A 115,343-nucleotide genomic window follows, 5' to 3' on the forward strand; every position below is an offset into this window, starting at 1 on the left:
CGGCTTTGCCAAACGTGTAATAGTGCGGTTTACCCTGATAAATAACGGCCACCGCCATGCCTGGAATCGACTGGGCTTTCATCAGCGGGGTAACCGTATTCGCGACCACCTCCGCCAGCTGTTTTTCTGACACTGGCGCGGCGAGAGCAGAGCAAGAGATGCCGAGCAGCAGGGCGCAGCAAAGAGATTTTTTCATCATCAGTAATCTTCCGTAATAGCGAGTCAAGGGGATGTCCGGGCCCGTCAGACAGGCGTAGTCTGTTGGATTTGACTGTGCCTGACAAACGGTTAAATTTAGCATTAGCTGTTAATTTTTCTAACGGAAGAGACCATGACGCGAAGCTATCTCCCCCTCAATTCGCTTCGAGCCTTTGAAGCCGCCGCGAGACATCTCAGCTTTACGCATGCGGCCATTGAGCTGAACGTGACCCATTCAGCCATTAGCCAGCATGTGAAAGCGCTGGAGCAGCACCTGAACTGTCAGCTGTTCGTTCGCGTGTCGCGCGGGCTGATGTTGACTACCGAGGGAGAAAACTTACTGCCGGTACTGAATGATTCGTTCGATCGTATAGCCGGAATGCTGGATCGCTTCGCTAACCATCGTGCGCAGGAGAAGCTGAAAATCGGCGTGGTGGGTACGTTTGCCATCGGGGTTTTATTCTCACAGCTGGACGATTTTCGCCGTGGCTATCCGCACATCGATCTTCAGCTTTCCACCCATAACAACCGCGTTGATCCGGCTGCCGAAGGGCTTGACTATACGATCCGCTACGGTGGCGGGGCGTGGCATGGCACCGAGGCTGAATTTCTTTGTCATGCGCCGCTCGCGCCGCTGTGTACGCCCGATATCGCCACCAGTCTGCACTGTCCGGCCGACATCCTCAGGTTTACGCTGCTGCGCTCCTACCGACGCGACGAGTGGACCGCGTGGATGCAGGCGGCCGGCGAGCACCCCCCTTCGCCAACGCACCGTGTGATGGTATTTGATTCGTCCGTGACCATGCTGGAGGCCGCTCAGGCAGGGGTAGGTATTGCCATTGCGCCTGTCGATATGTTTACCCATCTGTTAGCCAGCGAGCGCATTGTGCAGCCCTTTGCAACGCAGATTGAGCTCGGCAGTTACTGGCTTACCCGATTGCAATCCCGGGCAGAAACGCCTGCCATGCGCGAATTTTCCCGGTGGCTGGTGGAGAAGATGAAAAAGTAAAAAGCCCGCCGGATGGCGGGCCTGTTCAGTCAGATGGTAACCACGGCAATCAACGTGACGACCGTCAGAATGGTTGCCAGACCGTAGAAGACCCATTTACCGCTTGGCACATGGATTTTCAAATCGTGCATCGCATGGTGGATACGGTGCAGACCACACCACAGCGGCAGGACGATCATCAGGAAGATGAACACCCGGCCAATAAAGCTGCTCGCAAAGGCCAGTACGCGCTCATAGCTCAGCGCATCGCCCGGAAACAGCCCCAGCGGCAGCATAATACCGACCAGCAGGATAATGACCGGGGCAATAATGGCGCTCCACATGCCGCCTGCGCCAAACAGCCCCCAGAAGACCGGCTCATCTGAACGTTTTGGATTTGGATTGATCACAGTAGTCTCCTTACCAGAACAGTGCGACAAACAGAATGACCACAGAGACTACTGCCGTCACTGCCCAGAGCCCTTTAATAACCGGCTCTGGCCCCATTTTTTCGCCTTTTACAATGATGTTCGCTGCTTTTGGCGCCAGTTCAAACCAGGTTTTGGTATGCAGTAGCGCGGCTGCGAGCACAATCAGATTCAGAACTACGATGATTGGGTTTTGCAGGAAACCCACAAAACTGGCCCAGGCTTCCGGGCCGTGCTTGAGGGCATACACCCCGTACATCAATTCGAGGCTGAACCAGACCGCGGGAACAGCCGTGCCTTCACGCAGCATATAGAAGCGATAAAACGGCAGTTTTTTCCACCAGGTGGACGGCATTGGTCGCACGTAGGCTTTGCGTTTAGTCGTCATCATGCACTCCTTAGCGTGGTTTCAGGGTAGCGATAAGAAAGTCTTTCGAGCTTTCCACTTTTCCCTGCTGAATGGCGGCGGCCGGGTCGACATGCTTCGGACAGACTTCGGAGCAGTAACCGACAAACGTGCAGGTCCAGACCCCGTTCTGGCCGTTAAGCTGTGCCATACGTTCTTTTTTGCCGTGGTCGCGGCTGTCCTCGTTATAGCGGTGCGCCAGGGTAATGGCGGCCGGGCCGATAAACTCAGGGTTCAGGCCAAACTGTGGACAGGCGGCGTAGCACAGGCCGCAGTTGATGCAGCCGGAAAACTGATGGTATTTCGCCATCTGCGCGGGCGTCTGGGTGTTTGGCCCCTGATCCGGCGTGCGCGGGTTGCCGATGATGTACGGCTTAATCGCTTCGAGGCTTTCGATAAAGTGGGTCATGTCGACCACCAGATCGCGCTCAATCGGGAAGTTGCCCAGCGCTTCAACCTTGATGCCCTTGGTGTAATCACGCAGGAAAGTTTTACACGCCAGCTTCGGCACTTTGTTGACCATCATGCCGCAGGAGCCGCAAATTGCCATGCGGCAGGACCAGCGGTAGCTCAGGTCCGGGGCCAGGTTATCTTTGATATAGCCGAGCGCATCCAGCAGGGAGGTTTGCTCGTCGTAAGGGACTTCATAGAAAGCGCTGTGCGGCGCGGCGTCCACTTCCGGGTTGTAGCGCACCACTTCAACTTTCAGTTTTTGCATCTCAGCCATTCGCCTTCTCCTTCTTATCGGCGGCTTCTGCTTCTGCACCGTACACGCGTTTCGCCGGTGGCAGCGTAGTGATTTTCACGTCGCTGTAGTCCAGCCGGGTGGTACCATCCGCATCGCGCCAGGCGAGAGTATGTTTAAGGAAATTGACGTCGTCACGTTCGGTGCAGCCCTCATCCAGGCGCTGGTGTGCGCCGCGGGACTCTTTACGCGCCAGGGCGGAATGGGCCATACACTCTGCGACGTTCAGGCCGTGGCCCAGTTCAATGGTATAGAGCAGGTCGGTATTGAAGACGCTGGAGGTGTCGGTGATGCGCACGCGCTTGAAGCGTTCCTGGAGTTCTGCCAGCTTGTCGACGGTTTTCTGCATCAGCTCTGGCGTACGGTAGATCCCGCAGCCTTCTTCCATCGACAGCCCCATTTCGTCGCGGATCTTCGACCAGTTTTCGTTACCTTCCTGGTTCACCAGGCCTTTCAGGCGTTTTTCGATGTCTGCAACCTGCGCATCCAGCGCCGCGCTGTTAGCTTCACCTGCCGTTGCGGCACGCTCCATCGCGCGTTCGCCCGCCATGCGACCAAAGACCACCAGCTCAGCCAGCGAGTTCGAGCCCAGACGGTTTGCGCCGTGCAGACCGACGGAGGAACACTCACCCACCGCAAACAGCCCTTTGATGCGGGTTTCGCACTGCTGGTCGGTTTCGATACCGCCCATGGTGTAGTGCGCGGTTGGACGCACCGGGATCGGCTCTTTCACCGGGTCGACGCCCACATAGGCTTTCGCCAGCTCGCAGATAAACGGCAGACGCTCCAGCAGTTTCTTCTCGCCGAGATGACGCAGGTCGAGATGTACCACGTCGCCGCGCGGCGTTGAGATGGTATTGCCTTTGCGCCACTCGTGCCAGAAAGCCTGAGAGACTTTGTCGCGTGGGCCGAGTTCCATGTATTTGTTTTTCGGCTCGCCAAGCGGGGTTTCCGGACCCATGCCGTAATCCTGCAAATAGCGATAGCCGTTTTTGTTGACCAGAATACCGCCTTCGCCGCGGCAGCCTTCCGTCATCAGAATACCGGAGCCCGGCAGGCCGGTTGGGTGATACTGGACGAACTCCATATCACGCAGCGGGACGCCGTGGCTGAGCGCCATGCCCATACCGTCACCGGTGACGATGCCGCCGTTGGTGTTGTAGCGGTATACGCGGCCCGCACCGCCCGTTGCCATCACCACCGCCTTAGCGCGGATCTGGACGAGCGTGCCTTCCATCATGTTCATTGCTACCAGTCCGTGCGCATGACCGTCGTCGACCAGAATGTCGAGAACGAAATGTTCGTCAAAGCGCTGGATTTGTGGGAACTGGAGGGAGGTCTGGAACAGGGTGTGCAGCATGTGGAAGCCGGTCTTATCGGCAGCAAACCAGGTGCGTTCGATCTTCATGCCACCGAAGCGGCGGACGTTGACGCTCCCGTCCGGACGGCGGCTCCATGGACATCCCCACTGTTCCAGCTGGGTCATTTCCGTTGGGCAATGGTGCACGAAGTAATCAACGACATCCTGTTCGCAAAGCCAGTCGCCCCCTGCAACCGTGTCGTGGAAATGGTATTCGAAGCTGTCATGATCCTGCGCGACGGCGGCGGATCCTCCTTCTGCGGCTACCGTGTGGCTGCGCATCGGATAGACTTTTGAAATCAATGCGATTTTGGCGTTCGGATTGGCTTGTGCCGCAGCAATTGCAGCGCGTAATCCAGCCCCGCCAGCGCCTATTACGGCAAGATCGGCTTGAAAAGTTTGCACGACATTCCTCCAGATTTTGGTTTTCCCGCAACGTGATGAGCTAAAGGACGTTCACCTGCCCGAACGGACGATTGCGGAAGCGATTCCACTGCTCCTTTATGGGTAAAACAGTATAACCGCGTAGAAGTGAGGGAAATTTGACGTGTTCGATTTTTTTGCTGTTCTGTGCGGTGATTTATCATCGTGATTAATGAATGGCGTCACAGTATTTCTCTGTGCAATGAAAAGGAGCTTTTACTGTGCAAAATTTGTCTCTGCCCCGGCTTGCGAGTAGACTTCGTGCCCTTGTCTGAAAACGGAGAAATAACTCATGAGCGAAACGGCCACCTGGCAGCCGAGCGCATCCATTCCAAACCTGCTAAAGCGCGCAGCAATTATGGCGGAGATCCGCCGCTTCTTTGCGGATCGCGGCGTCCTGGAGGTGGAAACGCCGTGCATGAGTCAGGCGACGGTCACGGATATTCATCTGGTCCCGTTTGAAACCCGTTTTGTTGGCCCAGGCCACTCTCAGGGCATGAATCTGTATCTGATGACCAGCCCGGAATACCATATGAAGCGTCTGCTGGCGGCCGGGTGTGGTCCGGTCTATCAGCTGTGCCGTAGCTTCCGTAATGAAGAGATGGGCCGACACCATAATCCGGAATTCACTATGCTGGAGTGGTACCGCCCGCACTACGACATGTATCGTCTGATGAACGAAGTCGACGATCTGCTCCAACAGGTGCTGGATTGCGCGGAAGCTGAAACGCTCTCCTATCAGCAGGCCTTCCAGCGTCATCTGGAAATTGATCCGCTGTCGGCTGATAAAACACAGCTGCGTGAAGTGGCGGCAAAACTGGATTTGAGCAACGTGGCGGATAACGAAGAGGATCGCGACACGCTGCTGCAACTGCTGTTCACCTTTGGTGTTGAACCGCAGATTGGCAAAGATCGTCCGACGTTTGTCTATCACTTCCCGGCCAGCCAGGCTTCACTGGCGCAGATCAGCACCGAAGATCACCGCGTGGCGGAGCGCTTTGAGGTGTACTTTAAAGGCATCGAGCTGGCGAACGGTTTCCATGAGCTGACCGACGCGCGCGAACAGCAACAGCGTTTCGAGCAGGATAACCGCAAGCGCAACGCGCGCGGTCTGCCGCAGCAGCCGATTGACACCAACCTGCTGGAAGCGCTTAAAGCCGGTCTGCCGGACTGCTCCGGCGTGGCGCTGGGTGTGGATCGCCTGGTCATGCTGGCGCTGGGCGCAGAACAACTGGGCGATGTGATTGCCTTTACGGTCGATCGCGCATAAAGAATTGCCGGGTGGCGCTGTCGCTTACCCGGTCTACTCGGTCATTTAACTCTGCCACATTAAAAACTACTATCTTCTCTATGCACGGGTCTTTTTCTTAATTTGACTCGGATAGCCACAATATTTGTCTGGTCATCTGCTACCATCCGCGCAGTTTAATTCCGTTTCGGATGGTTATATGTCTCACTCACTCAAAAAAATGACCCTTACCGGGCTCATCCTGATGATTTTTACGTCAGTTTTTGGCTTTGCCAATAGCCCGTCCGCGTTTTATCTGATGGGCTACAGCGCGACGCCGTTTTATATCGTTTCCGCGCTGTTCTTCTTTATTCCGTTTGCGCTAATGATGGCGGAGATGGGGTCGGCGTACAGGAAAGAAGAAGGCGGCATCTATTCGTGGATGAACAACAGCGTCGGTCCGCGTTATGCGTTTATCGGTACGTTCATGTGGTTTTCATCCTATGTCGTCTGGATGGTCAGCACGGCGGCCAAGGTCTGGGTGCCGTTCTCAACGTTTCTCTTCGGTGCGGATAAAACGCAGGTCTGGTCTCTGGCGGGGCTGAGTTCCACACAGGTGGTCGGTATTCTGGCGGTGTGCTGGATGGTGGTTGTCACGCGGGTGGCCTCGAAAGGCATCAACAAAATTGCCCGTATCACTGCCGTTGGCGGATTTTCCGTGATGTGCCTGAACCTGGTGCTGCTGCTGGTCAGTATCGCTATTCTGTGCCTGAACGGCGGGCATTTCGCACAGGAAGTCAACTTCGTTTCATCGCCTAATCCGGGTTACCAGTCCGGGCTGGCCATGCTCTCCTTCGTGGTGTTTGCCATCTTTGCTTACGGTGGAATTGAAGCCGTGGGCGGGCTGGTCGATAAAACCGAAAACCCGGAAAAGAACTTCGCCAAAGGCATTATCTTTGCCGCCATCGTCATTTCCATTGGCTACTCGCTGGCGATTTTCCTCTGGGGCGTCAGCACCAACTGGCAGCAGGTACTGAGCAATAACACCACCAACCTCGGCAACATTACCTACGTGTTGATGAAAAGCCTGGGGGTGACGCTGGGCAACGCCATGGATCTCGCGCCGGAAACGTCGGCCACCCTGGGGATCTGGTTTGCGCGGATTACCGGTTTGTCGATGTTCCTCGCCTATACTGGCGCGTTCTTCACGCTGATCTACTCGCCGCTGAAAGCGATTATTCAGGGGACGCCAAAGGCGCTGTGGCCCGCACGTATGACGCAGCTGAATGCTACCGGTATGCCTGCCAACGCGATGTGGATGCAGTGCCTGCTGGTGTGCGTGTTCATTCTGCTGGTATCCTTTGGCGGCGATACCGCGTCGGCGTTCTATAACAAGCTGACCCTGATGGCAAACGTATCGATGACGCTTCCGTACCTATTCCTGGCGCTGGCGTTCCCGTTCTTTAAGGCGAAGCGGGATCTGGAGCGACCGTTTGTGATCTTCAAAACCCGCATGGCGACGCTGCTGGCGACCACTGTTGTGGTGCTGGTCGTCGCGTTCGCCAACATCTTTACCGTCATTCAGCCCGTGGTTGAGGCAAATGACTGGAGCAGCACGCTGTGGATGGTTGGCGGACCGATCTTCTTCTCGCTGCTGGCAATGGGGATTTATGAGAACTACCGCCGCCGCATGATGACCTGCGTGGCAGAAGTGGCATAGCGGATGAAAAAACCCCTCCCGGAAGGGAGGGGGAAATGGATTATAAACTTCCCGCCGGGCGCGAACGCGCCGCAGACGTCAACGTTCTTCCCGTCTTACGTCCGTCCAGCGTTTCCAGACGCATCTGGAAAGGTGGGAACGGCATATCAATTCCGTGCTCGCGGAAGCCAGCCAGGATCAGCTGGTGGATCTCATGGCGCAGCGGCATACGGTGTCCCATCTCGGCGGCGTAGATACGCAGCTCGAAAATCTGGATCCCCTGCTGCAAATCAACCAGGAAGACTTCCGGCGGCGGGTTGTCGATCACCAGCGAACAGCGTTCAGCAGCCGTATACAGGATCTGCGTCACCTCTTCGCTGTTGGCATCCGACGGAGCGGGTACGGTCAGCACCACACGCGTGACGGAGTCAGACAGCGACCAGTTGATAAACTGCTCGGTGATAAACGCTTTGTTCGGGACGATGATCTCTTTACGGTCCCAGTCGCTGATGGTGGTGGCGCGGGTGTTGATCCTGGTGACGCTGCCGGTCAGATCGCGGATGGTCACCGTATCGCCAATTCGAATCGGCTTTTCAAACAGAATGATCAGACCCGAGACGAAGTTGGCAAAGATCTCCTGTAAACCAAAGCCCAGGCCTACGGTCAGGGCGGCAACCAGCCATTGCAGTTTTGACCATTCGATACCAATCATCGAGAAGCCAACCAGCCCACCAAACAGCATGATTAAATACTTGGTAATGGTGGTGATCGCATAGCCTGTGCCGGGGGTTAAATCCAGATGCTGCAACAGCGCCAGCTCCAGCAGGGCAGGGAAGTTACGGATCAGCTGTGTGGTGATAATGAGTACCAGAATCGCAATCAGCACGGCCCCTAAGGTGATGGGCTCCAGGCTTTCGACCCCCTGCACCGTCGACGTCACATCCCACAAAGAGATGTTCTCCAGGAAGCCAAACGCAGAGTGGATTTCCGACCACAGGAAGATCACCGACAGCAGGGCAACCAGCATCAGAATTGAGCGTACCAGCCGCAGGGACTGGGTACTGATCGCATCGAGATCCAGTACGACGTCATCGGCGTCTGAAGTCCCTTCGGTGCTGTTGACGTGGTTCGGCTCTTCCTCACCCCGCGCGCGCTGGGCCAGTATTTCTGCGCGACGATGTTTGGCACGGTCAAACGCCAGACGACGACGCTGGATCAGCATGCCGCGGCGAATTACATGGTAGACCACCAGCAGCAGGAACCAGATAGCTACTGACGTTTCCAGCCGTGCGAGCAGCGCCTGCGATGTGGCGAGATAACCGACAGCCGCCGCCAGCATCGCCGCCAGCGGCGCGCTAAGCAGCAGGTTCCACAGCAGACGGTTAAACATGTTATCGCCACTGCCGGACTTGTCGAGATAGAGCGGGATCCCGGCGCGCTTCAGGCTGAGCGTCACTACCGCTAATGCCCCGCAGATCAGCATAAAGCACAGACGTCCCAGCGAGCCGGAGAACTCCCGGTCATTGAGATTATCGAACATGATCAGCGCCATAATCAGCGGCACAATCAGCCCGATGCTCATCAGGTAATAGCGCATCGCCCGCGCCACGCGATTACGCGGCCAGCCAAAGTGAGCGATGAACAGACCATTTGGCCGCGCAAACGTGGCGCAAATCATCACCACCCACAGCAGCGGAACGGTGGCGGTCACGCCATCGCCAATTGCGACGGCAAGCGGATAGGGCCAGGCTTCACGCAGGCCGTATCCGAGCGTCATCCACAGCACCGGCAGCGGGGACGCGACCAGAATTGACCAGAACACTGTACGCAGCGTCAGCCAGAAGTGATCCTGTGTCACTTTCCCCACCCGGGCGCTGGAGCGCTCAAGGAAACGGGTGAAGTGGCGACGGGAATAAATACTGAAACCCACCAGAATCAGTGCCCCCAGCAGCGGGAAGATGGTCTCCTTACTGGTGAGCATCATCACGCTGGCGAGACCCAGCTGGCTGAAGGTGTCCAGCGAAATGAGGCGGCGCAGATCCTGCACGATCTCGATCGGCCAGGCGAAGGTCATCGGCCGCACGTCGGAGGTCCAGAACAGGTAACGGTGCGTGGCTTCGTTGACCTCTTTCAGCGCGTCCTCCAGCTGGCTGTTTGAGACTTTCAGCTTGGTGAGTTCGAGGATCAGCGTATCGCCCCCCTGCAACAGGGAATTGAGCAGTTCGCGTTGGGTGCGCAGCTGCGCTTCCAGAATACGGCTTTGCTCGCCGGTGAGCGGCTGTCCGTCAGCCTGACGGATCTGGCGGATTTGCGGCTGCTTATTAAGAAGGTCTTCATAATGAAGACGCTGAACGCGCAGCTGCGCCATCTCCGTATCAAGCTGCTGCGGTTTTGGCATCTCTGGCAGACGAGCCACCTGCGCGCGTAACGCTTCGCCCAACAGGTTAGACGAGCCAAGCCACTGGGACTGTTCACGCAGCGTGTTGAGAGCCTGACGAACCTGGAGGGTTTGATTAGTGGCCTGACGCTGCTGCGAGGCCACCAAATCCATGCGCTGCGCCTGCTGATTCAGCGCGGCAGAAAGCTCGCGGTTAACCTTAAACTGGGCGACGATGCTGTCGGGCAGGTTAGCGCTGTTTTCGGCCAACAACTCGGTGCTTTCCAGCGCACGTTCAGCTTCACGCTGACGCTGGCTGTTGAGTTGATTTCTCAGCGCCTGGAGATACGCATCCAGCTGTTCGCTCTGCTTCTGCGCCAGTTCCGAACGCATCCGCGACAGCTCCTGGCGGTTGTTAGCAGAAAGCTGTGCCAGCTCCAGTTCATCAACCAGCGCTTTTAGTCTGGCGGATTCCGCCTGTAGCCCAAGATTTTGGGCCTGATTCTGCGGGGTGTTGCCGGTCTGCGTCCCAATGCGGCGTTCCACCTCATTTAACTGACGGCGGGCATCGGTTTGCTGCTGTGGAAGCTGACTGAGAGAGTCGGCAATTTCACGCGCCCGTTCCTGCTCCTGCTGTGCCAGACGGCTTTTTTCCAGCAGCTGGCTGCTGACTTGCAGGATCTCCTGATTCAGCGCCTCGGACGTCATCCCTGCGGGTACCTGGCGTGGTTCATCACGCAGGCTGTTTAACTGCGAGCGCAGGGTCTGAGAGAGTTTGGGGAAGTTGTCGATAACCTGCTGATATTGCTGGGCGCGCTCAAGAGAACCCTTTCGTTCCTCAAGTGCGTTCAGTGCAGACTGGAGCGACTCAACGGCCTCCGGCTGAGCGGGTTTCGCCGCTTTTGCCTGCTCCAGCTCCTGGGTTATCTGTTTGGCGTCGGGGGCCGTCGCTGCGTACGCCCCCATGCTGAGGCACCAGGCCATCAGTAATACGATAATCGGGCGCACGTCAGCGATCCTTCTGTTGTTAACCTTCGTCTTTTTTGTCGTCAACCAGCGGGCTGGCATCGTGCTCGGCTTTGATCTCTTCTTCCGGCAACGGGGCTGGCGCAACGTCTGGCGTTGCAAAGACCTCCGTCGATACTGCCAGAGGCTGGCCGAGTTTGGTCACGGACAGGCTTTCCAGCTCGTCGACAAGGTTAACTTTGCCCGGTGCGAACAGGTTGATTACCGTTGAGCCCAGCTTGAAGCGGCCCATCTCCTGACCTTTCAGCAGGGCCACAGAACCTTCTTCTTCTCCGGCAGGCCAGGTCCAGCGCTTGATCACGCCTTCGCGTGGCGGCGTAATGGTGCCTGCCCAGACGGTTTCGATGCTGCCCACAATGGTAGCACCTACCAGAATCTGCGCCATTGGGCCAAATTCAGTATCAAACAGGCAGATGACGCGCTCGTTACGGGCAAACAGGTTAGGGACGTTTTGCGCCGTCAGGTGGTTTACAGAGAACAGATCCCCCGGCACGTAGATCATCTCGCGCAGGATGCCGTTACACGGCATATGAACGCGGTGGTAGTCGCGCGGGGAGAGATAGGTGGTCGCGAAAGTCCCGTTGCGGAACAGATCCGCCATTATGTAGTTACCGGCCAGCAGCGCTTCCAGGCTGTAGTTATGGCCTTTCGCCTGCAAAATTTTGTCGTCTTCAATTTTACCCAGCTGGCTGATCACGCCGTCAGCAGGCATCACCAGCACGTTCGGGTCGGTATTCAGCGGGCGCACTTCGTCGCGCAGCGGACGCACAAAAAATTCGTTGAAGGTGCGGTAGCTTGCCGTATCCGGCTTCTGCGCTTCTTTCATGTCGACCTTGTAGTATTTCACGAACAGGTCGATGACCAGTTTGGTCAGCCAGCCCGCTCGTTTGCTCGCGCCCCAGCCCGCCAGGCGAGTGAGCCACAGTTTAGGCAGAATGTATTGAAGCGAAAGTTTAAATGAGTTTAACAAGGTAGCCTCCAGGCCATTGTTTTGTCGTTCCTGATCCGGCAGTACGCTGCCGGAACCTGAAAAAAGGGGACGATTTTAGCGACGCTTAGCTTAGTTGTCAGTTATCAGAATCAGAAAAGTTTTTACGCGTTTTTACCTGGTCCATGCTTTCGAGAATACGATGGTAATTTTCGAAACGGGTTTCCGCTATTTCACCGTTCTCCACCGCTTCGCGGATGGCGCAGCCCGGATCGTTGTCATGTTTACAGTCGCGGTATTTGCAAGCGCCTATATAGTCATGGAATTCGACAAATCCGTTAAAGATTTGTTCCGGCTCGAGATGCCAGAGACCAAATTCACGCACACCCGGGGAGTCAATCACATTGCCGCCGTGCGGGAAGTGATAGAGACGTGAGGCGGTGGTGGTGTGCTGGCCCAGCCCGGAGACGTCCGACACATCGTTGGTCAGGATTTCTTGCTGAAGGCCGAGCAGGTTGTTAAGCAGGCTCGATTTACCCACGCCAGACTGCCCTGCAAAGATACTGATGCGGTCGGTCAGCGCATCTTCTAACGGCTTCAGGCCATCTTTGGTGCGGCTGGAAACCATCAAAACGCGATAACCAATATTGCGATAGATATCCATCTGCTCATTCACAAAGGCCATGGCCTCGTCATCCAGCAGATCGATTTTATTCAGCACGATGAGCGGCTCAACCTGTAGCGTCTCGCAGGCCACCAGGTAACGGTCAATAATGTTGAGCGAAAGTTCGGGTAAAATCGCCGAAACGATCACGATCTGGTTGATATTGGCGGCAATGGGCTTTACGCCGTCGTAGAAATCAGGACGGGTCAGAACCGACGTGCGTTCATGCACGGCTTCAACGATACCTTTAACCGTTACCCCTTCCGCAGCCGCTTTGCCTGGACGCCAGACCACGCGGTCACCGGTCACCAGGGAACGGATGGTGCGACGGATATTGCAACGGTGGATGTCCCCGTCGGCAGACTCGACATCGGCATGCATACCGAAGCGGCTAATCACCACGCCTTCCGTCGCTTCGCCAAACAGGTTGTCGTCGTAATCGGGCTTCTCCGTAGTGGTTTTAAGACGGCGCTGGTGATTTGCATTCACGCGGCGCTGCTGCCCTTTGGAGAGTTTATTTTTACTCAATCGCGCTGGCTCCTGGTCGCCCATAGCGGGCAAAACCTCTATGATACACTCTAATTAATACTAGTTAACCTGCTACTGCCGGTTAAGCGAGAAGGGTGGAAAATAACATGAGCGCGGACGAAAACAACCTGATTTGGATCGATCTGGAGATGACCGGCCTGGATCCCGAGCGCGATCGCATTATTGAGATCGCCACACTGGTCACCGATGCCAACCTCAATATTCTGGCGGAAGGCCCAACGATTGCCGTGCACCAGTCCGATGACCAGCTTGCGCTGATGGATGAGTGGAACGTGCGTACCCATACTGGCAGCGGGCTGGTGGAACGCGTGAAGGCCAGCACTCTGGGCGACCGCGAAGCGGAGCTGGCGACGCTTGAGTTTCTGAAGCAGTGGGTGCCGGCAGGAAAATCGCCTATCTGTGGCAACAGCATTGGTCAGGATCGTCGTTTTCTGTTTAAGTACATGCCGGAGCTGGAGTCCTACTTCCACTACCGCTATCTGGATGTGAGCACCTTAAAAGAGCTGGCCCGCCGCTGGAAACCGGAAATTCTCGACGGCTTCACAAAGCAGGGGACGCACCAGGCAATGGACGACATCCGTGAGTCTGTTGCGGAGCTGGCGTACTATCGCGAAAACTTTATTAAGCTTTAATTTTGCGATCCGGCGCCTTGCGTGGCCGGGTTTTTGTCGCTAAATTGTTCAGCTTGCCGATTAAATAAGCACTTGAACTGAATTTCAAAAAAATCGCTTTGAGGGGGGTTGCAGCTAAACGGATTTCTCGTATAATGCGCCTCCCGTAACGACAGAGAATTACACGTTACGACAGCAACAAAAGCAGTACAGATTTGCGGGAATAGCTCAGTTGGTAGAGCACGACCTTGCCAAGGTCGGGGTCGCGAGTTCGAGTCTCGTTTCCCGCTCCAAAATTTGAAAAGTATCGCAAGATACGCCAGCACCAGAACACCCAAGCGGGAATAGCTCAGTTGGTAGAGCACGACCTTGCCAAGGTCGGGGTCGCGAGTTCGAGTCTCGTTTCCCGCTCCAAAATTTGAAAGTATCGCAAGATACGCACAGCACCAGAATACCCAAGCGGGAATAGCTCAGTTGGTAGAGCACGACCTTGCCAAGGTCGGGGTCGCGAGTTCGAGTCTCGTTTCCCGCTCCAAATTCTTCTTCTTTCCTAAATTATCCACAGCGAAATGCTTCGTTGGGGACGTTTTCTATTGTATCTGAAACACTCTTGTAAACAGAGTTATCCACAGAAACTGTGATAAATCCCAGTTGTACAAAATGTTAGCAGGGTGAATAATATCTTCGTAATTAACTGTAATCTATGAAGAAAATTTGATTTCAAAATGTTATTGAGATCACTTGACCTGTTTGCTAAACCTTATTGCGCCTGAATTCTTATTTTTATTCACAGCCTGTGAATATATCACACATCCCGTGGCAGCCCTTTTTCAATCACCCTGACCAGGCGCTGTTTCTTCGGTAACTGCACTTCAACCACGCCGGCATTTCGCTTCTCAATTTGCTGCGCAATCGCCCATTCTATGTGCTCATCAAGAAGTGGGTGCTCACCTCTGCGGCTTTCAAGCGCCTGAAGATTGGCTTCATCCCATGGGGCATTACCCAGCGCAACGGCCACATTACGCAGCCAGCGCAGGTGGCCGATACGACGTATGGCGGAACCTTCCGTCACCTTTAGGAACCAGGCTTCGCTCCAGGCGAACAGTTCGATCAACTGCGGGGCATGTAACGCCTTGCGGGGACTGAAGTCTTCTTCGTCCGTCAACTGTGAATAACGGTTCCACGGACAAATCAGCTGGCAGTCATCACAGCCGTAGATGCGGTTGCCAATAAGCGGACGAAATTCCTCTGGAATAGCACCTTCCAGCTCGATGGTGAGATAAGAGATACAGCGGCGCGCATCAACGGTATAGGGTTCAACGATAGCGCCCGTTGGGCAGATGGTCATACAGGCCACGCAGCGGCCACACCCTTCTTCCACCGGACCGTCTACCGGCAGGGGTAAATCAATCAACAGTTCACCCAGGAAAAAGAATGAGCCCGCGTCGCGGCTTAAGATAAGTGAGTGCTTACCTGTCCAGCCAAGCCCGGCTTTTTCGGCGATCGGGCGCTCAAGAATAGGCGCAGAATCGACAAAGGGTCTAAAATTCAGCGAAACACAGTGCTGCTGAATGGTTTCCCCGAGCTTTTTTAGACGGTTGCGCAGAAGTTTATGGTAATCACGTCCCAGCGCGTATCGGCTGACGTAACCCAGCGAAGGATTTTTTAGCGTGCGCGCAAAGGCCGCGTTAGCGGGCAGATAGTTCATGCGTACGCTAATGACGCGCAGCGTACCCGGCAACAGCTCGTGGGGGCGGGCACGCATCATACCGTGGCGCGCCATCCACTCCATCTCGCCGTGGTATTGTTTATCCAGCCATGCCTGTAGCTTAGGCTCGCTGGCAGAGAGGTCGGTATCGGTAATACCGACCTTCTGGAAGCCCAGTTCAGCACCCCACTGTTTTATTTTCTGCGCTAATTCATTGAGATCGAGGGGCTGTGACATGACGGACCATACTGTGAAGAAAAACCCCGCAAGTATACCACATTCCATCTGGCATGCGGATGACCTCCGTCGGGCCGAAAAAGAGGCCGCAGACAGCCTCGGCGTTACCCTTTATGAACTGATGCAGCGCGCGGGCGAGGCGGCGTTTAACGTGGCGCGCACGGCTTATCCGGATGCCTCGCACTACCTGATTCTGTGCGGGCACGGCAATAACGGTGGCGATGGCTATGTGGTGGCTCGTCTTGCGGTGGCGGCGGGGCTGCGCGTCACCCTGCTGGCGCTGGAGAGCGACAAGCCGCTACCGGAAGAGGCTGGCATGGCGAGAGAGGCCTGGCTGAATGCGGGGGGCATTATTCATGCGCCTGATATTATCTGGCCCGAGGATGTCGACGTGATTGTTGATGGTCTGCTGGGGACGGGGCTGATGCGCGCGCCTCGCGATGACGTCGCCGCGCTGATTACCCACGCTAATGCGCACCCCGCCCCGGTGGTGGCGCTGGATATTCCCTCCGGCCTGATGGCGCAAACCGGCGCGACGCCGGGCGTGTCGATTGAGGCTGCGCACACCGTGACCTTTATCGCCCTGAAGCCGGGTTTGCTTACCGGTAAAGCGCGGGATGTCGTGGGGACGTTACATCACAACGCACTGGGGCTGGAAAACTGGCTGGCTGGACAGGATACCCACATCACCCGCTTTGATGCCTCCCTGCTTGCTCAGTGGCTGCCTCCGCGCCGCCCCACATCCCATAAGGGTGATCATGGCCGGCTGCTGATTATCGGTGGCGATCATGGCACGGCAGGTGCGATTCGCATGACAGGAGAGGCCGCGTTGCGCAGCGGTGCCGGATTAGTACGCGTGCTGACCCGCAGCGAAAACATTCCGCCGATTATTACCGCGCGGCCGGAGCTGATGGTCCACGAGCTTGCCCCACAGGCGATTGAAGAGGGTCTTGAGTGGGCGGACGTGGTAGTCATTGGTCCGGGCCTGGGTCAGCAGGAGTGGGGTAAACGGGCCCTGCAAAAGGCCGAGAATTTTCGTAAGCCGATGCTCTGGGATGCCGACGCGCTTAACCTTCTGGCAATAAACCCGGATACGCGTCACAATCGCATTCTGACGCCACACCCCGGCGAAGCCGCACGGCTGCTTAACTGTAGCGTGGCAGAAATTGAAAGCGATCGCTTACTTTCAGCCCAACGTCTGGTAAAACGTTACGGAGGTGTTGTCGTTTTGAAAGGGGCGGGGACCGTTATTGCCAGCGATGATGCGATGGGCATCGTTGATGCCGGTAATGCAGGCATGGCGAGCGGCGGCATGGGTGATGTGCTCTCTGGCATCATTGGCGCATTGCTCGGACAGAAACTTCCCCTTTATGATGCAGCCTGTGCTGGCTGCGTGGCCCACGGTGCGGCGGCTGACAGGCTGGCTGCTCGTTACGGAACGCGCGGTATGCTGGCCACCGATCTTTTTTGCACGCTGCGGCGTGTTGTTAACCCGGATGTGATTGACGTAGAAAATGACTAATCGAGCGATTCCTTTACCTGATGAACAAGCCACTTTAGATCTCGGCAAGCGCGTGGCGCAGGCCTGTCAGGGGGCGACCGTCATTTATCTGTATGGTGATTTAGGCGCGGGTAAAACAACCTTCAGCCGTGGTTTTTTGCAGGCGTTAGGCCATAACGGGAACGTAAAAAGCCCGACTTATACGCTAGTAGAACCGTACACGCTTGAAAATATCATGGTGTACCACTTTGATTTATATCGTCTTGCGGATCCTGAGGAGCTGGAATTTATGGGGATTCGCGATTACTTTGCCAACGACGCCATTTGCCTGGTGGAGTGGCCGCAACAAGGTGCGGGTGTGCTGCCTGACCCGGATGTCGAAATTCACTTGGATTATCAGGCACAAGGGCGTGAGGCGCGCATCAGTGCGGTTTCCTCATCAGGCTGTTCCTTACTGGCGCGTTTAGCCGGTTGAGCGTAGGGATAACGGGATGATTAATCGCGTTAAAGGTTGGATTTTGGCAGCCACGGTTCTGCTGTGCGCGCAGGCCGGTGCGGCCAGCCTCTCGGATATTCAGGTGTCGAATGGCGATAGCCAGGCCCGCATTACCTTCAGCTTTATGGGCGATCCTGAATATGCTTTCTCACAAATCGACAGCCGCAGCGTGGCGCTCGATATTAAACAGTCCGGGGTGATCCAGGGGCTGCCGCTCCAGTTCAGCGGCAACAATCTGGTGAAAAGCATCCGTTCGGGGACGCCGAAGGATGCGCAGTCTCTGCGTCTGGTGGTCGATCTCACCGAAAAGGGCAAAACGAAGGCGGTTAAGCAGCAAAACGGCGCCAGTTATACGGTGGTTTTTACCATTAATGCTGATGTTCCGCCGCCGCCACCGCCTGCACCTGTGGTAGCAAAACGCGTAGAAGCGCCGGTTTATACCCCAAGGCCGTCTGAGCCAGCCCGTAATCCGTTTAAATCACAAAATGACCGACTTACCGCCGTGACCAGCAGCAACACGGTGACGCGTCCGGCGGTCAGCGCGCGGCGAACGCCGGTCAGTGGCGACAAAGTGATTATCGCCATCGACGCCGGACACGGCGGGCAAGATCCTGGCGCGATTGGCCCGGGCGGCACGCGGGAGAAAAACGTCACTATCGCCATTGCCCGTAAGCTGCGTGCGCTTCTGAATGACGATCCGATGTTTAAAGGGGTCATGACCCGCGACGGAGATTATTTTATTTCAGTGATGGGACGCTCGGATGTGGCGCGTAAGCAAAACGCCAACTTCCTGGTGTCGATTCACGCGGATGCTGCGCCGAACCGTAACGCCACCGGCGCGTCGGTATGGGTACTGTCGAACCGTCGTGCCAACAGTGAAATGGCGAACTGGCTTGAAGAGCACGAGAAGCAGTCTGAACTGTTAGGCGGGGCAGGCGATGTGCTGGCAAACAGCCAGGCCGATCCGTATCTCAGCCAGGCGGTACTGGATTTACAGTTCGGTCATTCTCAGCGCGTCGGGTATGATGTCGCCACTAACGTACTCAACCAGCTGCAAAGCGTCGGATCGCTGCATAAGCGTCGTCCGGAACATGCGAGCCTCGGTGTCCTGCGTTCGCCGGATATTCCGTCGATTCTGGTAGAGACGGGTTTTATCAGTAATCACGGTGAAGAGCGTTTACTGGGAAGCGACAGCTATCAGCAGCAAATTGCTGAAGCGATTTATAACGGTCTGCGTAAATACTTTGACGCGCATCCGCTTCAGTCTGCGCCGCAGGGCGGGGCAGCCCAGACGGCAAGCGCCGCGCTGCCGGGTGAGATGACCGCGACTAATTAAGGAGAGTTCATGCCGATTCAGGTTCTACCGCCGCAGCTCGCGAACCAAATCGCCGCCGGTGAGGTGGTGGAACGCCCTGCATCGGTGGTAAAAGAGCTGGTGGAAAACAGCCTCGATGCAGGGGCGACCCGCATTGATATCGATATTGAACGCGGGGGCGCAAAGCTTATCCGCATTCGTGATAACGGCTGTGGCATCAAAAAGGACGAGCTGGCGCTGGCGCTGGCGCGTCATGCCACCAGTAAAATTGCGTCACTTGACGATCTGGAAGCGATTATCAGCTTGGGTTTTCGCGGCGAAGCGTTGGCCAGTATCAGCTCCGTTTCCCGCTTAACGTTGACCTCCCGCACGGCCGACCAGCAGGAAGCCTGGCAGGCCTACGCCGAAGGGCGCGATATGGACGTCACGGTTAAACCAGCGGCGCACCCGGTAGGCACCACGCTTGAAGTGCTGGATCTTTTCTATAACACGCCCGCCCGGCGCAAGTTTATGCGAACCGAGAAGACCGAATTCGGACATATCGACGAGATCATCCGCCGCATCGCGCTGGCACGCTTTGATGTCACTCTTAACCTCAGTCATAACGGTAAGGTGATGCGTCAGTACCGGGCAGTGGCGGAAGGCGGGCAAAAGGAGCGTCGGCTGGGCGCCATCTGCGGCACGCCGTTCCTGGAAAAAGCGCTGGCCATTGAGTGGCAGCATGGCGATTTGGCCCTGCGCGGCTGGGTTGCCGATCCGAACGCCAGTAGCGCCGCGTTTGCTGAGATTCAGTACTGCTACGTCAACGGTCGCATGATGCGCGACCGCCTGATTAACCACGCCATTCGCCAGGCCTGTGAAGATAAGCTCGGCGCCGATCAACAGCCCGCCTTTGTGCTTTATCTGGAGATCGACCCGCATCAGGTTGACGTTAACGTGCACCCCGCCAAGCACGAGGTGCGTTTCCACCAGTCGCGTCTGGTGCATGATTTTATCTATCAGGGCGTCGTTAGCGTTTTGCAGAAGCAGGCTGAGCCAACGCTGCCGCTGGAAAACGACATTCCTGCACCGCGATCGCTGCCAGAAAATCGCGTGGCGGCCGGACGTAACCATTTCGCTGAACCCGCAGCCGCGCGCGAACCAGTGGCTCCGCGTTTTTCGTCAGCGGGAAGCGCACCGCGCCCGACGGGCGCCAACTACCCAAATGCCCAGCCGGGGTATCAAAAGCAGCAAGGGGCGTTATACCGTAAATTGCTGGACACCCCAGCCGTGGAACGGAAAGAACATATTGAGGTATCGCCGTCTTCCCTTGACGGACATAGCCAGAGTTTTGGCCGGGTATTGACGATTGTCGCCCCGGACATGGCACTGCTTGAACGCGAGGGGAAATTGATGCTGCTGGCGTTGCCGGTAGCGGAACGCTGGCTTAAACAGGCGCAACTGACGCCAGGGGAAAACGCCGCCTGTGCTCAGCCGTTACTGATCCCGGTTCGGTTGAAAATAAACCATGAAGAAACAGGGGTTTTGCAGCGTGCCCAGGCGCTTCTTGCCGAAATGGGGATTGAAATCGTACTGGACGCGCAGCATGTGACAATTCGCGCAGTGCCTTTACCCTTACGCCAACAAAATTTACAAAACTTGATTCCTGAACTGATAGGCTACCTGGCGCAACAAACGACGTTTGATGCCGCCGATACCGCGCAGTGGATCGCCCGCCATCTGGCCAGCGAACATTCGCCGTGGAGTATGGCGCAGGCGATTACCGTTCTGGCAGAGGTGGAACGCCTCTGTCCACAACTGGTGAAAGCGCCGCCAGGTGGTTTGTTACAACCTGTTGATTTAAAAACGGCGATGACCGCCCTGAAACATGACTGATGTAAGTAAGGCGAGCCTGCCAAAGGCGATTTTTTTAATGGGGCCAACGGCCTCCGGTAAAACGGCGTTAGCCATTGAGTTACGTAAAGTTTTGCCAGTAGAGTTGATTAGCGTTGATTCAGCCCTCATTTACCGAGGAATGGACATCGGCACGGCGAAGCCCAACGCAGACGAACTGCGTGCGGCACCGCACCGTTTACTGGATATTCTCGACCCGGCACAGGCTTACTCCGCAGCAGATTTTCGCCGCGACGCCTTAGCTGAGATGGCCGAGATTACCGCCGCGGGACGCATACCGCTGTTAGTTGGCGGCACGATGCTCTACTTTAAGGCGCTGCTGGAGGGGTTATCGCCTCTGCCATCGGCCGATCCGGAAGTGAGAGCGAAGATTGAGCTGCAGGCGGCAGAGCAGGGGTGGGACGTTTTGCACAGGCAACTGGAAGAGATTGACCCGGTTGCCGCAGCGCGGATCCACCCAAACGATCCGCAAAGGCTTTCCCGGGCACTGGAAGTTTTTTTCATTTCGGGTAAAACTTTAACGGAACTGACGCAAACGTCAGGAGACGCTCTGCCGTATCAGGTGCATCAGTTCGCCATCGCCCCGGCGAGCCGTGAACTGCTCCATCAACGAATTGAGCAGCGTTTTCATCAGATGTTGGCTTCAGATTTTGAAGCAGAAGTGCGGGCGCTTTTTGCCCGTGGAGATTTGCATACGGACATGCCTTCCATTCGTTGTGTGGGATACCGCCAGATGTGGTCGTATCTTGAAGGCGAGATTTCATACGATGAAATGGTTTATCGAGGTGTTTGCGCCACGAGACAGTTAGCGAAGCGCCAGATCACCTGGTTGCGTGGTTGGGAGGGTGTTCACTGGTTAGACAGTGAAAAACCACAACAGGCGTTAAACGAAGTGATTGAGGTTATTGGTGATATCGCTGACTGAATGTGTACAATTAAGCCGTATCGTGCGCAATTTTTCAGAATCGCAAGGTTCTAAGTACAAAACAAGCATATAAGGAAAAGATAGAATGGCTAAGGGGCAATCTTTACAAGATCCGTTCCTGAACGCATTGCGTCGGGAGCGTGTTCCAGTTTCTATTTATTTGGTGAATGGTATTAAGCTGCAAGGTCAGATTGAGTCTTTCGATCAGTTCGTGATCCTGTTGAAAAACACGGTCAGCCAGATGGTCTATAAGCACGCGATTTCTACTGTTGTTCCGTCCCGTCCGGTATCTCATCACAGCAATAACGCTGGCGGCGGCACTGGCAGTAACTACCATCATGGCAGCAACGCGCAGGGTTCATCTGCTCCTGCGCAGGACAGCGAAGAAACCGAATAAGGTTTTGGGCTGTTTTCCACACGGGGAGCCAGGGATCCTGCGTTCCCCGCTGATCTTTTTAGAGAGGTTTACGCTTGTTTGACCGTTATGACGCCGGTGAGCAGGCGGTGCTGGTACACATCTATTTTTCGCAAGACAAAGATATGGAAGACCTCCAGGAGTTTGAATCTCTGGTCTCTTCCGCCGGTGTCGAAGCAATGCAGGTGATTACCGGTAGCCGTAAAGCGCCGCACCCGAAGTACTTTGTTGGTGAAGGTAAAGCAGTTGAAATTGCGGATGCCGTAAAAGCAACCGGCGCATCAGTCGTGCTGTTTGATCATGCGCTGTCTCCGGCTCAGGAACGTAACCTGGAAGCTCTCTGCGAATGTCGTGTTATCGATCGCACGGGGTTGATCTTAGATATTTTTGCTCAGCGTGCGCGTACCCACGAGGGTAAGTTGCAGGTTGAGCTGGCGCAGTTGCGCCATCTGGCGACGCGTCTGGTGCGTGGCTGGACACACCTTGAAAGACAAAAAGGCGGGATTGGTTTACGTGGCCCGGGTGAAACCCAGCTCGAAACCGACCGTCGTTTGCTGCGTGGCCGTATAACCCAGATCCTTTCTCGTCTGGAGCGTGTTGAGAAACAGCGCGAACAGGGGCGTCGGGCGCGAACCAAAGCCGACATCCCAACGGTGTCGCTGGTGGGCTATACCAACGCCGGTAAATCCACCCTGTTTAACCAGATAACCGAGGCCCAGGTGTATGCCGCAGACCAGCTGTTTGCGACCCTGGACCCTACGCTGCGCCGTATTGACGTCGCAGACGTCGGTGAAACGGTACTGGCGGATACCGTAGGGTTTATCCGCCATCTGCCGCACGATCTGGTGGCGGCGTTTAAAGCGACGTTGCAGGAGACGCGTCAGGCGACCCTGCTGCTGCACGTGATTGATGCGGCTGACGTACGCGTGCAGGAGAACATCGACGCGGTGAATGTGGTGCTCGAAGAGATTGACGCCCACGAAATTCCAACTTTGTTGGTGATGAACAAGATCGATATGCTGGACGATTTCGAACCGCGTATCGACCGAGATGAAGAGAACAAACCAATTCGGGTCTGGCTATCTGCTCAGGCCGGGATTGGTGTGCCACTGCTTTTCCAGGCTTTGACAGAACGTCTTTCCGGTGAGGTAGCTCAGCACACGCTGCGACTGCCGCCACAGGAAGGCAGGCTGCGTAGCCGGTTTTATCAGCTTCAGGCGATAGAAAAAGAGTGGATGGAGGATGACGGCAGCGTGGGGATGCAGGTGCGTATGCCGATCGTTGACTGGCGTCGCCTCTGTAAACAAGAACCTGCGCTGGCGGACTATATCGTCTGATCAGAAAGGGGAAGCCTGAAAAATTCGCCCTTGCATAACAAATATGGAGCATATACATGGCGTGGAATCAGCCCGGTAATAACGGACAAGACCGCGACCCGTGGGGAAGCAGCAATAATCAAGGCGGCAACTCTGGGGGAAATGGCAACAAAGGTGGTCGCGAGCAGGGGCCGCCGGATCTGGATGATATCTTCCGCAAACTGAGCAAAAAGCTTGGTGGCCTTGGCGGAGGAAAAGGTTCTGGCTCGGGTGGCAACTCCACTCAGAGTCCGCGCCCGCCTATGGGTGGCCGCGTAGTAAGCATTGTGGCCGCGGCGGTAGTCATCATCTGGGCAGCCAGCGGGTTCTACACCATTAAAGAAGCAGAGCGCGGCGTGGTAACCCGTTTCGGTAAGTTCAGCCATCTGGTTGAGCCGGGCCTGAACTGGAAACCGACCTTCATTGATAACGTGACCGCAGTGAACGTGGAGTCCGTCCGTGAACTGGCGGCGTCTGGCGTGATGTTGACCTCTGACGAAAACGTGGTGCGCGTTGAGATGAACGTCCAGTACCGCGTGACCGATCCTGAGCGTTATCTGTTTAGCGTGACCAGCGCGGATGACAGCCTGCGTCAGGCGACCGACAGCGCCCTGCGTGGCGTGATCGGTAAATACACCATGGACCGTATCCTGACCGAAGGTCGTACCGTTATTCGTAGCGATACCCAGCGCGAGCTGGAAGAGACCATCCGTCCGTACAACATGGGTATCACCCTGCTGGACGTCAACTTCCAGGCTGCACGTCCGCCGGAAGAGGTGAAAGCGGCGTTTGACGATGCGATTGCCGCGCGTGAAAACGAACAGCAGTACATCCGTGAAGCGGAAGCGTATACCAACGAAGTTCAGCCGCGTGCAAACGGTCAGGCGCAGCGTATTCTGGAAGAAGCGCGCGCGTATAAGACCCAGACCATCCTGGAAGCACAGGGTGAAGTGGCTCGCTTCGCGAAGATCCTGCCGGAATATAAAGCCGCGCCGGAAATTACCCGTGAGCGTCTCTATATCGAGACCATGGAAAAAGTGCTGAGCCATACGCGTAAAGTGCTGGTTAACGACAACAAAGGCGGAAACCTGATGGTCCTGCCGCTGGATCAGATGCTTAAAGGCGGTTCTGCACCGGCAGCAAAAGACAACAGCGGAGCCAACAACCTGCTGCGTCTGCCGCCAGCCTCGTCTGGTAGCTCCAGCGCGAACACAACGCCTTCTTCGAACGATGGTGACATTATGGACCAACGCCGTGCTAACGCGCAGCGTAACGACTACCAGCGTCAGGGGGAATAAGGATGCGTAAGTCAGTTATTGCGATCATCATCATCGCACTGGTCGTGCTCTACACCTCCATCTTTGTGGTGAAAGAGGGCGAACGTGGGATCAAGTTCCAGTTTAGCAGCGTCGTGCGTGACGGCGACAAGCGTCCGGTGATCTACGAGCCGGGTCTGCACTTCAAGGTGCCTTTCATTCAGTCAGTCAAAACGCTCGACGCACGTATCCAGACCATGGATAACCAGGCCGACCGTTTCGTGACTAAAGAGAAGAAAGACCTGATCGTTGATTCCTACATCAAATGGCGCATCAGCGACTTCAGCCGCTACTTCCTGGCAACCGGCGGTGGTGACGTTTCTCAGGCAGAAGTGCTGCTGAAACGTAAGTTCTCTGACCGTCTGCGTTCTGAAATTGGTCGTCTGGATGTAAAAGACATCGTGACCGACTCCCGAGGTCGTCTGACCCTGGAAGTGCGTGATGCGTTGAACTCAGGTACAGCGGGTACCGAAGACGAAGTGGAAACACCGGCAGCGGATGACGCGATTGCCAAAGCGGCTGAACGCGTTCAGGCTGAAACCAACGGTAAAGTACCGGTGATCAACCCGAACAGTATGGCTGCACTGGGTATCGAAGTGGTTGACGTGCGTATCAAGCAGATCAACCTGCCAGCGGAGGTGTCCGAGGCGATCTACAACCGTATGCGCGCCGAGCGTGAAGCGGTAGCCCGTCGTCACCGTTCACAGGGTCAGGAAGAGGCCGAGAAACTGCGTGCCGCAGCGGACTACGAAGTGACCAAGACGCTGGCGGAATCTGAGCGTCAAGGCCGTATCCTGCGTGGTGAAGGCGATGCCGAAGCCGCGAAGCTGTTTGCCGATGCCTTCAGCCAGGATCCCGACTTCTACGCCTTTATCCGTAGCCTGCGTGCTTACGAGAATAGCTTCCAGAGCAACCAGGATGTGATGGTACTCAGCCCGGACAGCGATTTCTTCCGTTATATGAAGACGCCGACTAACGCAACGCGATAAACTCAGGCTCGTTTGAGTATTCAAACCACCGCTCTTCACGGAGCGGTGGTTTTCTTTTATAAGGATGAAAAATGAATTCAACGATCTGGCTCGCACTGGCTTTGGTTTTGGTGCTGGAAGGCCTCGGCCCGATGCTCTATCCACGCGCATGGCGACGGATGATCGCGACCATGAGCCAACTTCCGGACAATATTTTGCGTCGTTTTGGTGGTGGACTTGTGGTTGCCGGTATCGTTATCTACTACATGTTGAGGAAAACGATTGGCTGATCAAAAACTAACCGCAATCGGCATATTTTAGGGTCAAAAAGTGCTGTATATCTGAAAAAGCGATGGTAGAATCCATTTTTAAGCAAACGGTGATTTTGAAAAAAATGGGTAACAACGTCGTCGTACTGGGCACCCAATGGGGTGACGAAGGTAAAGGGAAGATTGTCGATCTTCTGACTGAACGGGCTAAATATGTTGTACGCTACCAGGGCGGTCACAACGCAGGCCATACTCTCGTAATCAACGGTGAAAAAACCGTCCTCCATCTTATTCCATCAGGCATTCTTCGCGAAAACGTCACCAGCATCATCGGTAACGGCGTTGTGCTGTCTCCAGCTGCGCTGATGAAAGAGATGAAAGGTCTGGAAGACCGTGGTATCCCTGTTCGTGAGCGTCTGCTGCTCTCCGAAGCCTGCCCGCTGATCCTGGACTATCATGTGGCGCTGGACGTGGCGCGTGAAAAAGCGCGTGGCGCGAAAGCGATCGGCACTACCGGTCGTGGCATCGGCCCGGCATACGAAGATAAAGTGGCTCGTCGCGGTCTGCGCGTGGGCGACCTCTTCGACAAAGCGACCTTCGCTGAAAAACTGAAAGAAGTGATGGAATATCACAACTTCCAGCTGGTGAATTTCTATAAAGCCGAAGCCGTTGACTACCAGAAAGTGCTGGATGACGTCATGGCGATTGCTGACATTCTGACCGGCATGGTTGTTGATGTGTCCGATCTGCTGGACCAGGCGCGCAAGCGTGGCGATTTCGTCATGTTTGAAGGTGCGCAGGGTACCCTGCTGGACATCGACCACGGTACCTATCCGTACGTAACGTCCTCTAACACCACCGCGGGTGGCGTGGCAACTGGCTCCGGCCTGGGCCCACGTTATGTGGATTACGTTCTGGGCATCATCAAAGCGTACTCCACTCGCGTGGGTGCAGGTCCATTCCCGACCGAGCTGTTTGATGAAACCGGCGAGTTCCTCTGCAAGCAGGGTAACGAGTTTGGCGCAACCACCGGTCGTCGTCGTCGTACCGGCTGGCTGGACGCCGTTGCCGTGCGTCGTGCTGTGCAGATCAACTCCCTGTCTGGCTTCTGCCTGACCAAGCTGGACGTACTGGACGGCCTGAAAGAAGTGAAAATCTGCGTGGGCTACCGTCTGCCAGATGGTCGCGAAGTGACTACCACTCCGCTGGCCGCTGACGACTGGGAAGGCATTGAGCCAATCTACGAAACCATGCCGGGCTGGTCTGAGACCACCTTCGGTGTGAAAGAACGTAGTGGCCTGCCAAAAGCTGCGCTGGACTACATTAAGCGTATTGAAGAACTGACCGAAGTGCCGATCGATATTATTTCTACCGGCCCGGATCGTACTGAAACGATGATCCTGCGCGACCCGTTCGACGCATAATCTTCGTGACTGCTGGCCTGCGGGGAAACCCGTAGGCCGGATAAGCGCAGCGCCATCCGGCGACCGCTCCTGGATCTCCGCTTTTTCGCCCCGTCTGTCAAATAAATTAGCCGCTAACTATCTGGCTGGTTTATCATCATTAATGAATATCTCTGCGGTTTGACCGCGTTTTCCCTTTTTCCTGAGGTTGATGTGCAGTTAACAAGTTTCACCGATTACGGCTTACGCGCGCTGATTTACATGGCGTCGTTACCCGATGGGAAGATGACCAGCATCTCTGAAGTCACAGAGGTGTACGGTGTGTCCCGTAATCATATGGTCAAAATAATCAATCAACTTAGTCGTGCCGGATACGTTGCTGCCGTCCGCGGGAAGAATGGAGGGATCCGTCTCGGTAAACCGGCACAGAGTATCCGTATCGGCGATGTGGTACGTGAACTGGAGCCGCTATCTCTGGTGAACTGTAGCAGTGCGTTTTGCCACATTACGCCCGCTTGCCGCCTGAAACAGGCGCTTTCAAAGGCCGTGCAAAGTTTTCTCAAGGAACTGGATAACTACACGCTGGCCGATTTGGTTGAAGAGAATCAACCGCTTTATAAATTATTGCTGGTGGAATGAAGAAAATTTCCACCGGAGCTGACAACGGAGGAACCGACATGTCACAAGATCCTTTCCAGGAACGCGAAGCCGAAAAATACGCGAATCCTATCCCCAGCCGCGAGTTCATCATTGAACACTTAACAAAACGCGAAAAACCCGCCAATCGTGAAGAACTTGCCGTTGAATTAAACATTGAGGGTGAAGAGCAAATTGAAGCCCTTCGCCGCCGCCTGCGCGCCATGGAGCGCGACGGCCAGCTGGTCTTTACTCGTCGCCAGTGCTACGCGCTGCCAGAACGCCTCGATCTGCTGAAAGGCACCGTTATTGGTCATCGCGATGGCTTCGGCTTCCTGCGCGTGGAAGGCCGTAAAGACGACCTGTACCTCTCATCCGAACAGATGAAGATGTGTATTCACGGCGACCAGATCCTGGCGCAGCCGCTGGGTGCAGATCGTAAAGGCCGCCGCGAAGCGCGCGTGGTCCGCGTGCTGGTGCCGAAAACCAGCCAGATTGTAGGCCGTTACTTTACCGATGCGGGCGTAGGCTTTGTGGTGCCGGACGACAGCCGTCTGAGCTTCGACATTCTCATCCCGCCTGAAGAGGTGATGGGCGCACGCATGGGCTTTGTGGTAGTGGTTGAACTTACCCAGCGCCCGACCCGCCGTACCAAAGCGGTAGGTAAAATCGTCGAAGTGCTGGGCGATAACATGGGCACCGGCATGGCCGTTGATATGGCGCTGCGCACCCATGAAATTCCTTACGTCTGGCCGAAAGCGGTTGAAGACCAGATCGAAAACCTGCGTGAAGAAGTGCCGGAAGAGTCCAAAGCAGGCCGCGTGGATCTGCGCGATCTGCCGCTGGTCACCATTGATGGTGAAGACGCCCGCGACTTCGATGATGCCGTGTACTGTGAGAAAAAACGCGGTGGCGGCTGGCGTCTGTGGGTGGCTATCGCGGATGTGAGTTATTACGTACGTCCACACACGCCGCTGGATAACGAAGCGCGCAGCCGCGGTACGTCAGTATACTTCCCGTCGCAGGTTGTACCGATGCTGCCAGAAGTGCTCTCTAACGGCCTGTGTTCCCTCAACCCGCAGGTGGACCGCCTGTGTATGGTCTGCGAAATGACCATCTCCAGCAAGGGACGTCTGACGGGCTATAAGTTCTACGAAGCGGTGATGAGTTCTCATGCGCGCCTGACCTATACCAAGGTCTGGCATATGTTGCAGGGCGATCAGGATCTTCGCGAACAGTACGCGCCGCTGGTCAAACACATCGAAGAGCTGCACAACCTCTACAAAACGCTGGATCAGGCGCGCGAAGAGCGCGGTGGGATTTCGTTTGAGAGTGAAGAGGCGAAATTCATCTTTAACGCTGAGCGTCGTATCGAGCGAATCGAGCAGACTCAGCGTAACGATGCGCACAAGCTGATTGAAGAGTGTATGATCCTGGCGAACATCTCGGCGGCACGTTTCGTTGAGAAAGCCAAAGAGCCTGCTCTGTTCCGTATTCACGATAAGCCAACCACGGAAGCCGTAACCTCGTTCCGTTCCGTGCTGGCCGAACTCGGCCTGGAACTGCCTGGCGGCAATAAGCCTGAGCCACGCGATTATGCCGAGCTGCTGGAATCCATCAGCGATCGTCCTGACGCGGAAATGCTGCAAACCATGCTGCTGCGTTCCATGAAGCAGGCGATTTACGATCCGGAAAACCGAGGCCACTTTGGTCTGGCGTTACAGTCGTATGCGCACTTTACCTCGCCGATTCGCCGTTATCCGGATCTGTCCCTGCACCGTGCGATCAAGTATCTGCTGGCGCACGAGCAAGGTCACAAAGGCAATACGACCGAAACCGGTGGGTATCACTACTCCATGGAAGAGATGCTGCAACTGGGCCAGCACTGTTCCATGACCGAGCGTCGTGCGGATGAAGCAACGCGCGACGTGGCGGACTGGCTGAAGTGTGACTTTATGCTGGATCAGGTGGGTAACGTCTTTAAAGGTGTGATTGCCAGCGTCACCGGCTTTGGCTTCTTCGTACGTCTGGATGAGCTGTTTATCGACGGTCTGGTGCACGTTTCCAGCCTTGATAACGATTACTACCGCTTCGACCAGGTCGGACAACGTCTGATCGGTGAATCCGGCGGTCAGACCTACCGTCTGGGCGATCGGGTGGAAGTGAAGGTTGAAGCCGTGAATATGGACGACCGTAAAATCGACTTCAGCCTCATCTCCAGCGAACGGGCTCCGCGTAACGTCGGGAAAACCGAGCGTGAGAAAGCGAAAAAAGGCGGCAACGGTAAAGCGGGCGGCAAGCGACGTCAGGCAGGTAAAAGAGTAAACTTTGAGCCAGACAGCGCCTTCCGTGGCGAGAAGCAGCAGAAGCCCAAGGCGGCGAAAAAAGACGCTCGTAAAGCGAAAAAACCGTCGACCAAGACCCAAAAAATAGCGGCCGCGACCAAAGCGAAGCGCGCGGCGAAGAAACAGCAGGCGGAGTAATTTCCCCTCACCCTTACCCTCTCCCTGACAGGGAGAGGGAAAATATTTATTACGAGAACCATCAATGAGTGAAATGATTTACGGCATCCACGCGGTGCAGGCCCTGCTGGAGCGCGCGCCGGAGCGTTTTCAGGAAGTTTTTATTCTGAAAGGGCGTGAAGACAAACGTCTGATGCCGCTGATCCACGCGCTGGAAGCGCAGGGCGTCGTGATCCAGCTGGCGAACCGCCAGTATCTGGATGAAAAAAGCGAAGGTGCTGTACACCAGGGCATTATCGCGCGCGTGAAGCCAGGCCGTCAGTATCAGGAGAACGATCTGCCGGATCTGATCGCTGAGCTGGATAACCCGTTCTTCCTGATCCTCGATGGCGTAACCGACCCGCACAACCTGGGCGCGTGCCTGCGTAGCGCCGATGCAGCAGGCGTGCATGCGGTGATTGTGCCAAGAGATCGTTCCGCGCAGCTTAACGCTACCGCTAAAAAAGTGGCCTGCGGCGCGGCGGAAAACGTTCCGCTGATCCGCGTGACTAACCTGGCGCGCACCATGCGTCTGTTGCAGGAAGAAAATATCTGGATCGTCGGCACGGCCGGTGAAGCGGATCACACCCTGTATCAGAGCAAAATGACCGGCCGTATGGCGCTGGTGATGGGGGCAGAAGGTGAAGGCATGCGTCGCCTGACCCGCGAGCACTGCGATGAGCTGATCAGCATTCCGATGGCGGGCAGCGTATCGTCCCTGAACGTTTCTGTTGCGACGGGTATCTGCCTGTTTGAAGCGGTGCGTCAGCGCGGGTAGCCTGTTGTGCCGGGTGGCGGCTTCGCCTTACCCGGCCTACAAAAGCATGGTACCGTAGGCCCGGTAAGCGCAGCGCCACCGGGCAACAATCTCACTCCTCTAACGACCGCAAATGGTCATCCTTTCTCAGCGTCATCAGCGCGAAAATACTCACTACCGCCGTTGCCATCACGTAGTACGCCGGAATATCCAGATTGCCCGTCTCTTTAATCAGCCCGGTAATGATCAGCCCCGCACAGCCCGAGAAGATCGCATTCGACAGAGAATAGGCCAGCCCCAGCCCGGTATAACGCACGCGCGTCGGGAACATCTCAGACAGCATTGCCGGCCCCGGCCCTGCCAGCATCCCAACCAAACCCCCCGCAATCAACACCACAATCGCTTTGACAGCCAACGTGCTGGACTCCGCCTGCAAAATTTTCAGCAGCGGCAGGGCGAGGATCAGCAGGAGCACGGTGGCGATAATCATCACCGTCCGCCGCCCGATCCTGTCGCTCAGTATGCCCGACGGAATGATCGTGAGCGCAAACCCAATGTTAGAAATCACCGCAATCAGCAGCGCCTGGTTAAAACCGGTGTGCAGCGCAGATTGCAGATAGGTCGGCATAATCACCAGATAGGTATAACCCGCCGCAGACCAGACCATCACGCGACCAATGCCCATCAGAATGGTTTTGAACGTGGCGGCGGTGCTGGCCTGAGTAACAACCGGTTTTTCCCGTTGCTGCACAAAGCTCGGTGTTTCTTCCATGCTTACCCGCAACCATAGCGCGACCGCACCCATCGGCAACGCCAGGAAGAACGGAATGCGCCAGCCCCAGTCGTGCAAGGCTTCAGGGGAGAGAAGGGAAGAGAGCAACGCGACAATGCCTGCGCCTGCTAACAGCCCGAGCGCCACGGTGAAGGACTGCCATGCCCCGTAAAGACCGCGCTTGCCGCGCGGGGCGAACTCCGTCATCAACGAGACCGCGCCGCCATACTCACCGCCCGCGAACAGTCCTTGCAGAATACGCAGGAGTGTAACGATCAGCGGCGCGGCAATCCCGATACTGGCGTAGACCGGCACAATACCGATGGCAGCGGTGGCGAGCGTCATCAATACCAGCACAATAATCAGCGTCGGTTTACGGCCAATCCTGTCGCCAATGCGGCCAAAGACCACCGCACCCAGCGGGCGGAAGAAGAAAGCGATGGCGAATGAGGCCCAGGTGAGGATCAGGCTGGTGAGCTCCGCTTCCCCCTCAAGCTGGAAGAAGTTTCTGGCAATCACCGTTGCCAGAAAACCATAGACCGCAAATTCATACCACTCGATGAAATTACCGATGGAGCCTGCAATTAATGCACGCTTGTGCGCATCCTGTTGCATAACGATCCTCACAAAAACGGGGTAAGAATAAATTATTCAGCATTAGTGAAGTAATGAAATAGTTTATTCTTATGTTCTGTGAGCTATTTCACGAATGATATCAACATGATCGTCATCGTGTGACCCCCCTCCCATGCAGCGTGCATGCCCTCTGTCCATACTTATCTTTATTGCCAATGAAAGGAGGGAGACAGCATGCACTGGCAGACACATACCGTTTTTAATCAACCTGCACCGCTATCGAACAGCAACCTTTTTCTCTCTGATTGCGCCCTGCGCGATGCGGTAGCGCGCGAAGAGGCTGAGTGGGATGTGGATCTTCTTGCCAGCATCGGCCAGCAGTTGGGTACGGCAGAGTCGCTGGAGCTGGGCAGACTGGCGAACGTTAATCCGCCGGAGCTGCTGCGTTATGACGCCACGGGAGCGAGGCTGGATGACGTCCGCTTTCATCCGGCATGGCATCTTCTGATGCAGGGGCTTTGCGCCAACCGGGTGCACAACCTGGCGTGGGAGGAGGAGGCGCGGAAAGGATCGTTCGTCGCCAGGGCCGCGCGTTTCGTACTTCATGCTCAGGTGGAGGCGGGAACGCTTTGCCCGGTGACCATGACCTTTGCGGCCACGCCGCTGTTGCAACGGTCGCTGCCCAAACCGTTTCATGAGTGGTTAACGCCGCTGATGAGCGATCGCTACGACCCCCATCTTGCGCCGGGGGCGCAAAAGCGCGGCCTGCTGATCGGCATGGGGATGACGGAAAAGCAGGGCGGTTCGGACGTACTCAGTAATACTACCAAAGCAGAGAAATGCAGCGATGGCAGTTACCGGCTGGTGGGGCACAAATGGTTTTTCTCCGTGCCGCAGAGCGATGCGCATCTGGTGCTGGCGCAGGCGAAGGGCGGGTTGTCCTGCTTTTTTGTCCCGCGTTTCTTACCCGACGGGCAACGTAATGCCGTGCGCCTTGAGCGTCTGAAGGACAAGCTCGGCAACCGCTCAAATGCCAGCAGTGAGGCTGAATTTCTTGATGCTTCCGGCTGGCTGCTGGGCGAAGAGGGGGAAGGCGTCCGGCAAATTCTGAAGATGGGCGGGCTGACGCGCTTTGACTGCGCGCTGGGCAGTCACGGACTGATGCGCCGTGCGCTCTCGGTAGCGCTTTATCATGCCCATCAGCGGCAGACCTTCGGCAAAAATCTGATCGACCAGCCGTTAATGCGCGACGTGCTAAGCCGTATGGCGCTGGTGCTGGAGGGACACACGGCACTGCTGTTCCGACTTGCCCGGGCGTGGGACAACCGCAACGACCCGCAGGAAGCCGCATGGGCGCGGCTTTTCACTCCGGCGGCAAAATACAGCGTCTGCAAAGCGGGTATACCGTTTGTGGCAGAGGCAATGGAGGTGCTGGGCGGTGCAGGCTATTGCGAAGAGAGTGAGCTTCCGCGGTTGTACCGTGAAATGCCCGTCAACAGCATCTGGGAAGGCTCTGGCAATATTATGTGCCTGGATGTACTGCGCGTGCTGGCGAAGCAGCCGGGCATTCTCGACCTGCTCGCCGATGATTTCGCGCAGGTCAAAGGTCAGGACAGGCACTTCGATCGCAGCTGGCGTCAGCTACAGCAGAAGCTGCGGAAACCGCAGGAAGCGCAGGGCAGGGAGATCGCGCAGCAGCTCTTTTTACTCGGGGCCGGAAGTCAAATACTGCGGCACGCATCGCCGCCCGTGGCGCAGGCGTGGTGCCGCATGATGCTGGATACCCGGGGCGGCACGCTGATGAGCGAGCAGGTGCAAAACGACCTGCTGCTGCGCGCCACGGGCCGGGTCGGTTAAGCCTTCAGCTGGAACAGGCTCACCAGCCGGGTGAGATGTGAACCCTTCTCGCGCAGCGTCTGTGCTGTCTGCTCGCTGCGTGAGATGCGATCGGCATTGATGTGCGATGCCTCACCGATGTGCGTCATCGCCAGATTCACCTGGCCAATTCCCGCCGACTGCTCGCGGGAGGCGTGGTTGATCTCGGTGACAAGCTGGCTGATGTTATCGATATGAACAATGATGGCATCCATTGCCAGACGCGTCTGCTCAGACAACGCATGGCCTTCGCTCACCTTGATCAGCGTGTCGCCAATCAGCTGTTCAATCTCTTTTACCGCGTTGGCGCTGCGTGCGGCCAGGGCGCGTACCTCTTGTGCCACCACTGCGAAACCTTTCCCGTGCTCGCCCGCCCGCGCCGCTTCAACCGCCGCATTGAGCGCCAGGATATTGGTCTGGAAAGCGATGGACTCAATCACGCGGGTGATGTCTTCAATGCGTTTCGATGCATCGCGAATATCATCCATGGTGGAGACTGCGTGGGTCACCGTCTCTCCACCCTGATGCACCGCGCGCGAGGTTTCACCCACCAGCTGCTGCGTTTGCTCCATGTTGGCGGCATTTTGCTGCACGGTGGCGGCTAATTGCTCCATGCTGGCGGAGGTCTCCTCAACGCTGCTGGCCTGCTTGTTGATCTGTTCAGAGATCTCGCCGGTGTCTGAAGCCAGCGCGTTAGTCCCCAGATGGATCTCGCTTGCGGCCTCGCGGACCTGCAACACAATTTTTTGCAGGCCTTCCCCGATCCCGTTGATGGCGTCAATCAGCTGGCCGACTTCATCCTGGCGGGTAACCGGCAGGCTGGCGCGCAGATCGCCTGCGGCATACTGCCGGGCAAGCGCGATCACCTCGCGCAGTGGGCGGGTTAGCATCCGGCGAATGAGGATAACGAACAGGCCCGCGAAGAGAGCGGATAGCACCACGCCCGCCATCAGGAAGCGATCGCGCAGTGTGGTGACGCTTGAAAGCAGTACGGCTTTATCCACTTCACCCACGATGGTCCAGTTCCAGCCCGGCAGCGGCGTGTAGGCAACTTTGAGCGTACGGCCATCCGCGCTCACGCGTTCCAGCGTGCCGGCTTTATCACTCAGAAGCTGCTGCTGTGTCGCCGTGTCCCAGTTAGGCAGTTTGCCCTCTTCGCTGGCATGGAACAGATACTGTCCGCGCGTTTTGCCGCTACTGCGATCCAGTACAAAGAAGTGACCGCTCTCGCCCAGACGACGGTTAAGGATTTTCTCGCGCATGACGTTCCACGAATGGGTGATGTCCACGCCGACAAAGATAATCCCGATAACCTGGCCTTCCGCATTCTTAACAGGCTGGTACTGCGTGATATAGCGCTTGCCGAACAGCAGCGCGAGGCCACGATAGACCTCCCCTTTAGTGACGGCGGCAAATGCCGTGCTGGTGGTATCAAGAACGGTTCCGATCGCGCGGTCACCATTCTCTTTGCGCAGCGACGTCGCCACGCGGACAAAATCGTTACCGCTGCGGACAAACAGCGTCGAGATGGCTCCCGTTCGGCTCAGGAAGTCATCAGAAAGCGTATTGTTTTCATGCAACTCCGTTTCGCCGCCTTTCAGCAAAGGAACGGTAAGCCCATTTATGGTCCGGCTCTGGCTACTGTCGCTGTTCAATGGCTGTGGCAAAAAGGTGGTGAACAGACGGGTATAGCTTTCAACTTCTTCGCTCAGGCTGGTGTTGAACATCTCTACCATATCCACCATGCCGGTGGACTGGTTATGCAGGTCTTCAACCGCAAGATCTTCAAGCTGCTGGCTGGCGTTGTGGCTCAACAGGAAAGTGAACAGCAAAAAAAGCGTAGCGACACTTACAGCTGTTAGCAGCGATAGCTTCGTGCCCAGTCCTGCCCGGCGGAAAAAGGTGATCATAAATTGCTCATTATTGAAAAGTGATGGCTGTTCAACGGCAGAGCGGAGAGAACGTTTATCTGTTTAATGTAACTGAATGTTACGCGTTTGTTTTTATTGGGTTTCGGGAGAGATAAAAAATTTGCAAAAGTGAAAAGCCACTAAAATTAAGTGGCTTTTATCGGAGGGGATTATGCATAAAGAATAGCCTGCACGCGCCAGTGATTAACATGGTGATCTTCCTGCATCTGGACGATACGATACCAGGATGCGCCCTGTTCATCCGCCTTCAGGGCGACGACACGTTCAACGTCTTGCGGACTCCCCGTGATATTATTGACGGAGATCTGACCAATCTCATTCAGGCCCGTGACGCAATCCGCGCTGGCAAATTCAGCCGACTGCGCCGTGGTGCTCAGCAGGCCCGCTGAAAGCAATAGCGTCGTTAAAGCAAGGGTTCGTTTCATCGTCAGCTCCTTTTCACGTGTCTCCGGTATCCGCCGGGCAATCCTTCGCGAATAAACTCATTTCCATTGTTGCTGGCATGGAGTTTATTGTGGACAGGAAAATGTCTACGGACGCAAAGCAGTGTAAAGGTCGTTCAAATGATGATGCTCACTTACGGTACAAAATGCCTTGCGCATACCACTGTCCCGTAATAATGGTTTCATCAATCATCGTGATGACGTAATAATCTGCTTTTGCGGCAACGGCCTGCGCTTCAATTGCGTCTTCTGCATCATCCGGTGAACCGCGAACCATCGCGGATACGGTTCCCAGGCGTTGTAATCCTTCCGTCTGATTACGACGAATCTCCTGAGGATGATCGGTAACCGGCGGTGCCGGTTCTGGCGTACCCTGCAATACGGAACATCCGCTGAGCAGTGAGACCAGCAATAAAGCGGTAAGCCTGCGCATAAACCTGTCTCTTTTCCTGATAGCCATAGTGTAGTGGTCTGCGAATTTAGTTTTGGGGGAATGTTCCCGAAGTGTTATCTGGGACGTAGATTTCGAATGAAAATATCGTGAAACCGTAATCCAGCTCTCAACATTATGAATCATTCATCAGCACAGGATCGACAATGATTGAAATTGAAACTCGCCTGCTTAGTGAGCATGAAATCATCCATGCTTTTCCGGCTGGTAAAGGTGAACAGCCGCTGCCGACGGTAGTTTTCTATCATGGCTTTCTCTCCTCAAAGCTGGTCTACAGCTATTTTGCCGTCGCGCTGGCGCAGGCCGGTTTCCGGGTGGTCATGCCTGATGCGCCGAATCATGGGGCACGCTTTACGGGCGATGAACAGGCGCGGCTGGGGCTGTTCTGGCAAACGCTGCACGGCAATCTGACCGAGTTCGCCGGGCTGCGTGACGCGCTTTTACAGGCCGGGCTGGTGGAGGGGAAACGGCTGGCGGTCGCAGGCGCATCAATGGGCGGAATGACGGCGCTGGGGATCATGGCCAGGCATCCGGAGGTGACGTCCGTGGCTTGCCTGATGGGATCGGGCTACTTTATGTCACTGGCAAAGACGCTGTTCCCGCCGCAGGCACCTCAGGAGATTGAGGCCCTGTTGTCTGAATGGGACGTCAGCCATGCGCTTTCACAGCTGGCCGATCGTCCCCTGCTGCTGTGGCATGGGGATGCCGACGATGTCGTACCGCCCGGTGAAACGTTCCGTCTGCAACAGGTGCTACAGCGTGAAGGGCTGGACAGCAATCTGACCTGCCTGTGGGGTGCCGGTGTCCGGCACCGTATTACTCCGGCTGCGCTGGAAGCCACCGTGGAGTTTTTCCGTCAGCACCTTTAAACGCGCAGCACCGTGACACCCTGATCCTCGAGCTTGCTGAGGATCTCGGGGTTGGCGTTTTTGCCGGTGATCACCATGCTGATTTGCTCGGCGCGGCTGAAAAGCATGCCGGCGCGTTCACCGACCTTGCTGCTGTCGACCAGCACCACCAGTTTACCCACCACGTTGAGCATGTTCTGCTCTGCCATTGCGGTGAGCATATCGGTTTTATACAGGCCATCCGCCGTCAGGCCTTTGCCGCTGGTAAACATCCAGTGCCCGGCGTAGAGGCTGTTTTCACTGTCCTGCGGGCTCAGGGTTATGGACTGGCTCTTGTTATACTGGCCGCCCATGATCACCACGCTTTCATGTTCCTGGTCAATGAGATAGTTGGCCAGCGGCAGATAGTTGGTAATGATTTGCACCGGCTTGCCGCACATCTCTCGGCCCAGTAAAAACGCTGTCGAGCCGCAGTTAATCACCACGCTTTCCCCGGGATTCACCAGCTGTGATGCCGCTCTGGCAATCCGCACCTTTTCATCGTGATTCTGCGCCTGGTGAATATTCATCGGCGTCCAGCGTGGACGCTGCTGGCTGATGGCCTCTGCGCCGTTGCGGACTTTTTTCAGCTTGCCGCTTTCATCCAGCTTGTTAATGTCCCGCCGCGCGGTAGCAGGGGAGATCCCTAAACGTTCGATCACTTTCTCGACGGTGATAAACCCTGTTTGCGCCAGGAGTTCCAGTAAAATTTGATGCCGTTGCGCTTCCGTCATGAGCTATTCCGAAAAGAATTGATTTGAAAAGATGATATTTGAAATAGCATGAAATTACTAAATTAAATATGACATCGCCAGACACAGTGTCTGGCGATTGGGCTGCACAATCAGAGGAAGGACTTGAATGGCAGGTCTGGCTCAATGGTGAAGCAATCATCAAAACCACGCGGGTAGTGGTACTCGAGATTGTCTTTATCCAGCGGCCAGGTGAACTTGCCGCCAACCTGCCAGATGAACGGCTTGAAACCATACTTGAGTCGGTCTTTTTTCATCTCCCACAGGACGCGGATCTCTTGCGGATCGGCCTGGAAGTTTGACCAGATATCGTGGTGGAAGGGGATCACCACTTTGGTGTTCAGCGCTTCGGCCATGCGCAGCATGTCCGCGCTGGTCATTTTGTCGGTAATCCCTCGCGGGTTTTCACCGTAAGAGCCAAGCGCCACGTCAATCTGGTGCTCGTTACCGTGCTTCGCGTAGTAGTTGGAGTAGTGAGAGTCACCGCTGTGATACAGGGAACCGCCAGGCGTTTTGAACAGGTAGTTCACTGCGCGCTCGTCCATCCCGTCAGGCAGTACGCCTGCGGCTTTCTGGTCGGCAGGCAGGGTGATCAGCGCGGTGCGATCAAAGGCATCCAGCGCGTGAATTTCAACGTCTTTGATTTTCACCACGTCGCCCGGCTTCATCACAATGCAGCGCTCTTTTGGCACGCCCCAGCCAATCCACAAATCCACGCAGGTCTGCGGCCCGATAAAGGGTACGTCGTCCGCGCAGTTTTGCATTACCGCTGCCGCCACGTTCACGTCGATATGATCGTTGTGATCGTGGGTAGAGAGAACGGCGTCGATCTGGCGAATGGCGAAAGGATCAAGCACAAAAGGCGTGGTGCGCAGGTTCGGCTGGAGCTTTTCAACGCCGGCCATACGCTGCATCTGGTGGCCTTTTTTCATCAGTGGATTGCCGTGGCTCTGTTTGCCGGTGCCGCACCAGAAATCAACACAAATGTTGGCGCCGCCTTCTGATTTCAGCCAGATCCCGGTGCATCCAAGCCACCACATCGCAAATGTGCCAGGAGCAACCTGTTCCTGCTCGATCTCTTCGTTCAGCCAGCTACCCCACTCCGGAAAGGTACTCAAAATCCATGATTCACGGGTGATGGTTTTCACTTTACTCATCGTTTGACTCCTGGTTTTAATCAAAAGTAATCATACTGTGACTTGTTGTGATTAATGCTGGCACTGTTTGAATCGATTTGCAATGGCTGATTTGCGGAAAATTCCCCTCGCCACATCACAGAAAATACACCTCGGCGTTGTTAAGATAACCGCTACATATAATTAATATATTGAAAATTAAGAATTTATTTATCTTTCTGGATCGGTAGTGAAAATCATTACTAACTCCATGGAAATAAATTGCGTGATCCGTCACAAATAATCAAATGCAATCTTGTGGTGATTATTTGTGATTAATAGAGTGATGACACCAACCACACAGGGATTGCCCCTCGTGTTCTCATTTTCTGGAGAGAGTTATGGAGATCCTCTACAACGTCTTTACCGTTTTCTTTAATCAGGTAATGACCAACGCCCCGCTGTTGCTGGGTATCGTGACGTGCCTGGGGTACATCCTGCTGCGCAAAAGCGTCAGCGTGATTATCAAAGGCACCATCAAAACCATCATTGGTTTTATGCTGTTGCAGGCGGGGTCTGGCATTCTGACCAGCACGTTTAAGCCGGTCGTTGCCAAAATGTCTGAGGTATATGGCATTAACGGCGCCATCTCTGACACTTACGCGTCCATGATGGCCACCATCGATCGCATGGGGGATGCGTACAGCTGGGTTGGGTATGCGGTACTGCTCGCGCTGGCGCTGAACATCATTTACGTGCTCCTGCGCCGCATCACCGGTATTCGCACCATCATGCTCACCGGGCACATCATGTTCCAGCAGGCGGGGCTGATTGCCGTTTCTCTCTATATCTTCGGCTACCCAATGTGGACCACGGTCATCTGCACGGCAGTGCTGGTCTCGCTTTACTGGGGCATCACCTCCAACATGATGTATAAGCCAACGCAGGACGTTACTGACGGCTGCGGCTTCTCCATCGGTCACCAACAGCAGTTCGCCTCCTGGATTGCGTACAAAGTTGCACCGTACCTGGGTAAAAAAGAGGAGAGTGTTGAAGACCTCAAATTGCCTGGCTGGTTGAATATCTTCCACGACAACATCGTCTCCACGGCGATTGTGATGACCCTTTTCTTCGGTGCCATCCTGCTCTCCTTTGGCATTGACGTGGTGCAGGCGATGGCGGGTAAAACCCACTGGACGGTCTATATCCTGCAAACCGGTTTCTCCTTTGCCGTGGCCATTTTCATCATCACTCAGGGCGTGCGTATGTTCGTCGCCGAGCTGTCGGAAGCGTTCAACGGTATCTCTCAGCGCCTGATCCCTGGCGCGGTGCTGGCGATTGACTGTGCGGCTATCTATAGCTTTGCGCCAAACGCCGTCGTCTGGGGCTTTATGTGGGGCACCATCGGCCAGCTGATTGCGGTCGGCATCCTGGTGGGCTGTGGCTCCTCAATCCTGATTATTCCTGGCTTTATCCCGATGTTCTTCTCCAACGCCACTATCGGCGTGTTTGCTAACCACTTCGGCGGATGGCGCGCCGCGCTCAAGATCTGCCTGGTGATGGGCATGGTTGAAATCTTCGGGTGCGTGTGGGCGGTCAAGCTCACCGGCATGAGCGCCTGGATGGGCATGGCGGACTGGTCAATTCTGGCGCCGCCGATGATGCAGGGCTTTGCGTCCGTCGGGCTGGTCTTTATGGCCGTCATCATCCTGATTGCACTGACTTATATGTTCTTCGCTGGCCGTTCGCTGCGAGCTGAAGAAGATGCGGAAAAACAAACAGCAGAAGTTTCTGCTCACTAAGGAGTTTCGATTATGACCGTACGTATCCTGGCTGTGTGTGGCAATGGGCAAGGAAGCTCCATGATCATGAAAATGAAAGTGGATCAGTTTTTAACCCAGTCAAACATTGACCACACGGTAAACAGCTGCGCAGTGGGTGAATACAAAAGTGAACTGAACGGCGCGGACATCATCATCGCTTCAACGCACATTGCCGGCGAGATTAGCGTGTCGGGCAACAAATACGTGGTAGGTGTGCGCAACATGCTGTCGCCTGCGGATTTTGGGCCAAAACTGCTGGAAGTGATCAAAGAGCACTTCCCACAAGACGTGAAGTAAGGATGCCACATGAAACTACGTGATTCGCTGGCTGAGAATAACTCCATCCTTTTACAGGCCGAAGCCAGTACCTGGCAGGAAGCGGTGAAGTTGAGCGTGGACCTGCTGGTTAAAGCGGACGTTGTCGAGCCGCGTTATTACCAGGCCATCCTGGATGGCGTGGCGCAGCACGGCCCCTATTTTGTGATTGCCCCGGGGCTGGCAATGCCGCATGGCCGCCCGGAAGAGGGTGTCAAGAAAACCGGTTTTGCGCTGGTGACGCTGAAAACCCCGCTGGTGTTCAACCACGAAGATAACGACCCGGTCGACATTCTGATCACCATGGCAGCTGTCGATGCCAACACCCACCAGGAGGTGGGCATCATGCAGATCGTTAACCTGTTTGATGACGAAGCTAATTTTGACCGTTTACGTGCCTGCCGTACCGCGCAGGACGTGCTGGATTTAATTGATAACGCCACTGCGGCGGCCGTTTAAGAGGAATTGAAAATGTCATTACCAATGTTGCAGGTCGCGCTGGATAACCAGACGCTGTCTCACGCTTACGAAACCACCCGTCTGATTGCGGAAGAGGTGGACATCATCGAAGTCGGCACCATTCTGTGCGTGGGCGAAGGCGTTCGTGCGGTTCGTGACCTGAAGGCGCTCTATCCGCATAAAATCGTGCTGGCGGATGCCAAAATTGCCGATGCGGGCAAAATTCTCTCTCGCATGTGCTTTGAAGCCAACGCCGACTGGGTCACCGTGATCTGCTGTGCAGATATCAACACTGCGAAAGGCGCGCTGGACGTGGCGAAAGAGTTCAACGGCGACGTGCAGATTGAACTGACCGGCTTCTGGACCTGGGAGCAGGCACAGGAGTGGCGCGAAGCGGGTATCCAGCAGGTGGTTTATCACCGCAGCCGTGATGCGCAGGCCGCAGGTGTGGCGTGGGGCGAAGCCGATATCAACGCGATCAAACGCCTGGCCGATATGGGCTTCAAAGTGACCGTGACCGGTGGTCTGGCGCTGGAAGATCTGCCGCTGTTCAAGGGTATTCCAATCCACGTCTTTATTGCCGGTCGTAGCATTCGCGATGCGGAATCTCCGGTGGAAGCTGCGCGTCAGTTTAAACGCTCAATCGCTCAGCTTTGGGGTTAAGGAGCGGGTATGTTGTCAAAACAGGTCCCGCTTGGCATCTATGAAAAGGCACTCCCTGCGGGGGAGTGCTGGCTGGAGCGGTTACAGCTGGCGAAGCAGCTGGGTTTCGATTTTGTCGAAATGTCGGTGGATGAGACGGACGAGCGTCTTTCTCGCCTGGACTGGCGCCGCGACCAGCGTCTGGCGCTGGTGAGCGCCATTGCCGAAACCGGCGTGCGCGTGCCGTCCATGTGCCTGAGCGCTCACCGTCGTTTTCCGCTTGGCAGCGAAGATGATGCCGTACGCGCCGAAGGGCTGGAGATCATGCGTAAAGCCATTCGCTTTGCACAGGATGTTGGCATCCGCGTGATCCAACTGGCGGGTTACGATGTTTACTATCAGGAAGCCAACGATGAGACGCGCCGTCGTTTCCGTGACGGCCTGAAAGAGAGCGTTGAGATGGCAAGCCGTGCGCAGGTGACGCTGGCGATGGAGATCATGGATTATCCATTGATGAACTCCATTAGCAAGGCGCTGGGCTACGCGCACTATCTGAACAATCCGTGGTTCCAGCTTTATCCGGATATCGGCAACCTGTCGGCATGGGATAACGACGTACAGATGGAGTTGCAGGCGGGCATCGGGCATATCGTGGCGGTGCACGTAAAAGATACCCGTCCCGGCGTGTTTAAAAACGTACCGTTCGGCACCGGGGTGGTGGATTTCGAACGGTGCTTCCAGACGCTCAAACAGACAGGTTATTGCGGACCTTACCTGATTGAGATGTGGAGCGAAACCGCGGACGACCCGGCGGCAGAAGTGGCGAAAGCCCGGGACTGGGTGCGCGAGCGCATGGCGCGGGCAGGCTTACTGGAGGCGGAACATGCTTAAGCTGAAACAGCAGGTCTTTGAGGCCAATATGGATCTCCCGCGCTATGGACTGGTGACGTTTACCTGGGGCAACGTAAGCGCCATCGATCGCGATCAGGGGCTGGTGGTGATTAAGCCGAGCGGCGTGGCCTATGACGCCATGAAAGTGGACGATATGGTGGTGGTTGACCTGGAAGGACACGTTGTTGAAGGCAAATGGCGTCCTTCTTCAGATACGGCAACCCATCTGGCGCTGTACCAGCGTTACCCGTCCCTGGGTGGTGTTGTGCATACCCATTCCACGCACGCCACCGCCTGGGCACAGGCCGGGCTGGCGATCCCTGCTTTGGGTACGACGCACGCGGACTACTTCTTCGGCGATATTCCCTGCACGCGGGCGTTAACGCAGGCTGAGGTCGAAGGCGAGTACGAACTTAACACCGGCAGGGTCATTATCGAAACGCTGGGTGAGACGGAACCACTGCATACGCCGGGTATTGTGGTGTACCAGCATGGTCCATTCTCCTGGGGTAAAGATGCGCATGACGCCGTGCATAACGCGGTGGTGATGGAAGAGGTGGCTCGAATGGCGTGGATTGCGCGCGGCATTAACCCACAGCTTCAGGGCATTGATGATTATCTGATGAACAAGCATTTCATGCGTAAGCACGGCCCGAATGCTTATTACGGGCAGAAGTGAATAAGTGCTCTGGAATACCGAAACAGTTGTAACCGGTGGTATTCCGGAGCCATTCATAAAAAAAGCCCCCGGCAGGGGGCAATCATATATAGCTATGATTTTCGTTGGCTTTCCTGGTGCGGCGATAAAGCGTTACTGGTAAATATCTGCACTGCCGCGCATATTGCCGTTGCTGCCGGGCTCACGTGTCAGTATGACGTGATAGTATTTTGCGCCCTGCGCATCGGTTTCTTCATTAAGCGCCTGATCTGCTTCACTTTCAGTGGCGAAGTTATGATTGATGTAAATAACGCCTAAGCTCTGCACATCATCCATGTTTCTGGCCTGTTGGCTGTCTATCTTGGTGGCTGCCATCGCGTTTGCACTGAGCAAAAGCGCAGCCAAAATGGCGAATGCGATTCTTTTCATGATATGCGCTCCACAACTGCGTGCTGTGATATGGGGTAATGCTCTCCTTCTCTGCTTAAGGCTTCTGATTAAAGTGTAATCGCTACTCGGGTTGCGATGGGTGACCATTTCTGATGGTGTTGTTCAAAAAAACAGCGTTTCTGATAAGTGAGATTTTAAATCACCCACTTAGAACAGCTTTACCCTTTGTGCGAATTATTTGTGCAATCACCTTGTGTTTAGCGGGGCGCGCAAGTATTATGACGCGTCAATTTTTCAGCCGACCTTTAACACGTTCCTTGCCTCCCCGGGCCTCGGCTGACCCAGACAGGAGGCTGAATAATCCGTAAGGAGCAATTCGATGCGTCATTACGAAATCGTTTTTATGGTCCATCCTGACCAGAGCGAACAGGTTCCGGGTATGATCGAGCGTTACTCTGCTGCCATCACTGGTGCAGAAGGCACGATCCACCGTCTGGAAGACTGGGGCCGCCGTCAGCTGGCTTACCCAATCAACAAACTGCACAAAGCTCACTACGTTCTGATGAACGTTGAAGCGCCGCAGGAAGTGATTGATGAGCTGGAAACTACCTTCCGCTTCAACGATGCCGTTATCCGCAGCATGGTTATGCGTACCAAAAACGCAGTGACCGAAGCATCTCCGATGGTTAAAGCGAAAGACGAGCGCCGTGAGCGTCGCGATGATTTCGCAAACGAAACCGCAGATGATTCTGATGCTGGGGATTCTGAAGAGTAATTTCTGATGACCAACCGTCTGGTGTTGTCCGGCACCGTGTGCAGGACCCCCCTTCGAAAGGTCAGCCCATCAGGAATTCCGCATTGCCAGTTCGTGCTTGAGCATCGTTCTGTGCAAGAGGAAGCCGGGTTTCACCGGCAGGCGTGGTGCCAAATGCCCGTTATCATTAGCGGACACGAAAACCAGGCCATTACTCACAGTTTAACGGTCGGTAGTGCAGTAATCGTTCAGGGGTTCATCTCTTGCCACAAGGCAAAGAACGGCCTGAGCAAAATGGTTCTGCATGCCGAGCAGATTGATTTGATAGATACTGGAGACTAGCCAAATGGCACGTTATTTCCGTCGTCGCAAGTTCTGCCGTTTCACCGCGGAAGGCGTTCAAGAGATCGACTATAAAGATATCGCAACGCTGAAAAACTACATCACCGAAAGCGGTAAGATTGTCCCAAGCCGTATCACCGGTACTCGTGCAAAATATCAGCGTCAGCTGGCTCGCGCTATCAAACGCGCTCGCTACCTGTCTCTGCTGCCGTACACTGATCGTCATCAGTAATCGGGCACGGTCCATTAATACGACTTTAAGAGGATAAGGTAATGCAAGTTATTCTGCTTGATAAAGTAGCAAACCTGGGCAGCCTGGGTGATCAGGTAAACGTTAAAGCGGGTTACGCTCGTAACTTCCTGGTACCACAGGGTAAAGCTGTTCCAGCTACTAAGAAAAACGTAGAGTTTTTCGAAGCACGTCGTGCTGAACTGGAAGCCAAACTGGCTGACGTTCTGGCGGCTGCTAACGCTCGCGCTGAAGCAATCAACGCACTGGGCACCGTTACCATCGCGTCTAAAGCTGGCGATGAAGGTAAACTGTTCGGTTCCATCGGTACCCGCGATATCGCTGATGCAGTCACTGCAGCAGGCGTTAAAGTGGCTAAGAGCGAAGTTCGCATGCCGAACGGCGTTCTGCGTACCACTGGTGAGCACGAAGTTGACTTCCAGGTTCACAGCGAAGTGTTCGCTAAACTGGTTGTTAACGTAGTAGCTGAGTAATTTTTTACTCTGCTCACGTCGAAGCGCCGGCCTTGTGCCGGCGTTTTGCTTTTTAGCGTGACCCTACGTCATGTTTTGCGATTGTAAGGTCGCTATTCCTGATGCATTCTCTGATAATAAATTGAAACGCAATTTTATTTATGAGATTTGTCATGGATACCGCTCTGCCCACGCCCGTCTTTGCCCGTCGAAATGTGGCCTATGCCTGCGCCACGCTCTGCTGTCTGCTTTGGGGAAGCTCATACCCGGCCATTAAAAGCGGCTACGAACTCTTCCAGATCGCGACCGATGATATTCCGTCCAAAGTCGTCTTTGCCGGATACCGTTTTCTGTTTGCCGGTGCGTTGCTGCTGCTCTTTGCCCTGGCCCAGCGTAAACCGATTGGCAGGCTCACACCCACGCAGTTTGGTCAGCTCACGATCCTCGGGCTGACCCAGACCACCATCCAGTACACCTTCTTTTATATCGGCCTTGCTTACACCACCGGGGTGAACGGCTCGATCATGAATGCCACCGGGACCTTCTTCAGCGTGCTGCTGGCGCACTTTATCTACCACAACGACAAACTCAGCTATAACAAAACGCTGGGCTGTGTTCTGGGCTTTACCGGCGTGATGCTGGTGAACTTCCACGGCGGGTTAAGTGATTTCCAGTTTGTCTGGCAAGGTGACGGATTTGTGGTGCTGGCGGCCTTTATTCTCTCTGCGGCCACGCTTTACGGGAAACGCATTTCCCAGACCGTTGACCCGACGGTGATGACGGGATGGCAGCTGGCGATAGGCGGGGCGGCACTGGTTGCGGGAGGCTATGCCACGGGCGGGGCGCTGGAGGTGCACAGCATGAAGGCCGTCGCCGTGCTGGGGTATCTGACGCTGCTCTCATCCGTGGCGTTCGCCCTGTGGAGCGCGCTGCTGAAAGTGAACCGCGTGAGTATGATTGCCCCGTTCAACTTTGTCATACCTGTAGCAGGAACGGTGCTCTCCGCCATATTCCTCGGCGAAGACATTCTGGACATCAAATACGCGATTGCGCTGGTGCTGGTCTGCTCGGGGATCTGGTGGGTGAATAAACGTCGTGCCTAAGAACAAAAGTGCCGGGGGGCGGCTTCGCCTTACCCGGCCTGGGCTATTAACGTGCTCTGATAAAACTGCCGTCCGGCTGGCGGGTAAACAGTACCTGCTGCCCGTTTCCGGTATCGATCGTTAACCCGGTCACCACCCCACTGGCATTCTGGCGGATCTGCACCATCTGACCATTTTGCAGGTTGCTGAGCGGCTTGCCAGCTCCCTCGACTTGCGCCATGGCATACACATCCGTTGCCGGCAGATTGTGGTCGCGGAACAGCTGAGCAAGGGTTTTCCCTGGCTCTACGCGATACGAACGCCACTGCTGCTCAATGCCGGTGGGCTGTTGCGCCTGTGGCTCTGAAGGGGCGGCGGCCTGCTCCTGATCTTCCTGAACAGGTTCAGGTTCAACCGGCGCAACCTGGCCCGGATCGTTAGACGGTGTGACCAGTTGCGTCTGCATCGGCTGTGAATCAGGCTGCGGCTGGCTTTGCGACTGGATATCCAGCTCAGCATTGCGGCTTACCGGCCCAGTATCAACGTTGTCACTGCCGGAAGGAAGCAGGAAACCGATGACCATCAGCAACGCGCCGATGATAATGCCTCTGCGGTGCAAAGGCGGCAGCGGGTCCATGATGCGAAAGTTATCCGGCGCATGCCAGATTTTCGCCAGGGTAGGTTTCAGTTCAAATCGCCCGGGCATGGCTCTCCTCCTGCTCCGCGTCTTTTTATCCTGTCCTGAGAAGTGTAGTTTGCTAACTGCCTGATGGGCGTAACAAAGCCAGCTTTCGTGACATATATTAGGGAAAATCCTGACGGCTACTATTGTTTCCGTTTCGTCGCAGTTTGTCACCTTTACTTAAGACAAAGTTTTACCCATAAGGGCATGGCTGATATGCTGCCCGCTACTTTAAATGTGATGGAAGGAAAACCCATGACCACCCCGACTTTTGACACTATCGAAGCGCAGGCAAGCTACGGCATCGGCTTGCAGGTAGGACAGCAGCTGAGCGAATCCGGCCTGGAAGGTCTGTTACCGGAAGCGCTGGTGGCGGGTATCGCTGACGCGCTGGAAGGCAAGCAGCCCGCTGTGCCGGTTGACGTTGTGCACCGTGCGCTGCGTGAAATCCACGAACGTGCTGACACTGTACGTCGCGCGCGTTTCGAAGAGATGGCGGCAGAAGGCGTGAAATATCTGGAAGAGAACCGTGAGCGTGAAGGCGTGAACAGCACCGAGTCCGGCTTGCAGTTCCGCGTAATCAATCAGGGTGATGGCGCAATCCCGGCGCGTACCGACCACGTTCGCGTACACTACACCGGTAAGCTGATCGACGGCACCGTGTTCGACAGCTCCGTCGCGCGTGGCGAACCGGCTGAATTCCCGGTCAACGGCGTGATTGCAGGCTGGATCGAAGCCCTGACCCTGATGCCAGTAGGTTCAAAATGGGAACTGACTATCCCGCACAACCTGGCATACGGCGAGCGTGGCGCTGGCGCGTCCATTCCGCCATTCAGCACCCTGGTGTTTGAAGTCGAGCTGCTGGAAATCCTGTAATCGGTTTTTCTTATTTTCCTCTCTCCGATCGGGGAGAGGAAAATAGCGATAAAACCTGGAGTTACGACGGAATCAACATTTTGTATTGCAAACGAAACTGTTACGTGTATTTTTGTGAGCTGTTTCGCGCTGTATGAGTGATATGACACTCACTTTCAACATATTATTAACATAATATTCAAATCATAGTATTCATCCCGCCGATTCTTACCTACTATCGATAAGCCCTTACAAAGGGAACGTCATTTTTTTGGCGTATTTAAAGGCCAGAAGAGCCTTAACAACACAGACAGGCATAAACAGGAAAATATCACATGGTAGATCAGGTCAAAGTCGCCGCCGCAGAAGAGGCGACGTCTGAACAGTCGCTACGGCGAAATCTCACGAACCGTCACATTCAGCTCATTGCCATTGGCGGCGCCATCGGCACAGGGCTGTTTATGGGCTCGGGCAAAACCATCAGTCTTGCAGGCCCGTCGATCATCTTCGTTTATATGATCATCGGTTTTATGCTCTTTTTCGTGATGCGTGCAATGGGTGAATTGCTGCTCTCGAACCTCGAATACAAATCCTTCAGCGACTTCGCGTCAGACCTGCTCGGCCCGTGGGCTGGCTATTTTACCGGCTGGACCTACTGGTTCTGCTGGGTGGTTACCGGCATGGCGGATGTTGTCGCTATTACGGCCTACGCCCAATTCTGGTTCCCCGGCCTGTCGGACTGGGTGGCCTCGCTGGCGGTGATTGTCCTGCTGCTGAGCCTCAACCTCGCGACCGTTAAAATGTTCGGTGAGATGGAGTTCTGGTTCGCGATGATCAAAATCGTCGCCATCATCGCGCTGATTGTCGTCGGGCTGGTAATGGTGCTGACGCACTTCCAGTCGCCAACTGGCGTTCAGGCCTCGTTTGCCCATCTGTGGAATGATGGCGGCTGGTTCCCGAAAGGCATCAGCGGCTTCTTCGCCGGTTTCCAGATTGCGGTGTTCGCGTTTGTCGGGATTGAGCTGGTGGGGACCACGGCGGCGGAAACTAAAGATCCGGAGAAATCCCTGCCGCGCGCGATCAACTCCATTCCGCTGCGTATCATCATGTTCTACGTGTTCGCGCTGATCATCATTATGTCCGTGACGCCATGGAGCTCAGTAGTGCCAACCAAGAGCCCGTTCGTCGAGCTGTTCGTGTTGGTGGGGCTGCCCGCTGCCGCGAGCCTGATTAACTTCGTGGTGCTGACCTCTGCGGCCTCTTCCGCGAACAGCGGCGTCTTCTCCACCAGCCGTATGCTGTTTGGTCTGGCGCAGGAGGGCGTTGCCCCGAGCGCGTTCGCCAAACTGTCTAAACGTGCGGTACCGGCGAAAGGGCTGACCTTCTCCTGCATCTGTCTGCTGGGCGGTGTGGTGATGCTCTACGTTAACCCGAGCGTAATCGGCGCGTTCACGATGATCACCACGGTGTCGGCGATCCTGTTTATGTTCGTCTGGACCATCATCCTCTGCTCATACCTGGTGTACCGCAAACAGCGTCCACATCTGCATGAGAAGTCGATCTACAAGATGCCACTGGGCAAGCTGATGTGCTGGGTGTGCATGGCGTTCTTCGTCTTCGTGCTGGTGCTACTGACGCTGGAAGAAGATACCCGTCAGGCGCTCATCGTCACGCCGCTGTGGTTTATCGCGCTGGGGCTGGGCTGGCTGTTTATCGGTAAGAAACGGATGGCTGGCATGCGATAAGCATGTTGCCGGGTGGCGCTGACGCTTACCCGGCCTACGTTCGAGGACGTTGTAGGCCCGGCAAGCGCTAGCGCCACCGGGCTTTTTTATTTACCCGATAATGCACGCGGGAACAGAACGTTATTCTCAAGACTGATGTGTTCCATCAGATCGTCGATCATCTCGTTGATGCCGTTGTACATCGCTTTCCAGGTGGTGCACGCCTCTGGTGGCGGTGTGACATTGTGGGTGGTGTGTTTGATCACTTCCAGCAGTTCGCCGGCGTCATCATGTTCGCTTTCCATCACGCTGATGGGCCCCATTGCCTGGCTGCCCATGCCCTGTTTGATCATCGGGAAGAGGATCTGCTCCTCTTTCATCATGTGGCTGGATAGTTCTTCGTGCAGCATGGTCAGGTATTTCGCCAGGCCGCGCGGTACGGAAGGTTTATCGGCGTGAACGCGCTCAACTTTGGTGGCCTGTAAAATCAGCTCCGGCAACTGTTCGCGGTGACGGTCGTGGTAACGCACAATGATATGGTCGATGATTTCAGCCAGCGGCGCGGTGCGCCAGTCTTTGTCGACAGGCTGTTCTGCCAGCTTAGCCAGCTCCGCTTCGATAGCTTCTACATCCAGCTCTTTACGCGACGCTGCGCGCGCCAGCGTTTGCTTACCGCCGCAGCAGTAATCCATATCGTATTTACGGAACAGCGCTGAAGCGCGAGGGATGGAGAGCGCCAGCTCGCCTAAGGGTTGGTCGCGGAAGGCCATAGCAGTTACCTCATCATCAGGAATATAAGATGCATTTTAAATGCATCTTTATGTGGATACTATAACCCTTTAGAGGCAAGGGTAAAAATGAGAAGGGGATCACAAAAAAATCGTGCTTTTAACTTGCTGATTGAATGCAGAAAAGGGCTTTCGAAAGTTTTTAAAGGTGGAGAAACAGTAAACAACCTGCCGCGCGTGCCGATAGATACAGGTCAGACAATACCTGTATATAAAAAAGGCAACGCATGTTTAAACGTATAAAAGTCATTACTCTTTTGATTTCGGTGCTGCTTGTGCTCGGCATCATGCAACTGATCTCCGCCGGCATTTTCATTAATGCGCTCAATAACGACAAAGAGAACTTCACCGTTTCTCAGCTTTCCAGCCAGAACGTCGCGGAGTTTACCGACGCCTGGATCAGCCTGAATCAGGCGCGTGTCACCCTTAACCGCGGCATGCTGCGTCTGCAAAGCAGCATGGCGTCGCAGATTAACGGCGGGCAGCTGAACGAGCTGGTCAATACCGCGAAAAACCTGCTGGCTGATGCCCAGACACATTACGATAAATATTACGCGCTGCCGGAAACGCCGGGTATGGACGAGCACCTGGCCGACAGGCTGGAAGAGCACTACCGCATCTACTCCGCCACGCTGACGCAAATGAACGTTCTGCTGGGGCAGGGCAATCTGGAAGATATGTTCAAACAAAATGCCGAACAGAAGCAGACCGCGATGCAAAAGGTCTATCGCGAGTGGCGGGAGGCGCAGGCCGCGCTCACCGACAAAGGCATCAAGGACAATGAAAGCGACTACAAACGCATTCTGTGGATCCTGTCTGCGGTGATGCTGCTGGTGATCGCGGTGATTATTTCCAGCTGGATTGCGATGCGCCGCGTGCTGCTGCTGCCGCTGGAAGAGGTGATCAGCCATATCCGCGCCATTGCGGCAGGGGATTTAACCCAGCCGATTCAGGCTGAGGGTAAAAATGAAATGGCGATCCTGGCGCGCAACGTTCAGGAGATGCAGACTGCGCTGGCCAACACGGTGGGCGTGGTGCGTGAAGGCGCAGATACCATCTACACCGGCGCGGGTGAAATCTCGGCGGGCAGCAACGATCTCTCGTCTCGCACAGAGCAGCAGGCCGCTTCTCTGGAAGAGACGGCAGCCAGCATGGAACAGTTAACCGCCACCGTGAAGCAAAACGCCGATAACGCGCGTCAGGCTTCTCGTCTGGCGCTGGACGCCTCCTCCACCGCGAAGAAGGGCGGAAATGTGGTAGAAGGCGTGGTGCGCACCATGGACGAAATCGCCACCAGTTCCAGCAAAATTGCGCAAATTACCAACGTAATCGATGGCATTGCCTTCCAGACCAATATTCTGGCGCTGAACGCGGCGGTAGAAGCGGCGCGTGCGGGCGAGCAGGGGCGTGGCTTCGCGGTTGTCGCGGGTGAGGTGCGTACCCTTGCCCAGCGCAGCGCTCAGGCGGCGAAAGAGATCAAAGCCCTGATCGATGATTCCGGCGAGCGCGTTAACGCGGGCTCTCAGCTGGTAAATGAAGCGGGCGCGACGATGGCAGAGATCGTCAATGCAGTTACGCGCGTGACTGACATCATGGGTGAGATTGCGTCGGCCTCCGACGAACAGAGCCGCGGTATCGACCAGGTGGGCCAGGCGGTGGCGGAGATGGATCGCGTTACCCAGCAGAACGCCTCGCTGGTGGAGGAGTCTGCGGCGGCGGCGGCGGCGCTGGAAGATCAGGCCGCGCGCCTGAACGACGCGGTGGCGGTGTTTAAGATCACCCGTAACCAGGCGGTGAAAGCCGCGCCGGTAAAGACCTATGCACCTAAAGCGCAGCCCGTAGCGGCGTCTGAAGCGAACTGGGAAACGTTCTGATACTGTGCCGGGTGGCGCTGACGCTTACCCGGCCTACGGTTTTGTAGGCCCTGCAAGCTAAGCGCCGCTGGTCGAAAACCTCACCCCTCCGACGCCGGAACGACCATCGGTTTTTCCGGCTTCGCTCTCACCGCAATCACCACCCCAACGACCAGCAGCGCGATCCCGCAGGCTGTTAGCAGCGGCGGCACGCTCTGGCGCATCAGGAAGGTATAGAGCAGCCCGGCCAGCGTTTCAAAGACAATCAGCGGCCCCAGTATCACCGTCGGCAGCTTCTGGCTGGCAATGTTCCAGCACAGCGCGCCAACCCACGAACAGAGCACGGCAATGGCGACCATTAACCCGACGAATACCCACGGGCGCGGTCCGAAGGGCAGGGCGAAATCCGGATGCTGGCTACCCAGCCAGATACATGCACCCACATAGCCCAGCAACGAGACAGGAAGCGTGACCAGCGCCTGCGCCGTCGCCCACATCATCGGATGTTTATCCGGGTTTTCCCGCAGCCAGCGTGCGTTGCGCAGGGCATACCAGGCCCAGCAGACAACTGAAATAACCGCCAGAAAGATCCCAGAACCGTAACGCCACAAGCTGAAGTTTTCGAGGCCGTGGCGTAGCTCGGCAATATTCACGCACACCAGCCCCACGGCGATGCATACCAGCGCAGGCACCATTTTTGACCACGCCAGTTTCCCGTCTCGCTGGCTATAAAGCAGGTTTGCGAAAACCGGAATGACCACCGGCAGCGTGCCGATAATCATGGTCGACACCGGCGCACCGGTACGCTGAATGGCGCTGGCCAGGCAGACGTAGTAGATAAGATTACCCATCATGGTCAGCCACAGCGCGGTGAGCCAGTCCTGGCGACTCAGCTGGCGCAGACGCGCACGCCCCAGCCATGCCAGCGGCACGGCAATAAGCCCCAGCGCCAGATAGCGTCCGGTCGACTGCAATATTGCCGGGTACTCCGGCACAATCAGCGGGCCGACGAAAATCAGCCCCCACATCAACCCTGCAAGCAGGGCATACAACACGCCGCTAATCATCTTTTCGTCCACAGTAATACATGTTGTAGCCAGTGTAGGAGGCACAGATGCACGCGTATTGTATGAGGTTGCGCATTAGCGCTCAGGGAACGTAAAGACATGGGGCCAAAGCGTCAGCCGCCAGGATACTTTTTCCGTGGTTTCAGTTTAATCCTACAAGACATACCTATAAGACCTACAGGCTTCGAAGGACGGTGTCATTACTATAGTCGACGGATTTTTACGACCACGGCATAACGTCGGTTTTCATATCCTGCAATCAACGACGTGGGACGATGAGAACGATCGGCCTATTTTACAGGAAAGAAGATGCAGGAAGTCATATGGTCCGAACAGGTGATGCTGACAGGGCGTTCCCGTATTTCTATCAGCGGAGCCAATAATGTATTTTGTTCCGCGCTGGTGGTGCTTTTCAGGAATATTATTTCGCCAGGCATTATTACCATGCCAGAGATCCAGGTGCAGGTCTTTGTCGGAATGACGCTGCCACAGGTGTTCGTATGGCGGATGAAGGAGGATGCGGCAATGGAAGGGAAGATCCCTCGTATTGTTTTCTGTACTGACTCTTGCTTCCGAATGCTGTCAGGGACCAGCGGATATGAACGAACACTGTTCATTACTCCAGATACCAGCATTTATGCGGTGGCTGAAATAATCAGACGCTGGATTGCCGGTTACGCCTCGCACGCTTCGGACAACGTTCTGCCTCTGCTCACTCGATGTGATAACCGAACCATGCAAATGCTGGAAAAAGATGTCCCACTTCCTCTTGAGGCCAGACGGCTCTTTCGCTCGGTAAAAACGCTTTATTGTCAGCGCGCTTTACTGTCGGACCGGATCGGGACGCACAGCCGTCAGGAATTATATCTAAAAGCGCGTCTGATACTCAGTCAAAGCCAAACATTAGCGCTTGGTTAGGCTCAAGGTTCATGACGAGAGATCGCTTACCGCATCTTCAAGACGTAGCGCAAGCTGAAGGCAGAGGCTGATGGTTTTCCTGTCTGCGGCTTCTTCCAGTTCAGTACATAAGTCAGCCAGCGAATCGTTCTTCAGAAGATAAAAACCGCCTTTCATCAGGTGAGCAAGTTCGGCGATCTGCAAGAAATCTTCCGCGCTGATAGCGTCGTGCAAATCGCTGATGGTGACGTCGAGATGCGCTAAGCAGGAGTTAAATACATGCTGGTCGACCCGATCTTCCGCTTTTGCGCATGCGTTTGTGGCGGGCTGGATAGCGCAGGCAAATTTGCTTAATGCGAGGGATAGGGTTTTGAGCGAAACGGGTTTAAAGAGGCATTCCGTCATCCCGGCCTGAAGACAGGCTCCTCTTTGTTCATCGCGGGCATCAGCCGTCAGGCCGATAATTACAGTATCGCTGTTTTCCTTACGGATTAATTTTGTCAGCTCAATTCCTGAGATATACGGCATATTACAGTCAGTGATAATAATCTCGGCACCGGTGCTTCTCCACTGAGCATATGCGTCACGAGGATCGCTACATTCGATCACGACGTAGCCAAGATATGACAGCTGCTTATTTAACAGCATGAGATTTGGGTAAAAATCATCAACGACAAGAACGGTGGCTGAGCTGTTTTGACGCTGGATATCTATAACCTCTGCCGCAGCACGCTTGCTCTTCTGTTGGCTTACGCCCACTTTTAACGTAATGTCGACTCTGGTTCCCACGCCCGGTTGACTATGAAGTTGTATGCCTCCACCCAAAGCTTCACAAAGCCGGCGAGAGATGAGGAGTCCAAGCCCGGAGCCTGACTGATGAGAATAGCCGTTAATATCAGCCTGGGAAAAAGGTCGGAATAATGTCTGTTGCCCTTCAGGCGATATACCGCAGCCCGTATCCGTTATGGCAATTTGCAGCAGGGCGACGTCTGTGACTTGAGAATTAACGCATTCTACTGCGACACGCACTTCGCCTTCATTCGTGAATTTGATGGCATTACTGATGATATTGCTGACAACCTGTCTGAACCGAAGCTCATCTGTTGTCACAATGATGTCGTCGAGCTTTGCTGGATATAGGAGTACAAGCTCGATACCGTTGTTGAACGCGCCAGGCCTGAATAAGGAGATAATCTGTTCAATGGTTTTTCTGAGCTCCATTTCTGTATAATGAATAACCAGTTTTTCAGATTCAATCATGGAAATATCAAGGATATTACCAATAAGTTCCTGTAGTACGTTTGACGAAGAATAGGCGACGTCGAATGCGGTACTGTCTATGATTCCATCGTGGAGTTTTTTTGTTCCAAGCTCCAGCATACCGATAATGGCATTCAGAGGCGTTCTAATTTCATGGCTCATGGTGGCAAGAAAAGTGGATTTTGCTACATTCGCCCTTTCAGATTCCTTCCTGGCTGCTCTTAGGCTCTCTTCCATTTCGATTCTCGACGTGATGTCAATCCAGCCGCCAATAACGCCATTTACGCGGCCTTCGGCATCCAGGAATGGCACCATCCAGTGATATATCACGGCATCAGGGCGCCCATCGCTGAATGTAATTGCCCGGTCTTTCGAGATTGATACCTTATCCCGTAACACGCTGAAGAAATCCTGGCGGTATGTTTCAAGAGACGAAAGATGTGAGGCCGTTGTATTTTCAAACTCAGCCTGACTAAAAGCGTATTCCTGTTCGATATGGAAATCTTTTAAAGCTTCCGTATAGGCCTCATTAAACGATATGAGCTCTGCATCTTTATTACGAACATACAGGGGATTCGGCGTGCCGTTGATAAGCGCGTTTGTCAAAGCCAGCTGATCGTCCAGTTTTCTCTGGGTCCGCTGTGCATGTCGAACGTGCTTTCGAAGGACAAGCGCCCAGCCGGTGGAAATCATGCCCAGCAGGAGAAGGACTATTACCGTGTAGAGAATGGCGGTTTTGTTTGCTTCGATGAAACTTGTTTTTGAGGGCGCGGCGGTCCATTTCGTGGTGATATCGTCGAGTTCAGATCCGGCGAGGTTCTTTAATGATTTATTGATTATTTCATACAAAATTTCATTGTGCGCGGAAATGCCCAGGGAAAGTTTGGCAAAATTTCCATCAACTATATCGTCTATGGCCAGGGAATATTGATGCGTGTGTGTGTAATAATTAGCGGAGACAAAATTATCAAGTACGGCATCGACTTTGTTACTGCTTAATAAATTATAGGCAGCTGCCGTCGAAGATACAGGCACAACGGTATACGAAGTGAGATCATAACCCTCGAGATGATTAACATCCATAAAAGTCGCGATCCGGCGAGCGCGCGTAGGCAATTTTTTTAGGCTCTCACCGTGACGAGTAACGAAAACAAGAGGAAATTGAATGAAGCTTCGGGTAAACCGATATCGCGTATCGGTGTTGTATACGGAGCTGGCAAAGCCAACGATCTCATCAGGATTAATGTTCTTTGATGACGGGTTTTCTGGCAAAAATGCAAACGTAACGTTAAGCATTTTGCCAATCAGACTAAAGACATCAGGGATGATGCCAGTAAACGTCCCGTTAGCATATTCTGAAAAAGGTGGCGCGGTTGTTGGCAGCTGAACATAAAACTGCTTCTTACCTTGTAACCACCGGGCTTCCTTTTCGGTGAGATATTGTGGTGAGCCCGGCGTGATAAAATCACTGGATTTATCCCAGCCCCTTATGAATTCTGACAGATCTGACTGGGATATCTTTTGTAGCCCGGATTCTATGATTTGTCTGGTTTTTATATCAGAGTTACGTATTGCGAAGTATACTTTTCCTTCTGCCTGGTTAATGGTATTAAGCTGGCGACTGACGTGAAGAGTATTGAAAACGCTATTGTTATAAAAATAACCAGCACTTATTGCATCACCCACATAGATATCGTTTTTATGGAGGGCGACAGAGGCAAGCGCATTCAGTACGGAATCGTAGCGGTTTATTTTTGCTTCAGGATAGCGCTCTTTTATAAACTCATCAGAAATAAACCGATCAACGGTGGCAATCGTCTCGTAATCTTTTGTATCGGGTTTATTTTCCGCGGGTGCGATTTCAACTATTTTATTCGTTGAAATAACCGGGAGATAAGAATACCTGGATTTTTTCGTTTCAGTTACCGGGCCAGTGGTCGTGATCGCATCAATAGACCCTTCTGCCAGCGCGTCAAAAGCAGCGACAGCGTTATCGAAAAGGGTGACAGAGAAATGGATATCCGAATTATTACGGATTGTCCGCAGTATGTCGGCATTGATCCCATCAAGGTATTCGCCATTAATAACGATATCGAAAGGCGGATAATCGGGTCTGTAAACACCCACCTTCAGAGATTGCTTATAAAAACGCTGGATGATTGTATCGGGGTAAAGTTCCAGAGACAGAGATTTGTCGCTCAGTGGTTCCGCACAGGCGTACAATGGCAATAAAATAAGCAGCAGCTTAAAGTGAACCCATCGCTTCATTCAATCTTTTCTCTTTTAGCAATCTCGATCAAATCAACCAGTGTCGTAACGCCCATTTTTGTCATTATCCGGGTTTTATAGGTACTGATTGTTTTGCTGCTCAGGCACATGCTGTCTGCTATTTCAATATTTTTCATTCCAGCAATGATTTTACGCAGTACCTCTAGCTCGCGGTTTGTCAGTGAGGATGATTTTTTTGATGTAAAATTGTTGGCATAGCTTATATTTGGAAAAAATGTAAAACCAGAATTGATGGCTTTGATCGCCGCTGAAACATCTTCCATACCCTCATTCTTTGTCAAAAATCCAGACACGCCGGACATCATGCATCTGCTGGCATAGAGTTCCGCTGACTGTGAGGTGAACACCAGGATTTTTGTATTAATCTCTGCTTTTCGCACCGCCGCGATAACCGACATCCCATCCATGTTAGGAATACCAATATCCAGTATGACGATATTGTATTTCCCTTTTTTTATCTGGTTTATAGCCTGCGCACCGTTATCACATTCATCCACATGAGTGAAGCCTATCTTTTCTAATGTCATTTTCAATGCCATGCGGACTGAAGGATGATCGTCTACAACAAGTGCGGTTTTCATACTAACCCTTAATATAATCGGCAAGCGATGCATTATTCTGATGTTAACGCATTAGCCTGGTTCATTCCACTGGTGCGGCGACAAACTGGCTGTAGGTTGAACCCGTGCAGTCAGTTCATTTCAAATCAGGCTTCACCAAAACAACCTGAATGCGTAAAATGTATATAACGTGTTGAATAATAGGTTGTTAAATCGTTCTGTTTACTTGCTACTTAACGCTCAGTATAGCCATTTTTACTACAGAACGAGGTGTCCCTTTTCGCTTTCACGTGTAAGGTTTTTCCTCTTTTTATCGTCACTGACTGATTTCCGTAACACGCAACTCTCCACGCAGGATTGTGGGACTTTTCCTACGTACATTGTCGCCAACGCTGATGTTATCCATTCGGCTGGTAAAATAAAATACAGTCAGTTCGATGTTGACAGGAAAACAAATGAAATTACATTTTTTAAAAAATGCGCTACTGCTGCTTTCAATAACGCTTTTTACCGGCTGTACGGCTAATTCATGGATTGATGCGGTTGGAAGTGTGTTAGAGGAGAAAGATAAATATGAGAAAGACTCGCGATCCAAAAGAATTAAGGCTGCCAATAAGGCAGCAGGCTACTAGATTATTTCAGGCGTGGTAAGCGGTTTTGATGGTTTTTCATTTTTTATCTGCACCATATTAATAGCCACAGCGAGCTGGCGATTATGTTTGTCTTACGATCGAACGTTAATGTAATAATTGTGATAAAACTATTTTTAGTCTGCTTAATGGCGGTGTTTGCACTAATGGTTGTAAACCCAAGCGCGATCTTTGGAAACAGGAGTAATGAAGAAATCAATGAAAGCGAAGACCATTATCGTGCTCAGGATTTAGCCCGGCAAAAACCGGTTTTATTTGTGACCGGCTTTAGATGAGGAATTATAATTCTTGAGTTGAATGTAACATTACTCTATTATTGATACGCTATTTGAGTGATCGCGCGTGTATAACAAAAATGCCTGATAACTCATTTTATTTCAAAGGGATAAAATAAAGACATGAAAAAAAGAGCGATAGTATTATTCAGTATGGCGTTAACCGCATGCTCAGCAAATAACTTGAACCAGGGCGCTGAACGGGTACGTATTACTAATACTGAACCAACCGGCAATTGTACATTCCTGGGGGAAGTGACGGGCAGCCAGGGAAACTTTTTCACGGGTGGATGGACGTCAAACTCTAATCTTGAGACTGGCGCACGTAATGATTTAAAAAACCAGGCTTACAGTATGGGGGGTAACGTTGTCGTTATTCTTACGCAGCGAGCAGGGCAGACCGGGAGCGCCTACTTCGGCTCAGGTTCCAGCCAACAAACTAACGTCACGCTAAGCGGTACAGTGTATCGCTGCAATAACTGATAAATAATCTAAGCACAGTATTTAACGTGCAATAAAGCTCTGAGCCGTTAAGCGCGGCGAAACCTGCTTCTGGTAACGCACGGGCGTAATGCCGTAGCGGCGGGTAAAGGCGCGGGTCAGGTGAGACTGATCGGTCAGCCCCGTTGCGGCGGCCACCTCGGCGGCAGGCATGCCGTGGGTGAGGAATGCTTTGGCGCGCCACAGCCGGATGGCCATCAGCATCTGGTGTGGGGTGACGTGAAAATGGGCCTTAAACTGGCGCTGGAAATGGTACGGGCTGAGCGACACGACGCTCGCCAGTTCGTCCAGGGTGAGCGCGCGCATATAGTTGTCGTGCAGATAGTCGCGAACGCGCTCGAAGCGGTGCGCGCCCTCCCGGGCTACCGGCGCGTGACGGGCCAGCGGCTGGAACGTCTCAATCAGATCCAGCAGCAACCCTTTTTGTTCCAGCGCATCGTTCGTATGCCAAAGGCCGTAAATCAGCTGGCCAATTTGCTGCGAGCGCAGCGGGTCGTGGCGGGTCACGTCGCTAAACCACCAGTGGCGAAGGCCGGTGACTTCTTCCAGCAGGTCGGGTTCGATATAGACCATCCGGTAGCGCCAGCCGCCTTCGGTGGCGGATTCGCCCGTGTGGATCTCGTCCGGGTTCATGGTCACGACCGATTTTTCAGCGGCTAAGTGTTGGGTTCCGCGGTAACGGAAGCGTTCGGCGCCGGTTTCAATGGTGCCGATACCGAAGGCTTCATGCGTGTGAGGCTCAAAGGCGTAGTCAGCAATATGCGCGTGATATAGCTCCAGACCCGGCAACTGCGCCAGATGGCGAAAGCGCGCGCTGTCTCTCTCATCAGTAAACTGTTCCGGTACGCCTTGCACGGTGAGCCTCCTTGTGGGTCATCGCTTCATTATCCGAGATGACCCGAAGGGATGCCACAAAAAATAACCAATTCTTAACAATTACAGAATGGCTTTGATGCTCTCCGCCAGCGGCGTGGTCGGACGGCCAATCAGTTTGCTCAGGGTACGGCTGTCGTCAAACAGGCCGCCTTTGGACGCGCCGGTATCGGAATCCGCCAGCATCTCCGCCAGCCCGGCAGGCAGACCAACGCCTTTCAGTGCGGCGGCATAATCGGCTTCGCTGAGGTTCTGATACGTTACCGGCTTACCGCTCTGCTTGCTAAGCTCCGCAGCCAGTTCGCTCAGCGTCCAGGCATTGTCACCTGCCAGTTCATACACCTTGCCGGCGTGACCCTCTTCAGAAATCACTTTTGCCGCAGCCGCCGCGTAATCCGCACGGGTCGCAGAGGCAATTTTGCCTTCGCCTGCGGCACCTATGAATACGCCGTGTTCCAGCGCTGGCGGCGCGCTTGCCAGGTAGTTTTCGGTGTACCAGCCGTTGCGCAGCAGGGCGTAAGGCACGCCTGAAGCCGCCAGTGCATTTTCGGTTTCGACGTGCTCAACGTGCAGACCCAGCGGGGAGGTATCCGCATGCAGCAGGCTGGTGTAGGCGATAAGTTTCACCCCGGCGGCTTTGGCGGCGTTAATCACGTTCTGATGCTGTGCGGCGCGCTGGCCCACTTCGCTGGAGGAGATAAGCAGCAGCTTATCCACGCCGTTCAGGGCGGTGGTGAACGCGGCCTGGTCGGTATAGTCCGCCTGACGTACCACAATTCCCCGCTGGCTTAAGGCGTCGGCTTTTGCCGGGTTACGCACAATAGCCACGATCTGACTGGCCGGAACGGTTTTCAGCAGTTCTTCAATAACGTGTTGGCCAAGCTGGCCGGTTGCGCCGGTAATCGCGATCATGATGAATCTCCTTCGTGTTTGTCTGGTGTTGTGGCACACTATCACCATAACTAACTTTTAGTAAGTACGCACAAAAAGGTAAGTATGAAAACACCGATACCGACGCTCAGCGAGCAAATGCGCGATGGCAATCTCTTTGCAGAACAGTGCCCGTCACGGGAAGTGCTCAAACATGTTACCAGCCGCTGGGGCGTGCTGATCCTGGTGGCGTTACGTCAGGGGACGCATCGTTTTAGCGATCTGCGCCGCAAGCTGGGCGGTGTGAGCGAGAAGATGCTGGCCCAGTCGCTTCAGGCGCTGGAGCAGGACGGGTTTGTCGATCGCGTTTCTTATCCGGTTGTGCCGCCGCACGTGGAATATAGCCTGACGCCGATGGGGCTGGAGGTGAGCGAGAAGGTGGCCGCGCTGGCTGACTGGATTGAGGTGAATACGCCGAAGGTGATAGCGAATCGGGACGATCGTGCGGCATGAAATGCCGGGGGGCGGCTTCGCCTTACCCGGCCTACCCGCAATCCTCGATCCCGTAGGCCGGGTAAGCGCAAGCGCCACCCGGCACAATCATCGCTACCTGCTCAAATCCACCTGATAAATCGCGAACCCAATATCATCCGTCGCGACCTGTTTCATCGGATACTGCGCCTTATCCTTGATAAACGCGGCTGCTTTATCGGACGGTGATGTCTCAAAGCGAATATCCAGCGTCGTGTCGCTGTGGATCGGCGCCAGACGCCAGTTGTTATCCACCGCCGGATGAATTTCACCCGCTTTTTTCGACTCCGCGCTAATCCACGCCGCCAGCACCGAACGGTTCTCATCCGGCGAGGCAAAGGCGATGTGGCTGTCACCCGTACCGGCAAACTTACCGCCATAGGCGCGGTAGTTGTTGGTCACCACCAGGAAAGAGGCATTCGGATCAATCGCTTTGCCGTTGAAGGTCAGGTGTTTGATGCGTTCTGCCTGCGGATTAATGGCCTGACATTCGCCGTCATATTTCGCGGGCTGGGTTACATCAATCTGATATTCCACGCCGTCGATCACGTCGAAGTTGTAGGTGCGGAAACCGTCCCAGTTTATCAGCGACTGCGGTTTGCTGCTGTGCGGATCGATCTGGTTGAACTGTCCGGCAGAGCACTCCAGCCACTCCTTCACCTCTTTCCCGGTGGCTTTCACCACCACGAGGGTGTTGGGATAGAGGTAGAGATCGGCGGCATTACGGAAGGTCAGCTGGCCTTTTTCCACCTCAACGTAGCTGGCCGGATCGTTCTTACGCCCGCCCACTTTGAATGGCGCCGCGGCAGACAGAACCGGCAGATTGGCCAGATCCGGATCGCCCTGAATATAGTGCTCGGCATAGGCTTTCTGCGCCATGTTGACTACCTGCACGGTCGGGTCATCCTGTACCAGCGCGAGGAAGCTGTACATGTTATCAGCCGATTTACCGATCGGCTTGCTGACAAATTCACGCGTTGCGTCGTGGTCATGCTTCAGGACGTCGACCAGCTTTTTATCTTCTTCGGCCAGGGATTTTTTTGCAGCGGCATCATAAATCGGACGCGCTTCCGCTTTCGACTGCGTGACTTTCCAGCTCCCGCTGTCGTTATTCAGCACCAGATCTACCACGCCAAGGTGGTCGCCCCACATGCCCGGCATCACCGATGGCACACCGTTGAGCGTCCCTTTTTCGATGTCCGCGCCTTTGATACTGGCGAAATCTTTGCCCGGGAAGACGGCGTGGGCGTGACCAAACAGGATCGCATCGACGCCCGGTACCTGGCTGAGGTAATACACGGAGTTCTCAGCCATCGCCTGATACGGGTCGGCCGAGAGGCCAGAGTGGGCCACAACGACCACCACATCTGCGCCTTTCGCCCGCATCTCCGGCACGTATTTTCGCGCCGTTTCGGTAATGTCGTTGACGGTTACTTTCCCGTCGAGGTTGGCTTTATCCCACGTCATGATCTGCGGCGGCACAAAGCCGATATAGCCGATTTTCAGCGTCTGTTTTTTACCGTCCTGGTCGACAACCTCGGTCTCTTTAATCAGGTAAGGGGTAAAGAGGGGCTTTTTCGTCTTAACGTCGATGATATTGGCATTAACGTACGGGAATTTTGCCCCTGCCAGCGCATCGTGCAGGTATTTCAGGCCGTAGTTAAATTCGTGGTTGCCCAGGTTGCCGACGGCATAGTCCAGCGTATTCATTGCCTTATAAACAGGATGGATCTCGCCTTTCTTCAGCCCCTTCGCCGCCATGTAGTCGCTGAGCGGGCTGCCCTGAATTAAGTCCCCGTTATCGACCAGCACGCTGTTTTTCACTTCACTGCGGGCGGCGTTGATCAAACTTGCCGTACGTACCAGTCCGAATTTTTCGACAGGCGTATCTTTGTAGTAATCGAAGTCCATCATGTTGCCGTGCAGATCGGTGGTTTCCAGAATGCGGAGATCCACCGTCGCTGCCTGAACGCTTGCCGCAATCAGCGTTGCCAGGAGCGTTGCGCTAAACTTAATCATCTGAGGAGTCCTTTTTTCGATCCAAGCCACAAAAGAGTATGTATGTAGTATTTGTTGCTTACAGAAGTGTGAATGCTGCCAGAAAAAAGAACGCTGAAACCAGAATTGCTTCACAGATAGCGGAATTGTTCACATTACGATATAACTAAAACAATAAGTTATGCCCACTGCGTTAACGAAGAGGTGGAGAATGTTAGATCAAATTTGTCAGCTCGCACGGGATGCGGGTGATGCCATTATGCAGGTGTACGACGGTGCGAAACCGATGGATGTTGTCAGCAAAGCGGACGACTCCCCGGTGACGGCGGCGGATATCGCGGCGCATACGGTGATCCTGAAAGGTTTGCAGACCCTGACGCCGGATATTCCGGTCCTTTCTGAAGAAGCGCCCCAGGGCTGGGACGAACGTCAGCACTGGCAGCGTTACTGGCTGGTGGACCCGCTGGACGGCACGAAAGAGTTCATCAAGCGTAACGGTGAATTTACCGTGAATATCGCCCTGATTGAAAAAGGAAAGGCGGTGCTTGGCGTGGTTTATGCCCCGGTGATGAAGGTGATGTACAGCGCGGCGGAAGGTAAAGCCTGGAAGGAAGAGTGCGGCGTGCGTAAGCAGATCCAGGTGCGAGATGCCCGTCCTCCGCTGGTGGTGATCAGCCGCTCGCACAGCGACAGCGAGCTGGAGGAGTATCTGCAACAGCTGGGGGAACACCAGACGACGTCGATCGGCTCGTCGCTGAAGTTCTGTCTGGTGGCGGAAGGGCAGGCGCAGTTGTACCCCCGTTTCGGGCCGACGAACGTCTGGGATACGGCGGCAGGGCATGCGGTGGCTGCGGCCGCTGGCGCGCATGTGCATGACTGGCAGGGTAAGCCACTGGACTACACCCCGCGCGAGTCATTCCTCAACCCTGGCTTCAGGGTGTCACTTTACTGAGCTAGTAGCTTATGCAGCAGGGCTACTACCTGCTGCACCTCATCCTGCGTCAGCGCGCCGTCTTTAACCCACTGTACGCGATCGTTTTTGTCCAGCACAACAATCGCTGAACTCTCTTCTTCCAGCTGCCACGCCTTACGCGTCACGCCGTTGCTGTCGACAATAAACTGCGACCAGGGATAGAGCTTCTTATTGCTCTCAAGGCTTGAGCGCACAAACATCCCGGAGCCGGGAATCGCGTCGTCGGTATTCACGATGGTGGTGGTCTGGTAGCGATCGTGCGGGAGTTTTGCGGCCTTGATCGCTTCCACGAGGGTGGCGTTTTTCTCTTTAGCGGATGTACGTCCGGCAATATGCTGTACAACTCTCACTTTGCCCGCAAGCTGCGCGCTATTCCAGGCTTTGTAGCTAAACTTATCATTGTCGAGAATCAATTCTCCCCGGTCAGCAATGCCGACCGGCGGGACACGTTGTCCTTTTTCAAGGTTGTGTGCGGAAGCCATCAGCGGCAGCAACAGGCAAGCTGCTGCCAGGAGGTTACGTAGGGTCATGGTGTTTCCTTATTGTGAGCAGGTGATCCGACCACTTGGTCATGCGCTTTTAATCATAAGTGCGATCAATGGGCTTTTCCCGCAATCCCGATGCCAGTTTGCGGGCGAACGCACATATCCACGCAAAAACGACGGCATATACTGCTCTGTATCACGCTTTGCAAAGATTATTCTGAATAATTGTAATCAAACGGTAAATAAACTTATGCACACTGGGTAAGTACGAGGTTCTGGTCTATAGTCATTGGGCATCAAAATTTGCGCTCAGGACAGTCGGGCCGATTGTGGCACCGCAAGGGCGTATGATTCGCAGGAGATACAAGAATGAAAATTTTCCAACGCTACAACCCGCTTCAGGTGGCGAAGTACGTGAAGATCCTGTTCCGTGGACGGTTGTATATCAAGGATGTTGGCGCTTTTGAGTTCGATAAGGGCAAAATCCTTATCCCGAAAGTGAAGGACAAACAGCACTTGTCTGTGATGTCCGAAGTCAACCGTCAGGTTATGCGTCTGCAAACTGAGATGGCTTAACCAACGTGCTATGCAGTAGTAGTTAAAAAGACGGCTCCCGATGGGAGCCGTTGATGTTTGTAGCCGTAGTTTTACATATATTCATGTTCTGGATATTTCACACAGCCTTTCTGGGATGTGAATATATTTCACACTGTTTTATTAAGTTAATCTAAAATTACTTTTCAGCCTGTAACCGTTGATATAGGACAATAAAGCATTAACTGTTTATTGGACTTATCTCGTTACGCAGGAACAATGGTCATCTCACTTTGAAAAGGAGTTAGATGATGGCTATTCCTGCTTATTTATGGCTGAAAGATGATGGTGGTGCGTTAATTAAGGGGGCAGTAGATGTTCAAGGAAGAGAGTCAAGTATAGAGGTTAATGGTTTTTCACATAACGTATCAATTCCTACTGATCCATTGACAGGGAAAATTACAGGAACAAGGAAGCATTCCAGCATCATTTTTTTGAAAGAGTTTGATTCCTCTTCTCCCTATCTATTTAAGGCCGTTTGTACAGGCCAGAAATTAATAAGCGCAGAGTTTAAATGGTATCGTATTAATGATGCGGGGCAAGAAGTTGAATATAACAATATGCTTTTAGAGAACGTCACTATTGTTGGGGTTTCACCAATAATGCATGATACAAAAGATGTATTAAAGGAGAAGCATAATCATCTTGAATGTGTAGAAGTACGTTATGAAAAAATTACATGGAAACATTGTGACGGAAACCTGCTTTTTTCAGATAGCTGGAATGAAAGGGGTAAACAATGAGATATCCGGTAAGTACAGTTAATCCTCATCCTCCCTATGATATATCTTCCTTCTCCCCCTTAGGTGTATCAGTTGTAAGCAACATGATGATAGCTCGTTTTCACCGTGGTCCATCAGCGTTAACATATCTTTGGTTTTACAAGCAGGTTAGAGGGCATGGCCCCTGGGATTATAAAAATCAATTAGGCAGGCAATACGAAAATTTCGGCAACTTTCATTATGGAGCGGTGGGTATTGCTGCTGGTATAAAACCTGAGATATTGCTACGAGGTGCAGGTATCGCTCAGATTCTGGCGGGAACGAGTTCTCCTGATTTTGAGAACAATAAAGGACCAGATCCTCATGGCGATGATCCTACAGATCAAACATGGATTAGAGCGGGGATAGACTATGCTCAGCGTGCTGGTTTCTAGGAAGAAAATTTATATATTACTCGCAATCCTGATCTCTTCTTATGGCATATGGCGTGCTGTTGATGAGTTTCTCTATATTGAGCAAGACATTATTCGCAAAGAAAATATCGGGAAGGTTTCCGTACTGTATATTACAGAAAGCAATGCGGGAGCTACGACTTCGAATGTATATAAATATTATTTGGCGTCGTCAAAAAAATCGGAAGAAGCTTTTTTAGGCGATGTCAGGAACGGGTATGCTCCATTTCTGATAACTACGGATCCTGAAGCAAAAGTAGAGAGTGAAGAAAACACTATATATATCACAGTCAGTGGTAAAATTTATCAATTTAGCAATATATCTTACTCAACGCTTATCTATTTGAATTCATCACCTTTTTAAAATTTAGAGTGAATCTCGGAGGGTAAAAGAAAGGGCAGCTCACCGCTGCCCTTCATAAATTACGCCGACACCTTATCTTCCGCATCTGGCAGCTTCGGTACCAGCACGGTCGGTTTACTATCAATGCGCGTTACCAGCAGTTGGTCGATGCGGTAGTTATCAATATCCACCACTTCAAACTTGAAGCCAGAGAATTTCACCGAGTCGGTACGTTTCGGGATCTTACGCAGCATAAACATCATAAAGCCGCCGATGGTCTCGTAGTTTCCGGACTGCGGGAACTCGTCGATGTCGAGCACGCGCATGACGTCTTCAATCGGCGTACCACCATCGATCAGCCATGAGTTCTCATCACGCTGCACAATTTGCTCTTCCAGCCCCTGGCCGACCAGGTCGCCCATCAGCGTCGTCATGACGTCGTTGAGGGTGATAATGCCCACCACCAGCGCATATTCGTTCATGATCACCGCGAAGTCTTCACCGGCGGTTTTGAAACTTTCCAGCGCTTCGGAGAGCGTCAGGGTGTCCGGCACAATCAGGGTGTTACGGATCTGCACGCCGCTGTTCAGTGCCAGGCTCTGGTTTGCCAGTACGCGGTTCAGCAGGTCTTTGGAGTCCACATAGCCGATGATATGGTCGATATCTTCGTTACAGACCAGGAACTTGGAGTGCGGATGCTGCGCCACTTTGGTCTTCAGGCTCTGCTCGTCTTCATGCAGATCGAACCAGATGATGTTCTCACGGCCGGTCATGGAGGACGGCACGGTACGGGATTCCAGTTCGAAAACGTTCTCGATCAGCTCGTGCTCCTGCTTGCGCAGCACGCCTGCCAGCGCCCCGGCTTCCACCACCGCATAAATATCGTCGGAGGTGATGTCGTCTTTACGCACCATCGGCAGCTTGAAGATGCGGAAAATGACGTTCGCCAGGCCGTTGAAGAACCACACCAGCGGACGGAAGACATACAGGCAGAAGCGCATCGGGTTGATGATACGCAAAGCCACAGCTTCTGGCGCAATCATACCGATGCGTTTCGGGGTCAGGTCCGCGAATAGAATGAACAAACCGGTGACCAGCGAGAAGGAGAGGATGAAGCTCAACTGCTCGGCCAGCTCTGCGGACATGTACTTTACAAAGAGGCTATAAAACGCCGGAGAAAATGCTGCATCGCCCACGATACCGCCAAGAATGGCGACCGCGTTCAGGCCAATCTGCACCACGGTAAAGAACATGCCTGGGTTTTCCTGCATTTTCAGAATGCGTGATGCGTTGATGTTGCCCTCGTCGGCAAGCAGCTTCAGTTTGATTTTACGGGAGGCAGCCAGCGAGATCTCCGATATCGAGAAAAATGCACTGACGGCAATAAGACAAAGTATTACTAAAATACTGTTTAACATAGTTTATCCGGCTTCTCGCCAGATCCTCAGAAGGGGAGTTGATACCATTCGTGTGAAGACACATTGAACTCAGCTCGTAGCGTTGAGCCGATTATTTCAGCGGTAGTATAGCGTAAAGGCGTGTAAATCTGCCAGAGGTCACGTTTTCGGCAAAAAGTGGCCGGATGAAAGGGCAGAGAGTGGTTAAGTAATGAACTGACACTTTTGCTTACAGGCGCGCCACGCGGCTCGCGTGGCGCTGATGTTGTAATCAGTCCTGCTGTGGAGGCAGACAGACGCCGATGCCGCCAATGCCGCAGTAGCCGTACGGATTTTTATGCAGATACTGCTGGTGGTCGTCTTCGGCATAGTAGAACGGTTTCGCAGTAGCGATTTCCGTCGTGACCTGACGTTTATCACCGGCTGCCTGCATCGCTTCCTGGAAACGCGTCAGGCTGGCGTGGGCCGCAGCCTCCTGCTCAGGGGTGAGCGGATAGATGGCCGAGCGGTATTGGGTGCCGTGATCGTTACCCTGACGCATGCCCTGCGCCGGGTCATGATTTTCCCAGAACACCTGGAGCAGCTGTTCATAGCTGATGACGCTCGGGTCATACACCACACGCACCGCTTCAGCATGACCGGTCTCACCGGAACAGACTTCGCGGTAGGTTGGGTTAGGCGTATATCCTCCGGTGTAGCCCGCAGCGGTGCTGTACACGCCCGGCAGTTGCCAGAACAGGCGTTCTACGCCCCAGAAGCAGCCCATGGCAAACAGGGCGATCTCCATTCCATCAGGAACGTTTGTCATTGAATGGTTGTTTACGGCGTGTAATGTCGCCACTGGCATAGGGGTGTTGCGTCCCGGTAACGCATCGGCTTGTGATACCAGATGCTTTTTATCAAATAAACTCACGGTGGGGCCTCCGGGGTAGCGTTGTTTCGGTTAAGGTTGTCACGAAGCGTTTAATTGAACACAATAAATGCGATGAATGAGTCTAGATTTAATCATAAGAAATATTTGGGTGTTAGGCCCTTTTTCAACCCGTAATTTGGGTTTTTGGCTTTCAGGCCGTATTTTGCCGCGGAGCGGCACTGCATTTGCTTCCAGGGTGGAAACAGGGATATTCAGGAGAAAACGTGACAAAGATCCGCCAGTTATGTTTAGTCAGTTTAATGCTGACAAGCGGGATTGCCAGCGCGGCGAATGTCCGTTTGCAGGTTGAGGGGTTATCCGGGGCGCTGGAAAAAAACGTGCGTGCGCAGCTTTCCACCATCCAGAGCGATGAAGTCACGCCGGATCGGCGTTTTCGCGCGCGCGTGGATGACGCCATTCGCGAAGGCTTAAAGGCGTTGGGGTACTACGAACCCACCATTGATTTCGATTTACGCCCGCCGCCGGCTAAAGGACGTCAGGTATTGATTGCCCGCGTCTCGCCGGGAGAACCCGTCCTGATTGGCGGCACGAACGTGGTGCTGCGCGGCGGTGCACGCACGGATCGTGACTACCTGGATCTGCTCAGCAACCGCCCGAAAGTGGGCACCGTGCTTAATCACGGGGATTACGATCGCTTTAAAAAATCCTTAACCAGCGTTTCGCTGCGCAAAGGCTACTTTGACAGCCAGTTCAACAAAAGCCAGCTGGGCGTTGCGCTTGAACGACGTCAGGCATTCTGGGATATCGATTACGACAGCGGCGAGCGCTATCGGTTTGGCGATGTAACCTTTGAAGGATCGCAAATCCGTGATGAGTATCTGCAAAACCTGGTGCCGTTTAAAAAGGGTGACTACTACCAGTCTAGCGACCTGGGCGAGCTGAACCGTCGTTTATCTGCCACCGGCTGGTTTAACTCCGTGGTGGTGGCACCGCAATTTGATAAATCCCGTAAAACGAAAGTGTTACCGCTGCATGGCGTGGTCTCACCGCGCACCGAGAACACCATTGAGACCGGTGTCGGCTACTCCACGGACGTCGGCCCGCGCGTGAAAGCCTCGTGGAAAAAACCGTGGATGAACTCCTACGGTCACAGCCTGACCACCAGCCTCAGCCTGTCTGCGCCTGAACAGCAGCTGGACTTCAGCTATAAAATGCCGCTGCTGAAAAATCCGCTTGAGCAATACTACCTCGTGCAGGGCGGCTTTAAGCGTACCGATTTGAACGATACCGAACAGGATTCGACGACGCTTGCGGTATCACGCTTCTGGGATCTCTCCAGCGGCTGGCAGCGCGCCATTAACCTGCGCTGGAGCCTTGACCACTTTACTCAGGCAAACGTCACCAACACCACCATGCTGCTTTATCCGGGCGTGATGATCAGCCGTACCCGCTCGCGCGGTGGCCTGATGCCGACCTGGGGCGATTCTCAGCGCTACTCCATCGATTATTCCAACTCCGCCTGGGGCTCAGACGTGGATTTCTCCGTCGTGCAGGCGCAAAACGTCTGGATCCGTACCCTCTACGATAAGCACCGCTTTGTGGTTCGCGGCAATCTGGGCTGGATCGAAACCGGTGACTTCGAACGCGTTCCGCCAGATCTGCGTTTCTTCGCCGGGGGCGACCGCAGCATTCGCGGCTATAAGTACAAATCGATCTCACCTGAAAACGAGAAAGGCCAATTGACCGGGGCCTCTAAACTGGCGACCGGCTCGCTGGAGTATCAGTACAACGTCAGCGGCAAATGGTGGGGCGCCATGTTTGTCGACAGCGGCGAGGCCGTGAACGACATCCGCCGCAGCGATTTCAAAACCGGCGCGGGTGTGGGCGTGCGCTGGCAGTCACCGGTCGGGCCGATCAAGCTCGATTTCGCCGTTCCGGTGGGCGACAAAGAAGAACACGGTTTACAGTTTTACATCGGTCTGGGGCCTGAATTATGAGTTTATGGAAGAAGATAAGCCTCGGGGTGCTGATTTTTATCGTATTACTGCTCGGTACGGTGGCATTTCTGGTGGGTACCACCACAGGTCTGCATCTGCTGTTTAACGCCGCGAACCGCTGGGTGCCAGGGCTGGAAATCGGCCAGGTGACGGGCGGCTGGCGCGATCTGCGCCTGAAGAATATTCGTTATGAACAGCCCGGCGTGGCGGTGAACGCGGGCGAATTTCATCTGGCGGTCAAGCTCGGCTGCCTGCGGGACAGCCAGCTTTGCGTAAACGATCTGTCGCTAAAAGATGTGAACGTGGCGATAGACTCCAAAAAAATGCCGAAGTCTGAGCCTGTCGAAGAAGAGGACAGCGGCCCGCTGAATCTCTCCACGCCGTACCCGATTGCGCTCTACCGGGTCGCGCTGGATAACGTCAATATCAAAATCGACGACACGACGGTATCGGTGATGGATTTCACCTCTGGTCTTCGCTGGCAGGAGAAAAACCTCACCCTGACCCCAACCTCCCTGCAAGGGCTGCTGATTGCGCTGCCGAAGGTGGCCGACGTGGCGCAGGAAGAGATCGTCGAGCCGAAGATCCAGAACCCGCAGCCGGAAGAAAAACCGCTGGGTGAAACGCTGAAAGATCTCTTCTCGAAACCGGTTCTGCCGGAGATGACCGACGTGCATCTGCCGCTGAACCTCAATATCGAAGAGTTTAAAGGCGAGCAGTTGCGTCTGACCGGCGATACCGATCTGACGGTCTTCAACATGCTGCTTAAAGTCAGCAGTATCGAGGGCAACATGAAGCTCGACGCGCTGGATATCGATACCAACCAGGGGTCGGTAAACGCCTCAGGCAATGCGCTGCTGCGCGATAACTGGCCGGTAGATATTACCCTTAACAGCGCCCTGAACATCGATCCGCTGAAAGGCGAGAAGGTGAAGGTGAAAGTCGGCGGCGCGCTGCGCGAGAAGCTGGAGTTCGGCGTGAACCTCTCCGGCCCTGTGGATATGGTACTGCGCGGGCAAACCCAGCTGGCAGAGGCCGGTCTACCGCTCAACCTTGAGATTGTCAGCAAGCAGCTTTACTGGCCGTTCACCGGTGAAAAGCAGTTCCAGGCCGACGATCTAAAGCTGAAGCTGAGTGGCAAAATGACCGACTACACGCTGTCGTTCCGTACGGCAGTGAAGGGGCAGGGAGTACCGCCCGCCGATATTACTCTGGATGCGAAGGGTAACGAGTTGCAGGTTAACCTCGACAAGCTGACCGTGGCGGCGCTGGAAGGGAAAACCGAGCTGACCGCGCTGCTCGACTGGCAGCAGGCGATCAGCTGGCGCGGCGAGCTGAAGCTGACCGGGATCAACACCGCTAAAGAAGTCCCGGACTGGCCGTCAAAACTGAATGGTCTGATCAAAACCCGCGGTAGTCTGTACGGCGGCACCTGGCAGATGGACGTGCCGGAACTCAAGCTCACCGGTAATGTGAAGCAGAACAAAGTCAACGTAGAGGGCTCGCTTAAGGGCAACAGCTATCTCCAGTGGGTGATCCCGGGCCTGCACGTGGCGCTGGGCCGCAACACGGCAGATATCAAAGGCGAGCTGGGGGTGAAAGATCTCGATCTGGATGCCACCATCGACGCGCCAAATCTCGATAACGCCCTGCCGGGTCTTGGCGGGACGGCGAAGGGGTTAGTGAAGGTTCGCGGTACAGTGGAGGCGCCGCAGCTGCTGGCGGACATCACCGCCAATAACCTGCGCTGGCAGGAACTTTCCATTGCCCGCGTGCGCGTCGAAGGGGACGTGAAATCCACCGATCAGATCGGCGGAAACCTGGACCTGCGCGTGGAGCGTATCTCCCAGCCGGACGTGAACATCAGTCTGGTTACGCTGGCGGCAAAAGGTAACGAAAAGCAGCACGATCTCCAGCTGCGCGTGCAGGGCGAGCCGGTCTCCGGGCAGCTGCACCTGACGGGCAGTTTTGACCGCCAGGCAACGCGCTGGAAGGGCGTGCTGGATAACACCCGCTTCAGCACGCCGGTCGGCCCGCTGGTGCTGTCCCGATCCATCGCGCTGGACTACCGCAATGCGGAGCAAAAGATCAGCATTGGGCCACACTGCTGGACCAACCCGAATGCTGAGCTGTGCGTGCCGCAGACCATTGATGCGGGCGCGGAAGGACGCGCGCAGATCAACCTCAACCGTTTTGACCTGGCGATGCTGAAACCGTTTATGCCGGAAACCACCCAGGCCAGCGGGGTCTTCAGCGGTAAAGCGGACGTCGCGTGGGACACCACCAAAGAGGGACTGCCGCAGGGCAGCGTTACCCTCTCCGGGCGTAACGTGAAGGTGACGCAGGAGGTCAATGACGCGCCGCTGCCGGTGGCGTTCGACACCCTGAATGTGAACGCTGACCTGCGTAACAATCGTGCGGAACTGGGATGGCTTATTCGTCTGACCAACAACGGTCAGCTTGACGGACAGGTGCAAATTACCGATCCGCAAGGGCGGCGCAATCTCGGCGGCAACGTCAATATTCGCAACTTCAACCTGGCGATGGTGAATCCGATTTTCTCGCGGGGAGAAAAGGCGGCGGGGATGCTAAGCGCCAACCTGCGTCTGGCGGGGGATGCGCAAAGCCCGCAGCTGTTTGGCCAAATGCGGTTAAACGGCGTGGACATTGACGGTAACTTTATGCCGTTCGATATGCAGCCAAGCCAGCTGACGATGAACTTTAACGGCCAAAGCTCAACCCTCAGTGGCTCAGTGCTGACACAGCAGGGACAAATCAACCTGAATGGTGACGCAGACTGGAGCCAGCTCGACAACTGGCGCGCCCGTATTGCGGCCAAGGGCAGCAGGGTGCGTATCACGGTACCGCCGATGGTGCGCCTGGACGTGTCGCCAGACGTGGTCTTTGAGGCAACGCCGAGTCTCTTCACCCTGGACGGCCGCGTCGACGTGCCCTGGGCGCGCATCGTGGTTCACGAAGTGCCGGAAAGCGCGGTTGGCGTCTCCAGTGATGAAGTTATGCTCAATGAAAATCTGAAACCTGTTGAACAGAAGAGCGCTGGCATACCGATCAATAGTAATCTTATAGTGCACGTGGGGAATAACGTGCGTTTGGACGCGTTTGGGCTGAAGGCGAGACTCACGGGTGACCTGAAGGTGGCGCAGGATCAACAGGGGCTTGGCCTCAATGGACAAATCAATATTCCTGAAGGGCGCTTCCATGCCTACGGTCAGGATTTGATTGTGCGTAAAGGTGAGCTGCTGTTCTCCGGCCCACCGGATCAGCCGGTACTCAATATCGAAGCGATCCGTAATCCGGAAGCCACCGAAGATGATGTGATTGCGGGCGTGCGCGTGACGGGCTCCGCCGATGAACCTAAGGCAGAGATCTTCTCTGACCCGGCCATGTCGCAGCAGGAAGCGCTCTCCTACCTGCTGCGCGGCCAGGGTCTGGATAGCCAACAGGGCGATGGTGCGGCAATGACATCGATGTTAGTCGGTCTGGGGGTTGCACAAAGTGGTCAGGTTGTGGGTAAAATCGGCGAGACGTTTGGCGTAAGCAATCTGGCGCTGGACACTCAGGGCGTGGGTGACTCTTCGCAGGTAGTGGTCAGCGGCTATGTACTGCCGGGTCTACAGGTAAAATATGGCGTGGGGATCTTTGACTCACTGGCTACACTCACGTTACGTTATCGCCTGATGCCTAAGCTATATCTGGAAGCAGTGTCCGGCGTAGACCAGGCACTTGATCTGCTCTATCAGTTTGAGTTTTAGCAATGCGAATATTTGTTTATGGCAGTTTACGAACCAAGCAAGGCAACAGCCACTGGATGACCAACGCCCAGTTGCTGGGAAATTACACAATCGAAAACTACCAGTTGTACAGTCTGGGCCACTATCCAGGCGCGGTTCCGGGGAACGGAACGGTACAGGGTGAGGTTTATCGTATTGATAATGCTACGCTGGCCGAACTTGATGCCTTGCGCACCAGGGGCGGTGAATACGCTCGCCAGTTGATCCAGACGCCTTACGGCAGTGCATGGATGTATGTGTACCAACGTTCGGTCGACGGGTTAACGCTGATTGAAAGCGGTAACTGGTTAGACAGAGACCAGTTCTGAAAAACGACAGCGCCACCGTAAGGTGGCGTTATCGTTTTGCGCCTCTTGCTGATTGTAGGCCCGTGCAAGCGTAGCGCCGCCGGGCGCATCGAAAGGCACAAAAAAGCCCCGACGCGCGGGGCTTAGTATCAGCAGTAAGAATTACTTCTTAGCAGCACGCTCGAAAGACGCGATGATTTCTGCTTTCGCCGCTTCTGCGTTATCCCAGCCTTCAACTTTAACCCATTTGCCTTTTTCGAGATCTTTGTAGTGCTCGAAGAAGTGGGCGATCTGCGCTTTCAGCAGCTCTGGCAGGTCGTTCACATCTTTAATGTGATCGTACTCTTTGCTCAGCTTGGTGTGCGGTACGGCAACCAGTTTCGCATCTTCACCCGCTTCGTCAGTCATTTTCAGCACGCCAACAGGACGGCAGCGAATGACGGAGCCTGGCTGCAATGGGTATGGTGTTGGGACCAGTACGTCAACCGGATCACCGTCCAGAGACAGAGTGTGGTTGATGTAGCCGTAGTTGCACGGATAGAACATGGCGGTAGACATGAAACGGTCAACGAACAGCGCACCGGTGTCTTTGTCGATTTCGTATTTGATTGGATCTGCGTTGGCCGGGATTTCGATCACAACGTAGATGTCTTCTGGCAGTTCTTTACCCGCAGGGACGTTGAGTAAGCTCATGTCGGTGTCCTTTAAAATGGATGGTAAACAAGTGGCAGGTATTATAGCCAACTGGCGCTGAAAGTCTTCGCCTGTTTTCGACTTATCTCCCTCGCGCTTTCACTTTTCAGACCGTTTCCATGACAGGATAATCCATAAACTCAGCCGCATTTTAAATGTGGAAATGAAAGCGATTACAAACTTGTGATTAACGTTTTATTCACTTTTCTGAAGTGTGATGTAACGCAATCCGTAACATATTCCATTGGCTATAGTTCATCCGCAGAACATCTTTTAACCAACAATAACCTACCCTACGAGGACGTTCATATGTGGAAGCGCTTACTTCTTGTTACAGCAGTTTCGGCAGCCATGTCGTCTATGGCGATGGCCGCACCGTTAACCGTTGGATTTTCGCAGGTCGGATCTGAATCCGGCTGGCGCGCCGCTGAAACGAACGTGGCGAAAAGTGAGGCCGAAAAGCGCGGTATTACCCTAAAAATCGCCGATGGTCAGCAAAAGCAAGAGAATCAGATTAAAGCGGTGCGCTCTTTTATCGCTCAGGGCGTGGATGCCATCTTTATCGCCCCGGTTGTTGCCACGGGCTGGGAGCCGGTGCTGAAGGAAGCTAAAGAGGCTGAAATTCCTGTGTTCCTGCTCGACCGTTCCATCGACGTAAAAGACAAATCTCTCTATATGACCACCGTCACCGCCGATAACGTGCTGGAAGGCAAACTGATTGGTGACTGGCTGGTGAAGCAGGTGGATGGCAAGCCGTGTAACGTGGTTGAGTTGCAGGGCACCGTCGGGGCGAGCGTGGCTATCGACCGTAAGAAAGGTTTCGCGGAGGCCATCGCCAAAGCACCAAACATCAAGATCATCCGTTCTCAGTCCGGCGACTTCACCCGCAGCAAAGGTAAAGAGGTCATGGAAAGCTTCATCAAGGCAGAAAATAACGGCAAAAATATCTGCATGGTTTACGCCCACAACGACGACATGGTGATCGGCGCCATCCAGGCCATCAAAGAAGCGGGCCTGAAGCCGGGCAAAGATATTCTCACCGGCTCGATCGACGGCGTACCGGACATCTACAAAGCGATGATTGACGGCGAAGCGAACGCCAGCGTGGAGCTGACGCCGAACATGGCGGGCCCGGCATTCGATGCGCTGGAGAAATTCAAGAAAGACGGCACCCAGCCTGAGAAGTTGACCATCACCAAATCCACGCTCTACCTGCCGGACACGGCGAAAGAAGAGTTAGAGAAGAAGAAAAATATGGGCTACTAAGCTCAGCCCCCCCTCACCCTAGCCCTCTCCCCGGAGGGGAGAGGGAAAAGGGCAGTTTGGGCAGAAAATTAAAGACTGGCACGAATAATCCCCTCTCCCCTCCGGGGAGAGGGTCAGGGTGAGGGGAAACCATGACCACCGAACAACACCAGGAAATCCTCCGCACAGAGGGCCTGAGTAAATTTTTCCCTGGCGTTAAGGCGCTGGATAACGTTGATTTCAGCCTGCGGCGGGGGGAGATCATGGCGTTGCTCGGCGAAAACGGGGCGGGGAAGTCGACGCTGATTAAAACCCTGACCGGGGTCTATCACGCCGATCGCGGCGCTATCTGGCTGGAAGGTAATGCTATTTCGCCCAAAAACACCGCGCATGCGCAGCAACTGGGGATCGGCACGGTCTACCAGGAAGTGAACCTGCTGCCAAACATGTCGGTAGCGGATAACCTGTTTATTGGCCGCGAGCCCAGACGTTTTGGCCTGCTGCGCCGTAAAGAGATGGAAGCGCGCGCCGCGAAGCTGATGGAATCGTATGGCTTCTCTCTCGACGTGCGCGAACCGCTGAACCGTTTTTCCGTGGCGATGCAGCAGATCGTGGCGATCTGTCGCGCTATCGATCTCTCGGCGAAAGTGCTGATCCTTGATGAACCCACCGCCAGCCTCGATACCCAGGAAGTGGAGATGCTTTTTACCCTGATGCGTCAGCTGCGCGATCAGGGCGTGAGCCTGATCTTTGTTACGCACTTCCTCGATCAGGTTTACGAGGTAAGCGACCGTATTACGGTGCTGCGCAACGGCGGCTTTGTCGGCTGCCGGGAAACCCGCGAGCTGCCGCAGATTGAGCTGGTCAAAATGATGCTGGGTCGCGAGCTGGAGACCAACGCACTCCAGCGTGCGGGCCGCACGCTGCTGAGCGAAAAACCGATCGCCGCGTTTCACGATTACGGCAAAAAAGGGACCATCGCGCCGTTTAACCTCGAGGTACGCCCCGGTGAAATTGTGGGTCTGGCAGGGCTGTTAGGCTCCGGGCGCACCGAAACCGCCGAAGTGATCTTCGGGATCAAACCTGCCGACAGCGGAACGGCGCTGATCAAAGGCAAACCGCAAACGCTACGTTCACCGCATCAGGCGTCGTGCCTCGGCGTGGGCTTCTGCCCGGAGGACAGAAAAACGGACGGGATTATTGCCGCCGCCTCGGTGCGGGAAAACATCATTCTGGCGCTACAGGCCCAGCGCGGCTGGCTGCGTCCGATCCCTAAGCGCGAGCAGAACGCGATTGCCGAGCGCTTCATCCGCCAGCTCGGTATCCGTACCCCGAGCGCGGAACAGCCCATCGAGTTCCTTTCGGGCGGTAATCAGCAGAAGGTGTTGCTCTCGCGCTGGCTGCTGACCAAACCGCAGTTCCTGATCCTCGACGAGCCCACGCGCGGTATCGACGTGGGCGCGCATGCCGAAATCATCCGGCTTATCGAAACGCTGTGCGCCGACGGTCTGGCGCTGCTGGTGATCTCGTCTGAGCTGGAGGAGCTGGTTGGCTATGCCGATCGCGTCATCATCATGCGCGATCGCAGGCAGGTGGCAGAGATCCCGCTGGATAAACTGTCGGTTCCGGCGATCATGAATGCCATCGCGGCGTAAGGAGTCATATGTGATGTCCCGTTCTCTTTCGCAAACTGGCGAAGCGAAGCGCCGCTTCAGCTGGCCGACCGGCACGCCGCAAATCGTGGCGCTGCTGCTGGTGCTGCTGGTGGATAGCCTGGTGGCTCCGCATTTCTTCCAGATCGTCGTGCAGGATGGCCGCCTGTTTGGTAGCCCGATCGACATCTTAAACCGTGCCGCGCCCGTGGCGCTGCTGGCGATTGGCATGACGCTGGTGATTGCCACCGGCGGGATTGACCTCTCCGTCGGTGCGGTAATGGCGATTGCGGGCGCCACCGCCGCCTCGATGACCGTTGCCGGGCACAGCCTGCCGGTGGTTCTGCTGGCCGCGCTGGGCTCCGGTGTATTAGCCGGGCTGTGGAACGGCATTCTGGTCGCGGTGCTCAAGATCCAGCCGTTTGTCGCGACGTTGATTTTGATGGTGGCCGGGCGCGGTGTGGCGCAGCTTATCACCTCCGGTCAAATCGTCACCTTTACCTCCCCGAATCTTGCGTGGATCGGCAGCGGTAATTTTCTGTTCTTCCCGACCCCGGTAATCGTCGCGCTGGTGACGCTGGTGGTGTTCTGGCTTTTCACCCGCAAAACGGCGCTCGGGATGTTCATCGAAGCGGTGGGAATTAACATTCGGGCCGCGAAAAACGCCGGGGTAAATACACGGCTGATGGTGATGCTGACCTACGTGCTGAGCGGCGTCTGTGCTGCGATTGCCGGGGTGATTGTGGCGGCCGACATTCGCGGGGCGGATGCCAACAACGCCGGACTCTGGCTGGAGCTTGATGCGATCCTCGCGGTGGTTATCGGCGGTGGGTCGCTGATGGGCGGACGTTTTAATCTGCTGCTCTCGGTGGTGGGGGCGTTAATTATTCAGGGTATGAATACCGGTATTTTGCTCTCCGGGTTCCAGCCGGAGCTTAATCAGGTCGTCAAAGCGGTCGTGGTGCTTATCGTACTTATCGTGCAGTCGCCGCGCTTTATCACTCTCATTAAGGGGTTCCGCGGTCATGATAAAACGTAATTTGCCGTTAATGATCACGCTGGGTGTGTTCGTGCTGGGATACCTTTACTGCCTGACCCAGTTCCCGGGCTTCGCCTCCACGCGGGTGATTTGCAACATCCTGACCGACAACGCCTTTTTAGGCATTATCGCCGTCGGCATGACGTTTGTGATCCTCTCCGGCGGGATCGATCTCTCCGTTGGGTCGGTGATCGCCTTTACCGGCGTGTTCCTTGCCAAGGCGATTGGCTTTTGGGGCATTTCGCCGCTGCTGGCGTTCCCGCTGGTGCTGATTATGGGCTGCGCGTTCGGCGCCTTTATGGGGCTTTTGATCGACGCGCTGAAAATCCCGGCGTTTATCATCACCCTCGCCGGGATGTTCTTCCTGCGCGGCGTGAGCTATCTGGTGTCGGAGGAGTCAATTCCGATTAACCACCCGATCTACGACACGCTCTCCAGCCTGGCGTGGAAAATCCCCGGCGGGGGGCGCCTGAGCGCAATGGGGCTGCTGATGCTGGGCGTGGTGGTTATCGGGATCTTCCTCGCCCACCGTACCCGGTTTGGTAACCAGGTTTATGCCATTGGCGGCAGCGCCACGTCCGCGAACCTGATGGGGATTTCCACGCGCAGCACCACCATCCGCATCTATATGCTTTCGACCGGCCTTGCCACGCTCGCGGGGATTGTGTTTTCGGTATACACCCAGGCAGGCTATGCCCTGGCGGGGGTGGGCGTTGAGCTTGACGCCATTGCCTCGGTGGTGATTGGCGGTACGCTGCTCAGCGGCGGGGTAGGGACGGTGCTCGGTACGCTGTTTGGCGTGGCGATCCAGGGGCTGATTCAGACCTATATCAACTTCGACGGCACGCTCAGCTCCTGGTGGACCAAAATCGCCATCGGTATTCTGCTGTTTATTTTTATCGCGCTCCAGCGCGGCCTGACGGTGCTGTGGGAGAACCGCCAGAGCTCGCCTGTTACCCGTGTGAATACATCTTTAACAGGGCGATAACATGCTGAAATTGCTTAAACTCTAAACATTTTCCGGTAGCGGTCGATACTCTTTTTTTATGCCCAGAAATATCTCGCTACCGGAAATAACATCATGCTTAAAACGCTATCGATTCGTACCGGCTTGCTCTCTTTACTGGCCGTTATGACCCTTCTGCTGCTGATTGTCAGCGGCATTGGCATTTATGCCCTTACACAAAGTTCCACTTCTCTCCAGCGCATCAATCATCTTCAGGGTGAACAGATGGTGCAGCTGAATGCCGGCTATACGCTGATCCTGCGCGCGCGTAACGAAGCGGGACAGGCCGTCCGCATGATGGAGGTCGGCCTGCTGGACGATGCGGCCAGGGCGGTCAAAACCATTAACCAGGAAGTGGCGCTGGCACAGAAAACGCTCAAGGGCGTGATCGGCGGCGGCGTGGCGGATGAGCAGGGGCAAAAGCTGCTGGATAACGTCGCCGCGAGCCTGGCGGTGTACAACCAGCAGGGTATCAGCCCGATGCTGAAAGCCCTGAACGAGCAAAGTGCGGACGGCTATTACGATCTGCTGGAAAGCAAGCTGGTCCCGGTGGCGAAGCAGTTTGATAACGATATGCAGGCGTTCCAGACGTGGAGCGAGGCGCGCGGCAAAGCGGAGGTGAGCGCCGTGCAGGCGAGTAAAACCCGTGTGCTGATCCTGATTATCGTCGCGGCGCTGCTGACGGCAGGCATTATCGTGCTGGCCTGGCTGGTGCTGCGCCATATGCTGCTTAAGCCGCTTTCAGCCTCAATTGCCCAGCTGGAGCACGTAGCGGCCGGGGATTTAACCCACACCCTGAACGCGCCGGCGAGCCAGGAATTTAATCGCCTCAACGCGGTCATCGAAGAGATGCGCCAGTCGCTGATGAATTCCGTTCTGCGGGTGCGTGACGCCAGCTCGCAGATTGATACCGGCAGCCGCGAGCTGACGGCAGGGAACCTGAACCTGGCCCAGCGCACGGAATCCACCGCCACCTCGCTGGAACAGACGGCCGCCAGCATGGAAGAGATCACCGCCACGGTGAAACTTAACGCCGATAACGCCGGGCAGGCGCACCAGCTGGCGCAGTCGGTCTCCGATACCGCCGATCATGGCAGCGAAATGGTCTGCTACGTCATTGAGAAGATGCGCGACATCGCCGGCAGCTCGGCGCGCATCGCCGATATCCTGAGCGTCATCGACGGCATTGCCTTCCAGACCAATATTCTGGCGCTGAACGCCTCCGTGGAAGCGGCGCGCGCGGGCGAGCAGGGACGGGGTTTTGCGGTCGTGGCGGGTGAGGTGCGCAATCTCGCCAGCCGCAGTGCCGATGCGGCGAAAGAGATCCGCTCGCTTATCAGCGATTCGCAAACCCATGTGAACGAGGGCAGCGAACTGGCGCAACAGGCCGGTGAGACGATGGACGAGATCGCTACCGAAGTGCTGCGTATGACCAAACTGATGCGAGAAATTGCGACGGCGTCTCAGGAGCAGAGCCGCGGTATTGAGCAGGTTAACATTGCCGTCAATCAGATGGATGAAACGGCGCAACAAAACGCGGCGCTGGTTCAGCAATCCTCTGCGGCAACGCGTTCCCTGGAGGAACAATCGCGCGAGCTGATGGAGGCGATGGCATCCTTCAAACTGACGGCGCAAACGGCATGATAAAAATAGGGGAGCCTGTCGGGCTCCCCTATTTACGCGTTACGCGTCCGGGAATTCGCGGATCATGCGTTCAACGTCTTCCACCATGTGGTCGTTGCCGACAAAGAACGAACGGCGCTGGTGCAGGCTTTCCGGCACGATATCCAGAATACGCTCTTTACCGTCACTCGCTTTGCCGCCTGCCTGTTCGGCCAGGAATGCCATCGGGTTGCACTCGTACAGCAGACGCAGTTTTCCGTCCGGGTGGCTGGCGGTGCTTGGGTAGAGGTAAATACCACCCTTCAGCAGGTTACGGTGGAAATCCGCCACCAGCGAGCCGATATAGCGCGAGGTGTACGGGCGCTGGGTGGCTTTATCCTCTTCCTGGCAGAATTTGATGTACTTCTTCACGCCATTCGGGAATCGGATGTAGTTGCCTTCGTTGATGGAGTAGGTATTGCCCTTCTCCGGGAAGCGCATGCGCTCCTGGCTCAGACAGAAAACGCCCAGCGACGGATCGTAGGTAAAGGCGTGCACGCCGCAGCCGGTGGTGTACACCAGCATGGTGGATGAGCCATACACCACGTAACCGGCAGCAACCTGCTTGCTGCCCGGCTGCAGGAAGTCTTCTTCCGTCACCGGTGTGCCAACCGGGGTGACGCGACGGTAGATGGAGAAAATGGTACCGACAGAAACGTTAACGTCGATGTTGGAGGAGCCGTCCAGCGGATCCATCAGAACAACGTATTTTGCGTGTTCACACCCTTCGAATACGACGATCTCATCTTCTTCTTCAGAGGCGATACCCGCAACGATGTCGCGCGCGCGCAGTGCTGCTTTCAGTTTTTCATTGGCGAACAGGTCGAGTTTCTGCTGAACCTCACCCTGAACGTTCTCGGCACCGCTGGCACCCAGGATATCGACCAGACCGGCCTTGTTGATATCGCGGTGGATGATCTTAGCGCCCAGCTTTATTGCCGACAGCAAAGCAGTGAGCTCACCCGTAGCATGAGAGAACTCGTGCTGCTTTTCGACAATAAATTCACCTAACGTTTTCATAACACTTTCCCTGCATCTTATGTTGAGTAAAGCGGTTGATGTCCAACAATCTTAACAAACATTCAAATATTAGCGCAGAGGTGAATCGCGCCAGCAAAATACGGATTTACCTGAAATGCGTTTCACAGCCGCTGACATGTGAGTAAAATGTGCGCCACATTGAAGAAGGATAGTGACGTATGCGCATTCATATATTGGGGATTTGTGGCACTTTCATGGGCGGACTGGCAATGCTGGCGCGCTCGCTGGGCCATGAAGTGACAGGTTCGGACGCCAATGTGTATCCGCCGATGAGCACGCTGCTGGAGAAGCAGGGGATTTCTCTGATTCAGGGATATGACGCCAGCCAGCTCGAGCCGCAGCCGGATCTGGTGATCGTTGGTAACGCCATGACCCGTGGGAATCCATGCGTTGAAGCGGTGCTGGAACGCAATATCCCGTACATGTCTGGCCCGCAGTGGCTGCATGACTTTGTCCTGCGCGACCGCTGGGTTGTCGCCGTTGCCGGGACGCACGGCAAAACCACCACCGCCGGTATGGCGACCTGGATCCTCGAAGCCTGCGGCTACAAGCCGGGGTTCGTGATCGGCGGCGTGCCGGGGAATTTCGACGTCTCCGCGCGTCTGGGCGACAGCCCGTTCTTTGTGATTGAAGCGGATGAATACGACTGCGCGTTCTTCGACAAGCGCTCCAAGTTCGTGCATTACTGCCCACGCACGCTGATCCTCAACAACCTTGAGTTCGATCACGCGGATATCTTTGACGACCTGAAAGCGATTCAGAAACAGTTCCACCATCTGGTGCGCATTGTTCCGGGTCAGGGCCGCATTATCCTGCCGGAGAACGACATCAACCTGAAGCAGACTATGGCGATGGGGTGCTGGAGCGAGCAGGAGCTGGTTGGCGAGCAGGGGCACTGGCAGGCGAAAAAGCTCAACGCGGATGCTTCCGAATGGGAAGTGCTGCTCGACGGCGAAAAAGTGGGCGAAGTGAAGTGGGGCCTGGTGGGCGAGCACAATATGCACAACGGCCTGATGGCGATCGCCGCGGCGCGTCACGTGGGCGTACTGCCTGCGGATGCCGCCAATGCGCTGGGTTCGTTCATTAACGCCCGCCGCCGTCTGGAGCTGCGTGGTGAAGCGAATGGCGTGACGGTGTACGACGATTTCGCGCACCACCCAACCGCCATTCTGGCGACGCTTGCCGCATTGCGTGGCAAAGTTGGCGGCACCGCGCGCATTCTGGCCGTGCTGGAACCGCGTTCGAACACCATGAAAATGGGGATATGCAAAGACGATCTCGCGCCGTCCTTAGGGCGTGCCGACGAGGTCTTCCTCCTGCAACCGCAGCATATTCCGTGGCAGGTGGCCGAAGTGGCCGACGCCTGCATTCAGCCAGCGCACTGGAGTGCGGACGTGGATGTCTTAGCGGATATGGTGGTGAAAGCCGCACAGCCTGGCGATCACATTCTGGTGATGAGCAACGGCGGGTTTGGTGGGATCCATCAGAAGCTGCTGGACGGTCTGGCGAAGAAAGCCGCGGCCGCAGAGTAAAAAAGGCCCGGTGGCGTTAGCGCTTCCCGGGCCTACATTATCTCTTCTCCCTCTCCCCTTTGGAGAGAGGGCTGGGGTGAGGGGTTTACTCTTCGTTCTCAGACAGCTCGCGCAGATACTGGAAAATCAGACGCGCAGACTTCGGCGGCTTATTCCCTTCTTTCTCTTTCTTCGCGTTACGGATCAAAGAACGCAGCTGCTGGCGGTCGGCATTCGGCCACAGGTTCAGCACTTCAGGTACCGCGTCATCACCTTGCTCGATCAGACGGTCGCGGATCTGCTCCAGCTTATGGAACAGCGCAACCTGCTGGTTGTGGCGGTTCTTAAGTTTATCCAGCGCCTGACGGATCGGCTCAACATCGCGCTGACGCAGCAGTTTCCCGATAAGCTGAAGCTGGCGGCGACGCCCTTCTTTCTTGATTTTCTGTGCCAGTTCAATGGCATCACGCAGATCCTGGTCGAGCGGGATCTTATCCAGCGCGTTCTTACCCAGTTCTACCATTTCTGCGCCAAGCTGTTTTAACTCTTCGGCGTCACGTTTAATTTCACTTTTACTGACCCAGATGATCTCATCATCTTCGTCTTCGATGTCATCACCGGGAACGTCGTCGAGCCAGTCTTCGGGCTGCTTAGTCATGTCAGGCTCCTTAAAAAAAGAGGCTAATGTTACCAGTTAAGACGCGCACTGAAAAACGGTTCTCTGTTAGACTTCACTTAACTCTCTCTTACAGTATGGCATTTGCGATGAAAGTAACCTCACAAGTTGAAGCGCAGCGTAAGATCCTGGAAGAAGCCGTCTCCACCGCGCTGATGCTCGCTTCAGGTAAATCAGATGGCGCCGAAGTGGCGGTCAGCAAAACCACCGGTATTAGCGTGAGCACCCGCTATGGCGAAGTGGAGAATGTAGAATTTAATAGCGATGGCGCGCTGGGGATCACGGTGTATCACCAGAATCGCAAAGGCAGCGCGTCGTCTACCGATCTCAGCCCGGATGCTATCGCCCGTACAGTGCAGGCGGCGCTGGATATCGCGCGGTACACCTCCCCGGATCCTTACGCTGGCGTGGCTGATAAAGAGCTGCTGGCGTTTGACGCGCCGGATCTCGATCTGTTCCATCCGGCGGAAGTGACCCCGGATGAAGCCATTGAGCTGGCCTCGCGCGCCGAGCAGGCGTCTTTGCAGGCTGACAAACGCATCACCAATACCGAAGGCGGCAGCTTTAACAGCCACTACGGCATCAAAGTGTTTGGTAACTCCCATGGCATGTTGCAGGGGTACTGCTCAACCCGCCACTCGCTTTCCAGCTGCGTGATCGCCGAAGAGAACGGCGATATGGAGCGTGATTACGCGTATACCATTGGCCGCGCGCTGGGGGATTTGCAGTCTCCGGAGTGGGTGGGAAAAGAGTGCGCCGAACGCACGCTGTCACGCCTCTCGCCGCGTAAACTCTCCACCATGAAAGCCCCGGTCATTTTTGCCAACGAAGTGGCAACCGGTCTGTTTGGTCATCTGGTGGGGGCGATTGCGGGTGGTTCGGTGTACCGTAAATCGACCTTCCTGCTCGACTCGCTGGGCAAGCAGATCCTGCCGGAATGGTTGACCATCGAAGAGCACCCGCACCTGCTGAAAGGGCTGGCCTCCACGCCGTTCGACAGCGAAGGCGTGCGCACGGAGCGCCGGGATATCGTTAAAGACGGCATTCTGACCCAGTGGCTGCTGACCAACTACTCCGCGCGTAAGCTGGGGCTGAAAAGCACCGGGCACGCGGGCGGCATTCATAACTGGCGCATTGCCGGGCAGGGCCTGAATTTTGAACAGATGCTGAAAGAGATGGGCACCGGTCTGGTGGTCACCGAGCTGATGGGGCAGGGCGTGAGCGGTATCACCGGCGACTACTCTCGCGGCGCAGCGGGCTTCTGGGTGGAAAACGGTGAAATTCAGTATCCGGTGAGCGAAATCACCATCGCCGGCAACCTCAAGGACATGTGGCGCAATATTGTTACGGTCGGTAACGATATTGAAACACGCAGCAATATTCAGTGTGGTTCTGTATTACTGCCGGAGATGAAAATCGCCGGGCAATAATCCCCGTAAAAGCGTGATTTATAATAAAAAAGGAAGTGAGCAATGCGTAAACACCTGTTAGCGATCGTCGCGGCTTCAACGCTGGTTCTTGGCTCATCTGCGTTTGCTGCCGATCTTGAAGACAACATGGACATCCTCAGTCAAAACCTGAAGGTGGTGCAGAAAACCGACGATGCGGCGGAGATGAAAGACGCACTGACTAAAATGCGTGAAGCGGCGCTGGATGCGCAAAAAGCGACGCCGCCGAAGCTGGAAAGCAAAGCGGCGGACAGCGCCGAGATGAAAGACTACCGCCACGGTTTTGACGTGCTGGTCGGCCAGATCGACGGCGCGCTGAAGCTGGCTAACGAAGGCAAAGTGAAGGAAGCCCAGGCGGCAGCCGACCAGTTTGCGGCGACCCGCAACGCGTATCACAAAAAGTATCGTTGATAGTCTGGATGAGCGGGGCGCGTTAAGCATCCCCGCTCACACTCTTCTCCCTCCCCATAAGAAAACCTTATCCACGTCACATTTCTACGAGCCTGCTCGTAATCTTTTCCACTCCGCTTACCTGTTTAGTGCCGCGTAATAGCGTGATATTCATCACGTAAATCCAGCGATTAATCCAGATTCACCGCATTTATGTGGCACAGATCACTGCCGCGGCTCGCCTTTCCACTTCGAAGTGGAAAACAACTCGCTACAAACAACGCCCCCTCGACGTTAGTTTTATTCCAGAGCCATTAACGGGGTAAGACGAGTGATTAACGGAGCGGTAATGAACGACGTTGGGGAACAGGCGGTGCAAACAGAACAGCTCGCGAACACCATGCTTCAGCAGGTCTACGCCCTGCTGGCCCGGCACAACATCATCCCCAACGCGGTACAGGAGCAGATGCTGACCTCCCACGTTCGCGCAATGGCGCACCGGTCTGTGACCGGCGAGCCGCTGCCGGAGGTTGAAGCAGAGCTGTTCGACGAAATTTCACCAGATTCAATGCAACTTGCCCGTGAAGTGGTAGCGCAGTTTGGCAATCTTCCTGATGAGGAAGCCTGGCTGCTCTCCGTTCACTTCGAAGTCGCGAAAGACAACCTTTAAGGAGCAACACATGGAACAGATTACAGTCGTGATTGGCGATCGCCTGGGTAAAGGTCAGAAAGTGGCTGCGGGTGTGGAAAAAGCCGGCGGACGCGCGGTTGTCGTACCGGGCATGGCAGCGGATATGAAGCTCGGTGACGTGATGAAAGCAGAAAACGCCACCTTCGGGATCTCGTTCTGCGGCAGCGGCGGCGCGGGTGCCATCACCGCCCAGACCAAATACGGCTACAAGGCCAAATACGGCATGCGCTCCGTGGATGAGGGGGTGACCGCTATCAACGAAGGCTGCAACGTGCTGGGCTTTGGCTTTATGGATAAAGAAGAGCTGGGCGAGCGTCTGGTACAGGCGTGGCAGAAGAAATACGGCGCGTAAGCATGAAAGAACAGTTCACGACCACGGTGAGAGTGAAGGGGAAGGGCGACGCCAAAGCGCGCGCCTTTGCCGACGCCCTCAACCACGTACAGGCCGCGGTGATGAAAGCCTCACCGCATATCTTACTGCGTATTGAGCCACAGGATGTGCAGGTTGTTCAGGCGCAAGAAGCGGTGCGAAAAGAAGCGTTTTTGTTCTTCTTTCTGCGTCGGGAAAGACGCACCTACAGCGTGGAGCTGGATGTGACCGTCAACGTGACCGCCATCAATCTCGACCAGGTGGATTTCGTCACGCAACGCTGATTATTCATAAAAGGGCAGACTGATGTTCTTAATTATATTAATAAAATCGCTCATCATTGGCGGCCTGGTTGGCGTCGGTGTTGGAGCCGGGGCTGCACGCATGTTTCATGCGCCTACCACTCAGGGTATGGGCGCGTTTCGTACATTGGGGGAACTGAACTCCTGTGAAGGGGATCCGGCGTCCCACTTCTCCTTTGGGTTAGGTTTCTTCTTTAACGCCTGGGCCTCTTCCGTGGCCGCAGGTGCCTTCACACAGGACGTTGACCACCGCATCATCCCGAACTGGGGTGCTGCTGCACTGATGATCAAAAACCGTAACGTCGGTGAAACGCTGCATGACCCGCGCAAAATGGCGATTGCCTGCGGCATTATCGGCATGATTGTCGTGACCTTCCTTAACCTGACCGCCTCCTCCGTTCCGGCTGCGCTTCAGGTCACCGCCGTGAAGGTGCTGGTGCCTGCCGCGAACCTGCTGGTCAACACCGTGATGCCGGTGATCTTCTGGCTGGCAGCCATCGACGCGGGTAAAAAATCGGGCTTCTGGGCCACCATCTTTGGCGGCGCAGCGCAACTGATCATGGGTAACGCCGTGCCGGGTCTGGTGCTGGGGATCCTGATCGGTAAAGGCGTGGAAGAGAGCGGCTGGAACCACGTCACCAAAGTGATGATGGCGGCGATCGTCCTGCTGTTTGTGCTGAGCGGCTTCTTCCGCGGCTTCGACATGAAGATGATCGAATCCTTCCATCTGACCGTGCCGAACTGGCTCGACATGATCCACAACTCGCTCAGCGGTAAATAACAGGAGCCTCTAAATGGAACAGAATAAAGGTTTTTGGTATGCCGACTGGTCGTTCCCGATCTTCGTTGGCCTGCTCTCCTCCGGCGTCTTCGCCGGGACGCACATGTACTACCTCTACGGTATCGGCGCGTTTAACGAAGTGGCCTTCGTGGCGATGCTGAAAGCGGGAATCGATACCGGCGTTTACGGCGCGGTGGCGGCGTTCGGCGCAAGCTTCCTGTTCGCCCGTATCATCGAAGGGTCGCTGGTCGGGATTCTCGACATCGGCGGGGCGATCCAGACCGGCGTGGGCCTCGGCGTACCGGCGCTGCTGCTAGGCGCGGGGATCATGTTCCCGGTGACCAACTTTATTGCCTCGCTGATTACCGGCCTGGTGATTGGTCTGGCGATTGGCTACGTCATCATCCTGGCGCGTAAGTTCACCATCAACCAGAGTAACTCCACCTACGGTGCAGACGTGATGATGGGCGCGGGTAACGCCTCCGGCCGCTTCCTCGGGCCGTTGATTATCCTCAGCGCCATGACCGCCTCCATTCCAATCGGCGTCGGTTCCCTGGTGGGCGCGCTGCTGTTCTACATCTGGCAGAAGCCGATTACCGGTGGCGCCATCCTCGGCGCAATGATTTTGGGCTGGCTGTTCCCGGTCGCCCTTTAATACCTGCGGGCGCTTCGGTGCCCGCCTTATCAGGAGAACCCCATGTTTGATCTACTCCTGCGCCGTGCGCGCCTCGCCGACGATACCCTGACCGATATCGCCATTCAGGACGGGAAGATCGCCGCGACAGGCCAAATTGACGCTCCCGCTCGTAAAACGGTTGAGCTTAACGGTGACGTGTTCGTCAGCGCGGGCTGGATTGACTCCCACGTCCACTGCTACCCGAACTCCCCGATCTACCACGACGAGCCGGACAGCGTGGGCATTGCCACCGGCGTCACCACCGTGGTGGACGCGGGCAGTACCGGGGCCGACGACGTGGATGATTTTTACGCCATCACCCGCAAAGCATCCACCGAGGTGTTTGCCCTGCTGAACATCTCCCGCGTGGGGCTGATTGCCCAGAACGAGCTGGCCAATATGGCCAATATTGATGCTGATGCGGTGAAGCAGGCGGTGACGCGCTACCCGGATTTTATCGTCGGCCTGAAGGCGCGCATGAGCAGCAGCGTGGTCGGTGAAAACGGCATTACCCCGCTGGAGCGCGCGAAAGCGATTCAAAAAGAGAATGGCGACCTGCCGCTGATGGTGCACATCGGCAACAACCCGCCGAACCTTGATGAGATTGCCGAGCTGTTAAGCTCCGGCGACATCATTACCCACTGCTACAACGGCAAGCCCAACCGCATTCTGACGCCCTCCGGCGAGCTGCGCGCCTCCATTACGTCTGCGCTGAAGCGCGGCGTGCGTCTGGACGTCGGCCACGGCACGGCGAGCTTCAGCTTTGAGGTGGCGAAACGCGCCATCGCGATGGGCATTCTGCCGCACACCATCAGCTCGGATATCTACTGCCGCAACCGCATCAACGGCCCGGTCGGCTCGCTGGCCAGCGTGATGTCGAAATTCCTCGCCATCGGCATGTCATTGCCGCAGGTGATTGACTGCGTCACCGCCAACGCCGCAGACGGCCTGCGCCTGACGCGCAAAGGCCGCATTCAGCCTGGTCTCGACGCTGATCTGACGCTGTTCACCCTCAAACGCCAGCCGACGGTGCTGACGGATGCTGAAAACGACAGCCTGCAGGCTGAACACATTCTGGTGCCGCTTGCCGCGATCCGCGCGGGCAAGGGCTACATGACCGAACAAGGGAGCACGGAACATGCCTTCGATTTATGAGAAGTACAACTTAAAGCAGGTTATCAACACCTCTGGCCGCATGACGGCGCTGGGTGTCTCCACGCCGCGCCCGGAAGTGGTGCAGGCGGCGATGGACGGCATGAATCACTACTTTGAGATAAAGGATCTGGTCAATAAAACCGGCGAATACATCGCGAAGCTGCTGGAGGTGGAAGGCGCAACGGTGGTCTCCTGCGCGTCGGCGGGCATTGCCCAGTCCGTGGCGGCGGTACTGGTGAAAGACAGCGACTGGCTGCTGGAAAACCTGCACGTCACACCGATTGAGAACAACGAGATCGTCCTGCCGAAAGGCCACAACGTTAACTTTGGCGCGCCGGTAGGCACCATGGTAGCGCTGGGTGGCGGCAGGCTGGTGGAAGCGGGCTACGCCAACGAATGCTCTGCCGATCAGCTGGCGGCAGCGATCACCCCGCGTACAGCGGCTATCCTCTACATTAAATCGCACCACTGCGTACAGAAAAGCATGCTCAGCGTCGAGCAGGCGGCGGTGGTGGCGCGTAAACACGACCTGCCGCTGATCGTTGATGCCGCGGCGGAAGAAGATCTGCATACCTATTACCGATCCGGCGCCGATCTGGTGATCTACAGCGGCGCGAAGGCGATTGAAGGGCCAACCAGCGGCCTGGTGATCGGCAAAACCCAGTACGTTGAGTGGGTGAAGCGCCAGACGGCGGGCATTGGCCGCGCGATGAAGGTGGGCAAAGAGGGGATCCTCGGCCTGACCTGCGCCATCGAACACTACCTGACGGCCACCAGGGAGAGCGGGGCCGAGATGGTGGCGAAGATGACGCCGTTTATTGACGCGCTCAACACCCTGAACGGCGTCACCGCCCGCGTGGTCTGGGACAGCGCGGGTCGCGATATCGCGCGCACCGAGATTAAGTTTGACGAAGCGACCACCGGCGTCGGCACCGGTGACCTGGTGAACGCGCTCAAGCAGGGCGAATACGCCATTTACTTCCGTGGCTATAAAGCTAACGAAGGGATTATCGAAGCGGATGTGCGCAGCGTGAATGCTGATCAGCTGAACATCGTGTACCGCCGTATTAGCGAAGTATTAGGACAGGAGAAAAAAGCATGAAACTGACCCCCAACTTTTACCGTGACCGCGTCTGCCTGAACGTGCTGGCAGGATCGAAAGCCAACGCCAGCGCCATTTACGAGGCGGCGGAAGGTCATGTGCTGGTGGGTGTGCTCTCCAAAAATTACCCCGACGTGGCGAGCGCCGTCGCGGATATGCGCGAGTACGCGGCACTGATTGATAACGCGCTATCTGTGGGGCTGGGCGCAGGCGATCCGAACCAGTCGGCGATGGTGAGTGAAATCTCCCGCCAGGTACAGCCGCAGCACGTCAATCAGGTCTTTACCGGCGTGGCCGCCAGCCGCGCGCTGCTGGGGCAGAATGAGTCCGTGGTCAACGGCCTGGTCTCCCCGACCGGCACCGTCGGCATGGTTAAAATTTCCACCGGCCCGCTGAGCAGCAACGCGCCGGACGGCATTGTGCCGGTTGAAACCGCTATCGCCCTGCTGAAAGATTTCGGCGGAAGCTCAATCAAGTACTTCCCGATGGGCGGCCTCAAGTGCCGTGACGAGTATAAAGCGGTGGCGGAAGCCTGCGCCCGTCACGACTTCTGGCTGGAGCCGACCGGGGGAATCGATCTGGAGAACTTTGAGGAGATCCTGCAGATCGCCCTGGACGCGGGCGTGAGCAAAATCATCCCGCATATCTACAGCTCGATTATCGACAAAGCCAGCGGCGACACGCGTCCGGAAGATGTGCGTACGCTGCTGGCGATGACGAAGAAGCTGGTGAAGTAGAACCTGCCCTTCACCCAGCCCTCTCCCCAAAGGGGAGAGGGTGTAATCGTCCCCTCTCCCCTTTGGGGAGAGGGTTAGGGTGAGGGGAAACACACCGCACACACCCGAAGGAGCCACCATGCACACCCGTACCCTGCTTGTCGCTTCACTCTCAATGCTCGCCACCGCCGCTGTCGCCCAGACGCAATACGCCTGGGTGGGCACCTATAATCCCAACGGCGAAGGGCTGTACCGTTTTACCGTCGACCCGCAAACCGGCGCGCTCGATAACAAAACGCTGGTGAGCCAACTCCCGAACGCTGCGCAGCTTACCGTCTCGCACGACGGCAAAACGCTCTACCTGGCAAGCGAGGTGGAGCAGGGCGTGGTGCAGGCGTTGCGAATAGGCGATAACGGCGCGCTGAGCGAGCTGAATCAGGTGGCCTCCGGCGGCGCGGGGCCGGTGTATCTTTCCCTGACGCCGAACGGCAAACATTTGCTGGTGGCGAACTACGTCAGCGGATCGATCGCGGTGCTGCCCGTTAACGCAGACGGCAGCCTGGGCGATGCTAAGGACACCCATCAGGACAAAGGCGAACCGGGCGCGGCAAAGCCGGAAGCTGCCGTCGAGGGCAGTTTCGCCATCAGCGATCATAACGGCCCTCACGCGCACATGATCGCCGCCGATCCGAGCGGGAAATACGTTTTTTCCACCGATCTGGGGCTGGATCGCATCTATCAGTACCGTTTTGACGATCGAACCGGAAAGCTGACCCCGAACGATCCGCCGTTTATAAGCGCCTCCTCAAAAGGGGCCGGGCCGCGCCACTTCGTCTTTACGCCGAAGGGGGATGCCCTGTGGCTGATTAACGAAGAAGCCTCTACGCTCACCCATTATGCGCTGGACAGCAACGGCAGGCTGAAAGAGGGTAAAACGGTTTCAGCCTTGCCGGACGGTTATAAAGGCACCAGTTTTGCTGCCGGGCTGGCGCTAAGCGCCGACGGGAAACAGCTGTATGTCGCTAACCGTTTGCATAACAGCATCGGGCACTTTACCGTAACGGCGGAGGGCACGCTGACGCATCAGGACGATGTCTGGACGCGGGGTGACTATCCGCTCACCCTGACGCTTGATAAGCAGGGCCGCTGGCTGTACGTCATGAACCAGCGCAGCGACAACATTACCCGTTTCCGCGTGGCGCCGGACGGCAAGCTGAGCGCCGAGTCAGACTATACCCCGGTCGGCAGCCCATCCCAGATGGTCATTTCACCCTGAGCAGTAAGAGGACAACGACGTGCGATTTCCGAACCAACGTTTAGCGCAACTTTTCGATCTGTTGCAAAACGAGACGCTGCCGCAGGACGAGCTGGCGCAGCGGCTGTCGGTCTCCACGCGAACCGTCCGGGCGGATATCACCGCCCTGAACGCGCTGCTGGCCAGCCACGGTGCGCAGTTCATTTTGAGCCGGGGCAACGGCTATCAGCTCAAAATCAATGATGTGGTGCGCTATCAACAATTGCAGTCGTCCCACCCGCGCGCGCTGCGTATTCCGCGAACCGGACCGGAGCGTGTGCACTATCTGGTGGTGCGTTTTCTGACGTCAGCCTTTTCCATCAAGCTGGAGGATCTGGCCGATGAGTGGTTCGTCAGCCGGGCCACATTGCAGAGCGACATGGTGGAAGTGCGCGAGTGGTTTCACCGTTACAACCTGACGCTGGAAACCCGCCCGCGCCACGGCATGAAGCTGTTTGGCAGCGAGATGGCGATCCGCGCCTGCCTGACCGACCTCCTGTGGGAGCTGGCGCAGCAGGATAGCCTTAACCCGCTGGTGACCGACGTGGCGCTCAACGCGGGCGTGGCGGAAAAGATGGTCCCTGTCCTGCACGACGCGCTGACGCGCCATCACATTCGCCTGACCGATGAAGGCGAGCTGTTCCTGCGCCTGTACTGCGCGGTGTCGGTGCGGCGCATCAGCGAGGGGTATCCGCTGCCGGAATTCCACGCTGAAGACGTGGAAGAGAACGTACGCGAGGCGGCGAAAGATATTGCGGTGGCTATCCAGGAGCTGGCGGGCAAGGCGCTTTCACCATCGGAAGAGAGCTGGCTGTGCGTGCACATTGCGGCGCGGCAGATCCAGGAGATCGCTCCCAGCGCCATTAATGCTGACGACGACGAAGCCCTGGTCAACTATATCCTGCGCTACATCAACACCCACTATAACTACAACCTGTTGAGCGACGAGCAACTGCATGCAGATCTGCTCACGCACATCAAAACCATGATTACCCGCGTGCGGTATCAAATCATGATCCCCAATCCGCTGCTGGATAACATCAAGCAGCACTACCCGATGGCGTGGGATATGACCCTCGCGGCGGTGTCGAGCTGGGGCAAATACACGCCGTATGTGATCAGCGAAAACGAAATTGGTTTTCTGGTGCTGCATATCGGTGTCGGTCTGGAGCGCCACTACAACATCGGCTACCAGCGTCAGCCGCGCGTGCTGCTGGTATGTGACGCCGGTAACGCGATGGTGCGCATGATCGAGGCGGTGCTTCAGCGCAAATACCCGCAGATTGAGGTGACGCGCACGCTCACCCTGCGCGAGTACGAACTTGCCGATGCCATCGGCGAAGACTTCGTGATCTCCACCGCTCGCGTGAGCGAAAAATCCAAACCGGTGGTGATAATCGCCCCGTTCCCGACCGATTATCAGTTAGAGCAGATCGGCAAGCTGGTGCTGGTGGACCGTACCCGCCCGTGGATGCTGGAGAAATACTTCGACGCGGCCCATTTCCGCATTCTCGACAAGCCTGTCGACCAGCAAACGCTGTTCCGCGAACTGTGTGGGCAGCTTGAAAGCGAAGGCTTTGTCGGCGCGGAATTTCTGGAATCGGTTATCGAGCGTGAAGCTATCGTCAGCACTATGCTCGGCGACGGCATCGCGCTGCCGCACTCCCTCGGCCTGCTGGCGCAAAAAACGGTGGTCTACACCGTGCTGGCGCCGCAGGGCATTCAGTGGGGAGATGAAACTGCCCATGTCATTTTTCTGCTCGCCATCAGCAAAAGCGAGTACGAAGAGGCAATGGCGATTTACGATATTTTTGTCACTTTCCTGCGTGAACGCGCGATGGCGCGCCTGTGCCAGTGCGAGGATTTTGCGGCGTTTAAGGCTGAGGCAATGGAGAGTGTGAGTCGGTTTTGACGTTCAGGCGGAAAGAGGATATCCGCCTTCATTCAACGCAGATGATGCACAACCTGGTTGCTGCTGCCGCGCCAGATAAGCATAGGATCTTTAAGATCCTGCACGAACTTGCCGTCGACCAGGACGTTAATCAGATCCACCACTTCCTTCTGCTGCGCATTCAGTTCATCCAGCTTGTAACCCGTCCAGACCCAGATGTCTTTTCCCGCGCACTCGCGGCGGATGCGTTTTACCAGCTTCAGGATCGCCGGCACGTTTTGCGGATGGAGCGGGTCGCCGCCGGAGAGCGAGATCCCCTGGCGTTTAATGCGCGTGTCGTTCAGGTCGTTGATGATGCGGTCTTCCATCTCAGCGGTAAACGGCATACCCGAGTTCAGGCGCCAGGTGCTTTTGTTATAGCAGCCGGGGCACTCGTGAACGCAGCCTGATACAAAGAGGGTGCAGCGGGTGCCGGGGCCGTTGACGATGTCGACGGGGTAGTACTGGTGATAGTTCATCGCGAATAACCACGCCGGGTGGCGCTGCGCTTACCCGGCCTACAAAAGAGAGCGGTCCGTAGGCCCGGTAAGCGCAGCGCCACCGGGCATTAACGTGGCAGCGGATTACCCGATCTGCCCATTTCCCAGATGTTTCACCCTGCGCTTCACCTCTTCCTGCTTACCGGCGTTAAACGGACGGGCGTCCGGGCTGCCGAGGTAGCCGCACACGCGGCGGGTCACGGAGACGCGGGCTGCATCGTGGTTACCGCATTTAGGGCAGGTAAAGCCTTTGCTGGTACACTCGAACTCACCGGTAAAGCCGCACTCGTAGCACTCGTCGATTGGCGTGTTGGTTCCGTAGTACGGAACGTGCTGATAGCTGTAATCCCACACGTCTTCCAGCGCCTTCAGGTTATGCTGGATGTTCGGGTACTCGCCGTAGCAGATAAAACCGCCGTTCGCGATGGGCGGATAGGCCGCTTCGAAGTCGATCTTGTCGTACGGGTTCACCTTCTTCTCCACATCGAGGTGGAAGCTGTTGGTGTAGTAACCTTTGTCGGTCACCCCTTCCACGATGCCGAACTCGGCGGTATCCAGACGGCAGAAGCGATCGCAGAGGTTTTCGCTCGGCGTGCTGTACAGGCTGAAACCGTAGCCGGTTTCCTCTTTCCACTGGTCTACCGCATCGCGCAGGCGCTGCACAATCGCGATACCTTTCTCACGCAGGGCGTCGTTGTCATAGATGTGCTTGTCGCCAAACAGCGCGTTAATGGTTTCGTGAATGCCGATATAGCCGAGAGAGATCGACGCGCGACCGTTTTTGAAGATCTCCGACACATCATCATCCGCCTTCAGGCGCACGCCGCAGGCCCCTTCCATATAGAGAATTGGCGCGACGCGGGCTTTCACCCCTTCAAGGCGGGCGATGCGGGTCATCAGCGCCTTACGTGCCAGCTGTAAACGTTCATCCAGCAGCGCCCAGAAGGCCGCTTCATTACCTTTGGCTTCCAGCGCGATGCGCGGCAGGTTCAGGCTGATGACGCCCAGGTTGTTGCGCCCGTCGTGGATCTGCTCGCCGTTCTCATCTTCGTACACGCCGAGGAAGCTGCGACAGCCCATTGGCGTTTTAAACGAACCGGTGACTTTTACCACCTGGTCGTAGTTCAGAATGTCCGGGTACATACGCTTGCTCGCGCACTCCAGCGCCAGCTGTTTGATGTCGTAGTTCGGATCGCCAAACTTGTGGTTCAGGCCGTCGCGAATGGCGAACACCAGTTTCGGGAACACCGCCGTTTTACGGTTTTTACCGAGGCCGGAGATACGGTTACGCAGAATAGACTGCTGGATCAGGCGTGATTCCCAGCTGGTTCCGAGGCCAAACCCGAAGGTCACAAACGGCGTCTGGCCGTTGGCGGTGTGCAGCGTGTTTACTTCATATTCCAGCGACTGGAACGCGTCGTAGCACTCTTTCTCGGTGCGGGAACGGGCATAACCGTCGGCGTCCGGGATCTGCCACTCTTCCGCCGTTTTACGGTGTTTGTTGAAGCTCTCGGTCACGAACGGGGCCAACACTTCATCAATGCGGTTAATGGTGGTGCCGCCATAGATGTGGCTCGCCACCTGGGCGATGATCTGCGCCGTGACCGCCGTCGCGGTGGAGATGGATTTCGGCGGCTCAATCTCGGCGTTACCCATTTTAAAACCCTGGGTCAGCATGCCTTTCAGGTCGATCAGCATGCAGTTAAACATCGGGAAGAACGGCGAGTAGTCGAGATCGTGGTAGTGGATCTCACCGCGCTCGTGCGCCGAGACTACATCGCGCGGCAGCAGGTGCTGGCGGGCATAGTGCTTGGCGACGATACCGGCCAGCAGGTCGCGCTGGGTCGGGATCACTTTGCTGTCTTTATTGGCATTTTCATTGAGCAGCGACGAGTTGGTTTGCTCTACCAGGCCGCGGATCTCCTGGTTCAGGCGACCGCGTTTCTCACGCTGGACGTCACGGTCGTGACGATACTCAATGTAGGCGCGCGCCAGCTGCTTGTACGGACCAGACATCAGCTGGTTTTCAACCGCGGTCTGGATCTCGTTGATATCCACCTGGCTGCGTTCGTGCATCTGGCTGCTAACGACTTCTGCGACGGTGGCGCAGTAATCTGCGTCATCGACTCCCGCTGCTTTAGCTGCACGCAGAATGGCTTCTTTGATGCGCTCTGATTTAAACGGCACTTTACAGCCATCACGTTTCATCACATGCGGTGTCATGATCACTCCATTTTAAAAACAGGTTATCCACAGAGGTGGAGAAGTATTCACCGGGCGTATTCCTCGCCGAGGCAAAGACTTCCCGCGTGCCCAGCTCGTGTTATCCACAATTCCGGCCAGCGTTCGCGCCGTCTTGTTGTTGGAATAGTAGACGATAAATACAAGATGTTGGGTCGGCGTGCATTTTAAGTGCTACATATAGTGATTTGCATCAAACATGTTTGCGATTTTTTTGATGCAGGACAAAGTAAAAAGACGAGAGTACAAACGGCGGGCGCTGAGGCAATTGTAAAGACGCGAAGGAAAAATCTGATTAATTATTCAACAAAAACAGTAAAGTAAGCCGGACACGGCATCGTGCCCGGCGGAGGAATTACTGCTTTAACCACCACACGGCTTCAAACGGACGAAGCATTGAGGTTTGAGGGCCGGGGTAGTTGCTTATCACCACCTGCGACTCGCCGCTGAGAGCGTCCGCTTGCCATTCCTGAGGCAAATGGCTCAGGTTCGCCACCACCATCAGCGTTTGCCCCTGCCACTGACGGCGATAGCACCACAGGGAAGGGTGGTCAGGCAGGAGATCCTCATAATCCCCCCACGTCAGCACCGGCAGGGTTTTGCGCAGGCGAATCAGCGACTGATAGGTGTAAAACACCGAGTCGGGGTCGTCCAGCGCCGCGCGGGCGTTCACGGTTTCGTAGTTGTCGCAGACACCAATCCACGGTTCGCCCCCGGTAAAGCCCGCATTGTGCGAGGCGTCCCACTGCATCGGCGTGCGCCCATTATCACGTGACTTACTCGCCAGAATCGCCAGCAGTTCATCCGTATCGCGGCCGTTCGCCCGCTGTTCGGCGAACATGTTCAGGCTTTCTACGTCGCGGTAGTCGGTGATACGGCTGAAATGCGGGTTGGTCATGCCCAGCTCTTCACCCTGATAAATATACGGCGTGCCCTGCATCCCGTGCAGCACCATACCGAGCATTTTCGCCGCCGCCACGCGGTGTTCCCCTTCGTCACCAAAGCGTGACACGATGCGCGGTTGGTCATGGTTACACCAGAACAGCGCGTTCCAGGCTTTGTTGTGCATCCCCTGCTGCCAGTGGCGGAAAAGGGTTTTCAGCGCCACGAAGTCCGGCTTCGCAAGCGTCCACTTTTCGCCGCCGGGGTAATCCACCTTAAGATGATGGAAGTTAAAGGTCATCGACAGCTCGCGCCCGTCGAGCGACGCATACTGCTGACAGTTCTCCAGCGAGGTGGAGGACATCTCGCCCACCGTCATCAGGTTGCGCGGCGTAAAGACATCCCGGCTCATCTCCTGGAGATATTCGTGGATGCGCGGCCCGTCAGTGTAGAAACGTCGGCCATCCCCGATGGTGTCGTCCGGGAAATCCTGATCTTTTGAAATCAGGTTAATGACGTCCAGACGCAAGCCGTCCACGCCGCGATCGGCCCAGAACTCGCACACTTTTTTCAGCTCGGCGCGCACCGCCGGGTTTTCCCAGTTGAGATCCGCCTGCTCCGGCGCGAACAGGTGCAGATAATACTGCTCGCTTTCGGCATGCCAGCGCCAGGCGTTGCCGCCAAACTTGGAGCGCCAGTTGTTGGGAAGCGCGTCCGGCGTACCGTCGCGCCAGATATAGAACTCACGGTACGGACTCGCTTTATCCAGCGACTCACGGAACCAGGCGTGCTGCGTGGACGTGTGGTTAAAGACCATATCCAGCACAATGCGGATGCCACGTTCATGCGCCTGGGCAACCAGCTCGTCAAAGTCGTCCAGCGTGCCGTAGGTCGGGTCAATGGCAGTGTAGTTCGCCACGTCATATCCGTTATCCACCTGCGGGGAGATATAAAACGGCGTCAGCCAGATGGCGTCAATGCCAAGGGTTTTCAGGTAGTCAAGGCGCTGCGTTACGCCACGCAGATCGCCGGTGCCGCTGCCGGTGGTATCCTGAAAACTCTTTGGGTAAATCTGATAGATAACGCCGTTCTGCCACCAGTGAGGAAGGGTATTCATAGTACGTTCCTGCAAATGCGAAGGGGCGCAACTGCGCCCCGAAAAAGGGAATTAAACAATCTGCAACGTGCCCTGACGGAACTTACGCTGGTAAACCACGGTAGTCAGCGCCATTGGGATGATAATCGCCACCGCCATCGCCAGCGCAAATACCTGCCAGAATGAAGGCTGAATGGAGAGGATACCCGGCAGGCCGCCGACGCCAATCCCGTTTGCCATTACGCCGTTCAGGCCGCACAGCAAGCCCGCCAGACCGGAGCCGATCATCGCGCAGAGCATCGGGAAGCGATATTTCAGGTTGATACCGTACATCGCCGGTTCAGTGACGCCGAGGTAGGCGGAGATAGCAGCCGGAACGGAGATCTCACGCTCGTTGTGCTTACGGCTGACGATGATGATGCCGGTTACCGCCGAGGCCTGCGCAATGTTAGAAAGGGCGATGATCGGCCAGACCGGCGTGCCGCCGAGGCTCTGGATCATCTGCATATCGATCGCCAGCGTGGTCTGGTGCACGCCGGTGATCACCAGCGGAGCGTACAGGGAGCCGAACAGTGCGGCGCCAATCGGTGCGAAGCTGCCGGTCATCAGGTGACGGACCGCGAAGGCCACGCCGTCGCCAATCATGCGGCCAAACGGACCGATAAAGGCATGCGCCAGGAACACCGCCAGGATCAGCGAGCAGACCGGGACCACCACCAGATAGAGATAGTCCGGCACGATGCGCTTCAGACGCGTCTCAATAAAGCCCAGCGCCAGACCCGCCAGCAATGCCGGGATAACCTGCGCCTGGTAGCCCACTTTGGCGATGGTAAACAAGCCGAAGTTCCACACCTCTGGCGTTTGCTGACCAAGTAAGTAAGCGTTCATTAACTGCGGAGAGACCAGCGTCACGCCGAGTACGATTCCGAGAATGGGCGTTCCGCCCATCTTGCGCACCGCTGACCAACAGATCCCGACCGGCAGATAGAAGAAGATGGCTTCGCCAATCAGCCACAGGAAGTCATAGATGCTTTGCAGCGCCGGGTACATCTGCGCCAGGGTTTTGCCGTCGCTCATTGGCACATCGCCGATGACGTTACGGAAGCCCAGAATTAAGCCCCCGCTGATCAGCGCAGGCAGCAGTGGGAAGAAGATCTCCGCAAAATGGGAAATCAGCTGCTCATGCCATTTCATATTCTGGCGCGCTGCCTTCTTCGCCTGCTCTTTATCGGCGGAAGAGTGCCCGGTAGTCGCCAGCAGAGCCTGATAGTAATCGCCCACTTCGGTACCAATCACCACCTGGAACTGCCCGGCGTTGGTGAAGCAGCCTTTAACCATTTTCAACTCTTCAATGGCTTTCGGATTGGCTTTGGCCGGATCGTTCAGCACGAAGCGCAGGCGGGTAATGCAATGGCTGACGGTGGCGATGTTCTCGCGTCCGCCGACCAGGACGATCAGCTGATCGATATCGGCTTGTTTGACTTTACTCATCATGAAACCTCATGACAGATGGTGAAAGGGGTTATGACCTGTGCGCAAGCCTACTCCTTCAACGTGACGGCGAAAATGGGAACGTTCCCGAAATCGGGCGAAGATCACAATAATCCATTCAAAAAAATTATGAGAGGCGGGCTGGAATGACGATCTGACGGGGCTCGGTACGCCCGGTAATTTGCTCGATCAGCTGCGCGGCAGCCTGCCGGCCAGACTCGGCATAACCCGGGTCAACGCTGATAATCTCCGGGTGTAAGAACTTCATCAGCGGCGTGCTTCCCACGCTCGCTAACTGCAGCTCCCCGATGCGTTGTTCCTGTAAATATTTGCTCGCACCCAATGCAAGGGTATCCGTGGCGCACACCAGGGCGGTGGTTTGTGCAGTCAGCACGCTGGCGACCTGCTCATATCCCTGTTTCATACCCAGTCCAGGCAGCGCGGCCACGGCGGGGAGATTGTTTTTTTTACAAAACGCCAGGTACGCTTCATGGCGACGCTTGCCGGTGGTGATGTCGGCATGCGGCACGCCGAGATAGCTGATATGCCGATGGCCCTGCTCATACAGGCGCTGCATCAGGATCACGATTGCCCCTTCGTCATCGTAACAGACAGAGGCAAACCCGCTGGCGTCGCGCGCCAGCAGCACCAGAGACGGCTGCCAGGGTTTAAGCATGTCCTCTTTAAGACCGGTAAACCCGAACAGCACTACGCCATCAATGTTGCGGCGCTGAAGCATACCGAGATGCTCCTCCACCATTTGTGCCGAGAACTTACTCTCCATCATGATCGGATCGTAGCCCTGCTCGTAGAACGCGGGCAGCATCGTCTGTACGGCGAGGTTTTCGGAGAGGGAATCCAGACGCGAGACAATAATGGCGACCACTTTATCGCTCTGCCCGCGCATGGCGCGCGCGGAGCGGGAAGGGGAAAAACCGTGCTGATTCATCACCGCCTCGACGCGCTCGCGTGTGCGCTCGCTGACACCGCTTTCGTTGTTAAGCACGCGTGAGACGGTCGATTTCCCCACGCCGCTTAAACGCGCGATGTCTTTAATCGTAAGGCGGTTCTGCATGCTGTATTCCCTGTAACAACGATAAAATAATCAGTTGAGCCTAATGCTATCCTGCGAATTCGCTATGGGCAAAGTCTGGTTTACGTGCGGTTTATTTACGAGGGGGTATCATACCGCCCGAATAGTCACAAAAGGTATGGTTAAATCCTTATACTGCGCGACGACATCCCATTTTTAACTTACCGGAGGCCACATGGATCCCGATCCCACACCTCTCCTGACCAGGAGAAAACCTTCTTTCCGGTAAGCCAGCCTTTTGCTGTCTCACCGGCGTGAGGCAGCAACGTTCATACGTTCCTGCTTGATAAATTAAGTGCCTGACAGGTACGGCTCTGCCACGCCTGCGGGAAAACTGCGTCCGCCTTTGCGGATGCGGGGGAATGACTATGCTGAAAAATATCACCCGGCAGCTGTTCGCGCAGCTGAGCCGCCACCTGCCACATCGCCTGATTGCGCGCGATCCGCTGCCAAATGCCAACACCCTGGCGGGCGCGGAAATCCCCGCTTCCCTGACCGAGCGCTGCCTGAACGTGGCGGCGATGGATGAAAACGAAGTCTGGCGCGCCTTTGGCGGCCACCCGGAAGGGCTGAATGCGCAAGAAGTGTCAAAAATCCGCGAGGAACATGGCGATAACCAGATCCCGGCGCAAAAACCCTCTCCATGGTGGGTCCACCTGTGGCTCTGCTACCGCAATCCGTTCAACCTGCTGCTGACGGTGCTCGGGATTATCTCTTACGCCACTGAAGATCTGTTTGCCGCAGGCGTAATTGCCCTGATGGTGGGGATCTCCACGCTGCTTAACTTTATTCAGGAAGCGCGCTCCACCAAAGCGGCGGATGCGCTGAAAGCGATGGTCAGCAATACTGCCACCGTGTCGCGTGTGATTAACGACCTCGGCGAAAACGCCTGGATTGAACTGCCCATTGACCAGCTGGTGCCGGGCGATCTGGTGAAGCTGGCGGCGGGGGACATGATCCCGGCGGATTTACGCATCATCCAGGCGCGGGATCTGTTCGTCGCGCAGGCGTCACTCACCGGTGAATCCCTGCCCGTAGAGAAGGTGGCGAGGACCCGCGATCCGCAGCAGATGAATCCGCTGGAATGCGACACCCTGTGCTTTATGGGCACCACGGTGGTCAGCGGCACGGCGCAGGCCATTGTCACCGCTACCGGCGGCAACACCTGGTTTGGACAGCTTGCCGGACGCGTCAGCGAGCAGGAGAGCGAGCCGAACGCATTCCAGAAAGGCATTGGCCGCGTCAGCATGCTGCTGATCCGCTTTATGATGGTCATGACGCCGATTGTCCTGCTGATCAACGGCTACACCAAAGGTGACTGGTGGGAAGCGGCGCTGTTCGCCCTCTCCGTGGCTGTCGGCTTAACGCCGGAAATGCTGCCGATGATTGTCACCTCCACGCTGGCGCGCGGGGCGGTCAAACTCTCTAAACAAAAGGTGATCGTCAAACACCTCGACGCCATCCAGAACTTTGGCGCGATGGACATTCTTTGCACCGATAAAACCGGCACCCTGACCCAGGACAAAATCGTGCTGGAGAACCACACCGATATCGCCGGAAAGACCAGCGAACGGGTGCTGTACAGCGCGTGGCTGAACAGTCACTACCAGACAGGGCTGAAAAACCTGCTCGACGTGGCGGTGCTGGAAGGTGTGGATGAAGAGTCTGCCCGCATGCTCTCCGGCCGCTGGCAGAAGGTGGACGAAATTCCGTTCGACTTTGAACGGCGCCGCATGTCGGTGGTGGTCAGCGAGCAGCCGGACGTACATCAGCTGATCTGCAAAGGGGCATTGCAGGAGATCCTGAATGTTTCCACGCAGGTGCGTCATAACGGCGAGATCGTGCCGCTGGATGAGACCATGCTGCGCCGCATCAAACGCGTCACCGATAACCTGAACCGTCAGGGGCTGCGCGTGGTGGCGGTAGCAAGCAAGTTCCTGCCCGCGCGGGAAGGGGACTACCAGCGTATCGATGAATCCGATTTGATCCTCGAGGGTTACATCGCATTCCTCGATCCGCCGAAAGAGACCACCGCGCCGGCGCTGAAAGCACTGAAAGCGAGCGGGATCACCGTCAAAATCCTGACCGGCGACAGCGAGCTGGTGGCGGCCAAAGTGTGCCACGAAGTGGGCCTGGACGCGGGCGACGTCGTGGTGGGGAGCGACATTGAGCACCTGTCCGACGATGAGCTGGCCGAGCTTGCCCTGCGCACCACGCTGTTTGCCCGCCTGACGCCGATGCATAAAGAACGCATCGTCACTCTGCTGCGTCGTGAAGGGCACGTGGTGGGCTTTATGGGCGACGGCATCAACGATGCGCCAGCCCTGCGTGCGGCGGATATCGGTATCTCCGTGGACGGCGCGGTGGATATCGCCCGCGAGGCGGCAGATATCATTCTGCTGGAAAAGAGCCTGATGGTGCTGGAGGAGGGCGTCATCGAAGGGCGTCGCACCTTCGCCAATATGCTCAAATACATCAAAATGACCGCCAGCTCCAACTTCGGTAACGTCTTCAGCGTGCTGGTGGCGAGCGCCTTCCTGCCGTTCCTGCCGATGCTGCCGCTGCACCTGCTGATTCAGAACCTGATGTACGATGTCTCTCAGGTCGCCATCCCGTTTGATAACGTGGACGACGAGCAGATCCAGAAGCCGCAGCGCTGGAACCCCGCCGATCTGGGGCGCTTTATGCTGTTCTTTGGGCCGATCAGCTCCATCTTTGACATTCTGACCTTCTGCCTGATGTGGTTTGTGTTCCACGCCAACACCCCGGAACACCAGACGCTGTTCCAGTCCGGCTGGTTCGTGGTGGGGCTGCTGTCCCAGACCCTGATTGTGCATATGATCCGCACCCGCCGCATTCCGTTTATCCAGAGCCGTGCCGCATGGCCGCTGATCGTGATGACGGGCATTGTGATGGCGCTCGGGATCGCGCTGCCGTTCTCGCCGCTTGCAAGTTACCTGCAACTTCAGGCGCTGCCGCTGAGCTACTTCCCGTGGCTGGTGGCGATCCTCGCGGGTTACATGGTGCTGACGCAGATGGTCAAAGGGTTCTATAGCCGTCGGTATGGATGGCAGTAACGGCAAGCCCGGTGGCGCTGCGCTTACCGGGCCTACGATCCGAACGTAGGCCGGGTAAGGCGAAGCCGCCACCCGGCAGCTGGCTTTCCTCCCAAATTCAACAACCTGTGATCTCCGTCGGCGCATTCGCTTGACGACAATTTGAGCGCATGTTAACAGAATGTTTTGCCTTTATTTGGCCCGTCAGATAAGGAACATTCATGTTACGGTACAGTCTCTTAACCGCCGGGCTTATGCTCGGCGCCTCCGCCTTTGCCGCCCCGGCAGGCGACCTTCCCTTAATGCCCTGGCCTGCGAAGGTTGAACGCCCGACCACACAGGGTGCGCTGGTGCTTAACAATCAACTCTCCGTGAGCGTCAGCGGCGACGATCTGGGGGATGCGGTCAACCGCCTGCGCCAGCGCATCGCCCTGCAAACTGGCTGGACGCTACAGCCGCAGGCCGAAAAACCTGACAAGCCAACCATCCGTATTTCCATCGCTAAAAAAGTGAAGCCGCAGCCGCTGCCGGACAGCGATGAGAGCTATAAACTCACGGTGGACGCCAACGGCGTAAATATCTCCGCCAACACCCGCTTCGGCGCGCTGCGCGCCATGGAAACCTTGCTCCAGCTGATGCAGAACGGTGCCGAAAACACCTCGATTCCGTGGGTTACCATTGAAGATTCGCCGCGCTTCCCGTGGCGCGGGCTGCTGCTCGATTCAGCGCGCCATTTCATCCCGTTACCCGATATCAAACGCCAGATCGACGGCATGGCCGCGGCTAAGCTCAACGTCCTGCACTGGCATTTGACGGACGATCAGGGTTGGCGCTTTACCTCGAAGCGTTATCCAAAATTAACCCAGCTTGCCAGCGATGGGCTGTTCTACACCACGGAGCAGATGCGCGAGATTGTGCGTTACGCTGCCGAGCGCGGCATACGCGTGGTGCCGGAAATTGATATGCCGGGCCACGCCTCGGCGATTGCCGTCGCCTACCCGGAGCTGATGAGCGCGCCGGGGCCGTACGCCATGGAGCGCCACTGGGGCGTGCTTAAGCCAGTGCTGGATCCCACCAAAGAGGCGACCTATACCTTTGCCAACGTGATGGTCAGCGAACTGGCGGCGATCTTCCCGGATCCGTATCTGCATATTGGCGGCGATGAGGTTGACGACAGCCAGTGGAAAGCGAACGCTGCGATCCAGAGATTCATGCGCGACAACAAACTGGCGGACAGCCATGCGTTGCAGGCGTATTTCAACCGCAAGCTGGAGACGATCCTTGAGAAGCACCACCGGCAGATGGTTGGCTGGGATGAGATCTACCATCCCGATCTGCCGAAAAGCATTCTGATCCAGTCCTGGCAGGGACAGGACGCGCTGGGGCAGGTGGCGCAGAACGGCTATAAGGGCATTCTCTCTACCGGTTTCTACCTTGATCAGCCGCAATCCACCGCCTACCACTACCGCAATGAAATTGTGCCGCAGGGGTTGAACGGCGTGGATGTGATAGCAGACACCGACAGCGTCCAGAGCTGGGCTTTCTCGATGCCGCGTCTGAAAGGCAAGCCGGTGGAAGGCAGCTTTACGCTGGTGAAAGGCGATGCTGGCTGGCGCGGATTCATTGATTTTGCCGGGAAATCGCGTCGGGCGGTGGATAACATTCAGTGGCGGGACGACAATCAGGTAACGTTTTCCCTTGATACCTGGATGGGTGAAACGCGTCCGGTCGTTTCTGTTGAGAACGATAAGCTCAGCGGCTATTTCCTGGTGGGTAACGCCCGCTACCCGATTAGCGGCACGCGTCAGGACGAGGTGCCGAAAGGCGTTCCGCCGGTGGTGCCGGACCCGGCGAACGAGGCCAATCTGCTCGGCGGTGAAGCCGCGCTGTGGGCGGAAAACGTAGTCGCGCCAGTGCTGGATATCCGTCTGTGGCCGCGCGCCTTTGCGGTGGCGGAGCGACTTTGGTCGGCGAAGGACGTCAACGACATCGACAACATGTATACCCGGCTCCAGGCGATGGACAGCTGGTCCACGGTATCGGTTGGGCTACAGCAGCATACCCAGCAGCAGATACAGTTCACGCGCCTCGCTAACAATGCGGATACCTTGCCGCTACAAATCCTCGCCCAGGCGCTTGAACCGGCGCAGTATTACACCCGTCAGCATCTTAAGTTCCAGGCCGGAAACTATCATCAGTTTGAGCCGCTCAACCGGCTCGCTGACGCGCTAAACGCGGAAAGTGCGACCGTGCGTCAGATGAATAAATGGGCTGATCGTCTGGTGAGCGACGCGGAAGACACGGAGAGCGCCGACGCGCTGCGCCACGTCTTTAACCGCTGGCAGAACAACACCAGCGACGTGCTGGCCTTGAGCGAAAACAGCTATCAGTTGAAGGCCATCAAACCGGTAATTCAGGAGGTGGACAAGCTGGCCTCGATTGGCCTGCGGCTGACGGATCTGGTGGCACGTCAGGGAACGCTGGATGATAAAGAGATCGCGTCGATCCAGAGCGAACTGGATAACGCGGCGAAAATCCAGGACGAGGTGGTGATTGCGGCGGTGTACCCGCTGGAAACGCTGCTGCGTGCGACGCAGAATCAGTAGAAAAAAATACCCCTCACCCCAACCCCTCTCCCCTTTGGAGGGAGGGCCAGGCGAGGGGGCTCTATCGGTACCCTCTCCCCTTTGGAGAGAGGGCCAGGCGAGGGGGCTCGATCCGTTCCCTCTCCCCTTTGGGGAGAGGGTTAGGGTGAGGGGTAAGGTTTTTCCACTCAGTTCTTCAACACCCACGCCTCTTTCCAGTGCGCGCCAACGCCAGGCTCAAACTGGTTTGCGGTTGGGCTGTACTGCACGCAGTAGCCGCTGTACGGGAAAGGCTTACATTCGTAGGTCTTACCGTCTTTTGGCTGTAGTACCACGGTGCCTGCTTTGTACGAGGCGATATTGTCCGGGAAGGTAAAGTCGTGGTGGCCGGTGCTGTCCGCAGCCGCATCGCTTTCCAGCATCAGGTTCAGCACGTCCTGGGCGAACATCGTGCCGTCTTTATTGGTCGCGTAGTATTTCAGCATATGGTGTCCCGCCGTCACGTCAGTCAGCGTCATGGTCACGTCCTGATTGACGTTGTTCATGTCCTGCTTCAGGTAACCTTTTTCCGCACCGTGGTGGTTCATCACGTGTGCTTCAAAATTAACGTCACCCTGCGTGTTGACGTGGAAGCTGACGGTCGCGTTGCCATGTTCGATTTTGCTGTATTGCAGATCGGAAACGGCGATGGTCTCGCTCACCTGCGCTTTTTGCTCTTCATAGGAGATGGCAACGGATTTCAGCGTGCTGCCGTCTTTCACGAATACGCTGTTGGCGCCGTGAACCGGGCTGATGTCACCGGCTTCATCTTTAACACCGACGCGGACATCGCTCTGAGCGGTGTTGATCTTCTGCGCCAGATCGTAAGACCACTGGTTAGCGTCGCCTTGTTCAGCAGAGCCGATGGTCATTTCGGTACGCATGGCGGTCACTTCACCGTTGGCGTCGAAGAAGCGTGCGATAACCTTATCGCCCACGTTCAGGTTATTACCGGCAATCTGGCCGCTCAGGGTTTTGCTCCATTCGGAAACGATCGCAGGCGTTTCGTCCGGGGTTACGTTGCCACCATTCCCGAAATCAACGTCAATGGCCTGATAAAAGCTATTTGAGGTGTCCGCAATTTCCCACACGCCGTAAATAACCTGGTACCCCGTACGCGCAGGAACATTGCAAGTCATAGATTTTGTTACAGCTGGTGCCTGACTATTTCCGTTGATCGTACAGAATGGAGTTAATTCAAATTGATCGCGAGTCAGCGGCTTATTTGGATCCCAATTTTGTTTGGTGATGTAATAGCGCCAGTTAGTGGTTTTATGCGGTGCAGTATGATGCCAGACGAACTCATGCGGGCCTGCTGTTATCGGGTTTTTGGTCCAGGCATTCAGGCTTTGCTTATCCAGCTGAGAATACTGGGAAATACCTGCACTGGCGAGCTGGCCGTCCGGCGGCATAGCGCCGGTCGGGAAACCGGAAGTTTTTTCCACGCTCTGCGGTTCATACTGTACAGCGCCGCAATCAATATTTTGGCCAAGCTTACACATATAGGCGCGGCTGGCTGGAGATTCAATATAGCCGTGAGCAAATGCCGACGATGCAACGGTCACTGTCGCGAGGGCAAGTGCAATTTTTGAAAGTTTCATTACTCATCCATTATTAGAGAATATTACCGGGTGGAGAAGCTTAATAATGGACGGTGCGATTTGTCATTTTATATGGAGAGTAAAAATAGTCGAAATAAAAAGGACAGCTAAGCTGCCCTTTCTTAATTGAATTGAATTAGCGACGTACGGCAATCGCTTCAATTTCAATTTTCACGTCTTTTGGCAGACGCGCCACTTCCACGCAAGAGCGAGCCGGGAAGGTCGCGTTGTGCTCGGTGAAGAACGCTTCGTAAGTGGCGTTAACGGTCGCGAAATCATTCAGATCTTTCACGAACACGGTGGTTTTGACGATATCGCCCACTTTCAGACCGGCAGATTCCACGATCGCCTGCACGTTTTCCAGCGACTGACGCGCCTGCGCCGCTACGTCGGCTGGCACTTCACCGGTTTTTGGGTTCACCGGGATCTGACCAGAAGTGATGATCATGCTGCCCAGATCAACGCCCTGAACGTATGGGCCGATAGCCGCTGGTGCATTTTCCGTCGCGAGTACTTTGCTCATTTTTTCTCCAGAATTACAGCGTTAAGAATGTTCCCGGCCATTATAACAGCCGGGATTTCATTACCAACCTCAATTAGTTGGCCAGCACCACATAATGAGAAAACTCTTTTTCGCAGTATTTGCATTTGAGTGCGATGTCATTGGCGCGTTTTTTCACTGCGAAACTGGAGGAAACCGGCTCAGCATGGCTGATGCAGTTGCTGTTCGGGCAGACCAGCACGCTTTCGATGCGATCCGGCAGGCTTGGGCGGGATTTGCCCACCACGTCGTAATCGTCGATGCGGTTAACCGTGGCGTCCGGCGCGTACAGCGACAGCTGGTTAACCTGCTCGTCGGTCAGGAAGGTGTTCTCGATTTTGATCAGGTCTTTACGGCCCATTTCGCCCGACGGCAGGTTCAGGCCGATGGTGATGCGCTGGTCCGTTTCGGTCAGTTTGAACAGCGTCAGCAGTTTAAAGCCCACCTGCGCAGGGATGTGGTCAATCACGGTGCCACGCTTGATGGCTTCAACCTGGAGTTTGTTATCGTGTGTCATGGTCGTCTCCCCTTACAGAGCTAATTCGCGATTCAGAACCAGTGCCAGTAACGCCTGGCGAGCGAAGATGCCGTTTCCGGCCTGCTGGAAGTACCAGGCGTGCGGCGTTTTGTCCACGTCTGTGGTGATCTCATCGATGCGCGGCAGCGGGTGCAGCACCTTCATATTGTCACGCGCGCCTTCAAGGTCGCTGGCGCGCAGCACGAACTGCGCCTTCACGTTGGCGTACTCGGACGGATCCAGACGCTCTTTCTGCACGCGGGTCATGTAGAGAATATCCACGTTGCCCATCACCTCTTCGATACTGGCGTGCAGGCTCCACGCGATGCCTTTCTCGTCCAGCATGTCGAGAATGTACTGCGGCATCGCCAGCGCGTCCGGCGCGATAAAGAAGAAGCGGTTGCCGTTAAATTTCGCCAGCGCCTGGGTCAGGGAGTGGACGGTGCGGCCATATTTCAGGTCGCCGACCATGGCGATGTTCAGGTTCTCAAGCGTGCCCTGAGTCTCCTGAATGGTGAACAGATCCA

General features: G+C 55.6%; 105 protein-coding genes and 3 tRNA genes (2 of these 108 only partly in view). 69 read left to right on the top strand and 39 right to left on the bottom strand.

From position 1 onward, the window contains the following. On the bottom strand, positions 1-199 hold the 5' end (the start) of the coding sequence (blaACT, locus tag BFV65_RS01920) for an ACT family cephalosporin-hydrolyzing class C beta-lactamase (RefSeq protein ID WP_058647079.1). 947 nt of this gene lie to the left of the window's left edge; the window shows 199 of its 1,146 coding nt (coding positions 1-199); the start codon lies at positions 197-199; its stop codon lies beyond the left edge, outside the window. A 132-nt stretch (positions 200-331) separates the two neighbouring features. Here blaACT and ampR point away from each other — a divergent pair, with 132 nt between their 5' ends. Beyond that, positions 332-1,207 carry a LysR family transcriptional regulator AmpR gene (ampR, locus tag BFV65_RS01925; RefSeq protein ID WP_058677057.1) on the top strand — a complete coding sequence of 292 codons (876 nt, stop codon included), beginning with the start codon at positions 332-334 and terminating at the stop codon, positions 1,205-1,207. A gap of 29 nt (positions 1,208-1,236) precedes the next feature. Here the strand turns inward: ampR and frdD are convergent, their stop codons facing one another. From frdD to frdA, 4 genes are read right to left on the bottom strand one after another with little or no spacing between them, the layout of a single operon-like run. Then, positions 1,237-1,596 (bottom strand): fumarate reductase subunit FrdD, encoded by a 360-nt coding sequence (frdD, locus tag BFV65_RS01930; protein WP_000609653.1) that lies wholly within the window; start codon positions 1,594-1,596, stop codon positions 1,237-1,239. 10 nt (positions 1,597-1,606) lie between these two features. Next, complete coding sequence (frdC, locus tag BFV65_RS01935; RefSeq protein ID WP_003855953.1) at positions 1,607-2,002, bottom strand: fumarate reductase subunit FrdC; 396 nt, start codon at positions 2,000-2,002, stop codon at positions 1,607-1,609. Positions 2,003-2,012: 10 nt separating this feature from the next. Continuing rightward, positions 2,013-2,747, bottom strand: coding sequence for a succinate dehydrogenase/fumarate reductase iron-sulfur subunit (locus tag BFV65_RS01940; RefSeq protein ID WP_022646809.1), 735 nt, complete (start codon positions 2,745-2,747; stop codon positions 2,013-2,015). Next, a complete protein-coding gene (frdA, locus tag BFV65_RS01945; protein ID WP_023305293.1) occupies positions 2,740-4,530 on the bottom strand; it encodes a fumarate reductase (quinol) flavoprotein subunit in 1,791 nt (596 codons plus the stop codon). The genes BFV65_RS01940 and frdA overlap by 8 nt, the downstream gene beginning before the upstream one ends. A gap of 310 nt (positions 4,531-4,840) precedes the next feature. Between frdA and epmA the strand changes: the two genes are divergently transcribed. After that, entirely contained in the window at positions 4,841-5,818 is a 978-nt protein-coding gene (epmA, locus tag BFV65_RS01950) for an elongation factor P--(R)-beta-lysine ligase (RefSeq protein WP_003855960.1), read from the top strand. A gap of 178 nt (positions 5,819-5,996) precedes the next feature. Next, on the top strand, positions 5,997-7,496 hold the full coding sequence (gene yjeM, locus BFV65_RS01955) for a glutamate/gamma-aminobutyrate family transporter YjeM (protein ID WP_069596161.1): 1,500 nt from the start codon (positions 5,997-5,999) through the stop codon (positions 7,494-7,496). A gap of 40 nt (positions 7,497-7,536) precedes the next feature. On the opposite strand, the gene mscM is transcribed toward yjeM, so the two are convergent. From mscM to rsgA, 3 genes are all read right to left on the bottom strand, one after another. Next, on the bottom strand, positions 7,537-10,860 hold the full coding sequence (gene mscM / locus BFV65_RS01960) for a miniconductance mechanosensitive channel MscM (RefSeq protein WP_069596162.1): 3,324 nt from the start codon (positions 10,858-10,860) through the stop codon (positions 7,537-7,539). 19 nt (positions 10,861-10,879) lie between these two features. Continuing rightward, complete coding sequence (gene asd, locus BFV65_RS01965; RefSeq protein ID WP_022646813.1) at positions 10,880-11,848, bottom strand: archaetidylserine decarboxylase; 969 nt, start codon at positions 11,846-11,848, stop codon at positions 10,880-10,882. Positions 11,849-11,945: 97 nt separating this feature from the next. Continuing rightward, a complete protein-coding gene (gene rsgA, locus BFV65_RS01970) occupies positions 11,946-12,998 on the bottom strand; it encodes a small ribosomal subunit biogenesis GTPase RsgA (protein ID WP_169819290.1) in 1,053 nt (350 codons plus the stop codon). A gap of 107 nt (positions 12,999-13,105) precedes the next feature. Between rsgA and orn the strand changes: the two genes are divergently transcribed. The 4 genes from orn to BFV65_RS01990 all read left to right on the top strand — a co-directional run bounded on the left by orn (position 13,106) and on the right by BFV65_RS01990 (position 14,165). Continuing rightward, a complete protein-coding gene (gene orn / locus BFV65_RS01975) occupies positions 13,106-13,651 on the top strand; it encodes an oligoribonuclease (protein WP_003855965.1) in 546 nt (181 codons plus the stop codon). 196 nt (positions 13,652-13,847) lie between these two features. Next, positions 13,848-13,923, top strand: a tRNA-Gly gene (locus BFV65_RS01980). Positions 13,924-13,968: 45 nt separating this feature from the next. Beyond that, positions 13,969-14,044: transfer RNA gene (locus BFV65_RS01985), tRNA-Gly, on the top strand. 45 nt (positions 14,045-14,089) lie between these two features. Next, positions 14,090-14,165, top strand: a tRNA-Gly gene (locus BFV65_RS01990). 270 nt (positions 14,166-14,435) lie between these two features. Here BFV65_RS01990 and queG read toward each other — a convergent pair. Beyond that, positions 14,436-15,575 carry a tRNA epoxyqueuosine(34) reductase QueG gene (gene queG, locus BFV65_RS01995; protein ID WP_015572463.1) on the bottom strand — a complete coding sequence of 380 codons (1,140 nt, stop codon included), beginning with the start codon at positions 15,573-15,575 and terminating at the stop codon, positions 14,436-14,438. On the opposite strand from queG, the gene nnr reads away from it, so the two are divergent. The 14 genes from nnr to rlmB all read left to right on the top strand — a co-directional run bounded on the left by nnr (position 15,574) and on the right by rlmB (position 31,346). Continuing rightward, positions 15,574-17,097: a bifunctional ADP-dependent NAD(P)H-hydrate dehydratase/NAD(P)H-hydrate epimerase gene (gene nnr, locus BFV65_RS02000; protein ID WP_032621418.1), complete on the top strand. Its 1,524-nt coding sequence runs from the start codon at positions 15,574-15,576 to the stop codon at positions 17,095-17,097. The two genes, queG and nnr, sit on opposite strands and share 2 nt — an antisense overlap. Further along, positions 17,090-17,551 (top strand): tRNA (adenosine(37)-N6)-threonylcarbamoyltransferase complex ATPase subunit type 1 TsaE, encoded by a 462-nt coding sequence (gene tsaE, locus BFV65_RS02005; protein ID WP_003855970.1) that lies wholly within the window; start codon positions 17,090-17,092, stop codon positions 17,549-17,551. Before nnr ends, tsaE begins: the two co-directional genes overlap by 8 nt. Before the next feature lie 16 nt (positions 17,552-17,567). Next, positions 17,568-18,908 (top strand): N-acetylmuramoyl-L-alanine amidase AmiB, encoded by a 1,341-nt coding sequence (amiB, locus tag BFV65_RS02010; protein WP_022646817.1) that lies wholly within the window; start codon positions 17,568-17,570, stop codon positions 18,906-18,908. Positions 18,909-18,917: 9 nt separating this feature from the next. After that, a complete protein-coding gene (gene mutL / locus BFV65_RS02015; RefSeq protein ID WP_069596164.1) occupies positions 18,918-20,762 on the top strand; it encodes a DNA mismatch repair endonuclease MutL in 1,845 nt (614 codons plus the stop codon). Further along, on the top strand, positions 20,755-21,705 hold the full coding sequence (miaA, locus tag BFV65_RS02020) for a tRNA (adenosine(37)-N6)-dimethylallyltransferase MiaA (RefSeq protein ID WP_069596165.1): 951 nt from the start codon (positions 20,755-20,757) through the stop codon (positions 21,703-21,705). Before mutL ends, miaA begins: the two co-directional genes overlap by 8 nt. An 85-nt stretch (positions 21,706-21,790) precedes the next feature. Beyond that, positions 21,791-22,102, top strand: coding sequence for an RNA chaperone Hfq (gene hfq / locus BFV65_RS02025; RefSeq protein ID WP_006810391.1), 312 nt, complete (start codon positions 21,791-21,793; stop codon positions 22,100-22,102). A 74-nt stretch (positions 22,103-22,176) separates the two neighbouring features. Continuing rightward, positions 22,177-23,457 (top strand): ribosome rescue GTPase HflX, encoded by a 1,281-nt coding sequence (gene hflX, locus BFV65_RS02030; RefSeq protein WP_003855991.1) that lies wholly within the window; start codon positions 22,177-22,179, stop codon positions 23,455-23,457. A 56-nt stretch (positions 23,458-23,513) separates the two neighbouring features. Next, positions 23,514-24,773, top strand: coding sequence for an FtsH protease activity modulator HflK (gene hflK / locus BFV65_RS02035; protein ID WP_022646820.1), 1,260 nt, complete (start codon positions 23,514-23,516; stop codon positions 24,771-24,773). A gap of 2 nt (positions 24,774-24,775) precedes the next feature. Continuing rightward, a complete protein-coding gene (hflC, locus tag BFV65_RS02040; RefSeq protein ID WP_022646821.1) occupies positions 24,776-25,780 on the top strand; it encodes a protease modulator HflC in 1,005 nt (334 codons plus the stop codon). A 71-nt stretch (positions 25,781-25,851) separates the two neighbouring features. After that, a complete protein-coding gene (locus BFV65_RS02045; RefSeq protein WP_003855996.1) occupies positions 25,852-26,049 on the top strand; it encodes a DUF2065 domain-containing protein in 198 nt (65 codons plus the stop codon). 104 nt (positions 26,050-26,153) lie between these two features. Further along, entirely contained in the window at positions 26,154-27,452 is a 1,299-nt protein-coding gene (locus tag BFV65_RS02050) for an adenylosuccinate synthase (RefSeq protein ID WP_032621775.1), read from the top strand. Positions 27,453-27,644: 192 nt separating this feature from the next. Next, the gene (gene nsrR / locus BFV65_RS02055) at positions 27,645-28,070 is read left to right on the top strand and encodes a nitric oxide-sensing transcriptional repressor NsrR (RefSeq protein ID WP_003855998.1); all 426 of its coding nucleotides are present in this window, start codon (positions 27,645-27,647) and stop codon (positions 28,068-28,070) included. 38 nt (positions 28,071-28,108) lie between these two features. Beyond that, positions 28,109-30,550 (top strand): ribonuclease R, encoded by a 2,442-nt coding sequence (rnr, locus tag BFV65_RS02060; protein WP_023299135.1) that lies wholly within the window; start codon positions 28,109-28,111, stop codon positions 30,548-30,550. Positions 30,551-30,614: 64 nt separating this feature from the next. After that, positions 30,615-31,346: a 23S rRNA (guanosine(2251)-2'-O)-methyltransferase RlmB gene (gene rlmB, locus BFV65_RS02065; protein WP_003856001.1), complete on the top strand. Its 732-nt coding sequence runs from the start codon at positions 30,615-30,617 to the stop codon at positions 31,344-31,346. A gap of 91 nt (positions 31,347-31,437) precedes the next feature. On the opposite strand, the gene BFV65_RS02070 is transcribed toward rlmB, so the two are convergent. Next, positions 31,438-32,712, bottom strand: coding sequence for an MFS transporter (locus BFV65_RS02070; protein ID WP_063152401.1), 1,275 nt, complete (start codon positions 32,710-32,712; stop codon positions 31,438-31,440). Between the two features lie 195 nt (positions 32,713-32,907). On the opposite strand from BFV65_RS02070, the gene BFV65_RS02075 reads away from it, so the two are divergent. After that, the gene (locus tag BFV65_RS02075) at positions 32,908-34,530 is read left to right on the top strand and encodes an isovaleryl-CoA dehydrogenase (protein ID WP_069596166.1); all 1,623 of its coding nucleotides are present in this window, start codon (positions 32,908-32,910) and stop codon (positions 34,528-34,530) included. Here the strand turns inward: BFV65_RS02075 and BFV65_RS02080 are convergent. From BFV65_RS02080 to bsmA, 3 genes are all read right to left on the bottom strand, one after another. Beyond that, positions 34,527-36,458, bottom strand: a complete 1,932-nt coding sequence (locus tag BFV65_RS02080; protein ID WP_069596167.1) for a methyl-accepting chemotaxis protein — start codon at positions 36,456-36,458, stop codon at positions 34,527-34,529. The two genes, BFV65_RS02075 and BFV65_RS02080, sit on opposite strands and share 4 nt — an antisense overlap. Before the next feature lie 170 nt (positions 36,459-36,628). Then, a complete protein-coding gene (gene yjfN, locus BFV65_RS02085) occupies positions 36,629-36,904 on the bottom strand; it encodes a DUF1471 family protease activator YjfN (RefSeq protein ID WP_003856009.1) in 276 nt (91 codons plus the stop codon). Between the two features lie 148 nt (positions 36,905-37,052). Further along, positions 37,053-37,382: a biofilm peroxide resistance protein BsmA gene (bsmA, locus tag BFV65_RS02090; protein WP_003856011.1), complete on the bottom strand. Its 330-nt coding sequence runs from the start codon at positions 37,380-37,382 to the stop codon at positions 37,053-37,055. Positions 37,383-37,519: 137 nt separating this feature from the next. On the opposite strand from bsmA, the gene yjfP reads away from it, so the two are divergent. Continuing rightward, a complete protein-coding gene (gene yjfP, locus BFV65_RS02095; protein WP_046620999.1) occupies positions 37,520-38,242 on the top strand; it encodes an esterase in 723 nt (240 codons plus the stop codon). Here the strand turns inward: yjfP and ulaR are convergent. Together ulaR and ulaG are read right to left on the bottom strand one after the other, a co-directional pair. Beyond that, positions 38,239-38,994, bottom strand: coding sequence for an HTH-type transcriptional regulator UlaR (gene ulaR / locus BFV65_RS02100; protein ID WP_003856014.1), 756 nt, complete (start codon positions 38,992-38,994; stop codon positions 38,239-38,241). The genes yjfP and ulaR overlap by 4 nt on opposite strands. 110 nt (positions 38,995-39,104) lie before the next feature. Continuing rightward, positions 39,105-40,169 (bottom strand): L-ascorbate 6-phosphate lactonase, encoded by a 1,065-nt coding sequence (gene ulaG / locus BFV65_RS02105; protein WP_023299142.1) that lies wholly within the window; start codon positions 40,167-40,169, stop codon positions 39,105-39,107. Between the two features lie 359 nt (positions 40,170-40,528). Between ulaG and ulaA the strand changes: the two genes are divergently transcribed. From ulaA to BFV65_RS02135, 6 genes are read left to right on the top strand one after another with little or no spacing between them, the layout of a single operon-like run. After that, positions 40,529-41,929 (top strand): PTS ascorbate transporter subunit IIC, encoded by a 1,401-nt coding sequence (gene ulaA / locus BFV65_RS02110; protein WP_022646831.1) that lies wholly within the window; start codon positions 40,529-40,531, stop codon positions 41,927-41,929. Between the two features lie 12 nt (positions 41,930-41,941). Beyond that, positions 41,942-42,247: a PTS ascorbate transporter subunit IIB gene (gene ulaB, locus BFV65_RS02115; RefSeq protein WP_003856022.1), complete on the top strand. Its 306-nt coding sequence runs from the start codon at positions 41,942-41,944 to the stop codon at positions 42,245-42,247. 9 nt (positions 42,248-42,256) lie between these two features. Next, a complete protein-coding gene (ulaC, locus tag BFV65_RS02120; protein ID WP_003856024.1) occupies positions 42,257-42,724 on the top strand; it encodes a PTS ascorbate transporter subunit IIA in 468 nt (155 codons plus the stop codon). A gap of 12 nt (positions 42,725-42,736) precedes the next feature. Next, positions 42,737-43,387, top strand: coding sequence for a 3-keto-L-gulonate-6-phosphate decarboxylase UlaD (gene ulaD / locus BFV65_RS02125; protein WP_022646832.1), 651 nt, complete (start codon positions 42,737-42,739; stop codon positions 43,385-43,387). A gap of 9 nt (positions 43,388-43,396) precedes the next feature. Next, the gene (locus BFV65_RS02130) at positions 43,397-44,257 is read left to right on the top strand and encodes an L-ribulose-5-phosphate 3-epimerase (protein WP_022646833.1); all 861 of its coding nucleotides are present in this window, start codon (positions 43,397-43,399) and stop codon (positions 44,255-44,257) included. Continuing rightward, on the top strand, positions 44,250-44,936 hold the full coding sequence (locus BFV65_RS02135; RefSeq protein ID WP_045307814.1) for an L-ribulose-5-phosphate 4-epimerase: 687 nt from the start codon (positions 44,250-44,252) through the stop codon (positions 44,934-44,936). Before BFV65_RS02130 ends, BFV65_RS02135 begins: the two co-directional genes overlap by 8 nt. A 132-nt stretch (positions 44,937-45,068) precedes the next feature. Here BFV65_RS02135 and yjfY read toward each other — a convergent pair whose 3' ends face one another. Beyond that, positions 45,069-45,344 carry a DUF1471 family protein YjfY gene (gene yjfY, locus BFV65_RS02140; protein WP_069596168.1) on the bottom strand — a complete coding sequence of 92 codons (276 nt, stop codon included), beginning with the start codon at positions 45,342-45,344 and terminating at the stop codon, positions 45,069-45,071. A gap of 340 nt (positions 45,345-45,684) precedes the next feature. On the opposite strand from yjfY, the gene rpsF reads away from it, so the two are divergent. The 5 genes from rpsF (at position 45,685) to BFV65_RS02165 (ending at position 48,206) form a co-directional block, all read left to right on the top strand. Then, the gene (gene rpsF / locus BFV65_RS02145) at positions 45,685-46,080 is read left to right on the top strand and encodes a 30S ribosomal protein S6 (RefSeq protein ID WP_014068637.1); all 396 of its coding nucleotides are present in this window, start codon (positions 45,685-45,687) and stop codon (positions 46,078-46,080) included. Positions 46,081-46,086: 6 nt separating this feature from the next. Next, the gene (gene priB / locus BFV65_RS02150) at positions 46,087-46,401 is read left to right on the top strand and encodes a primosomal replication protein N (protein ID WP_022646836.1); all 315 of its coding nucleotides are present in this window, start codon (positions 46,087-46,089) and stop codon (positions 46,399-46,401) included. Positions 46,402-46,405: 4 nt separating this feature from the next. After that, a complete protein-coding gene (gene rpsR, locus BFV65_RS02155; protein WP_000135199.1) occupies positions 46,406-46,633 on the top strand; it encodes a 30S ribosomal protein S18 in 228 nt (75 codons plus the stop codon). A 41-nt stretch (positions 46,634-46,674) separates the two neighbouring features. Beyond that, a complete protein-coding gene (gene rplI / locus BFV65_RS02160) occupies positions 46,675-47,124 on the top strand; it encodes a 50S ribosomal protein L9 (protein ID WP_006810372.1) in 450 nt (149 codons plus the stop codon). 152 nt (positions 47,125-47,276) lie between these two features. Further along, on the top strand, positions 47,277-48,206 hold the full coding sequence (locus BFV65_RS02165; RefSeq protein ID WP_023299146.1) for a DMT family transporter: 930 nt from the start codon (positions 47,277-47,279) through the stop codon (positions 48,204-48,206). A 46-nt stretch (positions 48,207-48,252) separates the two neighbouring features. On the opposite strand, the gene BFV65_RS02170 is transcribed toward BFV65_RS02165, so the two are convergent. After that, positions 48,253-48,891 (bottom strand): OapA family protein, encoded by a 639-nt coding sequence (locus BFV65_RS02170; RefSeq protein ID WP_032625204.1) that lies wholly within the window; start codon positions 48,889-48,891, stop codon positions 48,253-48,255. Between the two features lie 231 nt (positions 48,892-49,122). Here BFV65_RS02170 and fklB point away from each other — a divergent pair, with 231 nt between their 5' ends. Beyond that, a complete protein-coding gene (fklB, locus tag BFV65_RS02175; RefSeq protein WP_022646839.1) occupies positions 49,123-49,743 on the top strand; it encodes a BamJ family beta-barrel-assembly machinery protein in 621 nt (206 codons plus the stop codon). Positions 49,744-50,057: 314 nt separating this feature from the next. Beyond that, positions 50,058-51,467: a D-serine/D-alanine/glycine transporter gene (cycA, locus tag BFV65_RS02180; protein ID WP_022646840.1), complete on the top strand. Its 1,410-nt coding sequence runs from the start codon at positions 50,058-50,060 to the stop codon at positions 51,465-51,467. Positions 51,468-51,553: 86 nt separating this feature from the next. On the opposite strand, the gene ytfE is transcribed toward cycA, so the two are convergent. After that, entirely contained in the window at positions 51,554-52,216 is a 663-nt protein-coding gene (gene ytfE / locus BFV65_RS02185) for an iron-sulfur cluster repair protein YtfE (protein ID WP_023299148.1), read from the bottom strand. A 245-nt stretch (positions 52,217-52,461) separates the two neighbouring features. On the opposite strand from ytfE, the gene BFV65_RS02190 reads away from it, so the two are divergent. Continuing rightward, a complete protein-coding gene (locus tag BFV65_RS02190) occupies positions 52,462-54,108 on the top strand; it encodes a methyl-accepting chemotaxis protein (protein WP_023299149.1) in 1,647 nt (548 codons plus the stop codon). Positions 54,109-54,188: 80 nt separating this feature from the next. Here BFV65_RS02190 and BFV65_RS02195 read toward each other — a convergent pair whose 3' ends face one another. Further along, entirely contained in the window at positions 54,189-55,154 is a 966-nt protein-coding gene (locus BFV65_RS02195; RefSeq protein WP_023305304.1) for a DMT family transporter, read from the bottom strand. 309 nt (positions 55,155-55,463) lie between these two features. On the opposite strand from BFV65_RS02195, the gene BFV65_RS02200 reads away from it, so the two are divergent. Beyond that, on the top strand, positions 55,464-56,072 hold the full coding sequence (locus BFV65_RS02200) for a hypothetical protein (RefSeq protein ID WP_069596169.1): 609 nt from the start codon (positions 55,464-55,466) through the stop codon (positions 56,070-56,072). Positions 56,073-56,081: 9 nt separating this feature from the next. On the opposite strand, the gene BFV65_RS02205 is transcribed toward BFV65_RS02200, so the two are convergent. After that, positions 56,082-59,579 (bottom strand): ATP-binding protein, encoded by a 3,498-nt coding sequence (locus tag BFV65_RS02205; protein WP_069596170.1) that lies wholly within the window; start codon positions 59,577-59,579, stop codon positions 56,082-56,084. Continuing rightward, positions 59,576-60,181: a response regulator transcription factor gene (locus tag BFV65_RS02210; RefSeq protein WP_069596171.1), complete on the bottom strand. Its 606-nt coding sequence runs from the start codon at positions 60,179-60,181 to the stop codon at positions 59,576-59,578. The genes BFV65_RS02205 and BFV65_RS02210 overlap by 4 nt, the downstream gene beginning before the upstream one ends. A 434-nt stretch (positions 60,182-60,615) precedes the next feature. Between BFV65_RS02210 and BFV65_RS23295 the strand changes: the two genes are divergently transcribed. Then, positions 60,616-60,792 (top strand): hypothetical protein, encoded by a 177-nt coding sequence (locus BFV65_RS23295; protein ID WP_023305308.1) that lies wholly within the window; start codon positions 60,616-60,618, stop codon positions 60,790-60,792. Between the two features lie 416 nt (positions 60,793-61,208). Further along, positions 61,209-61,568, top strand: a complete 360-nt coding sequence (locus BFV65_RS22235; RefSeq protein WP_023305310.1) for a DUF4156 domain-containing protein — start codon at positions 61,209-61,211, stop codon at positions 61,566-61,568. A gap of 21 nt (positions 61,569-61,589) precedes the next feature. Here BFV65_RS22235 and BFV65_RS02215 read toward each other — a convergent pair whose 3' ends face one another. Both BFV65_RS02215 and BFV65_RS02220 read right to left on the bottom strand, forming a co-directional pair. Further along, the gene (locus tag BFV65_RS02215) at positions 61,590-62,441 is read right to left on the bottom strand and encodes an AraC family transcriptional regulator (protein WP_069596172.1); all 852 of its coding nucleotides are present in this window, start codon (positions 62,439-62,441) and stop codon (positions 61,590-61,592) included. Between the two features lie 81 nt (positions 62,442-62,522). Then, entirely contained in the window at positions 62,523-63,371 is an 849-nt protein-coding gene (locus BFV65_RS02220) for an SDR family oxidoreductase (protein WP_022646845.1), read from the bottom strand. Between the two features lie 84 nt (positions 63,372-63,455). On the opposite strand from BFV65_RS02220, the gene BFV65_RS02225 reads away from it, so the two are divergent. Beyond that, complete coding sequence (locus tag BFV65_RS02225) at positions 63,456-63,842, top strand: winged helix-turn-helix transcriptional regulator (RefSeq protein ID WP_063146643.1); 387 nt, start codon at positions 63,456-63,458, stop codon at positions 63,840-63,842. 93 nt (positions 63,843-63,935) lie between these two features. On the opposite strand, the gene BFV65_RS02230 is transcribed toward BFV65_RS02225, so the two are convergent. After that, the gene (locus BFV65_RS02230; RefSeq protein ID WP_069596173.1) at positions 63,936-65,879 is read right to left on the bottom strand and encodes a bifunctional 2',3'-cyclic-nucleotide 2'-phosphodiesterase/3'-nucleotidase; all 1,944 of its coding nucleotides are present in this window, start codon (positions 65,877-65,879) and stop codon (positions 63,936-63,938) included. 190 nt (positions 65,880-66,069) lie between these two features. Between BFV65_RS02230 and cysQ the strand changes: the two genes are divergently transcribed. Next, positions 66,070-66,810: a 3'(2'),5'-bisphosphate nucleotidase CysQ gene (gene cysQ / locus BFV65_RS02235; RefSeq protein ID WP_022646848.1), complete on the top strand. Its 741-nt coding sequence runs from the start codon at positions 66,070-66,072 to the stop codon at positions 66,808-66,810. On the opposite strand, the gene BFV65_RS02240 is transcribed toward cysQ, so the two are convergent. After that, positions 66,804-67,361 (bottom strand): YtfJ family protein, encoded by a 558-nt coding sequence (locus BFV65_RS02240; RefSeq protein WP_069596174.1) that lies wholly within the window; start codon positions 67,359-67,361, stop codon positions 66,804-66,806. The two genes, cysQ and BFV65_RS02240, sit on opposite strands and share 7 nt — an antisense overlap. 324 nt (positions 67,362-67,685) lie before the next feature. Between BFV65_RS02240 and BFV65_RS02245 the strand changes: the two genes are divergently transcribed. The 4 genes from BFV65_RS02245 to BFV65_RS02255 all read left to right on the top strand — a co-directional run bounded on the left by BFV65_RS02245 (position 67,686) and on the right by BFV65_RS02255 (position 69,448). Next, positions 67,686-67,892 (top strand): DUF1107 domain-containing protein, encoded by a 207-nt coding sequence (locus BFV65_RS02245; protein ID WP_003856054.1) that lies wholly within the window; start codon positions 67,686-67,688, stop codon positions 67,890-67,892. Positions 67,893-68,161: 269 nt separating this feature from the next. Beyond that, positions 68,162-68,653: an Hcp family type VI secretion system effector gene (locus tag BFV65_RS02250; RefSeq protein WP_046621020.1), complete on the top strand. Its 492-nt coding sequence runs from the start codon at positions 68,162-68,164 to the stop codon at positions 68,651-68,653. Beyond that, complete coding sequence (locus BFV65_RS22240; RefSeq protein ID WP_071892806.1) at positions 68,650-69,066, top strand: polymorphic toxin type 44 domain-containing protein; 417 nt, start codon at positions 68,650-68,652, stop codon at positions 69,064-69,066. The genes BFV65_RS02250 and BFV65_RS22240 overlap by 4 nt, the downstream gene beginning before the upstream one ends. Continuing rightward, positions 69,044-69,448 (top strand): hypothetical protein, encoded by a 405-nt coding sequence (locus BFV65_RS02255; RefSeq protein ID WP_046621024.1) that lies wholly within the window; start codon positions 69,044-69,046, stop codon positions 69,446-69,448. The genes BFV65_RS22240 and BFV65_RS02255 overlap by 23 nt, the downstream gene beginning before the upstream one ends. A gap of 59 nt (positions 69,449-69,507) precedes the next feature. Here the strand turns inward: BFV65_RS02255 and paeA are convergent, their stop codons facing one another. Both paeA and msrA read right to left on the bottom strand, forming a co-directional pair. Further along, positions 69,508-70,845: a polyamine export protein PaeA gene (gene paeA, locus BFV65_RS02260; protein ID WP_022646849.1), complete on the bottom strand. Its 1,338-nt coding sequence runs from the start codon at positions 70,843-70,845 to the stop codon at positions 69,508-69,510. A gap of 250 nt (positions 70,846-71,095) precedes the next feature. Further along, entirely contained in the window at positions 71,096-71,737 is a 642-nt protein-coding gene (gene msrA / locus BFV65_RS02265) for a peptide-methionine (S)-S-oxide reductase MsrA (RefSeq protein ID WP_003856057.1), read from the bottom strand. 224 nt (positions 71,738-71,961) lie between these two features. Between msrA and tamA the strand changes: the two genes are divergently transcribed. From tamA to BFV65_RS02280, 3 genes are read left to right on the top strand one after another with little or no spacing between them, the layout of a single operon-like run. Then, the gene (gene tamA, locus BFV65_RS02270; RefSeq protein WP_022646850.1) at positions 71,962-73,695 is read left to right on the top strand and encodes an autotransporter assembly complex protein TamA; all 1,734 of its coding nucleotides are present in this window, start codon (positions 71,962-71,964) and stop codon (positions 73,693-73,695) included. Beyond that, a complete protein-coding gene (gene tamB / locus BFV65_RS02275; protein ID WP_069596175.1) occupies positions 73,692-77,468 on the top strand; it encodes an autotransporter assembly complex protein TamB in 3,777 nt (1,258 codons plus the stop codon). Before tamA ends, tamB begins: the two co-directional genes overlap by 4 nt. Positions 77,469-77,470: 2 nt before the next feature. Next, positions 77,471-77,815, top strand: a complete 345-nt coding sequence (locus BFV65_RS02280) for a gamma-glutamylcyclotransferase family protein (protein WP_045307822.1) — start codon at positions 77,471-77,473, stop codon at positions 77,813-77,815. Positions 77,816-77,956: 141 nt separating this feature from the next. On the opposite strand, the gene ppa is transcribed toward BFV65_RS02280, so the two are convergent. Next, positions 77,957-78,487 carry an inorganic diphosphatase gene (gene ppa, locus BFV65_RS02285; protein ID WP_006810347.1) on the bottom strand — a complete coding sequence of 177 codons (531 nt, stop codon included), beginning with the start codon at positions 78,485-78,487 and terminating at the stop codon, positions 77,957-77,959. A gap of 309 nt (positions 78,488-78,796) precedes the next feature. Here ppa and ytfQ point away from each other — a divergent pair, with 309 nt between their 5' ends. The 5 genes from ytfQ to BFV65_RS02310 all read left to right on the top strand — a co-directional run bounded on the left by ytfQ (position 78,797) and on the right by BFV65_RS02310 (position 85,073). After that, complete coding sequence (gene ytfQ / locus BFV65_RS02290) at positions 78,797-79,753, top strand: galactofuranose ABC transporter substrate-binding protein YtfQ (protein WP_022646853.1); 957 nt, start codon at positions 78,797-78,799, stop codon at positions 79,751-79,753. 131 nt (positions 79,754-79,884) lie between these two features. Next, on the top strand, positions 79,885-81,387 hold the full coding sequence (gene ytfR / locus BFV65_RS02295; RefSeq protein WP_022646854.1) for a galactofuranose ABC transporter, ATP-binding protein YtfR: 1,503 nt from the start codon (positions 79,885-79,887) through the stop codon (positions 81,385-81,387). Between the two features lie 10 nt (positions 81,388-81,397). After that, the gene (ytfT, locus tag BFV65_RS02300) at positions 81,398-82,423 is read left to right on the top strand and encodes a galactofuranose ABC transporter, ATP-binding protein YtfT (RefSeq protein WP_161496795.1); all 1,026 of its coding nucleotides are present in this window, start codon (positions 81,398-81,400) and stop codon (positions 82,421-82,423) included. Continuing rightward, positions 82,410-83,411: a galactofuranose ABC transporter, permease protein YjfF gene (yjfF, locus tag BFV65_RS02305; RefSeq protein WP_023299180.1), complete on the top strand. Its 1,002-nt coding sequence runs from the start codon at positions 82,410-82,412 to the stop codon at positions 83,409-83,411. Before ytfT ends, yjfF begins: the two co-directional genes overlap by 14 nt. Before the next feature lie 93 nt (positions 83,412-83,504). Further along, positions 83,505-85,073, top strand: a complete 1,569-nt coding sequence (locus BFV65_RS02310) for a methyl-accepting chemotaxis protein (RefSeq protein WP_046621033.1) — start codon at positions 83,505-83,507, stop codon at positions 85,071-85,073. A 39-nt stretch (positions 85,074-85,112) separates the two neighbouring features. On the opposite strand, the gene fbp is transcribed toward BFV65_RS02310, so the two are convergent. After that, positions 85,113-86,111, bottom strand: coding sequence for a class 1 fructose-bisphosphatase (gene fbp, locus BFV65_RS02315; RefSeq protein ID WP_022646858.1), 999 nt, complete (start codon positions 86,109-86,111; stop codon positions 85,113-85,115). Between the two features lie 179 nt (positions 86,112-86,290). Here fbp and mpl point away from each other — a divergent pair, with 179 nt between their 5' ends. Beyond that, on the top strand, positions 86,291-87,664 hold the full coding sequence (mpl, locus tag BFV65_RS02320; protein WP_022646859.1) for a UDP-N-acetylmuramate:L-alanyl-gamma-D-glutamyl-meso-diaminopimelate ligase: 1,374 nt from the start codon (positions 86,291-86,293) through the stop codon (positions 87,662-87,664). An 85-nt stretch (positions 87,665-87,749) separates the two neighbouring features. Here the strand turns inward: mpl and yjgA are convergent, their stop codons facing one another. Beyond that, positions 87,750-88,301, bottom strand: a complete 552-nt coding sequence (gene yjgA / locus BFV65_RS02325) for a ribosome biogenesis factor YjgA (RefSeq protein ID WP_003856072.1) — start codon at positions 88,299-88,301, stop codon at positions 87,750-87,752. Between the two features lie 95 nt (positions 88,302-88,396). Here yjgA and pmbA point away from each other — a divergent pair, with 95 nt between their 5' ends. The 12 genes from pmbA to BFV65_RS02385 all read left to right on the top strand — a co-directional run bounded on the left by pmbA (position 88,397) and on the right by BFV65_RS02385 (position 99,156). After that, a complete protein-coding gene (gene pmbA / locus BFV65_RS02330; protein WP_023299182.1) occupies positions 88,397-89,749 on the top strand; it encodes a metalloprotease PmbA in 1,353 nt (450 codons plus the stop codon). Positions 89,750-89,791: 42 nt separating this feature from the next. Beyond that, positions 89,792-90,178: a cytochrome b562 gene (gene cybC, locus BFV65_RS02335; protein ID WP_022646861.1), complete on the top strand. Its 387-nt coding sequence runs from the start codon at positions 89,792-89,794 to the stop codon at positions 90,176-90,178. A gap of 310 nt (positions 90,179-90,488) precedes the next feature. Then, a complete protein-coding gene (locus BFV65_RS02340) occupies positions 90,489-90,827 on the top strand; it encodes a PRD domain-containing protein (RefSeq protein WP_026080657.1) in 339 nt (112 codons plus the stop codon). Positions 90,828-90,837: 10 nt separating this feature from the next. After that, a complete protein-coding gene (locus BFV65_RS02345) occupies positions 90,838-91,200 on the top strand; it encodes an SFCGS family glycine-rich protein (protein WP_006810339.1) in 363 nt (120 codons plus the stop codon). A gap of 2 nt (positions 91,201-91,202) precedes the next feature. Then, a complete protein-coding gene (locus BFV65_RS02350; RefSeq protein ID WP_006810338.1) occupies positions 91,203-91,502 on the top strand; it encodes a DUF4312 family protein in 300 nt (99 codons plus the stop codon). A 22-nt stretch (positions 91,503-91,524) separates the two neighbouring features. After that, a complete protein-coding gene (locus tag BFV65_RS02355) occupies positions 91,525-92,301 on the top strand; it encodes a DUF4311 domain-containing protein (RefSeq protein WP_006810337.1) in 777 nt (258 codons plus the stop codon). A 13-nt stretch (positions 92,302-92,314) separates the two neighbouring features. After that, entirely contained in the window at positions 92,315-92,956 is a 642-nt protein-coding gene (locus BFV65_RS02360; protein ID WP_003856081.1) for a DUF4310 family protein, read from the top strand. Positions 92,957-92,998: 42 nt separating this feature from the next. After that, positions 92,999-94,132 carry an amidohydrolase/deacetylase family metallohydrolase gene (locus BFV65_RS02365; RefSeq protein ID WP_032625226.1) on the top strand — a complete coding sequence of 378 codons (1,134 nt, stop codon included), beginning with the start codon at positions 92,999-93,001 and terminating at the stop codon, positions 94,130-94,132. Next, positions 94,116-95,234 (top strand): DgaE family pyridoxal phosphate-dependent ammonia lyase, encoded by a 1,119-nt coding sequence (locus BFV65_RS02370; protein ID WP_022646863.1) that lies wholly within the window; start codon positions 94,116-94,118, stop codon positions 95,232-95,234. The genes BFV65_RS02365 and BFV65_RS02370 overlap by 17 nt, the downstream gene beginning before the upstream one ends. Beyond that, positions 95,231-95,971 (top strand): 2-dehydro-3-deoxy-phosphogluconate aldolase, encoded by a 741-nt coding sequence (gene dagF / locus BFV65_RS02375; RefSeq protein ID WP_022646864.1) that lies wholly within the window; start codon positions 95,231-95,233, stop codon positions 95,969-95,971. Before BFV65_RS02370 ends, dagF begins: the two co-directional genes overlap by 4 nt. A 118-nt stretch (positions 95,972-96,089) precedes the next feature. Then, positions 96,090-97,226: a lactonase family protein gene (locus tag BFV65_RS02380; protein ID WP_069596176.1), complete on the top strand. Its 1,137-nt coding sequence runs from the start codon at positions 96,090-96,092 to the stop codon at positions 97,224-97,226. 19 nt (positions 97,227-97,245) lie between these two features. Then, positions 97,246-99,156, top strand: coding sequence for a BglG family transcription antiterminator (locus BFV65_RS02385; RefSeq protein ID WP_063849840.1), 1,911 nt, complete (start codon positions 97,246-97,248; stop codon positions 99,154-99,156). Positions 99,157-99,188: 32 nt separating this feature from the next. On the opposite strand, the gene nrdG is transcribed toward BFV65_RS02385, so the two are convergent. The 5 genes from nrdG to treR form a co-directional block, all read right to left on the bottom strand. Next, positions 99,189-99,653, bottom strand: a complete 465-nt coding sequence (gene nrdG, locus BFV65_RS02390) for an anaerobic ribonucleoside-triphosphate reductase-activating protein (RefSeq protein WP_022646867.1) — start codon at positions 99,651-99,653, stop codon at positions 99,189-99,191. 105 nt (positions 99,654-99,758) lie between these two features. Then, complete coding sequence (gene nrdD, locus BFV65_RS02395; protein ID WP_022646868.1) at positions 99,759-101,897, bottom strand: anaerobic ribonucleoside-triphosphate reductase; 2,139 nt, start codon at positions 101,895-101,897, stop codon at positions 99,759-99,761. A gap of 373 nt (positions 101,898-102,270) precedes the next feature. Next, positions 102,271-103,914, bottom strand: a complete 1,644-nt coding sequence (gene treC, locus BFV65_RS02400) for an alpha,alpha-phosphotrehalase (RefSeq protein WP_069596177.1) — start codon at positions 103,912-103,914, stop codon at positions 102,271-102,273. 51 nt (positions 103,915-103,965) lie between these two features. Next, the gene (gene treB / locus BFV65_RS02405; RefSeq protein WP_069597081.1) at positions 103,966-105,384 is read right to left on the bottom strand and encodes a PTS trehalose transporter subunit IIBC; all 1,419 of its coding nucleotides are present in this window, start codon (positions 105,382-105,384) and stop codon (positions 103,966-103,968) included. A gap of 127 nt (positions 105,385-105,511) precedes the next feature. Then, positions 105,512-106,459: a trehalose operon repressor TreR gene (treR, locus tag BFV65_RS02410; protein WP_022646876.1), complete on the bottom strand. Its 948-nt coding sequence runs from the start codon at positions 106,457-106,459 to the stop codon at positions 105,512-105,514. A 386-nt stretch (positions 106,460-106,845) separates the two neighbouring features. On the opposite strand from treR, the gene mgtA reads away from it, so the two are divergent. Together mgtA and BFV65_RS02420 are read left to right on the top strand one after the other, a co-directional pair. Continuing rightward, the gene (gene mgtA, locus BFV65_RS02415; protein WP_022646877.1) at positions 106,846-109,554 is read left to right on the top strand and encodes a magnesium-translocating P-type ATPase; all 2,709 of its coding nucleotides are present in this window, start codon (positions 106,846-106,848) and stop codon (positions 109,552-109,554) included. 200 nt (positions 109,555-109,754) lie between these two features. Further along, the gene (locus BFV65_RS02420; RefSeq protein WP_069596178.1) at positions 109,755-112,139 is read left to right on the top strand and encodes a beta-N-acetylhexosaminidase; all 2,385 of its coding nucleotides are present in this window, start codon (positions 109,755-109,757) and stop codon (positions 112,137-112,139) included. A 167-nt stretch (positions 112,140-112,306) separates the two neighbouring features. Here BFV65_RS02420 and gbpA read toward each other — a convergent pair whose 3' ends face one another. The 4 genes from gbpA to pyrB form a co-directional block, all read right to left on the bottom strand. Continuing rightward, positions 112,307-113,758: an N-acetylglucosamine-binding protein GbpA gene (gene gbpA, locus BFV65_RS02425; protein WP_069596179.1), complete on the bottom strand. Its 1,452-nt coding sequence runs from the start codon at positions 113,756-113,758 to the stop codon at positions 112,307-112,309. A gap of 136 nt (positions 113,759-113,894) precedes the next feature. Then, positions 113,895-114,281, bottom strand: a complete 387-nt coding sequence (ridA, locus tag BFV65_RS02430) for a 2-iminobutanoate/2-iminopropanoate deaminase (RefSeq protein ID WP_003863373.1) — start codon at positions 114,279-114,281, stop codon at positions 113,895-113,897. A 73-nt stretch (positions 114,282-114,354) separates the two neighbouring features. Further along, positions 114,355-114,816 (bottom strand): aspartate carbamoyltransferase regulatory subunit, encoded by a 462-nt coding sequence (pyrI, locus tag BFV65_RS02435; RefSeq protein ID WP_003863370.1) that lies wholly within the window; start codon positions 114,814-114,816, stop codon positions 114,355-114,357. A 12-nt stretch (positions 114,817-114,828) separates the two neighbouring features. Further along, positions 114,829-115,343, bottom strand: the 3' portion of a protein-coding gene (gene pyrB / locus BFV65_RS02440; protein WP_003863368.1) for an aspartate carbamoyltransferase. The gene runs 418 nt beyond the window's last position; only the last 515 of its 933 coding nucleotides appear in the window; its start codon lies off the right edge, out of view; it ends in the stop codon at positions 114,829-114,831.

Origin of the sequence: Enterobacter hormaechei subsp. hoffmannii (genome assembly GCF_001729745.1) — a bacterium.
GTDB classification, from domain to species: Bacteria; Pseudomonadota; Gammaproteobacteria; order Enterobacterales; family Enterobacteriaceae; genus Enterobacter; species Enterobacter intestinihominis.

Excerpts from the sequence above, each read along its gene's own strand:
- BFV65_RS02170 (WP_032625204.1), bottom strand. The coding sequence starts at position 48,891 with ATGCCCGGGCGATTTGAACTGAAACCTACCCTGGCGAAAATCTGGCAT.
- BFV65_RS02190 (WP_023299149.1), top strand. The coding sequence starts at position 52,462 with ATGTTTAAACGTATAAAAGTCATTACTCTTTTGATTTCGGTGCTGCTT.
- pmbA (WP_023299182.1), top strand. The coding sequence starts at position 88,397 with ATGGCATTTGCGATGAAAGTAACCTCACAAGTTGAAGCGCAGCGTAAG.
- amiB (WP_022646817.1), top strand. The coding sequence starts at position 17,568 with ATGATTAATCGCGTTAAAGGTTGGATTTTGGCAGCCACGGTTCTGCTG.
- BFV65_RS02045 (WP_003855996.1), top strand. The coding sequence starts at position 25,852 with ATGAATTCAACGATCTGGCTCGCACTGGCTTTGGTTTTGGTGCTGGAA.
- BFV65_RS23295 (WP_023305308.1), top strand. The coding sequence starts at position 60,616 with ATGAAATTACATTTTTTAAAAAATGCGCTACTGCTGCTTTCAATAACG.
- bsmA (WP_003856011.1), bottom strand. The coding sequence starts at position 37,382 with ATGGCTATCAGGAAAAGAGACAGGTTTATGCGCAGGCTTACCGCTTTA.
- nrdG (WP_022646867.1), bottom strand. The coding sequence starts at position 99,653 with ATGAACTATCACCAGTACTACCCCGTCGACATCGTCAACGGCCCCGGC.
- BFV65_RS02195 (WP_023305304.1), bottom strand. The coding sequence starts at position 55,154 with ATGATTAGCGGCGTGTTGTATGCCCTGCTTGCAGGGTTGATGTGGGGG.
- hfq (WP_006810391.1), top strand. The coding sequence starts at position 21,791 with ATGGCTAAGGGGCAATCTTTACAAGATCCGTTCCTGAACGCATTGCGT.
- cysQ (WP_022646848.1), top strand. The coding sequence starts at position 66,070 with ATGTTAGATCAAATTTGTCAGCTCGCACGGGATGCGGGTGATGCCATT.
- hflC (WP_022646821.1), top strand. The coding sequence starts at position 24,776 with ATGCGTAAGTCAGTTATTGCGATCATCATCATCGCACTGGTCGTGCTC.
- BFV65_RS02230 (WP_069596173.1), bottom strand. The coding sequence starts at position 65,879 with ATGATTAAGTTTAGCGCAACGCTCCTGGCAACGCTGATTGCGGCAAGC.
- BFV65_RS22235 (WP_023305310.1), top strand. The coding sequence starts at position 61,209 with ATGAAAAAAAGAGCGATAGTATTATTCAGTATGGCGTTAACCGCATGC.
- nrdD (WP_022646868.1), bottom strand. The coding sequence starts at position 101,897 with ATGACACCGCATGTGATGAAACGTGATGGCTGTAAAGTGCCGTTTAAA.
- rplI (WP_006810372.1), top strand. The coding sequence starts at position 46,675 with ATGCAAGTTATTCTGCTTGATAAAGTAGCAAACCTGGGCAGCCTGGGT.
- fklB (WP_022646839.1), top strand. The coding sequence starts at position 49,123 with ATGACCACCCCGACTTTTGACACTATCGAAGCGCAGGCAAGCTACGGC.
- tamB (WP_069596175.1), top strand. The coding sequence starts at position 73,692 with ATGAGTTTATGGAAGAAGATAAGCCTCGGGGTGCTGATTTTTATCGTA.
- pyrI (WP_003863370.1), bottom strand. The coding sequence starts at position 114,816 with ATGACACACGATAACAAACTCCAGGTTGAAGCCATCAAGCGTGGCACC.
- rpsR (WP_000135199.1), top strand. The coding sequence starts at position 46,406 with ATGGCACGTTATTTCCGTCGTCGCAAGTTCTGCCGTTTCACCGCGGAA.
- epmA (WP_003855960.1), top strand. The coding sequence starts at position 4,841 with ATGAGCGAAACGGCCACCTGGCAGCCGAGCGCATCCATTCCAAACCTG.
- BFV65_RS02360 (WP_003856081.1), top strand. The coding sequence starts at position 92,315 with ATGGAACAGAATAAAGGTTTTTGGTATGCCGACTGGTCGTTCCCGATC.
- ytfE (WP_023299148.1), bottom strand. The coding sequence starts at position 52,216 with ATGGCCTTCCGCGACCAACCCTTAGGCGAGCTGGCGCTCTCCATCCCT.
- frdC (WP_003855953.1), bottom strand. The coding sequence starts at position 2,002 with ATGACGACTAAACGCAAAGCCTACGTGCGACCAATGCCGTCCACCTGG.
- paeA (WP_022646849.1), bottom strand. The coding sequence starts at position 70,845 with ATGTTAAACAGTATTTTAGTAATACTTTGTCTTATTGCCGTCAGTGCA.
- BFV65_RS02200 (WP_069596169.1), top strand. The coding sequence starts at position 55,464 with ATGCAGGAAGTCATATGGTCCGAACAGGTGATGCTGACAGGGCGTTCC.
- mgtA (WP_022646877.1), top strand. The coding sequence starts at position 106,846 with ATGCTGAAAAATATCACCCGGCAGCTGTTCGCGCAGCTGAGCCGCCAC.
- yjfF (WP_023299180.1), top strand. The coding sequence starts at position 82,410 with ATGATAAAACGTAATTTGCCGTTAATGATCACGCTGGGTGTGTTCGTG.
- priB (WP_022646836.1), top strand. The coding sequence starts at position 46,087 with ATGACCAACCGTCTGGTGTTGTCCGGCACCGTGTGCAGGACCCCCCTT.
- ytfQ (WP_022646853.1), top strand. The coding sequence starts at position 78,797 with ATGTGGAAGCGCTTACTTCTTGTTACAGCAGTTTCGGCAGCCATGTCG.
- treC (WP_069596177.1), bottom strand. The coding sequence starts at position 103,914 with ATGAATACCCTTCCTCACTGGTGGCAGAACGGCGTTATCTATCAGATT.
- ytfR (WP_022646854.1), top strand. The coding sequence starts at position 79,885 with ATGACCACCGAACAACACCAGGAAATCCTCCGCACAGAGGGCCTGAGT.
- BFV65_RS02205 (WP_069596170.1), bottom strand. The coding sequence starts at position 59,579 with ATGAAGCGATGGGTTCACTTTAAGCTGCTGCTTATTTTATTGCCATTG.
- ampR (WP_058677057.1), top strand. The coding sequence starts at position 332 with ATGACGCGAAGCTATCTCCCCCTCAATTCGCTTCGAGCCTTTGAAGCC.
- yjfP (WP_046620999.1), top strand. The coding sequence starts at position 37,520 with ATGATTGAAATTGAAACTCGCCTGCTTAGTGAGCATGAAATCATCCAT.
- BFV65_RS02050 (WP_032621775.1), top strand. The coding sequence starts at position 26,154 with ATGGGTAACAACGTCGTCGTACTGGGCACCCAATGGGGTGACGAAGGT.
- BFV65_RS02210 (WP_069596171.1), bottom strand. The coding sequence starts at position 60,181 with ATGAAAACCGCACTTGTTGTAGACGATCATCCTTCAGTCCGCATGGCA.
- miaA (WP_069596165.1), top strand. The coding sequence starts at position 20,755 with ATGACTGATGTAAGTAAGGCGAGCCTGCCAAAGGCGATTTTTTTAATG.
- BFV65_RS02240 (WP_069596174.1), bottom strand. The coding sequence starts at position 67,361 with ATGACCCTACGTAACCTCCTGGCAGCAGCTTGCCTGTTGCTGCCGCTG.
- BFV65_RS02350 (WP_006810338.1), top strand. The coding sequence starts at position 91,203 with ATGAAAGAACAGTTCACGACCACGGTGAGAGTGAAGGGGAAGGGCGAC.
- mpl (WP_022646859.1), top strand. The coding sequence starts at position 86,291 with ATGCGCATTCATATATTGGGGATTTGTGGCACTTTCATGGGCGGACTG.
- ulaC (WP_003856024.1), top strand. The coding sequence starts at position 42,257 with ATGAAACTACGTGATTCGCTGGCTGAGAATAACTCCATCCTTTTACAG.
- yjfY (WP_069596168.1), bottom strand. The coding sequence starts at position 45,344 with ATGAAAAGAATCGCATTCGCCATTTTGGCTGCGCTTTTGCTCAGTGCA.
- yjfN (WP_003856009.1), bottom strand. The coding sequence starts at position 36,904 with ATGAAACGAACCCTTGCTTTAACGACGCTATTGCTTTCAGCGGGCCTG.
- tsaE (WP_003855970.1), top strand. The coding sequence starts at position 17,090 with ATGACTAATCGAGCGATTCCTTTACCTGATGAACAAGCCACTTTAGAT.
- BFV65_RS02245 (WP_003856054.1), top strand. The coding sequence starts at position 67,686 with ATGAAAATTTTCCAACGCTACAACCCGCTTCAGGTGGCGAAGTACGTG.
- BFV65_RS02420 (WP_069596178.1), top strand. The coding sequence starts at position 109,755 with ATGTTACGGTACAGTCTCTTAACCGCCGGGCTTATGCTCGGCGCCTCC.
- BFV65_RS02365 (WP_032625226.1), top strand. The coding sequence starts at position 92,999 with ATGTTTGATCTACTCCTGCGCCGTGCGCGCCTCGCCGACGATACCCTG.
- BFV65_RS02070 (WP_063152401.1), bottom strand. The coding sequence starts at position 32,712 with ATGCAACAGGATGCGCACAAGCGTGCATTAATTGCAGGCTCCATCGGT.
- ulaR (WP_003856014.1), bottom strand. The coding sequence starts at position 38,994 with ATGACGGAAGCGCAACGGCATCAAATTTTACTGGAACTCCTGGCGCAA.
- rlmB (WP_003856001.1), top strand. The coding sequence starts at position 30,615 with ATGAGTGAAATGATTTACGGCATCCACGCGGTGCAGGCCCTGCTGGAG.
- ulaD (WP_022646832.1), top strand. The coding sequence starts at position 42,737 with ATGTCATTACCAATGTTGCAGGTCGCGCTGGATAACCAGACGCTGTCT.
- cybC (WP_022646861.1), top strand. The coding sequence starts at position 89,792 with ATGCGTAAACACCTGTTAGCGATCGTCGCGGCTTCAACGCTGGTTCTT.
- BFV65_RS02250 (WP_046621020.1), top strand. The coding sequence starts at position 68,162 with ATGGCTATTCCTGCTTATTTATGGCTGAAAGATGATGGTGGTGCGTTA.
- BFV65_RS02255 (WP_046621024.1), top strand. The coding sequence starts at position 69,044 with ATGCTCAGCGTGCTGGTTTCTAGGAAGAAAATTTATATATTACTCGCA.
- fbp (WP_022646858.1), bottom strand. The coding sequence starts at position 86,111 with ATGAAAACGTTAGGTGAATTTATTGTCGAAAAGCAGCACGAGTTCTCT.
- nnr (WP_032621418.1), top strand. The coding sequence starts at position 15,574 with ATGACGGACCATACTGTGAAGAAAAACCCCGCAAGTATACCACATTCC.
- gbpA (WP_069596179.1), bottom strand. The coding sequence starts at position 113,758 with ATGAAACTTTCAAAAATTGCACTTGCCCTCGCGACAGTGACCGTTGCA.
- BFV65_RS02165 (WP_023299146.1), top strand. The coding sequence starts at position 47,277 with ATGGATACCGCTCTGCCCACGCCCGTCTTTGCCCGTCGAAATGTGGCC.
- rnr (WP_023299135.1), top strand. The coding sequence starts at position 28,109 with ATGTCACAAGATCCTTTCCAGGAACGCGAAGCCGAAAAATACGCGAAT.
- ulaB (WP_003856022.1), top strand. The coding sequence starts at position 41,942 with ATGACCGTACGTATCCTGGCTGTGTGTGGCAATGGGCAAGGAAGCTCC.
- BFV65_RS02345 (WP_006810339.1), top strand. The coding sequence starts at position 90,838 with ATGGAACAGATTACAGTCGTGATTGGCGATCGCCTGGGTAAAGGTCAG.
- BFV65_RS02355 (WP_006810337.1), top strand. The coding sequence starts at position 91,525 with ATGTTCTTAATTATATTAATAAAATCGCTCATCATTGGCGGCCTGGTT.
- hflK (WP_022646820.1), top strand. The coding sequence starts at position 23,514 with ATGGCGTGGAATCAGCCCGGTAATAACGGACAAGACCGCGACCCGTGG.
- rpsF (WP_014068637.1), top strand. The coding sequence starts at position 45,685 with ATGCGTCATTACGAAATCGTTTTTATGGTCCATCCTGACCAGAGCGAA.
- yjeM (WP_069596161.1), top strand. The coding sequence starts at position 5,997 with ATGTCTCACTCACTCAAAAAAATGACCCTTACCGGGCTCATCCTGATG.
- BFV65_RS02225 (WP_063146643.1), top strand. The coding sequence starts at position 63,456 with ATGAAAACACCGATACCGACGCTCAGCGAGCAAATGCGCGATGGCAAT.
- BFV65_RS01940 (WP_022646809.1), bottom strand. The coding sequence starts at position 2,747 with ATGGCTGAGATGCAAAAACTGAAAGTTGAAGTGGTGCGCTACAACCCG.
- dagF (WP_022646864.1), top strand. The coding sequence starts at position 95,231 with ATGAAACTGACCCCCAACTTTTACCGTGACCGCGTCTGCCTGAACGTG.
- BFV65_RS02130 (WP_022646833.1), top strand. The coding sequence starts at position 43,397 with ATGTTGTCAAAACAGGTCCCGCTTGGCATCTATGAAAAGGCACTCCCT.
- ppa (WP_006810347.1), bottom strand. The coding sequence starts at position 78,487 with ATGAGCTTACTCAACGTCCCTGCGGGTAAAGAACTGCCAGAAGACATC.
- BFV65_RS02380 (WP_069596176.1), top strand. The coding sequence starts at position 96,090 with ATGCACACCCGTACCCTGCTTGTCGCTTCACTCTCAATGCTCGCCACC.
- ulaA (WP_022646831.1), top strand. The coding sequence starts at position 40,529 with ATGGAGATCCTCTACAACGTCTTTACCGTTTTCTTTAATCAGGTAATG.
- BFV65_RS02135 (WP_045307814.1), top strand. The coding sequence starts at position 44,250 with ATGCTTAAGCTGAAACAGCAGGTCTTTGAGGCCAATATGGATCTCCCG.
- BFV65_RS22240 (WP_071892806.1), top strand. The coding sequence starts at position 68,650 with ATGAGATATCCGGTAAGTACAGTTAATCCTCATCCTCCCTATGATATA.
- BFV65_RS02280 (WP_045307822.1), top strand. The coding sequence starts at position 77,471 with ATGCGAATATTTGTTTATGGCAGTTTACGAACCAAGCAAGGCAACAGC.
- cycA (WP_022646840.1), top strand. The coding sequence starts at position 50,058 with ATGGTAGATCAGGTCAAAGTCGCCGCCGCAGAAGAGGCGACGTCTGAA.
- queG (WP_015572463.1), bottom strand. The coding sequence starts at position 15,575 with ATGTCACAGCCCCTCGATCTCAATGAATTAGCGCAGAAAATAAAACAG.
- BFV65_RS02080 (WP_069596167.1), bottom strand. The coding sequence starts at position 36,458 with ATGATCACCTTTTTCCGCCGGGCAGGACTGGGCACGAAGCTATCGCTG.
- ridA (WP_003863373.1), bottom strand. The coding sequence starts at position 114,281 with ATGAGCAAAGTACTCGCGACGGAAAATGCACCAGCGGCTATCGGCCCA.
- BFV65_RS02075 (WP_069596166.1), top strand. The coding sequence starts at position 32,908 with ATGCACTGGCAGACACATACCGTTTTTAATCAACCTGCACCGCTATCG.
- BFV65_RS02310 (WP_046621033.1), top strand. The coding sequence starts at position 83,505 with ATGCTTAAAACGCTATCGATTCGTACCGGCTTGCTCTCTTTACTGGCC.
- ulaG (WP_023299142.1), bottom strand. The coding sequence starts at position 40,169 with ATGAGTAAAGTGAAAACCATCACCCGTGAATCATGGATTTTGAGTACC.
- mutL (WP_069596164.1), top strand. The coding sequence starts at position 18,918 with ATGCCGATTCAGGTTCTACCGCCGCAGCTCGCGAACCAAATCGCCGCC.
- BFV65_RS02220 (WP_022646845.1), bottom strand. The coding sequence starts at position 63,371 with ATGATCGCGATTACCGGCGCAACCGGCCAGCTTGGCCAACACGTTATT.
- treR (WP_022646876.1), bottom strand. The coding sequence starts at position 106,459 with ATGCAGAACCGCCTTACGATTAAAGACATCGCGCGTTTAAGCGGCGTG.
- BFV65_RS02370 (WP_022646863.1), top strand. The coding sequence starts at position 94,116 with ATGCCTTCGATTTATGAGAAGTACAACTTAAAGCAGGTTATCAACACC.
- treB (WP_069597081.1), bottom strand. The coding sequence starts at position 105,384 with ATGAGTAAAGTCAAACAAGCCGATATCGATCAGCTGATCGTCCTGGTC.
- yjgA (WP_003856072.1), bottom strand. The coding sequence starts at position 88,301 with ATGACTAAGCAGCCCGAAGACTGGCTCGACGACGTTCCCGGTGATGAC.
- orn (WP_003855965.1), top strand. The coding sequence starts at position 13,106 with ATGAGCGCGGACGAAAACAACCTGATTTGGATCGATCTGGAGATGACC.